At 40.5% G+C, this 99,286-nt stretch carries 99 protein-coding genes and 2 pseudogenes (1 of these 101 running past the window's edge); 59 read left to right on the top strand and 42 right to left on the bottom strand.

Annotation, left to right across the window (positions count from 1 at the left end; all coding sequences use genetic code 11):
* Positions 1–55: 55 nt before the first annotated feature.
* From DPG01_RS00995 to DPG01_RS00965, 7 genes are all read right to left on the bottom strand, one after another.
* On the bottom strand, positions 56–463 hold the full coding sequence (locus tag DPG01_RS00995; RefSeq protein WP_110973908.1) for a roadblock/LC7 domain-containing protein: 408 nt from the start codon (positions 461–463) through the stop codon (positions 56–58).
* A gap of 18 nt (positions 464–481) precedes the next feature.
* On the bottom strand, positions 482–1,030 hold the full coding sequence (locus DPG01_RS00990) for a GTP-binding protein (protein ID WP_110973907.1): 549 nt from the start codon (positions 1,028–1,030) through the stop codon (positions 482–484).
* A gap of 9 nt (positions 1,031–1,039) precedes the next feature.
* A complete protein-coding gene (locus DPG01_RS00985; protein WP_110973906.1) occupies positions 1,040–2,011 on the bottom strand; it encodes a hypothetical protein in 972 nt (323 codons plus the stop codon).
* Between the two features lie 82 nt (positions 2,012–2,093).
* Positions 2,094–2,453, bottom strand: a complete 360-nt coding sequence (locus DPG01_RS00980; protein WP_086208866.1) for a hypothetical protein — start codon at positions 2,451–2,453, stop codon at positions 2,094–2,096.
* Positions 2,454–2,858: 405 nt separating this feature from the next.
* The gene (locus DPG01_RS00975; protein ID WP_110973905.1) at positions 2,859–3,518 is read right to left on the bottom strand and encodes a hypothetical protein; all 660 of its coding nucleotides are present in this window, start codon (positions 3,516–3,518) and stop codon (positions 2,859–2,861) included.
* Between the two features lie 17 nt (positions 3,519–3,535).
* Positions 3,536–3,967 carry a ClpXP protease specificity-enhancing factor gene (locus DPG01_RS00970; RefSeq protein WP_110973904.1) on the bottom strand — a complete coding sequence of 144 codons (432 nt, stop codon included), beginning with the start codon at positions 3,965–3,967 and terminating at the stop codon, positions 3,536–3,538.
* Positions 3,968–3,975: 8 nt separating this feature from the next.
* A complete protein-coding gene (locus DPG01_RS00965) occupies positions 3,976–4,629 on the bottom strand; it encodes a glutathione S-transferase N-terminal domain-containing protein (protein WP_110973903.1) in 654 nt (217 codons plus the stop codon).
* A 123-nt stretch (positions 4,630–4,752) separates the two neighbouring features.
* Here DPG01_RS00965 and DPG01_RS00960 point away from each other — a divergent pair, with 123 nt between their 5' ends.
* On the top strand, positions 4,753–5,082 hold the full coding sequence (locus DPG01_RS00960) for a hypothetical protein (RefSeq protein ID WP_110973902.1): 330 nt from the start codon (positions 4,753–4,755) through the stop codon (positions 5,080–5,082).
* 125 nt (positions 5,083–5,207) lie between these two features.
* Here the strand turns inward: DPG01_RS00960 and rpsI are convergent, their stop codons facing one another.
* Both rpsI and rplM read right to left on the bottom strand, forming a co-directional pair.
* On the bottom strand, positions 5,208–5,594 hold the full coding sequence (gene rpsI, locus DPG01_RS00955) for a 30S ribosomal protein S9 (protein ID WP_086208861.1): 387 nt from the start codon (positions 5,592–5,594) through the stop codon (positions 5,208–5,210).
* 12 nt (positions 5,595–5,606) lie between these two features.
* Positions 5,607–6,035 (bottom strand): 50S ribosomal protein L13, encoded by a 429-nt coding sequence (rplM, locus tag DPG01_RS00950; RefSeq protein ID WP_004695096.1) that lies wholly within the window; start codon positions 6,033–6,035, stop codon positions 5,607–5,609.
* A 538-nt stretch (positions 6,036–6,573) separates the two neighbouring features.
* Between rplM and pdxA the strand changes: the two genes are divergently transcribed.
* From pdxA to DPG01_RS00935, 3 genes are read left to right on the top strand one after another with little or no spacing between them, the layout of a single operon-like run.
* Complete coding sequence (gene pdxA, locus DPG01_RS00945) at positions 6,574–7,542, top strand: 4-hydroxythreonine-4-phosphate dehydrogenase PdxA (RefSeq protein ID WP_087528247.1); 969 nt, start codon at positions 6,574–6,576, stop codon at positions 7,540–7,542.
* Between the two features lie 32 nt (positions 7,543–7,574).
* Positions 7,575–8,387 (top strand): 16S rRNA (adenine(1518)-N(6)/adenine(1519)-N(6))-dimethyltransferase RsmA, encoded by an 813-nt coding sequence (rsmA, locus tag DPG01_RS00940; RefSeq protein WP_110973901.1) that lies wholly within the window; start codon positions 7,575–7,577, stop codon positions 8,385–8,387.
* A 1-nt stretch (position 8,388) separates the two neighbouring features.
* Complete coding sequence (locus tag DPG01_RS00935; RefSeq protein ID WP_110973900.1) at positions 8,389–9,237, top strand: symmetrical bis(5'-nucleosyl)-tetraphosphatase; 849 nt, start codon at positions 8,389–8,391, stop codon at positions 9,235–9,237.
* A 43-nt stretch (positions 9,238–9,280) separates the two neighbouring features.
* Here the strand turns inward: DPG01_RS00935 and DPG01_RS00930 are convergent, their stop codons facing one another.
* The 6 genes from DPG01_RS00930 to DPG01_RS18995 all read right to left on the bottom strand — a co-directional run bounded on the left by DPG01_RS00930 (position 9,281) and on the right by DPG01_RS18995 (position 13,179).
* On the bottom strand, positions 9,281–9,730 hold the full coding sequence (locus DPG01_RS00930) for a DUF2147 domain-containing protein (protein WP_086208857.1): 450 nt from the start codon (positions 9,728–9,730) through the stop codon (positions 9,281–9,283).
* Between the two features lie 280 nt (positions 9,731–10,010).
* Positions 10,011–10,454: a DUF2147 domain-containing protein gene (locus DPG01_RS00925; protein WP_110973899.1), complete on the bottom strand. Its 444-nt coding sequence runs from the start codon at positions 10,452–10,454 to the stop codon at positions 10,011–10,013.
* An 87-nt stretch (positions 10,455–10,541) separates the two neighbouring features.
* Complete coding sequence (locus DPG01_RS00920) at positions 10,542–11,216, bottom strand: LrgB family protein (protein ID WP_086208855.1); 675 nt, start codon at positions 11,214–11,216, stop codon at positions 10,542–10,544.
* Positions 11,217–11,226: 10 nt separating this feature from the next.
* Positions 11,227–11,598 (bottom strand): hypothetical protein, encoded by a 372-nt coding sequence (locus DPG01_RS00915; protein WP_086208854.1) that lies wholly within the window; start codon positions 11,596–11,598, stop codon positions 11,227–11,229.
* A 43-nt stretch (positions 11,599–11,641) separates the two neighbouring features.
* A complete protein-coding gene (gene hflX / locus DPG01_RS00910; protein ID WP_086208853.1) occupies positions 11,642–12,973 on the bottom strand; it encodes a ribosome rescue GTPase HflX in 1,332 nt (443 codons plus the stop codon).
* A gap of 77 nt (positions 12,974–13,050) precedes the next feature.
* A complete protein-coding gene (locus tag DPG01_RS18995; protein ID WP_265733398.1) occupies positions 13,051–13,179 on the bottom strand; it encodes a hypothetical protein in 129 nt (42 codons plus the stop codon).
* 183 nt (positions 13,180–13,362) lie between these two features.
* Here DPG01_RS18995 and DPG01_RS00905 point away from each other — a divergent pair, with 183 nt between their 5' ends.
* Positions 13,363–14,187, top strand: coding sequence for a lysophospholipid acyltransferase family protein (locus tag DPG01_RS00905; RefSeq protein ID WP_086208852.1), 825 nt, complete (start codon positions 13,363–13,365; stop codon positions 14,185–14,187).
* Positions 14,188–14,191: 4 nt separating this feature from the next.
* Here DPG01_RS00905 and DPG01_RS00900 read toward each other — a convergent pair whose 3' ends face one another.
* Positions 14,192–15,733 carry a phospholipase D family protein gene (locus tag DPG01_RS00900; protein ID WP_228156950.1) on the bottom strand — a complete coding sequence of 514 codons (1,542 nt, stop codon included), beginning with the start codon at positions 15,731–15,733 and terminating at the stop codon, positions 14,192–14,194.
* Positions 15,734–15,921: 188 nt separating this feature from the next.
* Here DPG01_RS00900 and DPG01_RS00895 point away from each other — a divergent pair, with 188 nt between their 5' ends.
* Positions 15,922–16,932 (top strand): metallophosphoesterase, encoded by a 1,011-nt coding sequence (locus tag DPG01_RS00895; protein WP_086208850.1) that lies wholly within the window; start codon positions 15,922–15,924, stop codon positions 16,930–16,932.
* 7 nt (positions 16,933–16,939) lie between these two features.
* Here DPG01_RS00895 and DPG01_RS00890 read toward each other — a convergent pair whose 3' ends face one another.
* From DPG01_RS00890 to trhA, 3 genes are all read right to left on the bottom strand, one after another.
* Positions 16,940–17,368: a hypothetical protein gene (locus tag DPG01_RS00890; protein ID WP_086208849.1), complete on the bottom strand. Its 429-nt coding sequence runs from the start codon at positions 17,366–17,368 to the stop codon at positions 16,940–16,942.
* A gap of 141 nt (positions 17,369–17,509) precedes the next feature.
* Positions 17,510–18,826, bottom strand: a complete 1,317-nt coding sequence (locus tag DPG01_RS00885; RefSeq protein ID WP_110973896.1) for an MFS transporter — start codon at positions 18,824–18,826, stop codon at positions 17,510–17,512.
* 145 nt (positions 18,827–18,971) lie between these two features.
* Complete coding sequence (gene trhA, locus DPG01_RS00880; RefSeq protein WP_110973895.1) at positions 18,972–19,613, bottom strand: PAQR family membrane homeostasis protein TrhA; 642 nt, start codon at positions 19,611–19,613, stop codon at positions 18,972–18,974.
* Between the two features lie 109 nt (positions 19,614–19,722).
* On the opposite strand from trhA, the gene DPG01_RS00875 reads away from it, so the two are divergent.
* Together DPG01_RS00875 and DPG01_RS00870 are read left to right on the top strand one after the other, a co-directional pair.
* Complete coding sequence (locus DPG01_RS00875; protein ID WP_110973894.1) at positions 19,723–20,937, top strand: class I SAM-dependent methyltransferase; 1,215 nt, start codon at positions 19,723–19,725, stop codon at positions 20,935–20,937.
* Positions 20,938–20,995: 58 nt separating this feature from the next.
* Positions 20,996–21,430, top strand: a complete 435-nt coding sequence (locus tag DPG01_RS00870; RefSeq protein ID WP_110973917.1) for a GNAT family N-acetyltransferase — start codon at positions 20,996–20,998, stop codon at positions 21,428–21,430.
* A 30-nt stretch (positions 21,431–21,460) separates the two neighbouring features.
* Here the strand turns inward: DPG01_RS00870 and DPG01_RS00865 are convergent, their stop codons facing one another.
* The 4 genes from DPG01_RS00865 to DPG01_RS00850 all read right to left on the bottom strand — a co-directional run bounded on the left by DPG01_RS00865 (position 21,461) and on the right by DPG01_RS00850 (position 26,550).
* The gene (locus tag DPG01_RS00865; protein ID WP_086208844.1) at positions 21,461–21,802 is read right to left on the bottom strand and encodes a hypothetical protein; all 342 of its coding nucleotides are present in this window, start codon (positions 21,800–21,802) and stop codon (positions 21,461–21,463) included.
* A gap of 187 nt (positions 21,803–21,989) precedes the next feature.
* Entirely contained in the window at positions 21,990–24,134 is a 2,145-nt protein-coding gene (locus DPG01_RS00860) for a 3-hydroxyacyl-CoA dehydrogenase NAD-binding domain-containing protein (protein ID WP_110973893.1), read from the bottom strand.
* An 11-nt stretch (positions 24,135–24,145) separates the two neighbouring features.
* Positions 24,146–25,351, bottom strand: a complete 1,206-nt coding sequence (locus tag DPG01_RS00855) for an acetyl-CoA C-acetyltransferase (RefSeq protein ID WP_110973892.1) — start codon at positions 25,349–25,351, stop codon at positions 24,146–24,148.
* Positions 25,352–25,539: 188 nt separating this feature from the next.
* Entirely contained in the window at positions 25,540–26,550 is a 1,011-nt protein-coding gene (locus DPG01_RS00850) for an AraC family transcriptional regulator (RefSeq protein ID WP_086208841.1), read from the bottom strand.
* A gap of 211 nt (positions 26,551–26,761) precedes the next feature.
* Here DPG01_RS00850 and DPG01_RS00845 point away from each other — a divergent pair, with 211 nt between their 5' ends.
* The 7 genes from DPG01_RS00845 (at position 26,762) to DPG01_RS00815 (ending at position 36,304) form a co-directional block, all read left to right on the top strand.
* On the top strand, positions 26,762–27,880 hold the full coding sequence (locus DPG01_RS00845) for a CaiB/BaiF CoA transferase family protein (protein ID WP_086208840.1): 1,119 nt from the start codon (positions 26,762–26,764) through the stop codon (positions 27,878–27,880).
* 121 nt (positions 27,881–28,001) lie between these two features.
* Positions 28,002–29,279, top strand: coding sequence for a carbohydrate porin (locus tag DPG01_RS00840; protein WP_110973891.1), 1,278 nt, complete (start codon positions 28,002–28,004; stop codon positions 29,277–29,279).
* A gap of 183 nt (positions 29,280–29,462) precedes the next feature.
* Positions 29,463–31,865 carry a glucose/quinate/shikimate family membrane-bound PQQ-dependent dehydrogenase gene (locus DPG01_RS00835; RefSeq protein WP_110973890.1) on the top strand — a complete coding sequence of 801 codons (2,403 nt, stop codon included), beginning with the start codon at positions 29,463–29,465 and terminating at the stop codon, positions 31,863–31,865.
* A 380-nt stretch (positions 31,866–32,245) separates the two neighbouring features.
* Positions 32,246–33,889 (top strand): nitrite/sulfite reductase, encoded by a 1,644-nt coding sequence (locus DPG01_RS00830; RefSeq protein ID WP_110973889.1) that lies wholly within the window; start codon positions 32,246–32,248, stop codon positions 33,887–33,889.
* The gene (locus DPG01_RS00825; RefSeq protein ID WP_086208836.1) at positions 33,882–34,367 is read left to right on the top strand and encodes a DUF934 domain-containing protein; all 486 of its coding nucleotides are present in this window, start codon (positions 33,882–33,884) and stop codon (positions 34,365–34,367) included. The genes DPG01_RS00830 and DPG01_RS00825 overlap by 8 nt, the downstream gene beginning before the upstream one ends.
* Positions 34,368–34,471: 104 nt before the next feature.
* Positions 34,472–34,825, top strand: a complete 354-nt coding sequence (locus DPG01_RS00820; protein WP_087528269.1) for a DMT family transporter — start codon at positions 34,472–34,474, stop codon at positions 34,823–34,825.
* Positions 34,826–34,834: 9 nt separating this feature from the next.
* On the top strand, positions 34,835–36,304 hold the full coding sequence (locus tag DPG01_RS00815; RefSeq protein ID WP_228156948.1) for a hypothetical protein: 1,470 nt from the start codon (positions 34,835–34,837) through the stop codon (positions 36,302–36,304).
* 55 nt (positions 36,305–36,359) lie between these two features.
* Here DPG01_RS00815 and DPG01_RS00810 read toward each other — a convergent pair whose 3' ends face one another.
* From DPG01_RS00810 to DPG01_RS00800, 3 genes are all read right to left on the bottom strand, one after another.
* Positions 36,360–36,809: a VOC family protein gene (locus tag DPG01_RS00810; protein WP_110973888.1), complete on the bottom strand. Its 450-nt coding sequence runs from the start codon at positions 36,807–36,809 to the stop codon at positions 36,360–36,362.
* Positions 36,810–36,992: 183 nt separating this feature from the next.
* On the bottom strand, positions 36,993–38,168 hold the full coding sequence (locus DPG01_RS00805; RefSeq protein ID WP_110973887.1) for a thiolase family protein: 1,176 nt from the start codon (positions 38,166–38,168) through the stop codon (positions 36,993–36,995).
* A 101-nt stretch (positions 38,169–38,269) separates the two neighbouring features.
* A complete protein-coding gene (locus DPG01_RS00800) occupies positions 38,270–38,794 on the bottom strand; it encodes a GspH/FimT family pseudopilin (RefSeq protein WP_086208832.1) in 525 nt (174 codons plus the stop codon).
* Positions 38,795–39,168: 374 nt separating this feature from the next.
* Here DPG01_RS00800 and omp38 point away from each other — a divergent pair, with 374 nt between their 5' ends.
* Positions 39,169–40,176, top strand: a complete 1,008-nt coding sequence (gene omp38 / locus DPG01_RS00795) for an outer membrane protein Omp38 (RefSeq protein ID WP_110973886.1) — start codon at positions 39,169–39,171, stop codon at positions 40,174–40,176.
* A 683-nt stretch (positions 40,177–40,859) separates the two neighbouring features.
* Here the strand turns inward: omp38 and DPG01_RS00790 are convergent.
* From DPG01_RS00790 to DPG01_RS00780, 3 genes are all read right to left on the bottom strand, one after another.
* Positions 40,860–42,323, bottom strand: coding sequence for an amino acid permease (locus tag DPG01_RS00790; RefSeq protein WP_110973885.1), 1,464 nt, complete (start codon positions 42,321–42,323; stop codon positions 40,860–40,862).
* A 9-nt stretch (positions 42,324–42,332) separates the two neighbouring features.
* On the bottom strand, positions 42,333–43,358 hold the full coding sequence (locus DPG01_RS00785) for a class I SAM-dependent methyltransferase (RefSeq protein WP_110973884.1): 1,026 nt from the start codon (positions 43,356–43,358) through the stop codon (positions 42,333–42,335).
* A gap of 67 nt (positions 43,359–43,425) precedes the next feature.
* Positions 43,426–44,796 carry a uracil-xanthine permease family protein gene (locus DPG01_RS00780; RefSeq protein WP_110973883.1) on the bottom strand — a complete coding sequence of 457 codons (1,371 nt, stop codon included), beginning with the start codon at positions 44,794–44,796 and terminating at the stop codon, positions 43,426–43,428.
* Between the two features lie 170 nt (positions 44,797–44,966).
* Between DPG01_RS00780 and typA the strand changes: the two genes are divergently transcribed.
* The 3 genes from typA (at position 44,967) to DPG01_RS00765 (ending at position 47,912) form a co-directional block, all read left to right on the top strand.
* A complete protein-coding gene (typA, locus tag DPG01_RS00775; protein ID WP_110973882.1) occupies positions 44,967–46,805 on the top strand; it encodes a translational GTPase TypA in 1,839 nt (612 codons plus the stop codon).
* Positions 46,806–47,007: 202 nt separating this feature from the next.
* Positions 47,008–47,442, top strand: coding sequence for a large conductance mechanosensitive channel protein MscL (gene mscL, locus DPG01_RS00770; protein WP_086208827.1), 435 nt, complete (start codon positions 47,008–47,010; stop codon positions 47,440–47,442).
* 134 nt (positions 47,443–47,576) lie between these two features.
* The gene (locus DPG01_RS00765; RefSeq protein ID WP_110973881.1) at positions 47,577–47,912 is read left to right on the top strand and encodes a gamma-glutamylcyclotransferase family protein; all 336 of its coding nucleotides are present in this window, start codon (positions 47,577–47,579) and stop codon (positions 47,910–47,912) included.
* Between the two features lies 1 nt (position 47,913).
* On the opposite strand, the gene DPG01_RS00760 is transcribed toward DPG01_RS00765, so the two are convergent.
* Genes DPG01_RS00760 through mutM form a run of 3 tightly spaced genes read right to left on the bottom strand, consistent with a single transcriptional unit; the run spans position 47,914 to position 49,486 of the window.
* Entirely contained in the window at positions 47,914–48,342 is a 429-nt protein-coding gene (locus DPG01_RS00760) for a hypothetical protein (RefSeq protein ID WP_110973880.1), read from the bottom strand.
* Positions 48,339–48,629 (bottom strand): peptidylprolyl isomerase, encoded by a 291-nt coding sequence (locus DPG01_RS00755; RefSeq protein ID WP_110973879.1) that lies wholly within the window; start codon positions 48,627–48,629, stop codon positions 48,339–48,341. Before DPG01_RS00755 ends, DPG01_RS00760 begins: the two co-directional genes overlap by 4 nt.
* Positions 48,626–49,486 carry a bifunctional DNA-formamidopyrimidine glycosylase/DNA-(apurinic or apyrimidinic site) lyase gene (gene mutM / locus DPG01_RS00750; protein ID WP_086208824.1) on the bottom strand — a complete coding sequence of 287 codons (861 nt, stop codon included), beginning with the start codon at positions 49,484–49,486 and terminating at the stop codon, positions 48,626–48,628. Before mutM ends, DPG01_RS00755 begins: the two co-directional genes overlap by 4 nt.
* A gap of 371 nt (positions 49,487–49,857) precedes the next feature.
* On the opposite strand from mutM, the pseudogene DPG01_RS00745 reads away from it, so the two are divergent.
* The 3 genes and pseudogenes from DPG01_RS00745 to DPG01_RS00735 form a co-directional block, all read left to right on the top strand.
* A pseudogene (locus tag DPG01_RS00745) lies at positions 49,858–50,130 on the top strand (carbohydrate porin); the annotation flags it as partial.
* 158 nt (positions 50,131–50,288) lie between these two features.
* Positions 50,289–51,404 carry an NADH:flavin oxidoreductase/NADH oxidase gene (locus tag DPG01_RS00740; protein WP_110973878.1) on the top strand — a complete coding sequence of 372 codons (1,116 nt, stop codon included), beginning with the start codon at positions 50,289–50,291 and terminating at the stop codon, positions 51,402–51,404.
* 90 nt (positions 51,405–51,494) lie between these two features.
* Entirely contained in the window at positions 51,495–52,418 is a 924-nt protein-coding gene (locus tag DPG01_RS00735; RefSeq protein WP_110973877.1) for an AEC family transporter, read from the top strand.
* A gap of 39 nt (positions 52,419–52,457) precedes the next feature.
* Here the strand turns inward: DPG01_RS00735 and DPG01_RS00730 are convergent, their stop codons facing one another.
* On the bottom strand, positions 52,458–53,264 hold the full coding sequence (locus DPG01_RS00730; RefSeq protein WP_110973876.1) for a tetratricopeptide repeat protein: 807 nt from the start codon (positions 53,262–53,264) through the stop codon (positions 52,458–52,460).
* Positions 53,265–53,557: 293 nt separating this feature from the next.
* Between DPG01_RS00730 and DPG01_RS00725 the strand changes: the two genes are divergently transcribed.
* Positions 53,558–53,803, top strand: coding sequence for a hypothetical protein (locus DPG01_RS00725; RefSeq protein WP_004695190.1), 246 nt, complete (start codon positions 53,558–53,560; stop codon positions 53,801–53,803).
* A gap of 330 nt (positions 53,804–54,133) precedes the next feature.
* Positions 54,134–55,309, top strand: coding sequence for a PQQ-dependent sugar dehydrogenase (locus tag DPG01_RS00720; RefSeq protein WP_110973875.1), 1,176 nt, complete (start codon positions 54,134–54,136; stop codon positions 55,307–55,309).
* Between the two features lie 44 nt (positions 55,310–55,353).
* Here the strand turns inward: DPG01_RS00720 and DPG01_RS00715 are convergent, their stop codons facing one another.
* A complete protein-coding gene (locus tag DPG01_RS00715; protein WP_110973874.1) occupies positions 55,354–56,325 on the bottom strand; it encodes a hypothetical protein in 972 nt (323 codons plus the stop codon).
* 79 nt (positions 56,326–56,404) lie between these two features.
* Positions 56,405–57,127: a YgfZ/GcvT domain-containing protein gene (locus DPG01_RS00710; protein WP_086208771.1), complete on the bottom strand. Its 723-nt coding sequence runs from the start codon at positions 57,125–57,127 to the stop codon at positions 56,405–56,407.
* Between the two features lie 261 nt (positions 57,128–57,388).
* Between DPG01_RS00710 and acnD the strand changes: the two genes are divergently transcribed.
* The 20 genes and pseudogenes from acnD to DPG01_RS00610 all read left to right on the top strand — a co-directional run bounded on the left by acnD (position 57,389) and on the right by DPG01_RS00610 (position 73,492).
* Positions 57,389–60,013, top strand: a complete 2,625-nt coding sequence (acnD, locus tag DPG01_RS00705; protein WP_110973873.1) for a Fe/S-dependent 2-methylisocitrate dehydratase AcnD — start codon at positions 57,389–57,391, stop codon at positions 60,011–60,013.
* A gap of 69 nt (positions 60,014–60,082) precedes the next feature.
* Positions 60,083–61,510, top strand: coding sequence for a HEPN domain-containing protein (locus tag DPG01_RS00700; RefSeq protein WP_110973872.1), 1,428 nt, complete (start codon positions 60,083–60,085; stop codon positions 61,508–61,510).
* Positions 61,511–61,663: 153 nt separating this feature from the next.
* A pseudogene (locus DPG01_RS18990) lies at positions 61,664–61,789 on the top strand (zinc ribbon-containing protein); the annotation flags it as partial.
* Positions 61,790–62,146: 357 nt separating this feature from the next.
* The gene (locus tag DPG01_RS00690; RefSeq protein WP_004695201.1) at positions 62,147–62,290 is read left to right on the top strand and encodes a zinc ribbon-containing protein; all 144 of its coding nucleotides are present in this window, start codon (positions 62,147–62,149) and stop codon (positions 62,288–62,290) included.
* Between the two features lie 119 nt (positions 62,291–62,409).
* Positions 62,410–62,985: a DUF4126 domain-containing protein gene (locus DPG01_RS00685; protein WP_110973871.1), complete on the top strand. Its 576-nt coding sequence runs from the start codon at positions 62,410–62,412 to the stop codon at positions 62,983–62,985.
* A gap of 233 nt (positions 62,986–63,218) precedes the next feature.
* Positions 63,219–63,425, top strand: a complete 207-nt coding sequence (locus DPG01_RS00680) for a hypothetical protein (protein WP_110973870.1) — start codon at positions 63,219–63,221, stop codon at positions 63,423–63,425.
* A 284-nt stretch (positions 63,426–63,709) separates the two neighbouring features.
* Positions 63,710–64,366, top strand: coding sequence for a hypothetical protein (locus tag DPG01_RS00675; RefSeq protein WP_228156949.1), 657 nt, complete (start codon positions 63,710–63,712; stop codon positions 64,364–64,366).
* 85 nt (positions 64,367–64,451) lie between these two features.
* Complete coding sequence (locus tag DPG01_RS00670; RefSeq protein ID WP_110973869.1) at positions 64,452–64,724, top strand: hypothetical protein; 273 nt, start codon at positions 64,452–64,454, stop codon at positions 64,722–64,724.
* A gap of 555 nt (positions 64,725–65,279) precedes the next feature.
* Positions 65,280–65,678, top strand: a complete 399-nt coding sequence (locus tag DPG01_RS00665) for a VOC family protein (protein WP_110973868.1) — start codon at positions 65,280–65,282, stop codon at positions 65,676–65,678.
* Between the two features lie 628 nt (positions 65,679–66,306).
* The gene (locus DPG01_RS00660) at positions 66,307–66,972 is read left to right on the top strand and encodes an RluA family pseudouridine synthase (RefSeq protein ID WP_110973867.1); all 666 of its coding nucleotides are present in this window, start codon (positions 66,307–66,309) and stop codon (positions 66,970–66,972) included.
* 285 nt (positions 66,973–67,257) lie between these two features.
* Positions 67,258–68,214: a DUF5660 family protein gene (locus DPG01_RS00655; protein WP_110973866.1), complete on the top strand. Its 957-nt coding sequence runs from the start codon at positions 67,258–67,260 to the stop codon at positions 68,212–68,214.
* Positions 68,215–68,364: 150 nt separating this feature from the next.
* Entirely contained in the window at positions 68,365–68,757 is a 393-nt protein-coding gene (locus DPG01_RS00650) for a ribonuclease E inhibitor RraB (protein ID WP_086208762.1), read from the top strand.
* 131 nt (positions 68,758–68,888) lie between these two features.
* A complete protein-coding gene (locus DPG01_RS00645; protein ID WP_171327316.1) occupies positions 68,889–69,338 on the top strand; it encodes an SRPBCC family protein in 450 nt (149 codons plus the stop codon).
* 59 nt (positions 69,339–69,397) lie between these two features.
* Positions 69,398–69,748 (top strand): DUF488 domain-containing protein, encoded by a 351-nt coding sequence (locus DPG01_RS00640; RefSeq protein WP_110973865.1) that lies wholly within the window; start codon positions 69,398–69,400, stop codon positions 69,746–69,748.
* A gap of 177 nt (positions 69,749–69,925) precedes the next feature.
* The gene (locus DPG01_RS00635; protein ID WP_110973864.1) at positions 69,926–70,264 is read left to right on the top strand and encodes a zinc ribbon domain-containing protein YjdM; all 339 of its coding nucleotides are present in this window, start codon (positions 69,926–69,928) and stop codon (positions 70,262–70,264) included.
* A gap of 139 nt (positions 70,265–70,403) precedes the next feature.
* A complete protein-coding gene (locus tag DPG01_RS00630; protein WP_110973863.1) occupies positions 70,404–70,769 on the top strand; it encodes a 5-carboxymethyl-2-hydroxymuconate Delta-isomerase in 366 nt (121 codons plus the stop codon).
* Positions 70,770–71,003: 234 nt separating this feature from the next.
* Entirely contained in the window at positions 71,004–71,339 is a 336-nt protein-coding gene (locus tag DPG01_RS00625; protein WP_110973862.1) for a YegP family protein, read from the top strand.
* A 110-nt stretch (positions 71,340–71,449) separates the two neighbouring features.
* Complete coding sequence (locus DPG01_RS00620; RefSeq protein ID WP_110973913.1) at positions 71,450–71,896, top strand: YybH family protein; 447 nt, start codon at positions 71,450–71,452, stop codon at positions 71,894–71,896.
* Between the two features lie 96 nt (positions 71,897–71,992).
* Positions 71,993–72,397 carry an NUDIX hydrolase gene (locus DPG01_RS00615; protein WP_110973912.1) on the top strand — a complete coding sequence of 135 codons (405 nt, stop codon included), beginning with the start codon at positions 71,993–71,995 and terminating at the stop codon, positions 72,395–72,397.
* A gap of 39 nt (positions 72,398–72,436) precedes the next feature.
* Positions 72,437–73,492 (top strand): DUF1176 domain-containing protein, encoded by a 1,056-nt coding sequence (locus DPG01_RS00610; RefSeq protein WP_110973861.1) that lies wholly within the window; start codon positions 72,437–72,439, stop codon positions 73,490–73,492.
* On the opposite strand, the gene DPG01_RS00605 is transcribed toward DPG01_RS00610, so the two are convergent.
* On the bottom strand, positions 73,489–74,424 hold the full coding sequence (locus tag DPG01_RS00605) for a tRNA dihydrouridine synthase (protein WP_110973860.1): 936 nt from the start codon (positions 74,422–74,424) through the stop codon (positions 73,489–73,491). The two genes, DPG01_RS00610 and DPG01_RS00605, sit on opposite strands and share 4 nt — an antisense overlap.
* Positions 74,425–74,486: 62 nt before the next feature.
* Positions 74,487–76,073, bottom strand: a complete 1,587-nt coding sequence (locus DPG01_RS00600; protein WP_110973859.1) for an ATP-binding cassette domain-containing protein — start codon at positions 76,071–76,073, stop codon at positions 74,487–74,489.
* Between the two features lie 478 nt (positions 76,074–76,551).
* On the opposite strand from DPG01_RS00600, the gene DPG01_RS00595 reads away from it, so the two are divergent.
* A complete protein-coding gene (locus DPG01_RS00595) occupies positions 76,552–76,941 on the top strand; it encodes a hypothetical protein (RefSeq protein WP_058870186.1) in 390 nt (129 codons plus the stop codon).
* A gap of 230 nt (positions 76,942–77,171) precedes the next feature.
* Here the strand turns inward: DPG01_RS00595 and DPG01_RS00590 are convergent, their stop codons facing one another.
* Complete coding sequence (locus DPG01_RS00590; protein WP_110973858.1) at positions 77,172–77,981, bottom strand: cytochrome C assembly family protein; 810 nt, start codon at positions 77,979–77,981, stop codon at positions 77,172–77,174.
* A gap of 138 nt (positions 77,982–78,119) precedes the next feature.
* Here DPG01_RS00590 and ffh point away from each other — a divergent pair, with 138 nt between their 5' ends.
* Positions 78,120–79,526, top strand: coding sequence for a signal recognition particle protein (gene ffh / locus DPG01_RS00585; RefSeq protein ID WP_086208751.1), 1,407 nt, complete (start codon positions 78,120–78,122; stop codon positions 79,524–79,526).
* Between the two features lie 186 nt (positions 79,527–79,712).
* On the top strand, positions 79,713–80,318 hold the full coding sequence (locus DPG01_RS00580) for an RBBP9/YdeN family alpha/beta hydrolase (RefSeq protein WP_110973857.1): 606 nt from the start codon (positions 79,713–79,715) through the stop codon (positions 80,316–80,318).
* Here the strand turns inward: DPG01_RS00580 and DPG01_RS00575 are convergent.
* A complete protein-coding gene (locus DPG01_RS00575) occupies positions 80,309–81,040 on the bottom strand; it encodes a type III pantothenate kinase (RefSeq protein WP_110973856.1) in 732 nt (243 codons plus the stop codon). The genes DPG01_RS00580 and DPG01_RS00575 overlap by 10 nt on opposite strands.
* A 17-nt stretch (positions 81,041–81,057) precedes the next feature.
* Positions 81,058–81,813, bottom strand: coding sequence for a biotin--[acetyl-CoA-carboxylase] ligase (locus tag DPG01_RS00570; protein WP_110973855.1), 756 nt, complete (start codon positions 81,811–81,813; stop codon positions 81,058–81,060).
* A gap of 27 nt (positions 81,814–81,840) precedes the next feature.
* Between DPG01_RS00570 and DPG01_RS00565 the strand changes: the two genes are divergently transcribed.
* From DPG01_RS00565 to ligA, 5 genes are all read left to right on the top strand, one after another.
* Complete coding sequence (locus tag DPG01_RS00565) at positions 81,841–82,644, top strand: sulfite exporter TauE/SafE family protein (RefSeq protein WP_110973854.1); 804 nt, start codon at positions 81,841–81,843, stop codon at positions 82,642–82,644.
* Between the two features lie 160 nt (positions 82,645–82,804).
* Positions 82,805–83,500 carry a GntR family transcriptional regulator gene (locus DPG01_RS00560; RefSeq protein ID WP_086208747.1) on the top strand — a complete coding sequence of 232 codons (696 nt, stop codon included), beginning with the start codon at positions 82,805–82,807 and terminating at the stop codon, positions 83,498–83,500.
* A 10-nt stretch (positions 83,501–83,510) separates the two neighbouring features.
* Positions 83,511–86,963 (top strand): chromosome segregation protein SMC, encoded by a 3,453-nt coding sequence (gene smc, locus DPG01_RS00555; RefSeq protein ID WP_110973853.1) that lies wholly within the window; start codon positions 83,511–83,513, stop codon positions 86,961–86,963.
* Between the two features lie 4 nt (positions 86,964–86,967).
* Positions 86,968–87,954, top strand: coding sequence for a cell division protein ZipA C-terminal FtsZ-binding domain-containing protein (locus DPG01_RS00550; RefSeq protein ID WP_110973852.1), 987 nt, complete (start codon positions 86,968–86,970; stop codon positions 87,952–87,954).
* A gap of 94 nt (positions 87,955–88,048) precedes the next feature.
* Positions 88,049–90,088 (top strand): NAD-dependent DNA ligase LigA, encoded by a 2,040-nt coding sequence (gene ligA / locus DPG01_RS00545; RefSeq protein ID WP_110973851.1) that lies wholly within the window; start codon positions 88,049–88,051, stop codon positions 90,086–90,088.
* 355 nt (positions 90,089–90,443) lie between these two features.
* Here ligA and DPG01_RS00540 read toward each other — a convergent pair whose 3' ends face one another.
* Positions 90,444–91,511, bottom strand: coding sequence for an SDR family oxidoreductase (locus DPG01_RS00540; protein ID WP_110973850.1), 1,068 nt, complete (start codon positions 91,509–91,511; stop codon positions 90,444–90,446).
* 265 nt (positions 91,512–91,776) lie between these two features.
* Here DPG01_RS00540 and DPG01_RS00535 point away from each other — a divergent pair, with 265 nt between their 5' ends.
* From DPG01_RS00535 to ftn, 5 genes are all read left to right on the top strand, one after another.
* Positions 91,777–93,918, top strand: coding sequence for a TonB-dependent receptor (locus DPG01_RS00535; RefSeq protein ID WP_228156947.1), 2,142 nt, complete (start codon positions 91,777–91,779; stop codon positions 93,916–93,918).
* A 73-nt stretch (positions 93,919–93,991) separates the two neighbouring features.
* Positions 93,992–94,282, top strand: coding sequence for a hypothetical protein (locus tag DPG01_RS00530; protein ID WP_162622312.1), 291 nt, complete (start codon positions 93,992–93,994; stop codon positions 94,280–94,282).
* Positions 94,248–94,541: a hypothetical protein gene (locus DPG01_RS00525; RefSeq protein ID WP_110973848.1), complete on the top strand. Its 294-nt coding sequence runs from the start codon at positions 94,248–94,250 to the stop codon at positions 94,539–94,541. Before DPG01_RS00530 ends, DPG01_RS00525 begins: the two co-directional genes overlap by 35 nt.
* A 3-nt stretch (positions 94,542–94,544) precedes the next feature.
* Entirely contained in the window at positions 94,545–96,176 is a 1,632-nt protein-coding gene (locus DPG01_RS00520; protein WP_110973847.1) for a PepSY-associated TM helix domain-containing protein, read from the top strand.
* Between the two features lie 270 nt (positions 96,177–96,446).
* Positions 96,447–96,911 (top strand): heteropolymeric bacterioferritin subunit Ftn, encoded by a 465-nt coding sequence (ftn, locus tag DPG01_RS00515; protein ID WP_004695301.1) that lies wholly within the window; start codon positions 96,447–96,449, stop codon positions 96,909–96,911.
* A gap of 97 nt (positions 96,912–97,008) precedes the next feature.
* Here the strand turns inward: ftn and DPG01_RS00510 are convergent, their stop codons facing one another.
* Entirely contained in the window at positions 97,009–97,578 is a 570-nt protein-coding gene (locus DPG01_RS00510; protein ID WP_110973846.1) for a peroxiredoxin, read from the bottom strand.
* A 155-nt stretch (positions 97,579–97,733) separates the two neighbouring features.
* On the opposite strand from DPG01_RS00510, the gene DPG01_RS00505 reads away from it, so the two are divergent.
* Both DPG01_RS00505 and bioA read left to right on the top strand, forming a co-directional pair.
* A complete protein-coding gene (locus DPG01_RS00505) occupies positions 97,734–98,492 on the top strand; it encodes a YqiA/YcfP family alpha/beta fold hydrolase (RefSeq protein WP_110973910.1) in 759 nt (252 codons plus the stop codon).
* A gap of 93 nt (positions 98,493–98,585) precedes the next feature.
* On the top strand, positions 98,586–99,286 hold the 5' portion of the coding sequence (gene bioA, locus DPG01_RS00500) for an adenosylmethionine--8-amino-7-oxononanoate transaminase (protein WP_110973845.1). Its footprint extends 619 nt past the window's final position; 701 of the gene's 1,320 nt are visible here — the first part of the coding sequence; the start codon lies at positions 98,586–98,588; the stop codon falls past the right edge of the window.

Raw genomic sequence — 99,286 nt, 5'->3', positions numbered from 1 at the left:
TGATTAATGCTGATGTCTTATCAGTTCAGTATCTGGTTTTTGGTTGATTTTTAAATCAGTATTGCATAATGCGATTACCGGAATTTTTTAAGGTATAGAGAAGTTGGCCAAGTAAGACATCTTTTTCGGTTAAAGTCACGATAATCATAGGATGCTTTGAAGAGGGAATAGAGGTTAAGATGGCTTTACCATTATTTGCATCTAATGTAATTGATTGGCAGCCTTCAAGGTGAATTTCATGCATAAATGCAGCAACCATAGCCAAAATTGAACTGCTGACAGCCGCAAGTTTAGTCGTGTTAGAACCATCTTTTTTATAAACGTGTGCTAATTCAAAACCATCAGTGCTACAGAGCATAACGTAATTGACACCGCGAACATTCATGAGAATATCTTGAATTACATTTTTTGAAAATTCAATTAACTCTTCGGGTGCAGTACGGTTTTGTGTCAATGTGAACATATAAAACCTCACGGAGGGTTAATTTGTAATATTTGAGTTAGTTTCGATCGAAGTAATTAAAGCTTCTAATAATAGTAGTACATCATCTTTGTTTCGTGCATCAATAAAGAAAAGAGGAGAAAAGAGCTCATTTTCAAGTAGCCATTCCTTATAAATATTTGTAGATTTACCTGATTCAGAATGAAGATCGGTATGGGTAATTCCAATGGCGATATTATCCGTAAAATTCTGAAAGGTTTCTAAATAGTTCTCTAATTCTTGGATAGGATCATCCGAATGGTGGTCAATAAGAATAATCGCACCGATTGCTCCTTTGGTAATAGCGGACCAAACAAAATCAAAACGGCTTTGCCCAGGCGTACCATAGAGACCAATAGTGAGGTTTTCTTCGAGTGTAATTTCACCATAATCAATTCCAACAGTAGTTTCTAGTTTGCTATGGCGTTGTACATCAGTATTAAAAGCTTCCGTTTGCAGTACAGGAATCTCTGAAAGTGAGCGAATGGCCTCTGTCTTTCCTGCACCCATACCACCTGCAAAAACGATTTTAAAGCGTTGTAAAATCATACACTTTTCCTATATGCCTAATTTTTTTCTTAGCTTTCCAAAAAAACTTTTAATGAAACTTGATTCTTCTGAAACTTGTGGTGTTTCTGGGGGATTGTAGTGCTTATCCCAGATATTGATTTTCGAGAGGTTGTTTGTTGCAATATTTGTTGCAATAAAGCGTTGTACTGTGTCGATAGGTAAATCAAGTTGTATTGAAATTTTGGAAATCTTTCCACCTTGTATAAAACAACTTGAAAGTTGGAAAATGTGTTTTCTATCCAAATTCTGGCTAGGTTTAGGCCACATATGAATTTTAAAATGACCATCCTCAGGTGCGATTTCTTTTAAAAATAATGGAGAATTCCAAAAAAACTGCCATAGCCAATCACTCAGTATATGTGGTTGCTTCCGTGAGACTTTCATGAAGTTGCTGGTGCTGGCAATATCATAGTTAAAGCCAAATTCGGTGAAATCTTGTTCTCTAGTCGTATTGAGCCATGCAATATTGTTCTGTACATCAATAATTGCAATAGTGCCTAATGTGTCAAAGAGATGGAGTTTTGAGTTTCGTTCTTGATCTAGCATTTTACTGAAATATTCTAATTTATAAGGGCTTTTTTTATATTGTGTGTCAGCTTCAGTAAGTGCGTGTGATTGAGTTTCAATCGGTGTATTGAGTAGATGTTGTAGAATCCAATTAGATAAGCTTTCATGGTGAATAATGGGCAAAGAAAGCGTATTTTCATGAATCAGGTTTTGCCCTTGTTGGTGTTTGGTAATTTTCAGCCAAGGGAATTTTCGGCTTTGTATGATTTTTTGTATGCTGTCTGTGTCATAAAAATTTTCATGTATGAATAAGCAATCAATGCTTGGGTCGGCAGCAGAACTCCAGTTAATTTTATACTCTTGAGGAATGAGATTACGTAGCTGTGTTTTAAGCTCTTCTGAATGATTCGAACTTAGGCCAGTAATCGCAATATTAATATATTGCTTATTCATAGTATGTCTTTAATTTAAAAGGTTGAAGAGGGCAATACAAACAACCCCTTTCCCATAATGATGAAAAAGGGGGTAATTCAAATTAAGAAAAATCTAAGCCTTTTTCATATCCTTTAAGTTCATGACGTGCCATTGCAAGGTTGGCTTTAGAGCGTTCAAGTACAAGATATAAGAAAATCTTGTCATTGCCTTCTAATGGACGGATTAGGTGATATTGTTTGCCTAAAGTGATAAGAATGTCTTCAATCGTATCATTTAAATTTAAGGCTTGTGCAACACGACGTTTCGAGCGAACGACTTCGGTATTGCCTGCTGCTGCGAGTTCTAAATCAATGCTTCCACCGCCTTGAGTCGCGAGAGCTAAACCACTTTCTCCGTCAACCAATGCTGCTGCATAGAAACCATCAATATTTGCTAATGCTTCTAATGAGACTCTAGCCATAGTTTTTCTCTTCAATTATATGAGTTTTAGAAAATCCTTTTAACCTGTTGTTTCACAAGTCGATTTCATTATATGGATGGCGCGAAAAAATTATCAATAGAAATAAATTGAGCTACAAAGATGGAAAAGGAATTGGCGATTAAATCCGAGCTTTTTAGTCAGTTTTTACTGGTTTTTTTTGTGATTTTGTTGACATTTCAATTAAAATATTTTGATTGAATTTGCAATTGAATAGAAAATTGCTTAATTTATTTACAAGTGTAAGGAAATGTAAATTTAAAAAATGGCCATATAATGTTGAGGACAAGATCTATTTTTTTGATTAATTTAAGAAGATTGAATAAATATTTCTAATTTAAAAACAGAGAGATGCGTTGAATTAGAGCATCTCTCATCTTTAATCATTTAGATGAACATTTGTGAGGCTGCGCAGTAGAGTCCCCATAGAATAATAACAGCAACCACTGGTTCAAGGATTTTAGCCCACACTGGTGTTGTGTTTACTTCAGTTGCTTGGCTATGTGTGTGGTCTTGGTGGTCAGTTGTGTGTTGATTTACCATTTGATTAAACTCCTTCATCGTCTCTTCTAATGATAGCTCTTCTTCAGGCATTGGTTTAGAGCCAATCAGTTCCGTTAGGTCATTTGTTGTCCAAATCCAGTCGTCTGCTTGACCTGAAAGGTGTTCAACTTGACCCACGAGAAGTTCATGAATACCTCGTTCACCAAAATTACCTGTTTCATCAAGTTGTTTTAGTTCAGCAAACTGAAGGCTTAGCATTTCCGTTAGACTATGTTCTAAGTCCGCGTTAGCTAGCTGAGATACATTGTGAGGTGAGGTGGTAAGATGTCGAGCAAGTTCCTGAATATACAGGTGATCTTGAGTTTGAATTTCGTGGTAAAGTTTCGCGCCATCTTTACGGATAAGCGTGATAAGTTTTCCTAGTGCGAGTGTATTGGCTTCTGCTAGATACTGATTTCGTTCTTCGTGAGGAAATTTATTCAGAAGCTCAGGCTTTTGAATTTTAATCTGTTCTGAAAAATATTGTACTAAATCAAAAGCCATATACTTACTCCATTTTATTAATCTAATAGTCTGAGACTTGGTTTTTTCTTAGATGCTTCAGGTTTTTCTTCATGCTCTGATTTTAAAGCATTTTGCTCATTTTGGGTATGACCCTCATATTCAGATGGGTCGAAGAATAAACCTTGTCCATTTTCACGGGCATAAATGCCAATCACAGCATTAAGGGGGACATAAATATCACGAGATACCCCACCAAAACGTGCAGAGAAGGTAATCGCATCGTTGCTCATATGTAGCGCATGCACGGCATGCGGGACGATGTTTAAGACAATCTGCCCATCTTGAATAAACTGCTCGGGTACCATGGTATTCGGTTGCGTTGCATCGACCAATAAATGTGGTGTCAGCTGATTATCACAAATCCATTCATATATGGCGCGAGCTAAATATGGACGAGTCGGCGTAAGGTTTAATTCTTGATCAGACATAATATTCTCTACGGCTGTTTAAATTCAGATTGATAATGGTTTTTCTCCTGCAAAGTTAAAGACTTTAAAAATGCAGGACGACTAAAAATACGTTGGCAATATAAATAGATTGGGCGACATTGCTGTTTGGGTAAATGCACACCCATACTGTTTAAGCGCAGAAAGATAGGCGCGAGCATGCAATCTAAAATGCTAAAGCTTTCCGACATGAAATAGGGGAAATGCTGAAACAATGGTGTTAGGGAAATGAGTGTATCTTTCAGTTTTTTTTGTGCGTTCAGTTTTGCTTGTGCATCGAGTGTATCTGGATGGCGCAGCATCATATCGGCAAGCTTTAACCAATCTTGTTCAAAGCGCCAAATATACTGACGCTGTTCCGCACGAGGCATAGGTGCATCGGCATAGAGTTTGTTTTGACGATAACGATCGTCTAAATACTCGGAGATGATATTGGCATTAAATAGTTTTAAATCATTTTCAATCAACATCGGTAGCTGATTATAAGGGTTTAAGCTGGCGAGATCTTCATCATCAGCATCACTTAAAACCAAATGGTATTTGATTTGCTTCTCTGCAAGTACATAACGAATCCAGTGGGAGCGAAAATCATCTGCATGGCTATACAGCGTAATTCCTTGAAGCGGAGTAGTTTCGACAGACATATTTCAAGAAACTAGGTGAAGTGAATCGGTTAGAATACTAAAAATAGCCAATAAAATCATCTTAACTTTAATATGCTTATACAATCGAATAACTTGGAAAAAATTAAAGATAAGGATAAAACTATGCAACTTATGCTCAGAATCACTCAATTGATCGCAGTGATTGTATTAATGACTTCTATCTCAAATAGTTATGCTCAAAATCAAGATATAGCCGAATCAGTAGATGTAGTGCCGCAGACTGCTGAATATGTCGCTTGTATTACTGATGAAACCTGTGATGTCGCTACCTCTGTATCTGAGGATGAGATGTATGGCGGTATTCAGCAAGAATATAAGGTAAAAGGCTGTAAGGTCACTGTTTATAATGATGGAGCTGTGAAAATGGTCGATGAGCAAACAGATGAGCCGTGTAATGCACTACTTCCTAAAGATCATCAATTTTTAAAATAAGTTGGAATATGTAACTAGAGGGATATCATACGAATAAAGCAGAATGCATGGGTTTTAAAGTTGAAAATGACGCATAAAAAAAGCCTTGGATAAACCAAGGCTTTTTGTCCGATTCGGTAAACGAATTAACGTTTAGAGAATTGAGGACGTTTACGAGCTTTACGTAAACCAAGTTTCTTACGTTCAACTTCACGAGCATCACGAGTAACGAAACCAGCTTGACGAAGAGCAGGTTTAAGTGTTTCGTCAGAAGCGATCAACGCACGAGTAATACCGTGACGGATAGCGCCAGCTTGACCACCGATACCACCACCAGCAACAGTGATGTAAAGGTCATACTTTTCAGTAGCTTCAAGAAGCTCTAAAGGTTGACGAACAACCATACGAGCAGTTTCACGACCGAAGTATTGCTCAAGAGTACGGTTGTTAATTACGAGTTTGCCTGTACCAGCTGACAAGAAAACACGTGCAGTTGCGGTCTTACGGCGACCTGTACCATAATTAGTAGCCATGTGCTGTATCCCTTAGATGTCCAAAACTTGTGGCTGTTGAGCAGCGTGTGGATGCTCAGTACCTGCATACACTTTCATTTTCTTGATCATTGCATAACCAAGAGGACCTTTTGGTAACATACCTTTAACAGCTTTTTCTAAAACTGCTTCTGGTTTGTGAGCGATTAACTTTTCAAAGTTAGTCTCACGGATACCACCAGGGAAGCCAGTGTGGCGATAGTATTTTTTATCAAGTGCTTTTTTACCAGTCACTTGAATTTCTTCAGCATTGATTACAACGATATAATCGCCAGTGTCAACGTGAGGAGTATAAGAAGTCTTGTGCTTACCACGTAGACGACGAGCGATTTCAGTCGCAAGGCGACCTAAAGTTTTGCCAGAAGCATCAACAACGTACCAGTCGTGTTGAACTTCAGCAGGCTTAGCGCTGAGAGTTTTCATTAAACCACTACCTATTATAGTTGGTTTGGACTATGGAATCTGTCCAAACAAAAGGAGACGCGATTCTAAACGAAGTTGTTCGGAATCACAAATGAAAATATGAAATTTCAAGTGCCGTATTTTACGATATTCCACACTATAAAGGAAGAGATTAAAGTTTATTCTTTTATTTAAATCATGAGGAAATTGGAGTGAATCGAAAATAAAAGCGGAGAGTTGGCGCTATTATCAAATTTGAAACATATTTTTATAATCTAAGATATGATATTGCTTATGAATTTTATAAAAGTGACAGTTGGAAATTTGTCCAAGAATGGGTGATTTTTCTTTATAAAGTACCAAATTCCCCGCTTCAATTTTGAAATCGCCTGATTATTCAAGTTTCACTGTTTCATTTTCTACAGAGGGTCTTCTAGCTCAAGAGCCATATCGACATGCTTAAAAAATGTCAGCCGATAGATAGGTCTTGAGTTCATCGTTACATGATGTGCTTTGATATACGTTGTATAATATTGCATGCCTTCTATTTGAGTTAGCTATGCTTCCTTTATATGTCACCAGTGGCGAACCTGCTGGAATTGGTCCAGATATTTGTTTGAGCCTTGCAGGGCGGGTAGATGAACGCCCCATTGTTGTTTTGGCGGATCTGAACTTGTTAGCTAAGCGCGCAGAGAAATTGGGAATCGACATAGAACTGATTGAATATGTAGGGCAAAAGACGTCATCGGCTCCGAGACAGCTCTATGTTGAGCATGTGCCCTTGAACCAAGCTGTGGTATTAGGTGAATTAAACCCAAGCAATGCATCCTATGTCTTAGAACAGTTACGACGTTCGGCCGATTATGCCATGTCAGGGAAAAGTGTAGGTGTTGCAACTGCACCTGTACAAAAGTCAGTCATCAATGATGCTGGCATTCACTTTAGTGGACATACCGAATACTACCAAGAGTTTGCTGGGGTGGAACGTGTGGTGATGATGCTTGCAACCAAGACGTTGCGTGTCGCGCTAGCGACTACACATTTACCTTTGAGGGCTGTGCCTGATGCAATTACCAAAGAGCGACTGCATCAAGTGATTGATATTTTAATTCAAGATTTAAAAAGCAAATTCAAAAAAGAGCATCCGCACATTTTAGTGTGTGGCTTAAACCCACACGCAGGAGAGGATGGCTATTTGGGTATGGAGGAAATTGAGGTGATTAATCCCGTGCTAGAAAGCTACCGTGCTCAAGGCATAAATATGAGCCTGAGTTTGCCTGCCGACACTTTATTTACCCCTGAAAACTTAAAAGATGCCGATGCTGTTTTGGCGATGTATCACGATCAGGGCTTACCTGTGTTAAAATCGCAAGGGTTTGGTGAAGCCATTAATATTACTTTGGGCTTGCCGTTTATTCGTACCTCAGTTGATCATGGCACAGCTCTCTCCCTCGCAGGCACAGGTCTTGCGAAAAGCTCAAGCTTACAGGTCGCTGTTGATTTAGCGTTAGAATTAGCTCGTCACTAATGTTCAGTGATTAACTCACGTTGGAAAATTTTATGTATCAAATTAATGCCTTAAACCCTAAAGATGAAGGGCACCATACGCGTAAGCGTTTTGGGCAAAACTTCTTACATGACCAACGTGTGATTGCCAAGATTGTACGTTCAGTTGCACCCCGTTCAGGGGATAACATTGTGGAAATTGGCCCGGGTTTGGCAGCCTTAACTTCCCCGTTGATTGGTGAATGTGACGCACTCACGGTGGTCGAATTAGACCGTGATTTGGCGGCAGGTTTACCGGGGCGTGTGCCACATCCTGAACGTTTAACCATTATTGAAACGGATGCACTGAAGTACGACTTCACTAATCTATTTGAAGATGGTCGCCCTTTACGGGTTGTGGGTAATTTGCCGTATAACATCTCGACGCCACTTTTGTTTCACCTCTTGGAGTTTGGTGACAAAGTTAAAGACATGCACTTTATGCTACAAAAAGAAGTGGTGGATCGTATTACGGCTACTCCAAATAGCAAAGAGTATGGTCGTTTGTCGGTGATGATTCAGTATTTCTGTAAACCTACGTTCTTGTTTGAAGTACCGCCGGGTTCATTTAACCCACCACCTAAAGTGACTTCTGCGGTGTTCCGTTTAGAGCCGTACGCAGTTAAGCCGATTGTGGCAAAAAATGAAAAAGCTTTGGCACGGTTGGTATCACATGTCTTTACCCAGCGCCGTAAAACTTTGCGTAATAGCTTAAAAGGCATGTTGGTTGAAGATGGTTTTGAACAAGCAGGTGTTGATCCGATGGCGCGCCCAGAGACTTTAACACTGGCTCAATTTGTGGCATTAGCAGATCAAATGGTGGCTTAAGGTGGCAGGTGCAGAGATTCGATACAATTATGTCATTGGTGATGTGCAGGGTTGTTTTGAAGCACTGAAAGCCTTGCTAAAGACCATTCAGTTTGATCCTGACCAAGATTTTATTTGGTTTGCAGGGGATTTGGTTGCTCGTGGTGAAAACTCATTGGGTGCCTTACGCTTTATTAAAAAATTAGTAGAGCGCAAGGCGGCTGCAACAGTTTTAGGCAATCATGATTTAACTTTGCTGGCGGCTGCACGTGGCATTAAAACCATCAAAGATAAAGATAACATTCGTGATGTGATTGATGCGATTGATAGTGATGATTTGATTGATTGGTTGCGGAAACAACCCTTGTGTGTGTTTCCAAATGCAACGACAGTTCTGACGCATGCAGGCATTCCAACCAACTGGACAGCAGAACAGGCAGCTGCTTTGGCGGCAGAAGTTGAGGCGGTCATTGCAGCGGATGATTTTGATGTTGTCGATGCCTTTTTAAAAGACATGTATGGCAAAGAACCTACCTTATGGTCGGATAAACTCACGGGCAACGCGCGTTTACGCTGTATCGTGAATTATTTGACCCGTATGCGTTTAACCGATAGTGCTGGGCGTTTGGAATTTAGTTTTAAAGACTCGCTCAGCGACCCAATGCCTGAAGGGTTCAAACCATGGTTTGAATTCGCTTCGCAAGCAGCGCAAACCCATAAAGTTGTGTTTGGTCACTGGGCCGCTTTACAAGGCAAAACCATTTCGGACTCGATTCAAAACGTAGATGGCGGTTGTGTCTGGGGGCATCAATTAATGGCTTACCGTTTAGAAGATGAGAGCTTATTTGCCGTTGATAATCCAGTTCAATAGCCCATGCATTAAAAAAGCCACGAAGTTCGTGGCTTTTTTATTCTTAGTCGATTCTTAACCATGTTTGGTTACGACCTAAGGCAGAAACACCGATGTATGCACGTAGAGAAAGACGCTTTCCTGTGGCATTCAGCTTCATTTTGGCATCATAGAGTTTGCCTGATAATGGATCAATCACACGACCTTTTTCATAGTTGTTGGTGCCGTCCACGTGCTTCAAATCTTTAATAATATCCATGCCTAAAATGGGTTTGTTGGTATAAGGCGATGGGCAATTTACACAAAATTCTTTAGGTGTATATCCAGGACGTGGTGTAATTTTAACAATTTTTCCAGTATAGGTGTTATTGGACTCTTTACGAATTTCAATAATGGCTTTCGGCGAGCCTGACTTATCATCAATTTGTTGCCATGTCCCTGTTAAGTCCTGTGCAAATGCTCCCCCGCAAAGCATGGACAATGTTAATCCCGCGATAAAAAACTTACTTTTCATATAAGGTTCTCTATAATTTCACAAAAATATCCAAGACACAGAAAAATAAGCAGTTAGCATAAGGCAAACTGCTTATGGTCGTTGGATATAGAATAGGCATATGCCTTTTAAAAAAATGGAAAAATTATACAGACTTAGCTGAAACCTTATTATTCATTGAATTTAAAATGATCAGTCTAAGTTTTGAAAATGTATAATTTACTCATCGTTTAGCTGTTAAATCTCAACATAGTATGATTTTACAGATGATAGCCACACGTTAGCGAGCATTAAGTCGCAATTATTCACGGATCCATGTTTGGCTACGACCCAGTGCAGATATGCCCACATATCCTCGAAGTGTTAAACGTTTACCATTTGAGCTAAGTTTTGCTTTGCAACTGTAAATATTTCCTGACAACGGGTCGATAATTTTTCCACCTGTATAATTGGTATCACCATTGTGTTTGAGCCCTTTCATGACATCCATGCCTAAAATGGGTTTATTGGTATATGGTGCTGGGCAATTGATACAATGTTCTTTGGGGGTATAGCCTGGACGAGGGGTCACTTTAACAACTTTAGCGGTATAGGTCCCGTTTGATTCTTGACGGATTTCTAGGATGGCTTTCGATGATCCAGTTTTGTCATCAATGTTTTTCCACGTACCGCTAATATCTTCAGCAAAAGCTGCACTGCCAATGACAGATGTAGCGAATGCGATTGCAAGTGTCAATTTGCTCATGAACAAAATCCTTTTATCATTTAATAAACGACAAACTCATCATAAGTTGATTTTTTAAACAATACAATTGTTTATGTGAGGAACATATCACATTTTTTGCAAGTATAGAATAAACAACGGTAACCATATTGCAGTAAACACAGCATTGACTGCCATTCCAAAGGCGGCATAGCGCCCTGCAATACTGCCTCGTTGCCATGCTTGGGCTGTTCCAATAGCATGTGCGGCAAGACCGAGTGCTAACCCTGAAGCACGTTCATCATTGATATGTTTTAAAATCAGTGGAGAGAATGCGGCACCGATGACTCCAGATAAAATCACAATTAAAATCGCGAGACTGATGGGTGCATGGAGGAGTGTTGCGATATTAATCGCAATTGGAGTGGTGACAGCACGTGTGGCAAAAGCCATGATGGTCGGATCAGATAAATGCAGTAAATAAGCCAAACCCATAGGCAATCCGACCGCACTAATACTTGCAAAAACTAAGATGCCAACCACTGCTTTGAGAGGAAGGTCGTCATAACGCATGGACGCTAAAGGAATAGCCAGTGCAACAGTGACATAACCGAGCAAATGATTAAAAACAGGATTCACCTGCGCCATATATTGCTCATAAGGAATGTTGAGGAGGAAGAGAAGTGCAATCACAAAACACATGCCAATCACAATAATTGGAATCTGTGGCAACTTTTTATTGATTGGTTTTGCCAGTAAATAAGCAACTAAAGTCAGGAAAAAACCGAAAATGATGGGAATCATGAGCATTCTCCTAAAGCCATTTCTTAGACATTTTGGCATAAACCCAAAGTGGGATAAGTGTGCTGACAAACAGCACCACCAAAAACATTGGGATTTCGTGACCTAAATGGGTCATCATCAGCAAGGAACCTGCACTAATGGGCAGAAAGGCGAAAGCACTTTCTTTCATGATTTTATTGTTGGTATCGACCAAACGTGCTGGAATTTTTTTGAATTTCCGCCAACCTAACAGCACGATTAATAAACTAATGAGTCCAAGTAAATTGCCCATTTCGGGGTGCCCAAAGTACCCCGTGACCCATACAGCAGATTCTCGAAAGAGAACGATGAGGGCAACCGTGCCGATCCATGCGGTCCAATCAACCGTTTTTATCCATTCCATTTTGTTCTGTCATTAACATTTTACTTATCACGTTTTAACCGATTTAGTTTTTGATTTCAAATTCTTCGAGTTCACGATGAAATTGTTTTGCTTTCAAACCTAAAATTTCATCAATTGGTAAATGTGCTTGTTTAATCAGTTGTTCCAGTTTATGTGGTGCAATGTACACTTGTAGGTGAAGATTTCCTTCATCATCATAATTTTCAGATTGAATCACATTCAGGGCATATAATTGGTTGCGCAATTTGCCATAGGCTGGCTTGAGCAGAACGTCAAAGTTTTGAATTTGTCCCATTAAGCACTCTTGTACTGCTTGGCGCAGTAGATTGAGTCCTTCGCCCGTATGTGCTGACACATAAACACGCTCAGGGACATTGGGTTCAGCATAGATAATTTTGGCTTGTTCAGCACTTTGGTCAATTTTGTTATAAACACGAAGGATAGGAATATCGGCTCCAATTTCTTTGAGCACTTTTTCAACGGCTTCAATTTGTTCCATCAGATCTGGACTGTTGGAGTCAATTACATGCAGCAGTAGGCTAGCTTCTAAGGTTTCCTCTAGTGTCGCTTTAAAAGATTCGACCAAGGCGTGCGCAAGGTTACGTACAAAGCCTACAGTGTCGGCTAAGACCAAAGGGCCAATACCATCCCAGTCTAAACGTCTTAGAGTGGGGTCTAAGGTTGCAAATAGCTGATCTGCGGCATAAACATCAGATTTGGCGAGGGTGTTAAATAGAGTCGATTTTCCAGCATTGGTATAACCGACTAAAGAAACGGTTGGAATAGCAGCTTTTTGGCGTGCTGCACGACCTTGGATTCGCGTTTGTCGTACTTTCTCTAATTTATCTTTAAGTTGTCCTACACGAACACGAAGTAAACGACGGTCAGTTTCGAGTTGAGTTTCACCTGGTCCACGAAGCCCAATCCCACCTTTTTGGCTATCGAGACTAATCCCTGTACCGACTAGTCGAGAAGACAAGTGATCAAGTTGAGCCAATTCGACTTGAAGTTTACCTTCATGAGTACGTGCGCGCTGTGCAAAGATATCTAAAATAAGGCGGGTGCGGTCAATGACGCGACATTTGATAATGCGGCTCAGGTTGCGTTCCTGGCTGGGGGTTAGTGCATGGTCAATAATCACCAAACTTGCTTCTAGCTCTTCCACACGTGCTGCTACTTCTTCAGCTTTGCCTGAACCAATAAAATATTTAGGGTCAGGTTTGAATCTTTGAGCGTGAATATGCTCTAGAATTTCTGCACCTGCCGATTTGGCAAGTAAGCGAAACTCTTCTGCATCAAGATCTTCCAGAATGTGGATGGCAACACTGACTAAAATCGTTTTTTCGCCACCTTGTTTCTGTTCAAAATATTCCACTCAATATAATCTCGCACCTAGAAAGCTCTAGTGTAGATGAATTTACTCAGCTTGAGCGAAATAGTTATAGCGTGGCTTTACATGGTGCGAAAGAGCTGTACCAAAAGAACCAAACTTCCAAAGTATAAGATGCTTAACCCAAGAATAAATTTAAATGCTTGAACGGGATTTAAGGGTGCAGCAGGAGGATTCATTTGATCATTCATGGGAGAACCTTGTTTTGATATTTCGATTGAATTATTATAATTAATTTATTTAAACGATCAAAATTGAAAATAATCATCTAGTCTTTCGGTTTTTATGATCAATGCAAGTAAGTTAAGATCAGTATAGAATGAGTTGTAATCAATGATTAACTGTTGAATAAAGCTGTGCCAAGTGAATCCTCTATGCAATCAAATACTGAAATAAAAACAACATCATTAAGTGGACTCTCAAAACTTGCGTTGTATAGCAAGAAGCTAGTAACGGGACTCGGTGCCGTTTCTGAGGGTTTTTATTTGGTTTATCGACATGGCTTGTATAAAGACATTAATAATCCTCAAAATACCCGCTACGTGCAGTATTTTTGTCGTCGACTCTGCAAAGTTTTTAACATTGATGTGCATGTCCATGGCGATATTCCACGTAAACCTGCACTTTGGGTGAGTAATCATATTTCATGGTTAGACGTGGCAGTTTTGGGTTCTGGCGCACGGGTGTTTTTTTTAGCCAAAGCTGAAATTGAAAAATGGCCTGTGTTTGGCAAACTTGCAAAAAGTGGTGGAACCTTGTTTATCCAACGTGGGTCGGGCGATTCAATCAAGATCCGTGAACAAATTACTGAATTTTTAAAACAAGACATTCCTGTGCTGTTCTTCCCAGAAGCGACTACTACTGACGGTTCTAAAGTAAAAAAAGTCCATGGGCGTATTTTAGGGGCTGCAATTGAAGCACAGCGCGATGTCCAAATTTGTTTAATTTGTTATGTCAATCAGCAGGGCGGGCTCGACCAAGTTTCGCCTTTTATTGGTAATATTGGTTTTGCCGAACACGTCCAAAAAGTCTTGGAGATGCCTCAAGTTACAGCACATCTTGTTGCATTACCTGCAATTTGTACTGCAGGTCATACAGTCGATAGCTTAACAGCCTTGGTACAACAAAAGATGGTGCAAGGCTTGGCTGACTTACACCAAAAGGTATTGAAACCTCAAGCGAGCGCGATGGGAAGTTGAAGGCTTACATAAAGCCTTCGATCGGGAGCCATGAAATGACTTTAATACCTGCACGTTTAAACCAGTTCATTTTCGGCTCTGTGGTATAAGTCTTGATTGAGCCATCGGCCTGCTTAATTTGCCAGTTAATATTTTTGTTGGCATCCAGAACCAGTTTATAGGCATATTTACTCAAATTTTGATCCATTGTTTGATGCACAGCCTTTGCCAAAGGCGGGCTGTTGAGTAAAACACCAATTTCGGTATTTAAGTTGGCAGAACGTGGGTCAAAATTAAACGAGCCAATAAAAACCTGTTTTTCATCAATCGTCATAAGCTTGGCATGCAGGCTAGAACGGCTTAATCCTTTGATGCTGACTTTGGCTTTTTTCGAGATTTCCTCATTGTTCTCATTAAGTGCTTCAGCCGCAGGATTTGCTAAGAATTCATACAGTTGTACACCATTTTCTAGTAAGTCTTGGCGGTATTTTCCATAGAAAGCATGGACCAAAGGTACATCATTGGCTTTGAATGAGTTGGTGAGTACACGGACTTGGATATCACTTTGCGCAAGGTTGGCAAGGTGTTTTTTGCCTTTACGTTCAGGAACGAAATAGGCAGAGATAATGTCGATGCTATCTGTTGGTTTTTCTAGATGGGTTTGTAACTGGAAGTTGAGATGTTCTTCTTTTTTAGCTCGGGATTTGATTTTACTTGGTGAGTCTTTTACGACTTCGGCCTTGACCCAGTCAAATTGGATACTATCGTTCAGCCAGTGTTCAAAGGCTTGTGAACGATTGGCAAGATCCAGATAATTTTGTACCGTCACTTCTTGATAGTGCTGTTGCAACTGTGTTTTTAAGCCTTCATAGCGTAAGCTGTAATGATTGGCATTGACGATTTGACGTACTGGAAAGGCATAATCATCATTCCAGTATTCATCGAATGAGTGCACAATTTCATCTGCTGCCGAACCTACAAGCATGACATCTACATCAGAAAACTGGTAATTGTCACTGACATTATAATATTGATTACTCATATTACGACCACCAATCAGCGCGATTTGGTTATCAGCAATAAAACTTTTGTTATGCATACGACGGTTAATGCGTTTGAGATTGAGCATCATATCCATCGCGCGATAGTGGCGGAAGCGATAGGGATTATACAGTTTGATGTCAATGTTGGCGTGTTGGTCGAGTGCGAGGTAAATGCCTTCCATTTTCTTGGCATTGTTGTCATCAATCAGTAACCGAACCTTGACCCCACGGTCTGCCGCTTTCAATATTGAATAAAGTGCCAGTGCGCCGATGCGGTCATTATCCCAAATATAATATTGTAGATCTAAAGTCTTTTCTGCTTTATCAATGAGATGGATGCGTGCTGCTAATGCTTCGAGTGGGTTATAGAGAATATGGAAACCTGTCAATCCCGGATTTTGCTCACGGAGTGGTAGTACGATTTTGGCTAAGCTGGTTTGGTCCGTGGCTTGATCAAAAGCATAAACTTGAGGCTGCGGAATCTGTTTGGGCAAAGTATTACAGGCAGGAACAGAGATCACCATACAGCTGAGTAAAAGTAGTTTAGCACCTTGCTGAGTCGACGTTGAGCGGGGTAGAGCGCGCTTCACTGCGCTGTGTGGTTTTTCCATCGTCATAAAGTCTATAAATTTGGTTTGAGTATAATTCTGAGCTGTGAAAAGATAAACAGAAGATTATGTGTTCTTGATGAACTGTTTGTGAGTAAATGTCTATGCTAAATACACAATCCGTCGTGTTCTATTTTTATATTGCGATGGCCTTGCTTGCCGGTTGGGCAGTGTATCAAGCATGGATCAGTCAAACCAATACGGAGACGATTCATCCGTTTAAAGCCTTTGTGCATTTATTGGCTTTTTATTTGTCTTATTTACTGATTCCTTTATTTTTCTTTAGTTTATATGCAGGTATTCAAGGTTATTACTCATGGCATGAAGCAATTTTTGTCTTTTTAGTGAGTGGCTTATTGTGTTATGCACGTTTTATTGAGCCGCATTTTGTCCATGTTAAAACCATGCAGTATCAAATCCAAGAGGACTATAAATTACTCAAACCTGTTCGTATTGCTTTGGTTGCTGATTTACATATTGGTTTGTTTTCAGGTCATGAACGTCAGTTAAAAACCATTGTTAAACGGCTGAATGAACAAAAGCCTGATTTGGTGGTGATTGCTGGAGACTGGACCTATGAACCTGAAAATACACTGGCGGAAGAGTTAGAGGTACTACGCGAAATTAATGCACCCGTCTATTCGGTCAATGGTAACCATGATGAACAGTATCCAGGTCCCCCGATTCAAAACCTATTAAGACATGCTTTGAAGGTCAACAATGTTATTGATATAGAGGGGCAGATTGTTGAATTTGATGAGTTTCGCTTAATCGGGGTCGGTGACTTGTGGGCAGGTAAGGCAGATATGCGTTTTATGCCACATTTACCGCAGGACAAGCCATGGGTCATTTTATCGCACAATCCTGACACGGTCGATATGGTGCCTTCTTTACCAACACGTCCTTTAATGTTGTCAGGTCATACGCATGGCGGCCAGGTTGAACTGCCGTGGTTAACGGATTTTGTGATGAAAAAGGTGTCGATCTTGGGGCACAAGAAAGGCTTGTACCGTCATGAACACGCAGATGTGTTTGTTACGGTGGGTACAGGTATGGTGGGTGTACCGTTTCGCTTCCGGGTCCCACCGACCATTGATATCATTGAGCTAATCTAAAGCTCAGCTAGAACCAATAAAAAATAAAGCTTAAAACCAAAATGACCACAGCCAAGATCATCCACAGCTTGTGGTTTTTGGGCTGTAAGGCTTGAATACCTTGTGTTCGGGTTACGTCACTATTATTCACATCTTTATGTTGTGATTTTTGCAGGGTTTGATCTTCTTTGAGAGTTAATTTCGGAGGAGTAAGACGATTTATTGTTAACTCTGCAGTTGAGATATCTTCTGAGTAAAGTTGCTCGTGGTTATACATACTTTTTAGTGCTGCATCATGACGTTTTGTGAGCTCCGTGACGATTTCTTGTGCATCGTCGTATTGAAAAGCCGTGTGTGTTGCGATGTATTGGATGGCTTGAATGATTTTGTTTTCTTCAACTAATACGATGACGTCGAGGAGTTGTTCATTGGTGAGTTGTTCTATTTTTTCATCCATTTCTGTGTCCTATTCATCAGTATTCACCTTTATTTTTGAAGTTATATGCGCAATTTTAAAGGTGGTTTTTGTAGCGTTTGTTAAAGCATTGGTATAAAAAAACCAGCATCATTGTGCTGGTTTCAAATATCAAACTTAGGGTCAAATTTGATTGTTTACATCATCATTCTTGGTCTCACGGATCATTAAGAATGCACATAAAGACAGAAGGGATGCAGCTGTGAGGTAGTAACCTACAGCATGTAGGCCATAAGTGGTTGCAAGTTTTGTTGCAATTAATGGCGCAAATGAAGCACCAAAGATGCCAGCAAGGTTAAAGGTCAGTGCTGAACCTGTATAGCGAACCGATATTGGAAAAATTTCAGAGAGCACGGTACCAATTGGCCCATAGGTTAAACCCATGATAGATAAACCAATACATAGGAATAAGAATACAACAAAGGTATTGCCTGATTCCAACATGCTGGAAAACACTAAACCAAACAATGCCGCAGCAATACATACAGCAATAGACGTTGTTTTACGACCAAACTTTTCTGCAAATACTGCAGATAAAGGGATGAACGCAGCAAAGCAGAGTGTTGCGACCAATTGAAGTTGTAAAAACTGTTCACGAGTGTAACCCAGTTGTTTGGTGCCCCACTGTAAAGCAAAGACCGTCGTGAGGTAGAACACAACAAAGGTACAGATGGCAGCAATAGTGCCTAAAATCAGCATACCCCAGTGTTTGGTGATTACTTCTTTAAATGGAATATTAACTTCTTTTTGCTTGTCTAAAACTTTCTGGAACGCAGGAGTTTCATGGAGTTGTAAACGAATCCACAGTCCTACAATCACCAGTAACGCACTTGATATAAATGGAATACGCCAACCCCATGTCATGAATGTTTCTTCAGACATGAAATGACCGAGTGTCAAGAACGAACCCGTTGCCAAGATAAAGCCAATCGGTGCACCTAACTGTGGAAACATACCATACCAAGCACGTTTACCTTCAGGTGCATTTTCTGTGGCAAGCAAGACCGCACCTGACCATTCACCACCTAAGCCGAGGCCTTGACCTAAACGACAGAGTGCAAGCAGTAATGGTGCAACAATTCCAATTTGTGCATAGGTTGGTAGCAAGCCAATACATACGGTTGAAAGCCCCATGGTTAGCAATGCGGCAACTAAGGTGGCTTTTCGACCAATACGATCACCTAAATGTCCAAACAGTGCAGCACCAATCGGGCGTGCAATAAAGGCAATCGCAAAGGTTGCTAATGACTGAATTGTAGCGGTCATCGGATCGGTACTTGCTGGAAAGAACAAATATGGAAAAATGATGACTGCAGCAGTCGCATAAATATAAAAATCGAAGAATTCGATTGTGGTACCTACGAGACTGGCTGTAAGTACGCGAAATTTTGAGTTTACAGGCTGCTGTTGTTCTGCAACAGCAGTATTTAATGACGCCATGGTAGACCTTACACTTACTAAAAATAATGAGACTTAGTTTTAAAAGCGTAATCTTTTTAAAAAAGGCGTAATTTCTTAAAAAAATACGAAAACCCTGCGGACAAACTACGGGATTAGGGTTGCTAAAAAATGTAGTAGGTGCGGGTTATATCACGTAAAGATAGATAGACAAGAAATGTGATCCTGCACCGATCAATACAAAAATATGCCAGATAGCGTGAGTGTATCTTACCTTTTTTAGCGCATAAAACAATGCACCGATGGTGTAGGAAAGTCCACCAATGATTAAAAAAGTGAGTGCTTGTTTAGATAAAAAGCGTTGCATATCATCCATAACCAACACAGCCATCCATCCCATAAGTAGATAGGCAATCAGTGAGATTTTTTCAAAGCGATGGATGAAAACTAACTTGAATAGTGTGCCAATGAGTGCAATCACCCAAAGTGCAATGAGCAGGTAATGTGCTTTTTGTGTGGGTAGTGCGATAGACAAAAATGGGGTATAGGTGCCCGCAATTAGATAATAAATGGCGGTGTGATCTAATTTTTTATACCAGCCTCGACGCTCAGGTGATTCGGCAAAATGATATAAGCTTGATGCGGCGAACAATAAAAATAGGCTCAAAGCATAGACCCACAGCCCGATCCATTGCGCTGTTTCTAAGTAAGACCCTTTGATAATCAATAATATTCCTACTATGAGTGCAAGAGCTGCACCAATAGCATGGCTAATGAAATTGATTCGTTCTTCGACAGGATCGTAGTTTGCAACTGGATGAGCGTTCATAGGTAATCGTGCTTGTTTTTATAAAATATACAACTGTATCGTAATTCAAATTTGCATTTAGCGTAAGACGCTTTAAAATTTAATCGCAATTCTTTTTCTGGTTTCTATTATGACCACTTCGGTGTCTTCCTCTATACAAGAGCAGCAATTCCTGCAAGCCTTTCAGCAAGCGCTTGAATCTCAATGTTTTGATCGGATGATTTTGAGCCAGTATCAGGGGGAAATGCAACAATTAGAAAAAATGACATTTCGGGTAGTGACTGTGCAAGGTCAGTCAGTATTGAGTTGTTTATATCGTTATAAAACTCAAGATGTCACTAAAAACTATTCCTTAGATCTGGCACTTGAAACGGTGACTGAACTTTTGGCACAGTGTAAACAAGCCAATTTGATGACGACTGAACAAGAGTTTCAACTGAAAAAGAACAAGAAGAAAGCCATGCTGACCCAAAGTAAAAATAAAACGCAGGCTAAAGTAGCAGAGCAGCAAGGACATGATCGAATCAAGCAGCGTTTTGTCGATCAAGACAGTTATTTCTTACAGCCGCTTGGCATTACCGATGCAAAAGCGCACATCATTCCCAGTATGGCGCGTAAGTGGAAACAGATTAATAAATTTGTTGAAATTTTCTCAGGAGCTTTAAGTCATATTCAACTGCCTGAACAACTACGTGTGGTCGATTTTGGCTCTGGAAAAGGCTACTTAACTTTTGCTTTGTATGATTATTTGCTAAAGCAAGATCTGAATCCTTTTGTGACTGGGGTTGAGCTCAACAGCAAGATGGTGGAATTCTGTCAGGAGGTTGCACACAAGTCGGATTTTCAGCAACTTGATTTTTTTCAGGGCGATGTTCGAACTTACCAACCTGAACGTCTCGATGTGATGATTGCGCTGCATGCATGCGATGTCGCGACTGACTTTGCGATTCATACGGGCATTCGTTTAAATGCCGAAATGATCATGTGCGCGCCGTGTTGTCATAAAGAATTACGTCCACAGTTGAAAGCTCCGCTTGTATTACAACCGATGTTGCAATTTGGCATTCATGCAGGTCAGCAAGCTGAAATGCTGACCGATACTATTCGTGCCTTATTACTCAAAGCCTATGGCTATGAAACCAAAGTGTTTGAGTTTGTAGCACTTGAGCATACCAGTAAGAATAAAATGATTTTGGCAACCAAGCGTAGGGATTATCAAGCTCCCGATGTTGCTGTCTTGGCACAAATTCAAGCCTTGAAAGAGATGTATGGCATTCAAAAGCATTCACTGGAACTGTTGTTGAATGATCAATGGGATCAGCAAGGTGTAGGGTGTAAGTGTTGATCGGAACATCACTGTTACTGCAATGATCAATACAGAGATGATTTATAGGGAAATGAAAATGCTAAGCCTAAACATCGTGCACGGAACATGGGATGAGTTGCAACAGGCTGCGAAAATGATTCGTGAGCAGGTCTTTATTCAAGAGCAAAACATTGCTGCTGAAGATGAATGGGATGAGCAAGATGAAATCGCCGTTCACTTTGTCGTCTATGAACAAGATCAAGCCATCGCCACGGCAAGGCTATTACAGAATCATAGTATTGGTCGTGTTGCTGTTTTAAAGTCGCATCGAGGTTTGGGTATAGGTCAGGTTTTGATGCAGGCTGTGATCGCATACGCCCAACAGCAACAGCGTCCATTTTTAGTGTTGTCTTCTCAAGTACATGCACAAGCGTTTTATCAGGCTTTGGGTTTTGTACAAGAGGGTGAGGTGTATTTAGACTGTGGTATTCCACATATTGATATGCGTTTATCGTCTATGAAAAAGCCCTGATGAATCAGGGCTTTTTCTTTTTAATGTAGATTAGTGACTATGTTCAGAAGACATCTGCGCATGTTCATCGGCACTCATACTATGTTCTTCAGCCGTTGCATGTTCGGTTATATTTTCAGAAGCAGCTTGATTGCTTGTTTCACGCGCTACTTTATCTGCCTGCGCTTTTGCCATTGACTCTTCAGACATAGCTGGTGCATTTTTAAAAGCATGTTGTTGAGTGTTCTGTTTAGCTTGCTGACTTGGCATATAGTCAGGTTCATTGGTTACTGCAAGGTAGAAGAAACCTAAGAAAAATCCGCTTAAAATGAAAGCAATGATCAGTGCTTTCCAACCCCATGGTGATTTTTCAGGAGAAGTATTGTCAGTCATGTGCAACAGCCCAATTGAATAATAATAAATCTAAAACGATGTAACTTTATAACACAAAAAATGAGTTCCGGCGCGAAAATAATGCACTAAGATAGGTCAAAATTAAAAGATGAATCAGTATTTTAATTGGTTTCTCCAAGAGAATAAAAAAAGGGATCTATGGATCCCTGATTTTTAAGTCAGCATTTTAATGGATTTGCCCAGATGGCAATGATTGAATGAGTAATTGCGGTGCTTTAAAACGCTCACCGTATTTCGCTTCAAGCTGATTGGCACGTTGCAACGCTTTGTCTAAACCATATTGATTTAAAAACTGAATTGCTCCCCCTGTCCACGGCGCAAAGCCAATCCCAAAGATCGAACCGATATTGGCATCAATTACAGACTCAAGGACATTTTCTTCATAACAAAGTAACGTATCTAGCGATTGTACAAACAAGAAGCGGTCTATCATTTCTTGTTCAGAAATATCAATCTCTTTTTTCCAATGGCTCAAGCCCTCCCAAAGCTGTTTCTTACCACTTTCAGGATAATCATAAAAACCTGCGCCAGCAGCTTTCCCTTTACGACCGAATTGATGAATCATGGTTTGAATCACATCATCTGCACCTGAGCGTGGTAAATCTTTACCCTCGGCCTGCAATGCCTTACGCGTTTCATTGGCAACATGTTCAGAAAGGGTTAATGCAACTTCATCTTGAATGGCCAATGGACCTACGGGCATGCCTGCTTTAAGTGCCGCCATTTCAATACGTGCTGGGTGTACACCTTCATGCAGTAAACGTAAACCTTCCTGAACAAAAGTACCAAATACGCGACTGGTGAAGAAACCACGGCTGTCATTCACAACGATCGGGGTTTTACCAATTTGCTGTACATAGTCATACGCTTTTGCCAAAGTTTCAGCAGAAGTGTTTTTGCCTTTAATGATTTCAACCAATTGCATTTTATCAACTGGGCTAAAGAAATGTAGGCCAATAAAATTTGCCTGATCTTTCGAAGCTTTTGCCAAACCTGTAATCGGTAATGTCGAGGTATTTGAAGCCATCACACCACCATCCACAAGGAAAGTCTCAGCTTCTTGAGTGACTTTGGCTTTGAGTTCTTGATTTTCAAATACAGCTTCAATCATTAAATCACAGCCTTTTAAATCTTCCGCAAATGCCGTTGCAGTAATCAAACTTAAAACCTGATCACGCTTTTCAGCCGTCATACGTCCTTGTGATACTTTTTTATCTAGCAGTTTTTGGCTATAGGCTTTCCCTTTTTCTGCATTTTCAATAGAGGTATCTTTCAATACCACAGCAACACCTTTAATTGCTGTTGAATAAGCGATCCCTGCGCCCATCATCCCTGCACCAAGCACACCCACTTTGGTCGCTTGCCATTTTGCAACATCTTTAGGACGACTCGCACCTGCTTTAATTGCATTTAATCCATGCCAAAAAGTGCCGATCATATTTTTTGAAATTTGACCTGTCGCAAGATAAGTAAAATAACGAGATTCAATGGTCAGAGCTGTATCCACATCCACCTGTGCACCTTCAACCGCAGCCGCCATGATGGCTTCAGGCGCTGGATAACATCCTTTGGTTTTATCACGTAACATTGCTGGAGCAATCGCAAGAATTTGAGCGACAGCAGGTGTTTTAGGATCACCACCCGGAATTTTATAACCTTTCACATCAAACGGCTGTTGTGATGCTTTTGTGGATGGGGGATGTGCTTTTACCCAAGCAATAGCTTTGTCCATCAACTCTTCAGGTGTTTCCGCCGTGTCTTGGATTAAACCTAATGATTTCGCTTTATCCACACCAAATTGCTTACCTTCCATCAAGAATGGAAAAGCATTTTGTAAACCTAAAAGGCGAACCATACGCACAACACCACCACCACCCGGCAGTAGGCCTAAAGTCACTTCTGGCAAACCAAACTTCGTTTTAGGATCATTCAATGCGATACGTGCATGACAGCCTAAAGCAATTTCCCAACCGCCCCCCAAAGCCGTACCATTCAATGCTGCTACAACAGGTACACCTAAAGTTTCAATATAACGAAACTCGGCTTTCATTTTCTGAACCATTTCAAAAAAAGGCGTAGCATCTTCAAGTCGTGCTTGAATCAATTCATCTAAATCACCGCCTGCAAAGAAAGTCTTCTTCGCTGAACGGAAAATAATTCCTGTAATCGATGTTTCAGATTTCAATTTAGAAACAATGTTTTCTAAAGCGACACGGAAATCTGCATTCATAGTATTTGCTGATTGATTCGGAGAATCTAAAGTCAGAATAATAATGCCATCGTCATTTTTTAAATATTGAATTGCGCTCATTATTATTCTCCTTATACCAACTCAATAATGGTCGCAATACCCATGCCACCACCTACACATAATGTTGCCAAGCCACGCTTTTTACCTTGACGCTCTAATTCATCCAGTAACGTTCCGAGAATCATCGCACCCGTCGCACCCAATGGATGCCCCATCGCAATTGCGCCACCATTTACATTGACTTTATCGCTTGGCACTTTTAATTCCGTCATAAAACGCATCACCACAGATGCAAAAGCTTCATTGACTTCAAATAGATCAATATCGTCAATCGTTAAGCCTGCTTTTGCCAATGCTTTACGAGCAGCAGGTGCAGGCCCAGTCAGCATAATGGTTGGATCTGAACCGACTAATGCTGTCGCCAAGACTTTGGCACGTGGTTTTAAACCTTGTTCTTTGACCGCTTTCTCAGAAGCAAGCAATACAAGTGCTGCACCATCGACAATACCCGATGAGTTTCCTGCGTGATGCACATGGTTAATTTTTTGCGCTTCTGGATATTGTTGTAATGCAATCGCATCGAACCCCATTGCCCCCATCATTTCAAAACTTGGATTGAGCTTTGCTAAACCTTCTGCTGTTGTGGTTGGTTTAATAAATTCATCTTGGTCTAAAATGGTCACGCCTGCTTTATCTTTGATGGCAACGACTGATTGATTAAAATAACCCGCAGCTTGCGCCGCCGCCGCTTTACGTTGAGAATTTGCTGCAAAATGATCAACATCTGAACGCGTATAACCATCCAGTGTTGCAATTAAATCAGCACCAATCCCTTGCGGAACAAAGTGTGATTTTAAATTGGTTTCAGGGTCTAATGCCCACGGTCCACCATCGGAACCCATTGGGATACGTGACATCGACTCTACGCCTCCAGCAACAACCACATCTTCCCAACCTGAACGTACTTTTTGCGCTGCCATATTGACTGCTTCTAAGCCTGATGCACAAAAGCGATTGATTTGCACACCAGCAACATCATTGTCCCAACCTGCTGCAATTGCTGCAGTTTTCGCAATATCACCACCTTGATCAGCTATTGGTGTGACACAACCTAAGACAATATCATCTACTTTAGAGGTATCTAAATGATGGCGATCTTTGAGTTCATTCAACAATGTGGTCAGTAGTGTAATCGGTTTTACTTCGTACAATGAACCATCTTTCTTTCCTTTTCCGCGTGGTGTGCGAATGGCGTCAATGATATAAGCCTCGCTCATAGCTGTTCCTTTTATCACTTTTAAGTTGTTATGTCCTTGAGTGTACAAATTAATCGCCGTGATGCAATGACTAGAACGGGTCAGGCTAGATGAAGATTTTTGCCAATAGCCTGAGTTTAGGGCATAAAAAAACCCAAGATCGAAATCTTGGGTTTAGCAATGTGCCGAACCGTCGTCAAACTAAAAAATTAGTGATAACCGTGTAGTTGGCGATATAAACCAGGTGTGACGCCTGTCCATTTTTTAAAGGCACGGTGGAAGGTGCTGGTTTCACTAAAGCCCACTTGTTGTGCCACATCTTCCAACGTCAAACCCGGATTTAACAGCAGGTGAATCGCGGCATCACGACGTAATGCATCTTTCACGCCTTGGTAACTTTTACCTTCAGCCGCTAAGCGACGACGCAACGTTTGAGGAGATAAATACAACATGGAAGCCACATCGTTCAGCGTTGGCATTTCCTCACCAATTTGACTTTTCAACACATCACGAATACGTGAAGTGAGGGAGTTGGTGTTTTTAAATTTCACTAACAACTGTGCAGGAGCGGCTTTTAAGAACTCTTCTAACGTTTCTTCATTCTGACGAATTGGTAAGTCCAAATAATCTGCGGCAAAAGTGATTTCTGTACGCGGCATATCGAACTGCATCACAGGTGCGAAGAATAAGGCATCATATTCATCTGCATGTGCAGGACGTTCATAGCCAAAATGTACACGTTCAAGTGGTAAACGACGTTCAATCAACCAAGAAGCAAGACCATGCCAAATCATCAACATACTTTCAGTGATAAAGTGATCTGGGTCCATTGATTTTGGAATCTGGGGAACGAGACGCGCTTCGTGCTTGTCGCGCTCTAATGTCACAGACCATTCATCACCAAAGAGCTTATAAAACTGTGAAGACAGTTCTAAAGCATCCCCTAAGGTCTTGGCATGAATAATCAACTGGCACATGATGGCAAATGTACCTAGACGACGTGGTTGTTTGTCAAAACCAACATGTTCGTCTTGGGTGACCATCCATAACATTTTAACGAAGCGAGTATATTGTTCTGGAGAAATACGGGCTTTAGGCTGACGCAGCAGTTCTGCCTCAATGCCAACGTGAGAAAGTAATGTTTCGACATCCATGCCGAGACGTTTTACGCCAGTTAAAGCCGCATTGACGAAATGGATACTAATGGTATCACGGCTCATATTTAATCCTTCAGTCTCTTTTATATTCACTTGCGTTTGACCTAAATGACGCTAAAAAAATAAGTTTAGGCAATTTACACTAAAGTTTTTTGCCTTTTTACATGTTAAATTGCCGAAATGATCAAGGTAAATGGCTGAACATGACATTGTTTTGTTGCTTTTATATTTCTAAAATAGCTAAAAAATCAACATAAAAAGAGTAAAAAGTAGCATGGATATGGCATTGAAAGGATTGAAAGTTCTCGATTTTTCTACACTTTTACCGGGACCGTTTGCAACAATGTATTTGGCAGACTTAGGTGCAGAAGTGATCCACATCGAGTCTCCAACTCGACCTGATCTGATCCGTTTAATGCCACCTTATGCCAATGGACAGGCCACAGCACACAGTTATCTCAACCGAAATAAGCATTCTGTAGCACTGGATTTAAAAGATCCTGCCAATATTGAACTGATCAAGTCGAAAATTTCAGACTATGACATTGTGATTGAGCAATTCCGCCCGGGGGTAATGCAAAGACTGGGACTTGACTATCAAACTTTATCTGAAATTAATCCGCGCTTGATCTATTGTTCCATTACGGGTTATGGGCAAACAGGTTTATATCAAAATAAAGCAGGGCACGATATCAACTATGTGGCTTTGTCTGGGATCGCAGGACATAGCGGCCGACAGCACAGTGGTCCTCCTCCTTTGGGAATTCAAATTGCGGATATTGCAGGCGGGTCATTACATAGCGTGATAGGAATACTCGCAGCTGTGATCGAAAGGCAGCGTAGTGGCATAGGGCAGTATATTGATATCTCTATGACTGACTGTGTGGTGGGGCTCAGTAGCATGGCTGCAGCGGCGAGCTTAGCAGGACAGGAAAAGCAAGGGCCGGAGCAAAGCTATCTCAATGGTGCGACTTTTTATGACTATTATGAAACGCAAGATGGCCGCTATTTGTCGATTGGGAGTTTAGAGCCACAATTTTTACACGGACTGGCAGAAATTTTAGAGTTGCCGATTGTGGCTGAAAAAGGCGCCTCACTGGCAACTGACGACCGTCAGGTGGTGAAACAAGCGATAAAAGCCAAGATTAAAACCCAAGATTTTGCTGTATGGAACGCAATTTTTCAGTCACGGGATGTCTGTGTTGAGCCTGTATTGAAGCTGGATGAAGCACTCGATTCGCAACTGGCAAGAGACCGAAAATGGATTGTTGCTGTGCCTTTAGAAGAGGGGAGTACAAAAAGCGAACAACAATTAGCTTGTCCAATCAAGTTTTCACGTTCAAAAATAAGGTATGAATTTATAGGGAAATCTTTGGGTTTTGACTCTTTGTAAATATCATATAGCGATAATTTAACCAGTTTTAAAACAATAATCTAACTAAAACAATGGGTCTTTATACAAATAGCAAGTATCATATCAATTGGTTGTAAAATTGTAAGAAAGGTCACCAATTATGAATAAATGTAATAGAAGTTGGTGTTTAACGGTGAGTTTATTAACACTCAGCTGTTGCCTGCAAACTGTATATGCTGCAAATGCATTCGAGGTACAAAGCCCTTGGATGCTCGGTGATTGGAATGGTCAACGCACCGCATTGCAAGAAAAAGGCTACGATTTTAGCTTTGGTTATACGGGTGAGATGGCAACTTTACTCGATGCTTCACGTTCTTCAAATCATGGTACTGAATATGCAGACCAGTTTGCATTTGGTACGCACTTCGATTTAGACAAAATTTCGGGTTGGCAGGATACTGAGGCTCAAATCACCATTACTGAGCGTAATGGACGTTCACTTTCTCAAACTTCCGATGCTTTAGATGGACATTTAAGTTCTACTCAAGAAGTGTGGGGACGTGGACAAACGTGGCGTTTAACGGATTTGTGGATTAAGAAAAAGTTCATGGATCAAAAGTTGGACATCAAAGTCGGTCGTTTTGGTGAAGGTGAAGACTTCAACAGTTTCGATTGTGATTTCCAGAATCTTGCACTGTGTGGCTCTCAAGTTGGTAACTGGGTCGGTGACCAATGGTACAACTGGCCTGTCAGTCAGTGGGCTGCGCGGGTTAAATACAATATCCGTCCTGAGCTATATGCACAAGTTGGGGTATATGAATATAACCCTGAAAACTTAGAGCGTGGCAAAGGCTGGAACTTAAGTACTGATGGTTCGCATGGCGCGATTCTTCCTGCTGAAGTAGTGTGGTCTCCTCAGTTAGGAACTGAAAAATTACCCGGTGAATATCGTGCGGGTTATTACTACAGTTCGGCAGACGCCACAAATATTCAAAACCCGCAGCAAACTTCACATAAACAAGGGGGCTGGGTGGTTGCCAAGCAACAACTCACAGCACATCACGATGATGCTACACGTGGTTTAACAGGCTTTGTAAATCTCACGCTACATGACTCAGACACCAATACGGTTCGCGACATGCAGAACATAGGTTTGGTCTATAAAGGCGCTTTTGATGCACGTCCACAAGATGAAATTGCGATTGGCTTGGGGCGTATTAGCATCAATGATGACGTGAATGAGGCGAATATTGCCAATAACAGCGTTGATGCCCGTGGCTTACAAAGTGAAGAATATGATGCCGAGATTTACTACGGTATTCATGCAGCCAACTGGTTAACCATTCGTCCCAATATCCAATATATTCGCCATGTGGGCGCATATAAAAATGGTGAAAATGCATGGGTCGGCGGAATTAAATTCCAGACTGCATTTTAGTTTCTAGATCTATAAGTATTTGTCCAACAAGGTTGATAAATACGTTTATGGTTATTCAAAGCATAAAACTGTTTGAAATAAGTCGTTTGGACAGATACTTAAAATCTAAAAACTGTCTAGGTGCTTATATCAATGTTGAAATGATATGAGCTTTTAACAGAATCTAAGAAAAAGGTGGTCAATATGAGTACTCCGTCTTCAGGTTCAGGACTTAAAACTTTTACAGCTGTGATTGCTGTGATCTTTGGTTTAGTCCTGCTGATAGGAGGGATTTATCTTGCAGTGCTTGGTGGGTCTTGGTACTACATCATTGCAGGTTTACTCTTCATCGCGACTGCAGTTCTACTGCAAAAATTAAAAAGTACGGCATTAATCGTTTATGCCTTGTTGGTCTTGGGTACAGTGGTATGGGGCCTATGGGAAGTGGGTTCTGACTTCTTTGCCTTGGCGCCACGTCTAGATATCCTTGGTTTATTTGGATTATGGTTACTCATTCCAGCGGTCACACGTGGCTTTGATAACGCTAAAGGTGCAAAAATTGCTTTAACAGGTTCATTGGCAATTACCATTGCAGTGATGATCTATGCTGTATTTAATGATCCTCAAGAAATTCGAGGTGAACTGAGCAGCAAGCAACCTGCAACCGCACAGTCCATTCCGGGTGTTGCGGATGGCGACTGGCCTGCTTATGGCCGTACTCAGTCTGGTTTGCGTTATTCTCCTTTAACGCAAATTAATTCTGAGAATGTTAAAGATTTAAAAGTGGCTTGGACCTATAACACAGGTGACTTTAAAACAGAAAATGACTCTGGTGAAACCACCAATCAGGTCACCCCAATTAAAGTTGGGGACAATATGTATATCTGTACCACGCACCAAAAACTGGTTGCCCTCGACCCAGCTACAGGTAAGGCGAAATGGACTTTTGATCCGAAGTTGAAATCGGACAATACTTTCCAACATTTAACCTGTCGTGGCGTGTCTTATTATGATGCGAACAATACAGTTGGTTTTGAAGCCAGCTTGCAACATAAAAAGTCATCGTCTGAGTTGTGCCCACGTAAAGTGATCTTGCCAGTGAATGATGGTCGCTTGGTTGCCATCAATGCTGATACTGGTGAGCGTTGTACGGACTTTGGTAAAAATGGTGAAGTCGACTTACAAAAGGATATGCCATTCCCTTATCCGGGCGGTTATATCCCAACTTCACCACCTGTGGTCACAGGCACGACGATTATTATTGCGGGTTCAACCACAGATAACTATTCAACTGAAGAACCTTCAGGTGTGATTCGTGGTTATGATGTGAATACGGGTGCATTGTTGTGGGTGTTTGATACAGGTGCCGAAGATCCGAACGCGATTCCAGCTCCGGGTCAAAAGTATGTTCAAAACTCACCGAATGCATGGGCACCATTAGCCTATGATGCAACCTTGGATATCGTTTACATTCCAACGGGTGTGGGTACGCCAGATATTTGGGGGGGTAACCGTACCGAATTACATGAGCGTTATGCCAACTCAATGCTGGCACTGAATGCCTCAACAGGTAAGTTGGTGTGGAATTTCCAAACCACGCATCATGATTTGTGGGATATGGATGTACCATCACAGCCGACATTGACGGACATTAAAGACAAGTCAGGCAAAATGGTTCCTGCCATTTACGTGTTAACGAAAACAGGTAATGCCTTTGTTCTAGACCGTCGTACTGGTGCAGCCATTGTTCCAATTACGGAAAAACCTGTACCACAAACAGTGAAACGTGGGCCACAAACCAAAGGTGAGCGTTATTCTGCGACACAACCTTTCTCTGATTTTGATCTTGCGCCAAAAGAGAAATTGACGGATAAGCAAATGTGGGGCGCAACCATGTTTGACCAGTTGATGTGCCGTGTGTCTTTCCACAAACTGAACTATGACGGTATTTATACCCCACCTTCAGAAAACGGAACTTTGGTTTTCCCGGGCAACTTGGGTGTATTCGAATGGGGTGGTATGTCTGTTAACCCTGACCGCCAAATCGCGGTGATGAACCCAATCGGTTTGCCGTTTGTGTCTAAGCTTATTCCAGCCGATCCAAACCGTCCGAAAACAGCCAAAGGTGCAGGCACCGAAGCAGGTGTACAACCGATGTATGGTGTGCCTTATGGTGTAGAGATCAGTGCGTTCTTGTCTCCATTTGGCTTGCCATGTAAACAGCCTGCTTGGGGCTTTGTGGCGGGTGTGGATTTAAATACTCATGAAGTTGCATGGAAACGTCGTATTGGTACAATCCGCGACAGCTTACCGGGGATTCAATTACCACCATTTAAAATGGGTGTGCCTATGCTTGGCGGTTCAATCTCAACTGCGGGTAATGTGATGTTTGTTGGTGGTACGCAGGATAATTATATCCGTGCCATCAACGTGACTAATGGTGATGAACTTTGGAAAGGTCGTCTACCAGCGGGCGGTCAAGCTACACCAATGACTTATGAAGCGAATGGCAAACAGTATGTGGTCATTATGGCAGGTGGTCATGGTTCATTTGGCACCAAGATGGGAGATGCTTTGGTGGCGTATGCCTTACCAGATGCAAAATAATCCTCTGTAGTCATTTAAACTTTCAAATAGCCTGATTCGTCAGGCTATTTTTATGTGCAGTCGGTTTAAAATGGCAAAGCGACGAGGAGGAAAGAATAAAAATATTGAGGTTTGTCCAGAAAGCTGGGTTTAAAATTTACGCAGTAGCAATGGAAGGGCTAGCGTGTATATGATAGGCTGAACGAGGTTAGCTGAATAATGTATAAGTATCTAATAAAAAATACTTTAATCAGAAAAAACCTTTAGGATTAGGGACAAACAGCACATCTACTTATCCTTATCAATAAAACAGCTATGAAATATGTAAAAAACGCATTTTGTTGATAGTTTAAATCTCGTTATGCTGTCAGCCGTTATAATGAAACTACTAGCTGTACGCCATGTATTTATATACTGATTTCGATCAGCAACTGATCAATGAACGTGTTGCACAGTTCCGTGACCAAACGGAACGTTATTTAGCTGGAAAACTCACTGAAGATGAGTACCGCCCATTACGTCTTCAAAACGGTCTCTATGTACAACGCTATGCGCCAATGTTACGTATTGCTGTGCCTTATGGCTTAATGAACTCAACGCAATTGCGCAAAGTTGCAGAACTTGCAACTGAGTTTGACCGTGGTTATGCACACGTTTCAACCCGTCAGAATATTCAGTTTAACTGGCCTGCGCTAGAAAATGTTCCAGACATGCTTCAAGAGCTTGCTTCGGTACAAATGCATGCGATCCAAACTTCGGGTAACTGTATTCGTAACACGACTACAGACCAATATGCGGGTGTGGTTGCTGGTGAAGTAGCTGACCCACGTCCTACCTGTGAATTGATCCGTCAATGGTCAACCTTCCACCCAGAATTTGCTTTCTTGCCACGTAAGTTCAAGATTGCTGTATCAGCACTTGAAGAAACCGATCGTGCAGCGACCTCATTCCATGATATTGGGGTGTATATCGTTAAAAATGAAGCGGGTGAGATCGGCTATAAAATTAAAGTCGGTGGTGGCTTAGGTCGTACCCCTGTAATTGGTAGTTTCATTCGTGATTTCTTGCCACGTGAAGACCTGATTGCTTATTTAGAAGCCGTACTACGTGTTTATAACTTACACGGTCGCCGTGATAACAAATACAAAGCACGTATTAAAATTTTAGTGAAAGCGTTAACTCCTCAAGTCTTTGCTGAAAAAGTCGAAGCTGAGTTTGCGCATACCATTAAAACTTTAAAGATTCAGCCTGAAATTTTGCAGAAATTAGACGAAGAATTTATACCGTTTGATTATCAAGATTATGCAGATGAAGATTTTTCTGAACAGTTTGCTACGCATCCAAAATTCAAACAGTGGTTCAATATCAATACCAATGCTCACAAAGTGAAGGGCTACCGTATTGTAACGATTTCGTTGAAGCGTACAGGTATTGCACCGGGTGACGTGACCACGGAAGAAATGAATTTGATTGCAGATCTTGCAGACAAATACACCTTTGGTGAATTGCGGACCACGCATGAGCAAAATATTTCTTTGGTCGATGTGCCTCAGAAAGATTTGTTTGAGCTTTGGACTATTCTTGAGAAAAACAATCTAGCACGTGCGCACATTGGTTTCTTAACAGATATTATCTGCTGCCCAGGCGGTGACTTCTGTTCATTGGCAAATGCAAAATCAATTCCTATTTCTGAAGCGATTTCACGCCGTTTTGATGACTTAGATACCATTTATAACCTCGGCAAACTGGATCTGAATATTTCAGGTTGTATGAATGCATGTGGTCATCACCATGTAGGTAACATTGGTATTTTAGGTGTAGACAAAAAAGGCGCTGAGTTCTACCAAATCACTTTGGGTGGTAATGCAGACCATGATGCTTCAATTGGTGACATTTTAGGCCCATCATTTGCAGCTGACGTGGTACCAGACATCGTTGAAGAAATTTTAAATACCTATCTTGACCTTCGAAATGAGGGTGAAGAATTCATTGAAACTTATCGCCGTGTGGGCATCCAACCCTTTAAGGAGCGTGCATATGCTTAATACAGCACTACAAGTCCTCTCTAAAGATGGCACGATTGCCGACAATACTTACCAAGTGATTGGTGAAGATGGTGTTTTACCACAAGGTGATGTGGTTTTAACGGTTGAGCAGTTAGATCAATTGGCTCAAGTTTCGGGTAAAAAAGCATTACTGGTGACAGTCGATGCTTCACCTGAAACGCATGAGTTCCCTTTAGATCAGCTAGATGCCATATTTATTGATTTTGCTGGTTTTAACGATGGTCGTGGCTATTCATTTGCAGCGCTATTACGCCGTCAAGGTTTCCAAGGCGAACTACGCGCAACAGGTGATGTGTTTAAAGATGTCTTGAACTACATGAAACGTTCAGGCTTTGATACCTTTGTTGTTAAAGAAGGCAAAGACATTCTTGAAGCAGCAGCGGGTTTAAATGATTTTAGAAATCCGTATCAAGCATCAACAGCCGTTGCTCAAGCCAGTTATCAAACAGGCGCTTAAATTTTTAGGCAAGCATTGAAAAGCTGGACTTTAGTCCAGCTTTTTTGTATTTATACGCAGCATTTTTGATGAACAAATTGAAGAAAAAAGCAGGAAAATTTGACATGATGGCACTCTTTGCAAAGATTAATCCTGGTGTTATTTGGCTACTCATCGCTATTGCTACAGATGTACTTTCGACTTTTTACTCTGCAAAAGGCAATGGCTTGGTCAATAAATTGGATCAAGGCATTGCGCTAGTGCTGTACATGATTTCTTTTGCATGCGCTGCCTATGCTTTAAAATTTATGCAAGCAGGCATTTTATATGTGCTGTGGTCTGGTATTGGTGTTATCGCCACTGCACTACTGGCCAAGACATTTTTAGGACAAAACATAGATCTAGCAGGATGGCTTGGTATCGGTTTTATTACTGTGGGGCTCACTATTATTGCGCAATTTTCCAATATTGATGTTTGATAATCGACAGTGAATGACAGCTATTTCATAATTTGTTATAAAAATAAAATTCTTTCATTAAAAAATAAAATGTTAAACTTTTTAAAAAAGCTCTTTGGTTTGTCTGAGCAACATATAAATGCATCTAATGTATTTGAAAAGCAGTCCGTTGAATGTTTAGAAGAACAATCTTCTTATGTAATTATGCCAAAAATAAAAAATGAAAATCTTGAAGAAAGTTCTTTAGATGAATTGCTTTGGCAGCTTAGAAGTTATGATGGGTATATACGTCAGAGTACATTAGAACAACTGCAAGACTGTTATGAGACTGCACTTTTTCCAGCTTTATTATTTCGGTTAAGTGACTATGTTCCAATTAACCAAAAGTTGGCAGCTATACACTTGCAACGGTGGAGTGAAAGGCCTGAATTTAGTCGGCTCTGTGTTGATTATTTTTTAGATATTGCGGCGATACAAAAGCGAATACGCGTTGTTACTGAAGTTGAAGAATTATTATTGAAAGAGGTTGCTAATAATAAAAGTTATTTGCAAGACACCTTGATTTCATTACAAGGAGAACTTCCTCGTATTTTGTTGGTTTATATCAAAAAATACCAATGGGTTGAACAGGATTGCTTGATTGAATTATGCAAAGTTGCGAAAGACCAAATAGTCCGTAAGTTTTGGCTTGATTTTATTATTCAAACTCAATCAAATCATGAACTTATGATTGAACTCCAAACTTCAAAATTTCGAGATGTGCAGTATCGTTTATTTGATGTCTTGTATCATAGAGGTGTTTTAACAACGGATGATTTAATTAAGCTTTGGCACAGTCATTATTTATCTATAATGGATTATGCATATTTTGCTTTAAGGCAATGTCAATTTGATTTTAAAGAATATTTTACTCAATATTCTATTGATAGTTTAAACCGACAACAGCTGAAAATTAGAGCTTTTCAATGGATTCTATGGAAAGGTGATTTACCTCATTTTTTTCATATTATTGAAAAAATGGAATCTCAAAAAGTTGCAAATGCATTGGTCTTATTTGCATTGAAACAAAAAAATATCAAACTAAATCAATATTTAGAATATTTTCATTCTACTCAACAAATAGTGTCACCATCTCAATTTATTAAAGCAAAAGGATATTGTGATACCCAGCCTACTTTAGATGAATTAAAACAGTATTTATGCTTAGTCGAAGGAAGTTTGTCATTTCAGCAAAAATTAGACTTAACGCAAGGTTATAGTTTATGGGATCAGCTTTATTGGTTTGTTACGCAGCAAAAATTTATAGAAACTGAGAAAGATCAGCAGAGCTTTTACTATCGTTTACGGTGTCGTCTACAATTTCTTAGTTATGAAACCTATCCACCGAGATGGACTGTACTTCAGAAAAATGAAGTGAAACAACATTTACCAACTTTTATGAAACAATACCCTGAGATTTTTGAAGATATTGGAGTTCGTAAAATATTAGAAAACATATAAATAGAGAAATAATAATGCAATATCAATTTGAGATTGCATTATTACAAATATGCAATTATCCATCTAGTTGGCAATTCACCATCCATTTAATTCCAAACTGATCAGTAAATGCGCCATAGAGTGCACCCCAAAAGGTTTTCTCTAGAGGCATCTCTATTTTTCCATTGATTGAAAGTGCATCAAATAAACGTTTTGCATCGGCTTGCTCATGGGCTTCCAAATTGATCGAAATATAATGGTTATTACCTACTGTAAATACAGTATTGCTTTGAGCACAAAACTGATCATTCGTGTCGGATGCCATAAGCACTGTTGTTTCGTTAATCGGTAATGAAACATGCATGATTTTTTGTTGCTCAGCTTCGGAAAGGGTGACTGAACTTTCATCTGAAGGTAAATCTCCATAACGCATGAAGGTTGCAAACTCTCCACCAAAAACAGATTTGTAAAAATTAAAAGCGGCTTCGGTTTGACCGTCAAAGTTGAGGTAGTGATTCAGTTGCATTGTCTTATCCTTGTTGTTTTTTTCGTCGTTATTTTAACAAGTCGTTGAGATCGACCATAATACAATCTTGTAATAGAAAATCCCCCGAAGTCGAAGGATTCTCATAAATGTCGCTTTTATATCAGCTAATCATTCAATCTTTTATTGTATAAAATATGTCAATAAAAGAAGGTTGCTTACATCTTAAAGTAATTCAATCGCGATAGCAGTCGCTTCACCGCCACCGATGCATAGTGCTGCAATCCCTTTTTGACCACCTGTGCGTTTAAGTGCATGAATTAAAGTGAGGATAATACGTGAGCCTGTTGAACCGACAGGATGACCCAGTGCGCAAGCTCCACCATTGATGTTCACTTTTGCAGGATCAAGCTTGAAGTCATCTATTGGACACATGGTCACCATTGCAAAAGCTTCATTGATTTCCCAAAGGTCGACCTCTTGTGCATCCCACCCCGTTTTTTTCAGTACTTTTTCAATCGCACCGACGGGTGCAATGGTGAACTCTGATGGATGTTGTGAATTCGAAGCATAAGCCACAATTTTAGCTAATGGGGCTAAACCTTTGTTCGATGCATTTTCTGCTGAAGTTAAAACCAATGCTGATGCACCATCCGAGATTGAACTTGCATTTGCCGCAGTGATGGTGCCGTCTTTAGCAAAAGCAGGGCGAAGGCTTGGAATTTTTGCAATGTTGGCATTGAACGGTTGTTCATCTTTATCAATGACAACATCCCCTTTACGGGTTGCTACAGTCACAGGCACAATTTCATCGGCAAAGTAACCTTCGTTGACCGCTGTTTGTGCGCGCTCTAAAGAGCGAATCGCGAAGGCATCCATTTGCTCACGCGTATAGCCACGAGTATTGGCCATATCTTGAGCAAAAGAACCCATCAAACGGCCTGTTTCAGCATCTTCTAAACCATCAAGGAACATGTGGTCTTTGACATCGCCATGTCCCATACGGTAGCCCGCACGCGCTTTGGTTAAAATATAAGGTGCATTTGTCATCGACTCCATGCCACCTGCAACAACAATATTTGCAGAACCAGCTTTGATCATGTCCGCCGCTTGCATAACTGCTTTCATACCAGAACCACAGAGCTTATTAATGGTTACGGCACCTGTTGAATCAGGTAAACCAGCTTGGCGCATAGCTTGGCGTGCTGGACCTTGCTTTAAACCGGCAGGTAGAACACAGCCCATAATGACTTCTTCTACATCGTTTGCTTGTAAGCCTGCTCGAGCAATCGCTTCTTTGATGGTCACAGCACCGAGTTCAGGCGCAGTTACGCTTGCTAAACTGCCTTGAAAACCACCCATTGCGGTACGTGCACCATTTACAATCACGATGTCTGTCATTTTCTTCTCCGAAATCACTTATCTGTTTTGTTGGAAACTTAAGCAGTATATGCAAATTTTTTAGAGTGAAAAGCTGAAAACGTGATTATGGACTCATGGGTCTAGTTACAGGTATTGAGTGGTTCGGCTCGGAGCTGTCCCATTTTGCTCATGACTAGTTTAAAATGATCTGAGCTTTGCAAAGAGCAATAATAAAAAGTTCCATTTGAGCCGAGAGGGAGACCATTTTCAGCTTTAAAGCTTAAGGATGGAAGGTTGAGTGTGCCTCGCCAATCAAGATTGCCATATTTGAGCTGTTGCTGTTCTGTCCGAATAATGGTTTCAGTGGGATCTACTCGTCGGTTTTTATTATTATCGATAAATACAATAAAGCCTGTGTTCCATTGATGATTCTGGCATTGAACGAGGTCTTGACTTGGACAAATGGTGATATTTTGATGTTGTAAGTTGGCTATATTCTTGGCAGCCTGAATACTATTTCTTAATATATTCAGCGTCTTGCTTCGCTCTTGAGAGGCCATGTGTTGATGAAAATATGGCAGGGCGAGTGTGCAAATGATGGCAAGAATAGTGATGGTAATCACAAGTTCAAACAAAGTTATCCCTTTTTTATTGATATAAAACATGTATTTATCCGTATTTTTTATTTTAAGATTATTTTTTATTTATTAAAGCTTTGTTTATCAAACAAATTTTATACATAATTAGTAGTACTCAACTTGTTCAAAAAGCTGTTAAAATGTATGACAAGTGAAAATAAGCGATTCGCAACTAAAAATTGAGTAAAAAATTACCGAATTACAACGGAAATTGTAAGTAATTTTGTAAATAATTTACTTGATTAAAGTTATCAAGCACTTGGAAAAAAAATAAAGTGTTTGTATGATTCATTGCGAATAGCTTAAAAATAAAACTGGGGTATAAAAAAACCTATCTCAGAATGGTTAAATAATTTTAAGCTTAGCTTGAAAAACAATTGTTATCTCTGGAGGATAAATCCATGAAAATGAGTCGTATTGCATTAGCAATGCTCGTAGCTGCTCCTTTAGCTGCTGCAAACGCGGGCGTAACTGTTACTCCATTAATGCTTGGTTACACTTTCCAAGACAGTCAGCACAACAACGGAGTTGACCACTTAACTTCAGGTCCTGAACTTCAAGACGATTTATTCGTTGGTGCTGCTCTAGGCATTGAATTGACTCCATGGTTAGGTTTCGAAGCTGAATACAACCAAGTTAAAGGTGATGTAGACGGTTTAGCTGCTGGCGCTGAATACAAGCAAACTCAAATCAATGGTAACTTCTATGCTACTTCTGATTTGATTACTAAAAACTACGACAGCAAAATTAAGCCGTATGTACTTTTAGGTGCTGGTCACTATAAATATGACATCGATGGTATTGCTAAAGACGAAGAAGGTACTTTAGGTAATGCTGGTCTTGGTGCTTTCTGGCGCTTAAACGACGCTTTATCTCTACGTACTGAAGCTCGTGCTACTTACAACATTGATGAAGATTTCTGGAACTACACAGCACTTGCTGGTCTTAACGTAGTTCTTGGTGGTCACTTGAAGCCTGCTGCTCCTGTAGTAGAAGTTGCTCCAGTTGAGCCTGTTGCTCCAGTTGAACCACAAGAGTTAACTGAAGACCTTAACATGGAACTTCGTGTGTTCTTTGATACAAATAAATCAAATATCAAAGACCAATACAAACCAGAAATCGCTAAAGTTGCTGAGAAGTTAGTTGAATATCCAAACGCTACTGCTCGCATCGAAGGTCACACAGACAACACTGGTCCACGTGCATTGAACGAACGTTTATCTTTAGCTCGTGCTAACTCTGTTAAATCGTCTCTAGTAAACGAATACAACGTTGACCCAGCTCGTTTGTCTACTCAAGGTTTCGCTTGGGACCAACCGATTGCTGACAACAATACTAAAGAAGGCCGTGCTATGAACCGTCGTGTATTCGCGACAATTTCTGGCAGCCGTACAGTTCAAGCTCAATAATTTGAGTTTTAACTAATAAAAAAACGACTCTTCGGAGTCGTTTTTTTATGCCTAAAAATAATGCAATTTATGTTAAGTCATGTTGATAACAATAAACCCATTACTTAATGCAAGAGCCGTTAAGACTTAGGGTCGTCATGGTTAGTTTCGTTATAGGATGATACTGTTAGAAGTTTCGAATTATAGGGATGAGTCTAAGAGGAATGATAAGGGTATTTACATTTATTCCTGCTTCATGACATTGATAATAGCTTTACCTTTAGAGTAAATGGATAATTCTAGTTATTTAGCTTTACAAGGATGTGTTTGCCAACGAAATAATATTTCCAACTTGGAGCCACTTGAAACTACTTTATTTTCTGTCTAAAAAATAGATAGAGATTTGTGCTCAACAAGCTGTCTTCTTGAGTTATGGTAGTGCGAATTTGGAGCTAAACCAAGTACGTTCTTTTTACTGCGTAAGTATGTCAATTGTTCATCTCACAAGTGAGTGGATACTAATTGCAGAATATTAACTAATTTTAGGCTAGATTCGAATTATAGCTATCGGTTTTATGTGACTTTAATAATTGAACTATCTTATTGAAAACTGAATTATTAATTGATGTGTTATGGTTTGAGTTAAACAATAAATGATGATAATAAAAAACAGCCCGAAGACTGTCTTTTATTATGAAAGGATTTTAATCACGATCGGGGTTCATTGGACTGACATCCATCTCTTGATAAGAAACCAGTTTGGTTTTGTATTTCCACTTATAGCCTAACCAAATGATCAAGAACAAGAAAATACCAATATAGGTCGATAAAACAGAGAGCCATTCACCATCAAGTACCGCTTGGTAGTTTTGACCTAAAACAACAATGGTACACAGAATAAAGGCAAACCATGGAGCAAAAGGGAAGAATTTGGCACGATAAGCCAGATCTTCAATTTTATGTCCTTGCGCAACATAACCTTTACGGAAACGATAGTGTGAAACAGCAATCCCTAACCAGACGATAAAACCACACATACCTGACATATTGAGCAGCCAGTTAAATACCTGCTTTTCACCAATAAAGGTAGTTAAGAAGCAAAGTGCGGCAATTGCTGTGGTCGCATAAAGGGCATTCATAGGTACGCCACGACGATCCAATTTTGAAAATGCTTTTGGTGCGCTACCATTTTGGGCCATGTCGAACAACATACGTGTTGACGAATACATTCCTGAGTTACCGGCTGAAAGAATGGCTGTTAAAATTACAGCATTCATTACACTGGCTGCAAAGGCAAAACCTGCTTTTTCATAGAGTAGAGTAAAGGGAGAGAGTGTAATATTCTCAGATGAAGCGGCTTGAAGGAGCAAGGGATCATCATAAGAAATCAGGGTGCCAATAATGAAAATACACACGACATAAAACAGAAGAATACGCCAAAAAATCTGTTTGATGGCGATTGGAATGGTTTTCTGCGGATCTTTTGATTCACCTGCAGCAACGCCAACCATCTCGGTACCTTGAAACGAGAACCCCGCAATCATCGCCACACCAATTAGTGCAGATAAACCACCAACAAATGGGGCTTCACCTTTGGTCCAGTTTGCAAATGTAGATACACCTGGTGTCATCATAATTTTAACAATCATGAAAATACCAATAATGATGAACACGATAATGGCAAGGACTTTGACTAAAGAAAAGAAAAATTCACTTTCACCAAAGCCTTTGACGGTGAGTGCGTTGATCCCAAAGACAACAGCTAGAAATAAGGCACTCCAGTAAAAACCGGGTAGGTCGGGGAACCAGAATTTCATAATGAATTGGACGGCAACCAATTCAAATGCCACCGTAATCGCCCAGTTATACCAATAGTTCCAGCCGAGGGCGAAACCAAAACCACCTTCAACATACTTGGTACCATAGGTGAAAAATGCACCCGATGTTGGGTTGTGTGTTGCCAACTCACCAAGACTGGTCATGAGAAAGTAAATCATCACACCAATTAAGCAGTAGGCCAATAACGCCCCGCCTGGACCAGCATTTGCAATGGTTGCACCTGAGGCAAGGAATAAACCTGTGCCAATTGAACCACCAATGGCGATCATATTCAGATGGCGAGCTCCAAGCTTTCGCTTGAGTTGAGCTGGTTGAGTCGTTTCGCTCATCATTGTTCCTTAAGATTTCTTTTGTGTGCTAGCAAACAGCACTTTAAAGCCTTGTTGATCGGCTTTGGTTGTACATTGGCCAAAACTTTGCTCAATGAGTAATGGATAATTCAGAAAGCGATTGGCAACAATCCACAACTCACCATCTGATTTGAGATGGCGGCGGGATGTTTTGCATAAATTTTCGCTGGCATTGTAATCTGTATGAATGCCCTGATGGAATGGGGGATTACTGACGATTGCGTGTAAAAATAGTGGCGCATCCTCAATTCCGCGAACTGCTTTGATCTCAAGTTGTTCTGGCAAAAGATTATTTTTTTCAAAAGTCATTTTTGTTGAAGCCAGTGCAAAGGCATCGACATCCAGTGCAAAGATACGATTTTTCGGATTTAACTTGGCTAAATAAGCACTAATCACACCAGCACCACAGCCAAAGTCTGCAATTTTGCCAGAGGTGACGTGGGAAAGGTGAGGCAATAACACGGCTGTTCCTACGTCTAGACGGCTTTGACTAAACACCCCCGGCAATGCGCAAATCTGTAATTCACCTTTTGGGGTGAGCACTGTGTAGTGCTGTGCCCAATCGACCAAAGGTTTTGCGGTTACGGTTTTTTCGGTGATCAATTGCCACATTTGGCAATGTCGGGCACTGTCTAATTTGAGTGTTTTACCAAATGGTTGTAGCTGTTTTGAAGCACGTTCTACACCGCCTTTCTTTTCACCGACTAAAAAGATTGATGCGCCTACGGCCAAACGACTGACCAGTTGGTGCAAGACGTAATTGAGAAGCTCTTTTGATTTTGGAACAAATACAATGGCTTGATCAAAAGCGACATCAGGTAAATCTGTACCAAAATGCACATCACTTTGTTGGTTTTGGAAATATTGTAATTCGTTAAAATTCCATGTCCAAAAATGTGGCTCTACAACCCCAGTTAGTTGCATATTTAATTCGTCACACGGTGCATTGACCAGTAAGACTGAACCAGAGAGAAATTCCTGCTGGCGAAGAACAACTTCACTTCGTGGATCCATTTTATATACTCCATAGTAAAAACGATGCCCAGACAGTGCTGGGCTACGTGCATACTGAAATGAAAACTTATTTCTTCGGCTCAGGAAGAATAATGTTTAATAACAATGCTGCAATACCGCCTGTCGCAACACCTGAACTAAAGATGTTACGGAATAATTCTGGCAAATGTTCCAAAATTTGTGGAACTTGTGCAACACCTAAACCGAGCGCCAGCGAAATGGCAATGATCAGTAGTGCTCGGCGGTCAAGGTGAACACCCGAAAGAATATTAATCCCTGATGCAGCAACAGCACCGAACATCACCATCACAGCACCACCTAGAACAGCTTGAGGCACTGCCTGAATCACACCTGCAACCGCAGGCAGTAAACCTAGAATCACCAATAGCGCAGCAATCCAGATGCCGACATAACGACTCGCCACCCCAGTAAGTTGAATCACGCCATTGTTTTGTGCAAAGACCGAGCTAGGGAAGGTATTGAAAATACCTGCAAGCAAAGAATTTGCACCATTCACCAAGACACCACCTTTAATACGCTCCATCCATGTTGAACCATCGACAGGTTGGTTGGAGAGTTTAGACGTTGCTGTAATATCGCCAATCGCCTCTAAAGAGGTTACAAGGTAAATAAAGGCCATTGGAATAAACAAGCTCCAAGAGAAGTCTAAACCAAAGTGCATGGGGGTTGGAATTTGAATTAGGGGGGCATCCTGAACACCCGAAAAGTCAAGATGACCCATAAAGCCAGCCAATATATAACCGACAATCAGTGCGATTAAAATAGCCGAGCTTTTCACCCAAGTAATACGAATACGGTTCAAGATGATGATCAATGCCAGCACTGTACACGACATGATGAGATTGTCTGCATTGGCAAAAGTGTTGTTTGACATGGCTTGATAGCCACCACCCATGCTGATGAGACCTTCTTTGATGAGCGTCAAACCTATCAATAACACCACAATGCCTGTTACCAATGGGGTAATGAGCATTTTCACCCAAGGTAGGATGCGTGACACGCCCATTTCAATAAATGAACCTGCGATTACTACACCAAAAATGGCAGCCATGACGGATTCTACAGGAGTACCTGCAGCAACCATGGCAGAGCCAATTCCAATAATTGGACCGATAAAGTTAAAACTGGTCCCTTGCACAATCAGTAAGCCTGCGCCCAAAGGTCCAACTTTTTTACATTGTAAGAAGGTTGCAACACCTGAGATGACCAATGACATGGATAAAATCATGTTGGTATCTTCTTTCGACACACCAAGCGCTAAACAAATCAGCAAACCTGGCGTAACGATTGGGACGATAATGGCAAGGAGGTGCTGAAAAGCAGCAAGAAAAGCAATAAGTGGACGAGGGCGGTCATTTAAACCATAGACCAAATCAAGCTGATCTGGCTGATTAGGGGGGAGATTCTGATCAGACATAAGTCAAAAGATATTAGCAATGTGGCGCCATTCTAATCGCTTTACACGGCTTTACAAAATTAATTGCACACCACTTATCAAAAAAACGAGTCTGTCAATAAACTGTCACTACTAAATTCTATTATTTTTCTGTATAATTTGCCCTCAAACTTTAGGCGTATCGAATTTACATGTCAGATATTAAAACTCTCCGCAACATTGCCATCATTGCGCACGTTGACCACGGTAAAACCACTCTAGTAGACAAACTTTTACAGCAATCAGGTGCACTTGGCGATCGTGCAGGTGAGATTGAGCGTGTCATGGATTCAGGCGCGATTGAAAGTGAACGTGGTATTACTATTCTTGCAAAAAACACTGCAATCAAATGGTTAGATGCACGTACCAATACAGAATACCGTATTAACATCGTCGACACCCCAGGACACGCGGACTTCGGTGGTGAAGTTGAACGCGTAATGTCGATGGTTGACTGTGTACTTCTTCTTGTTGACTCTCAAGAAGGTCCAATGCCACAAACTCGTTTCGTAACGCAAAAAGCGTTCGCACGTGGTTTGAAGCCAATCGTAATTATCAACAAAGTCGACAAGCCAAGCGCGCGTCCTGATTGGGTAATTGACCAAGTATTTGATTTGTTTGATAACCTTGGTGGTTCTGACGAACAGTTAGACTTCCCAGTTGTTTACGCTTCAGGTCTTCGTGGTGTTGCTGGTCCATCTCCAGAAGAACTTGCTGAAGATATGACGCCATTGTTCCAAACCATCGTAGACATTGTTGAACCACCAGCAGTTGATGTTGATGGTCCATTCCAAATGCAGATTTCTTCACTTGACTATAACAGCTTCGTCGGTGTTATCGGTGTTGGTCGTATTCAACGTGGTTCTGTAAAATTAAACACACCAGTAACTGTGATTGATAAAGACGGTAAGACACGTAACGGTCGTATCTTAAAAATCATGGGTTACCACGGTTTAGAACGTATTGATGTTGAATCTGCTCAAGCAGGCGATATCGTATGTATCACAGGTATTGATGAACTTCATATTTCTGACACTATTTGTGATCCGAAAAATGTTGAAGCTTTACCAGCATTGTCTGTAGATGAACCTACAGTAACCATGACTTTCCAAGTAAACAACTCTCCGTTTGCTGGTAAAGAAGGTAAATTTGTTACTTCACGTAATATTCGTGAACGTCTTGACCGTGAATTGATTCATAACGTAGCACTTCGTGTTGAAGATACTGATAGTCCTGATAGCTTTAAAGTATCTGGTCGTGGTGAACTTCACCTTTCAGTTCTGATTGAAAACATGCGTCGTGAAGGCTTCGAGATGGGCGTATCTCGTCCACAAGTAATCTTGAAAGAAGTTGATGGCGAAAAGCAAGAGCCATACGAAAACGTAACATTTGACGTTGAAGAACAGCACCAAGGTTCTGTAATGGAACAAATGGGTCACCGTAAAGGCGAAATGACCAATATGGAAGTTGACGGTAAAGGCCGTATCCGTATTGAGGCAACTGTTCCTTCACGTGGCTTGATCGGTTTCCGTTCAGAATTCTTGACCATGACTTCTGGTACAGGAATCATGACTTCAAGCTTCTCGCACTACGGTCCAATGAAACAAGGTACTGTTGCGAAACGTCAAAACGGTGTGTTGATTTCTATGGTTCAAGGTACTTGCCTTGGCTATGCATTGTTCACATTGCAAGACCGTGGTCGTCTATTTGCTAAACCTCAGTTAGAAGTTTACGAAGGTATGATCATTGGTATTAACTCTCGTTCAGATGACATGACAGTTAACCCAACTAAAGCAAAACAGTTAACAAACGTACGTGCTTCTGGTACTGATGATGCGTTGACTCTTGTTCCTGCTGTTGAATATACACTTGAACAAGCGCTTGAATTCATTGAAGATGATGAATTAGTTGAAGTAACTCCTAAGTCTATTCGTATCCGTAAGCGTTACTTGACTGAAAACGAACGTAAACGTAACCGTTCTGGTAAATAAGTTTTAAAAATGAGGTTGCCCCATGCGGGGCAGCGCCATTTAAAAATGTCATCAATCACTTGATGGCATTTTTTTTGTTTAAAATTAGCAAACCTATGTATAAAAACAGATGATTTCCGAGTAAATTACGTGGAAATGAAGCTATAAAATTAATGTATACTTCGTCACATAAATTAAAGTCAAAAAAAAACTGGAGATTTAAATGAGTATTATGCAAGAGTTCCGCGAATTTGCGGTAAAAGGTAATATGATCGACTTGGCTGTCGGTGTGATTATTGGTGGGGCATTTGGTAAGATTGTTGATTCATTAGTGAAAGATATCATCATGCCATTGATTACTGTGATCACCGGTGGCGGTGTGGATTTCACACAAAAGTTCTTTGTTTTGGGCGATAACCCAAACAATTTACAGTCTTTAGATGAGTTAACCAAAGCAGGTGTAAATGTCCTGACCTATGGTAACTTCCTTACGATTTTAATTAACTTCATCATTTTGGCATGGGTAGTGTTCTTAATGGTGAAAATGATCAATCGTATGCGCCGTAAACAAGAAGAAGCTGCGCCAGAACCAGCGGCAACACCAGAAGATATCGAATTGCTACGTGAGATTCGTGATGAGTTAAAAAAACGTCAATAATGAAAAGACGAAGATAACAAAAATAAAACGGCACATCACGTGCCGTTTTTCTCTTTATGCTTGATGAAAAGACTGGTTTTTGTACAGATTTAATTTTATGATGCGCGCAGTTTGAACCCGTATTGTGATGCTGCATGAATCAATTATTTGTCTATGGGACCTTACGTCCAAATCATGAAAATGCTCACCTTTTAGAGCGCATTGGTGGTATATGGCAAAAAGGCTATGTGCATGGCGTGGTCCATATTTTGGATTGGGGACCTGATAAAGGTTTATTTGCGATTGTGCTTGATTCTAAGGCACCTGCTGTTGAGGGCTATTTTTTCTGTAGCGAAAAGTTGGCTGAACATTGGGATGCGTTGGATGAGTTTGAAGGGATACAGTATCAACGGGTAAAGGTGCAGGGGGTGTTAGCGTCTGGTGAACCTGTTGATGCGTGGACTTATGAGATGAAACCAAAGCAACAATGAACTAGTTTACTTTAGGAACTTTATAAGGCTCAAGAATTTCTCTAAATTTTTTGGTAATTTTAGTTTGGAAATATGTGCCTTTTTCCAACCATGTCTTATCTGCAATATTATTTTCTACTTGTACTAATATATAGTCATGAGGGTAAATATATAAATCACCTTGTTCAAAAAAGGCAATAAAGATATTCTTTGCCCAATATTTTCGTGCAAAGGAAATACTACCCTTTAGCTGAATTTTAAAATCTGAAATACCATCAATATGAACAGCAATACAATCTGCACCATTCCAGTCGTCATTAAGCCAAAGACAGTTGTAGCCGTAATCTGCTAGTATCGCTGCCATTTTATGGAAATTATATGTTTCTTGTGCTCTTGAATTGAGTGTTCGATATTCAATTTTTGTAAGCTTAAGACCATCTTGTTTAATCATCTTAAGCCATCCATACGGAATTTAATTTCTAATAAATGAAAACCAAATTGGCTTTTCACTGGGCCATGAAGTACTTTCTCTGCTGCAGTAAAGACCAATTTATCAATCACTGGAACCAACTGACCTTTTTTCACTTCGCCGAGCTCACCACCACGCTTAGCCGAGTTACAGGTGGAATATTGTTTGGCAATTTTAGCGAAATCGGCGCCATCGTGGATTTTCTTTTTCAGTTGTTCAGCGAGGTCTTTGTCTTTGACCAAAATATGACGAACAATGGCAGTTTTCATTTGGTTTTTCCTCGAACTATAGCCGTTGCTTTGGGCTTGGATTGCACTTTTTTCAGCGGTTGGCATTCTGGGCAAAACACCGAAGCGCGTTGTCCGAGTTTGATGTTTTCCAGCGTGGTTTCGCAGTTCACACACATTTCACCTGCTCGGCCATAAGCCAACAAGGTTTGTTGGAAATAGCCATTTTCTCCCATGGCGTTTGAATAGTCTCTTAAGGTCGAGCCTCCCAAGTTAATGGCCTGCTGCAAAATGCGTTTGATTTCGATCACCAATTGTTCAATTTGGCTATGCGTTAAACTCGATGCCACTTGCGCAGGGTGTATGCCCAAATTAAACAAACTTTCTGTGGCATAGATATTTCCAACACCAACCACTACATGATTATCCATGATTGCAACTTTTATGCCGACCTGCTTATTTTTCAGCTTTTGACTCAAATATTCAGTATTAAAATCTGTGTTCAGTGGTTCAGGCCCAAGCGTATCAATTAACTTGGCTTGTGAGTTTTCATCTAACCATAAGATACATCCAAAACGGCGCGGGTCATGGTAGCGTAGTTCGACATCTTCAAAACGAATAATTAAATGATCATGTTTTCGTAGAGGTTCGCCAATTTCACAAATCCGAAAACTACCCGACATGCCCAAATGCCAAAGCATGGTGTCCTGTTCAAAGCTTGCCAAAATGTATTTGGATCGCCGACTTAATTGAACTAAGCGCTGTCCGACCAGTTTGTTGAGATCTGCGGGAATTGGCCAACGTAGACTGGATTGACGAACTTCAACGCTGAGTACTTGCTGATCTAATAACGGTAATAAACTGGCTTTGGTGGTTTCAACTTCAGGTAATTCAGGCATGGCAACGTAAGATGATAAAACGTGAGCTTAATATTGCGGTGTACACGCAATATTGCAAGTAGTTTTGGCATCTGTCTTATTTTTCTAAGCATTTAAAACAAAATGAAAAGCAGAATGAGTACTTAGGTAGGAGTAGAGAGCAATTTTTATAGGGACAATCTTTGCACCATTTAAATCAAATCTTATATTTATAATTGTTGACTGTATTGATAGCTTTTATGAATTAATAATAAAAAAATGCTGAGATCTTTCTTTGAAAATTATGTAATTTTCATTAAATTTTTTATCTAAATGAAGTGGATCTATATTCATTTTAAATCAGAGCTTAGGATTTCATACGATAGTTCACGCTTTCTTTATGTGCAACGGCAATGTCTGTTTTAGCAACAATGAGTCATGCTGAACAAGTTTTGGATGCTCATGGCCAGTACTTATTCGGTGACTGGCAGGGAAAACGAACTGAATTGGCGCAAAAAGGGATCAAGTTTGAAGCGAATGCGTTAACAGATACCAATTATTTAGCGGATGGTGGACGTAACACTGGTAGAAGTCTGACAACGACTTCTCAGTTTTGGCTAGGCACACAATTTGATTTAGAAAAGTTGGCAGGCTGGGAGGGATTCATCGTTCATTTTGTTGCGACGTGGTGGATAATGCCTTGGTCTTGGGATTTGTAAGCTGCATTATTTTCTAAATGGATAGCCATAAAAGTGCAAAGGTTTGACAGCAGATTTGCACTTTTAGCGTTGAATGCAAGGCACTTTATTTGTTATAGATCATAGTGAGTACAGGGAGAGCTGTGATGTCATTATTATTTCAACCCATTCAATTTGGGGATTTAAAATTAACAAATAAAATTGTGATTGCGCCCATGTGCCAATACTCTGCCAATGATGCTGGTGAACTCAGCTATTGGCATGAGCAACAATGGGCCAATTATGCGTTGTCTGGTGCAGGCTTATGCATTGTCGAAGCGACAGCCGTACAAGCGATAGGCCGGATTAGTTTTGCAGACTTAGGACTGTGGAATGATTTGCAACGTGCGCAAATGAAGGCCTTACTTCAAAAAGTCAAAACACTCTCCCCAATGCCTTTTGCTATTCAACTGGCACATGCAGGGCGTAAAGCATCGACCGACCGTCCTTGGTCGGGAAAGGGGCAGATCAAACCGAATCAGACGCATGGTTGGCAAACGGTGTCTGCTAGTGATGTGCCTTTTAAGCCCGAAGAGCATGCTCCACATGCTTTGAGTGTGACAGAAATGCAAGACATCATAGATGACTTTGCCAGTGCCGCTGTGCGTGCAGTAGATGCAGGTTTTGAGCTGATCGAACTACATGCAGCCCATGGCTATTTGCTGCATCAATTCATGTCGCCCCTGTCAAACCGACGGACGGATGAATATGGTGGAAGCTTTGAAAACCGCATTCGATTTACCTTAGAAGTGTTCCAAGCCATTAAACAAGCCGTTCCTGAAAACTATCCCGTGGGCGTGCGTTTATCTGCAACTGACTGGATGGAGTCGACCGCAACAGAAAGTTGGGATATTGATTCAACGGTAGGTCTATCCAAGGCATTGGAGCAACTCGGTGCAGCTTATATTCATGTCTCAAGTGGTGGCTTGCATGTGGAACAAAACATTCAGATCAAGGCCAAATATCAAGTACCTTTTGCTCATGCGGTGAAGCAAGCAGTGCAAATTCCTGTGATTGCGGTAGGACTGATTACAGAAGCCAAGCAGGCTGAACATATTTTGGAAGCGCAAGAAGCTGATGCAATTGGTCTGGCGCGGGCTATGCTGTATGACCCACGATGGCCGTGGCATGCCGCCGCAGAACTAGGTGGAAAAGTCTCTATCGCACCACAGTATTTACGGTGTCAGCCACATGGAATCAAAGATTTATTTTCTGCGTTCTAAGCCCATAAGTCTTTTTAAATATTTCAACTGCGTAAAGATGTGTTCTAGGATAGGTCTTTACTTACATCATCTGGAAAAGGAATAACTTGAATGATTTTCTCGGTAATTTTTCCAGTCTTTTTTTTGCTATTTCTTGGCTTTATTTCGGTCAAAATTCAATTGCTTGTTAAAGAACAAATTATAGCAATCAGTGCCTTTGTTATTAAAATTGCATTACCTGCTTTATTGCTGCACGCCTTGGCATCAAAGGACCTGCATGAAATTTGGTATCCGTCCTATTTCTTTGTTTATGCCGTTGTGACTTTTGGTTTATTCATTTCGGCTTTTATTCTCGGTCAAAAGCTTTTTAATAATCACTTTACCCACGCTTCAGTCTTCTCACTGGGTGCATCTATGTCCAATACAGGTTTATTGGGGGCCGCTATTTTGACGCTGCTGATGGGGAGTGAAGCGATGATTTATATTTCATTGGTGGTGATCATTGAAAGTGTATTTTTGGTTCCATTGATGCTCACTTTGGCTGAAATAGGCCGACAAAGGCAAGCCAATGTTGCTTCCATTTTAAAGACTACATTTCTTACATTATTTAAAAACCCATTGTTCTTGTCGGTGATGATTGGCATGAGCTGTGCGATGTTTGAAATTAAAATTCCGCATTTAATCGACCAAGTGTTTGCAATGTTAGGTCAGACTGCCTCGCCTTTAGCCTTGTTTATTATTGGTGGTGGAATGGTCGGTCTCACTATTCAGTCTTTTAACCTGCAAACGGTTTATCTGGTGGTGTCTAAAAATATTTGTATGCCAATATTGGTTTATTTAGGACTGACCTATTTGACTGCATTGGACCAAAAGATGATTTATGCAGGGACCTTGATTGCAGCCTTACCGATGCCATCTCTATTTGGTATTTTTGGGCAAGTGTATGGTTTGAATGAAAAAGCACTCACCCCATTGATGATCAGCACGTTATTGAGTTTTGTGGTGGTCAGTGTCTTGATTGGTCTTTGGTGGTAAAAAAATACTCTCCTTGGAGAGTATTTTTGAAGAAAATATTTATTTTTTAACCGCTGCTGTTGCAGGGGACTTGGCTTGATTCGCCATCATGGTTTCAACCTGCGCTAATGACTCTTTCGCTTGTGGCACATTTTCTTTGGCTAGAGCAGTAAAAATTTTCTTCGCCTCTGGTAAGTTCTGCGGAATGATATTGCCATTGGCAAACATATTGCCCACGGCCATTAGGGCAGGAATGTAACCTTTTTTGGCTAAGTCTTGAATGCTGTTGAGACCTTTTTGAATCGGCGCTTCTTGTTTGTTTTTAAAGCCTGTGCTGATGTCGTACAAGGCTTGTGCATGAATGGCTTGATAGTTGCCTTTTTTCACCAAAGGATCAAGTTTCTTCAGGGCTAACTTTTCAGACTCTGGTTTATTTTCAGAAAATAACAGCACGGCATATTCAACAGTTGCATCATCAAAGCCTAGTTTAGAGGCAGCTTCAAAGTGTTGTTTGGCTTTGTTGAGGTCTTGTGGCAAGCCTAAAGTGCCAGTGACATAGTTTTTCGCAAGCACGTAGTGTGCAACAGGGTAGCCTTTGTTTGCAGCCTCTTGGTAGAGTTGAATGGCTTTCTTCTCATTCTTCGCCGTGCCTTGACCTGTTTGCGTCAAATACGCCAAGTTATACATAGCTTGCGGGTTGCCAGATTTCGCCAGTTTTTCTAAAGCTTGATATGCCCCTGTCATATTGTTGGCTTTGACCATTTCTTCAATTTTGGCAAATTCGGGGTTGGTCGTATCTTGGGTGGTGGCTGCAAGTGCAAACTGGCTAGAAAGAGCAATTAAGCTTGCAAGTACGATTTTCTTCATGCTGTATAAACCTTTTTCGTACACATAAGTCCATCTATGTGCGTATTTGTTTTTAGTCATTTCACATCATAAGTTGAATTGTGTGAATGTAAATATCTGAATTGTGTTTTGGTCTTACAAATTTCCGTTGATTATTTTGATCCAAATATATTTTTCCAATACAAACCACATGCTCTAAGGTGGGAAGGATTCAAACGTGTTATGGATATTAGCAGCTGATGGCTTCGCTTTTTCATTAGGTTTATGGCTTCGATTCTGTTTAAATAGCGCTGAAAATTAGTAGTGAGTTCAGCATGTTTATTAAGTCAATTAAGCGAAATTATTTAAAAGTTTTGGCCGATGAGTCGATTCCAGATGGCGAAAAAATTGATGCCTTATTGATGAAATTGGGTGGTGAGTTTTTAGTGAGCAAAGATGACCGCGTGTATATCTTTGAAAAAGACGGTGTGACTGCAAAATTTGATGCTAAACATGCACGAGACTTTTCATTTAAAGACTATCTCTGCAAAGACATGAATAAATTGTTTCATGATTTTTGATATTTAATATTCATTGAAAATGAGTGAACTATTACATAAGGCTCTAAAAATAGTTTAAGTCCTTGGGTGAGTCTTTTATCCAAGGAATGATGCTTGCTATAGATTTCTAAAGCAATACTTTTGTATAGCCATATAACGACAATGAAGGCCTTAATCCACTGTAAAGACGTTTGCAGTGGTTGGGCTAAAAGATAATATAAAATAATAGTTTGTATATGAATAGCCTATACGATTTTCTAGAAAAAGCATTTGACGCTATGCTCATCATTCAAGTTATATCATATAAAAAGAAGCTTACTTTTCATAAGATGAATTGAGACGTATCACAATATGAAGAAAATACTGTCAATCTTATTTCTATGTTTATGTTGCTCAATAGCAGTTTTAGCAGGGCAGCCCAATCTTGTTTCTCATCAAATCAACTTGAAAAATGGGAAGCGTTTTTCTCTAAATCTCCCCGCAAATTATGAAATCGTTCCTGCGGCTGAGGGTTTAAAACGCGTTCGTTTTTTTAGCAAAGCACCTGATGGTAGAATGTTTGTAACGGATATGCACGATTTGACCGACAATGAAAAAGGCATCGTTTATATTTTGGATGAATGGAGTGCTGAAACGGGAAAATTCGGCAAAATTATTCCTTATATGACGGGGTTAAAAAATCCAAATTCAGTCCAATTTTATACCGATTCTTCAGGACAAGATTGGGTGTATTTGGCTGAAACGCATCAGCTCACCCGACGAAAATTTACCCAAGATGAAATAAAATCCACGGGCAAAGCTGAAGTTCTAGCGACGTTTCCTGATTATGGTTTAAGTTATAAATATGGGGGCTGGCATCTAACACGAACCATTGCCGTAGGTGGGAACGGAAAAATTTATGTCTCGATCGGTTCAAGTTGCAATGCTTGTGCCGAAAAAGAAAAAGTTAGAGCGACTGTTTTAGAAATGAATCCCGATGGTTCGGAACAAAAGATTTATGCCACAGGCTTACGTAATGCCGTCGGTTTGAAATGGATAGGTAAATTTTTATTTGCCACGAATCAAGGTGCAGATCATCTAGGTAAACATAAACCTGATGAAACTTTTTATGCACTTAAGCGTGATGTCGATTATGGTTGGCCATCTTGCTATTCGTCGAATGGTAAAATTTTTGCAGATCCAAAATTTAAACGTTCAACAGGATGTAAAAATGTACCGTCTCCTTATGCCTATTTCCCATCGCATTCGTCTGCACTTGGTTTTGATTATTTTGGCCATCCAGACACAGATGAGGTCATCAAAAATTCTTTTTTAGTGGCTCTACATGGTTCTACGGATGCCACAATTGGTCATGGCTATAAAATTGTGATTATGCGTAAAGGGCAAAAATTACAGACCTTTATGGATGGTTTTTTAGTGGGTAAAAATGTCTATGGTCGGCCCGCGGATATTTACCGTATAGATGCAAATTCATTTTATTTTTCTGATGATAAGGGCGGTGTGGTTTATTATGTGAGGCGGAAATAGTGTATTCATTTTTTGATTCCGCACACCCAAATAACTATTTGAATTTAATTTTTAGCAACACATGGGAATTGATCAACTTCGACTCCTTCATGCATACACAAGTGTGTTTCGATGTAGTTAGTACTGTTGATTGTAACTAACTTTGGATGTGAACTTGGCATTTCAGCTTGAATTAAATTAATTTTATCGTCCATACCAACAAGGTAGCCTAGCTGATCACCATGAGGAAGCCCATTTTTAAAAGGCTCAATGGATGATATGTGATTATTTTTATATGTGATTTTTTGTGTATGATTTTTATCAATAACCAAAGTAAAAGTACTTCTCAGATTTTGAGTCTCACCGCCTGCAATATAAAACCCTGTTTCCTCTGTAAATGATGCCATATTCCCAATATTATCTTTATATTTCACTTCTAAAGTGATAATTGGATCGCTAAATTGTTTATTACCATCGTTTGGAGAAGTTTCGATTTTTAAATAAGTAATGAACTTAGAAAAAGATTTTGCAGTACCAACTAACTTATCATCTTTTATCATTCCCGTACTTAGTGTGGTGTTATGTATTTTCGATATAAACCTGACATTATTTGATGTATTTTTTGTATATTGTTCTAGTAGGCTGTCATATTCTGTTCGAAGTTCTACTTCGCCCATAATTTTTCCATTTACACATTCCGCTTTCATTGGAATGATTTGAACATTTTTGTTTATTATTATCGTTTCTTTTGATGGGATATTATCTGCATCTTTTCGAGTATTTGATTTATCTTCTATAGCTAGTGGTTTACTCAACAATAAATTGGCAAGTCTATTCTGTTCTTTTTGAGAGATTGGACAAGGCCATTCTTGTTTTGTGATTGATGGGGCAAATAAATCTTCTTTTACTAAATCATTCCGATCTTTGATATACAGTTCTAGAAACTTTTGCTGAGTAGGATTAGATAGTTTAGGATAATCAAAAGCAAAAGTGATAGAAGAGACAGAAGTTAATATTACAGTCCCCAATTTTTTCATAAAGTGTCTCTTATTATAGATTTAATTATATTAATGAAAATTACAAGTAAATTATAAACTTACTTGTAATTTTAAAGGCTTACTGCGGTCGTGCCACATCACCATTTAAGCGTTCCGGTAAGTCTAAAACTGTCACATCCAGTTCGCTCAAAGACTCAGGACGAGCCACCACCAACGCGACATAACCGCCATCAATCGCAGTACTATTCACCACTTGAATACCTTTATTCAACTGTTCCGCTTGCGCAGGTGCGCTACCTGTACCCTGAATTAAATGCAGCCACGCTTTTGGTTTGGCTTTAAACCATAAACGTGCAATCACTTCCTGACCCAAGTAACACCCTTTGTCATAGTGCACGCCTTCACGTTGGTGTAAACGAAGCTCTTGAGGTTGAAACACATGCTCAATCGCTTGGTCGATAAACGCTTCACCATGAGTAATGGCTTGCACTTGCCATGCTGCAATATTGGTAGGCTCAGCAGAGAAGGTGGTACGGTCTTGCGTAAAGGTTGGAAAAACTGAACCCACAGGTTCAAGTTTCATTTTAGAGAAGGCACCAAACTTTTTAATGTGTTTCGCAAACTCTTCCGACTGGTCTTGAGTGGTGACAATTTCAAAGTGCTCAGGGTTACGTTTTGTCAGCCACAAACCAAAGTGGATACGACCTTTCAAGTCACAAATGGCAGTGTATTGCGTTGTATTTTCAGCTAAAGCTTCAACGTTGACCGTTACTTGACCTTGTAAAAATTTGAGTGCATCTACACCAATTAAAGTGAAAGAGGAGAAAGCTAGATCGCTCATGAATTGCTCGCCTACCTTAAAATCTAATACTAAAGAATTAGGGCTATTTTCCGCTATTTTTCAGAAAAAATCATATTTAGAGTAAATATTTAAAAGTTAGTGTAACTAAATATTTCAAAACCCCCTGTTTTTATACCTAAGCTTATGAAATATAAACGATTTGGGAAATGGGTTTTCGACAGTGTAGTATGCCTAGCAGACAAAGATGAATTGTCTAGTAAAGACAGTGAAGAAAAATGAAACACCAAAGGCAGGAACGCTATGAACAATAATCACCGCAAACCACTGCAAGGCACCCAGCTAGAATACTTTGATGTGCGAGAAGCCGTTGAACAGATTCAGCCAGGCGCTTATGCAAAACTTCCATACACCTCAAAAGTATTGGCTGAACAGTTAGTGCGTCGTTGTGATCCTGCCATTTTGGAGCAGTCACTAAAAGAACTGATTTTCTCAAAACAAGATCATGATTTCCCTTGGTATCCTGCACGTGTGGTGTGTCATGACATCCTTGGGCAAACGGCATTGGTTGACCTTGCAGGTCTACGTGATGCGATTGCTGACCAAGGTGGTGACCCATCGAAAGTGAATCCTGTTGTGCCGACTCAGTTGATTGTCGATCACTCTTTAGCTGTGGAATACGGTGGTTTTGATCCAGATGCTTTTGAGAAAAACCGTGCAGTAGAAGACCGTCGTAACGAAGACCGTTTTCATTTCATCGAATGGACCAAGACCGCTTTTGAAAATGTCGATGTGATTCCTGCGGGGAATGGCATCATGCACCAAATTAACTTGGAGAAAATGTCTCCAGTGGTGCAAAGTCGTGAAGGCGTAGCATTCCCAGATACGTGTGTCGGTACAGACTCACACACACCACATACCGATGCGCTCGGTGTGATTTCGATTGGTGTCGGTGGTCTAGAAGCTGAAAACGTAATGTTAGGTCGTGCGTCTTGGATGCGTCTTCCAGATATTATCGGTGTGGAATTGGTGGGTCAGCGTCAAGCGGGTATTACCGCAACAGATATCGTATTGGCTTTGACTGAATTCTTGCGTAAAGAGCGTGTCGTTGGTGCGTATCTTGAGTTCTTCGGTGAAGGTGCGGACAGCATGTCTGTGGGCGATCGTGCCACGATTTCCAATATGACCCCTGAATATGGCGCAACTGCGGCGATGTTCTATATCGACCAAAACACCATTGACTACTTAACCCTAACCGGTCGTGAAGCAGAGCAAGTTGCACTTGTTGAAACCTATGCCAAAGAAATCGGTCTTTGGGCATCGGATATGACTCAGGCAGAATATCCACGTGTACTTCGTTTTGGTCTTTCAACAGTGACCCGTAATATTGCAGGCCCATCAAACCCACATGCACGTGTATCTACAGCAGATTTAAAAGAAAAAGGCATTGCAGGCGTGGTAGAAAACCGTACCGATGGTTTAATGCCTGATGGTGCTGTGATTATTGCTGCCATTACTTCATGTACCAATACATCAAACCCACGTAATACCGTTGCCGCAGGTTTATTGGCACGTAAAGCCAATGAATTGGGTTTAACCCGTAAACCGTGGGTGAAATCATCATTTGCACCAGGTTCTAAAGCAGCTGCGTTATACCTTGAAGAAGCAGGTGTGATGGATGATTTAGAAAAACTTGGTTTTGGAATTGTGGCCTATGCATGTACCACGTGTAACGGAATGTCAGGTGCTTTAGATCCTAAGTTACAACAAGAAATTATTGATCGTGACCTGTATGCAACTGCGGTACTTTCAGGTAATCGTAACTTTGATGGTCGTATCCATCCTTATGCCAAACAAGCGTTCTTGGCATCACCTCCGCTTGTAGTGGCGTATGCGATTGCAGGAACCATTCGTTTTGACATTGAAAAAGATGCACTAGGAAATGACAAAGACGGCAACCCAATTTACCTGAAAGACATTTGGCCATCAGATGAAGAAATTGATGCCTTAGTCAAAGAGGCGGTGAAACCTGAACAGTTCCGTAAAGTGTATATTCCAATGTTTGACTTAGGTGTCACTGAAAAAGCGGCAAGTCCTTTATATGACTGGCGTCCGCAAAGTACTTATATCCGCCGTCCGCCGTACTGGGAAGGGGCTTTGGCTGCACCTCGTACACTGGCAAATATGCGTCCGCTTGCGATCTTGCCTGACAATATCACTACGGATCATTTGTCCCCATCGAATGCAATTATGATGGATTCGGCAGCGGGTGAGTACCTACATAAAATGGGTGTACCTGAGGAAGACTTTAACTCCTATGCAACACACCGTGGTGACCACTTGACGGCACAACGTGCAACCTTTGCGAATCCAAAATTGTTTAATGAAATGGTGGTTCGTGCGGACGGTACGATCAAGCAAGGTTCTAAAGCACGTGTTGAGCCTGAAGGTGAAGTAATGCGTATGTGGGAAGCGATTGAAACTTATATGAATCGTAAGCAACCGTTGATCATTATTGCAGGTAAGGATTATGGTCAGGGTTCAAGCCGTGACTGGGCTGCAAAAGGTGTTCGTCTTGCAGGTGTTGAAGCGATTGTGGCGGAAGGTTTTGAGCGTATTCACCGTACTAACTTAGTGGGTATGGGGGTGTTACCGCTTGAGTTTAAAGCGGGTGTTGACCGTAAAACTTTAAAGCTAGATGGTACGGAGCTGTATAGCGTGATTGGTAATATTGCGCCACGTTCGACGTTAACTTTAGTGATTGAACGTGCCACGGATGAAGGTAAGAGTGAAATTGTTGAAGTGCCTGTAATCTGTCGCCTAGATACTGAAGAAGAAGTGTCTGTATATGAAGCGGGTGGTGTATTGCAACGCTTTGCGCAGGACTTCTTGGAAAGCCAAGAAGAGAAAGAGCAATTAAGAGCTTAATTTAAAGTATTTGAAATTGTTTAAAAAAAGCCCTACTTTAGAGTGGGGCTTTTTATAGGAAAATACAGCATGGCTATAAAACAAAGTAAAAGGGAACAATTAACTGATTTGATTTTAGAATGTATAAGGGAAGTATTTCCTGTACTTATTGATAGAATAAACCAGAAAAAATACATTTTATCTTATAGCAATTTCCCTACGCTTAGTTTTGCAGAAAATGGTTTTCCAAGATTGAATAGCAATTCTTTTGGAAATAATGGGCCTAAGGATTTTGCTAGTTTATTTAGAGGTTATGGAGGAAATCCTGAGATAGATTGGAACAATTTTTCAACTTTAATAGAGCTTTATAGTTTCATACGTGAAGATGAGGAGTTACTGAGCTATTTTGGGCTTAGTTTAAAGATCGAAGTTCCTAATATTGATTTTAATAAAAGTAATGTGCAATTTTTAATAGAAGATATTTTAGATAAGTATATACATACTTATGGTTGTGACTTTAATCTTGCAAATTTTTTAGAAATTATAGGGTTAAGAATTAATTTTGCATTTTTAGAAGAATTACCTATTACAATATATGTACCAATACTCTTTTTAAAATTTTATATCGAAAAATATCATTTAATGGATGGAATAAGTATTGAGAAGTTATCTGATCAGTTACATTTATGTAGAGCAGAAGCTAAATCTCATAATGTTTTAGTGCATGATTGTGTGTTAGCAGGAGCTACTCATGCCTTAGTTATAAAAAATTATTTTGTTAAGAATGAAAGTAAAGAAGCTTATGAATGTTTATCTTATAAAGATGCATATCCTAATACAATAATTCAAAATTTTTTTAGTGCATTAAGATTAGTTAATAACGATAAAACCGGCTATGCGCAGATATTCTCAGAATCCGAAAATTGGACATCTGGATTTAAGGAAAAATTACCAAATATACATGGTTGCAGTGTCAGAGAATTTCCCAATGAATTTGAATTAGATCGTTATTGGTTATATCAAAGTTTTCCTACTCTTGATCTAGAGCAGTTAGAGAAAGTTAAATATTTTTATGGAAAATTAGCAAATAATAATCATAAAAGTATTCCAATAGCTTTAAAACGATTAAATAGTTGCCTGCTTAGACATGACGAGGAAGATAGGGTATTAGATGCCACGATTGCTTTAGAAGTTTTACTTTCAGACGATGGTAATACTGAAATGACCCATAAATTAGCATTGCGCATTGCAGCGTTATCAAAATTAGATAAGGAATGTAAAGAAATACCTAAGGAAATTTTTAGTAAAGTAAAAAAAATCTATTCCTATAGATCGGGCATCGTTCATGGAACTAAAGATTTAACAAAAACTAGGACTATTAAAATTCCAGAGAGTGTTGAATTAAAAACGGTAGATGTTGCTATTAATATTTTAAAAATGGTTTTACGAGTTCTGCTATCCAACGATAAATATTTGGATGCTAAAAAAATTGATGAGGAATTATTGTTGGGTAGTTAAGTCTAATATTGATTTTTATATTATAGCTGTACTTAAAAAGTAAGATGTACGATCAATATTCGACAATTCTTCTGATGTTTTTATTTGACCCATACAACCTCAAAAGCTTGTCTATACTCTGTTCACCATTTCTAAAACACATGAAGAACAAAAATGGTAACTGCTGGCGAAAAACCTGGAACAGGCTTCTATTTTTGTGTTCAATGCGGACACCGCGCTTATTTAGAAATTGGTACAGACCGTTTACCCCCGTGTACCAAATGCCTTGGCCATCAATTTAACAACAAGATTGCCTACGTTGCACACTGCGAACAGTTATCACTGTTTTGAATCAAGCCCTGTCATTAGATAGGGCTTTTTATTTGTTGGAAGAAGTGTTTTGGATAAGCTAAAAATGGATGCCATGACTCAAATGCATCTCAGCTTAAACGAATGCACTTATGATTCAGCGCTCTAAAGACAACAATATAAGCTACTGACAGCACTTTCATGACTAAATTTTATTTAGCTTAGCTATTTTTGAAATACATCATTTTTTACATTTATGACGCCATCATTTGTCAAAATGATCAATAGACATCCATCATAAAATGCATATACTAGGGATACCATTTTCTAAACATATGGAGAACAAAAATGGTTACTGCTGGCGAAAAACCTGGAACAGGCTTCTATTTTTGTGTTCAATGCGGACACCGCGTCTACTTAGAAATTGGTACAGATCGTTTACCCCCGTGTACCAAATGCCAAGGCAATCAATTTAACAATAAGAATGCCTAAGCCAAAGATTTAACAGTTACCCACTGTTTTAAAGAAAAGCCCTATCACCCGATAGGGCTTTTTGCTAAGTTATAAGAAAAGATAAAAACATCCCAACTTAGGCCACACAGGAAAAGCACATGGAAACCATATTAGGACTTTGTATCGGCATTGGCTTAAGTGCTGCCTGTGGCTTTCGTGTCTTTGTCCCACTCTTGGTCATGAGTATTGCATCTATTCTGGGATGGTTCGAACCCATGCAAGGTTTTGAATGGTTAAACATGCCATCGGTATGCATCGCCTTAGCCATTGCAACCGTCTGTGAAATCGCAGCCTATTACATACCATGGGTCGACAATGCTTTAGACACCATTGCAACGCCAGCCGCGATGGTCGCAGGAACACTCACCACTATGGCGGTCAGCAGTGGGGAAATGTCGCAGTTTGCCAGTTGGGCCGCGGCAATCATTGTCGGTGGCGGTACAGCAGGTGCTGTGCAAATGAGTACGGTTGCCGTTCGAGGGGTTTCAACCGCGACGACAGGCGGGGTTGCCAACCCACTGGTGTCTACCGTGGAATGGGTGGGTGCCGTTTTACTGTCCGTGCTGTCATTACTGGTTCCTGTTTTAGTGGTGATTGTAGGCATTATTTTGGCGATCTGGGCCATACGTTGGTTTAAACGCAAAAAACAACAAAGTATCAGCACACACTTATAGTCTCGGGCATTTTCTTATAGCGTTGCTGGGTCTCTAAATTTTAAAAATAGAGTGGCTAATTTTTCGGTTATGTGGACGTTAGTCCTTTTAGCTTGATATGACTTAGGGCTCAGTTTCATCTTTAAAATAATGATTGATTTTCATACGCTATCCGTTTAATTTTATAAATACATACTTTTTGTATGGTTTTGTTTGTAGTTGAACTTTATAAAAATTATTTGGGGGAGCTGTAAATGATAAAATTTATTGTAAATGAACAGCCTAGTGAAAAAGGTGTACATCATATTCATAATGCATCCTTAGGCTGCGAAGACTTACCCAGCTCGGAGGATCAAATTCTGATTGGTTATTTTGCCAATTATGAGCTGGCTTATAAACGGGCAAGAATGAACTGGCCCAGAGAAAAAGTTGAAGGTTGTGACAAGTGCTGTTTCGGGTGAGAAGCATCAAAAAGCTTTGCAAGTCGCAAAGCTTTTTTTGTTTTAGGCGGTATTTGAAATTCAGATAAAGCTTATACCCCAGCTTTAGCTTTAAGCCGTAAATTAATGAAAATACATCTCTTAAATTGTTTGTTTATGCTGATCATAGAATATCAACAGTCTGTACGTTCTATTCAAGCTTATAATGCTGATGGATAAAAAGTCAGGTCTGATGTTTTCTCATAATTTTAAGGATATTTATGCCTAAGTCTTTCATGGTGGTTTTGCTTGGTGTGATTGCATTGATGAGTTCATCTTCATTGGTTTATGCAGATACCACTTTGAGTACAGCAGAAAAACAGCTAAAAAAAGACAGCATTCGTTATAAGGCCTATATTCCTACGAGCTATACCTTATTTGAAGCTATTCAAGGAGACTTAAACAAGGATGGCTTAAAAGATGTGGTTTTAATCGTCAAAGCTACGGATCCGAAACAATGGATCACCGATGAATACCGAGGAAAACTAGACCGCAACCGCCGTGGTGTGGTTGTGCTGTTGAATGTGAAAGGGCACTACCAAAAAGTCGTTCAGAATTTGTCTCTATTTTCCTCGGAAAATGAAGATGGTGGTGTGTACTTTGCCCCTGAGTTGGTGCCCTCTATCGAAAAAGGCTTGTTAAAACTGCATTATGCACATGGTCGTTATGGATATTGGGCCTACCAGTTTCGTTTAGAGGGGCGTGATATGCGCCTGATTGGTTATGACAGTTCAGATAATTTTGGCCCCTATGTGAACAGTGAAACCAGTGTTAATTTTCTTACCGCGAAGAAGCTCGTCAGAGAAAACATCAATAAAGACCTTGATAGCGACCCTAAATTTAAAGAAATATGGAGCAAGGTGAATATTGCTCCGATGTATTTGAGCAAAATTCAGGACATCGACGATCTTAGTTTTGAGTAGCCTTGGCGTGGTTTTTGCTAAGTTAATTTTAATGAATATGCTTTGATATATTGTGTGAGCATGATGAAAAGATATAGGGGAGATGATGGAAAATAAAGAAATGGCGTTGATTGAAAATGAGAAACCGAAACTGAGTACAGTTGCGCATCTCATGGCAGGTTGGCCTTTATTTTTAGTGATCATTGGGGGTGCAATCGGCGGAGCCTTAGCTGTGGTTGCGTATGTAATTAACCGAAAAATCTATCTGTCTCAGCTTAGTAATTTGCAGAAAGTTTTAGCGAACTTACTCTGTGGTATGTCCGCGATCAGTTTGTGGTGGTTTATTGCAACGTGGCTGCAAGGCTATATGGGGACTTAATGTTTTGAGCAGTTTAATGCCAAGAAACCGAATAAGACTGAACGTATGCAATGAAATAGAATAAAAAACTGCTGATGTGTGTAAATTTCCTTTGTTTTTTTGAATTTTTGGAAATTTTTTTCATCCTATGACGAAATAAGCAAATCTTAGGAATTTTATTTCGTATCATTTTGCCTAATATAACGTTCAAGGGCACAGGAATCGAAAAGAGTAGTTTGCGACTCGTTATCTATCAGATCAGCGTCGTACTTACCCACAAGGTCTCGATTCAGCTTAGGACGCTATAGATTATCCATTTATAGGCAAAAGTTTAGAACTTACCCAGTTTTAATCGTTGAAGTTATCTCCTGATCCCAAAAAATCATAAAGTTTTATTTCTTAAATATTTTTATCCCCTTTTTTTCAAATTATCTCAAAATATTACACTGAATCAGTAGTGTGTGAGCATTGTAATGTTTCACAAATGCCTATCTAAAAACGTCTAATTCATAACACAGAAAAGCATAAGCTTCTGCTATAACTATTTATGAAAAGTCGGATACGCATGGAATAACAATGAAAATATATGTCACCAGCATCATGGTCGATAGCCAAGAAAAAGCCTGTCAGTTTTATACAGAAAAACTCGGTTTTAAAGTGAAACATGATGTACCTGTGGGGGATTATCGTTGGCTGACCTTGGTTTCACCCGAAAGTCCAGAGGGCGTTGAACTGCTACTGGAACCTGATGCACATCCCGCAGCACAGCCGTTTAAAACCGCACTCAAGGCAGATCTGATTCCCTATACTTCTTTTCAAGTGGATGACCTTGATATGGAATATGAGCGCCTGAAAAAATTAGGGGTACATTTTACCGTAGCTCCCACGCGAGCAGGCACAGTCAAGGTAGCGGTGTTTGATGATACTTGTGGCAATCTTATTCAATTGATGCAAATGTTCAAAAGTAATGAATGAGTAAGATATCTGCCTTTGAAGAAATAAAATCCTAAGAAAAGTGCTTTTATGTGCGAAAAAAATCATAAATTTGGTTCATTTGGGAAAATATTTTTTATATGAATAATAATCTAGGATTTTTTTCCAAAAACAGCCAAAAAGACTTTATCTTCGGGAAACAATCCCGTCCTTGGATTGTTAAATTATATCTCAAGGGTGTGACGGGATCGAAAAGAGTAGCATGCTACCAGTGGCGCAAAACGCGTGAGTAGTACTTACCCAAAAGGTCTTGATTCGGCTTAGGACGCTATAAATCAAAAGTTTATAGGCTATAAGATCATCACTTACAAAGTTATGATAGTTGAAGTAAACAACATGTTTTCCCAGACACCCTAAAAAATTTCTCCAATGAATAAACAGCAAAACAAAAATAAAATTCTAGATTTCTAACAAAGTTTAAGAAATCCTGCTGTTTCAGTTCCTCATGGATCATTTCATTCTTAAGCCTCTTATTCAGTACTGACCGATCAACTATGATTTACAGGGCGAAAAACCAATAGCCGAGAGAGTTTTCTATATTGGTGAGATGATTGACAGTAGAAACACAGCTTGTTATTTTTCGCGCTCGCTTTTCTATGCTGTTATTTTCATGGCTTTAAATGACAACTTTATTTATGCACCTCCCCAAGAAGACTTGGTGATCGTTTATGAAGACGATGATTTGGTGGTGATTGAAAAGCCTGCGGGTTTGTTGTCGGTGCCAGGACGTTTACCAGAACACCAAGACAGTGCCTACTTACGGGTTTTAGCGCAGTATCCACATGCCAAAATTACCCATCGTTTAGATATGGCGACCTCGGGGATTTTAATGTTTGCCAAGCACCGCGATGCCGAAGTTGCGGTCAGTAAAATGTTCCAAGCTCGCACGGTGGATAAACACTATATTGCTTTAGTTCAAGGCCAGTTAGATGCTGAAGGCAGTGTTGACGTACCGTTGATTACCGACTGGGAAAACCGACCACGGCAGATTGTGCACTTCGAACTGGGCAAACCTGCAAAAACGCTTTATCAAGCCCTTAGTTATGACATTGAGACCGATATTACACGGGTTTTACTGACCCCGATTACAGGGCGTTCGCATCAGCTTCGTGTGCATATGCAATATATCGGGCATCCTATTACAGGGGACAAGCTCTATCATCCTGAACCGACAAGGAGTCCTTTAAAGCGTATGGCTCTACATGCCAGCTTTTTAGCCTTTAAACAGCCTTTAACAGGGGAGACTGTTACTATTCATGGGAACGTACCTTTTTAACCAAGACACATTTTTTAAGAAAAACGAGAAATACTTAAAATTTGGGATATAAAATTGCCCAAAACACAGCTAAGTTAGAGTGTAAAAGAGCCTCCTTAATGTATAGCGAATATGTCCATTTAAAGTGTCAGGTTATGTGCTTCTTCTTTGGATCAGGTATTGCTGAGTAATTTGAGATGGGCTGAGAGTACGTTTGTCTGTTATAAGGCTCGCCGTTCAATTTACAAGCTATCTAATAGATGAGCCTCAAAAAATAAAAATGACTTTCCCTTTGGGAGATAGGCTATGTTTTATCTACTTGCTGTCATGATTGCATTACTCAGTACGATTATTTTTTGGCAACTCAGGCGCAGTCTCGCTCACAAAAAGCAGATTGAAATTTTAGAATGTAATTTAGAGCGCAGTCGAAATACCTTAGAGGCTTACGAACAACAACAGCATGAATTACAACATCGACTGACGAGTTTAAGAATTGAAGTGGGAACACTCAGACAACGTGAACAAGCGCTAAGTCATTATCAAGAAATCATTGATGTCGAACATTATGTGATTGAACGGCTGAGCCAAGTGGAGTTGTTTGCAGAAACGGTTAAATTTGACGCCGAACAGATGCTCAATCAATGTCGACAACGGATTGAAAAAGTAAATCACTTCTTATCGGAATACGAGCTCAAAGCCAAAGAAACCATCATGCAACGGGCAAAGGAAAAGTTAGGCGCATTTTTTCACATGGCAGAAGAACGAGAGCAGTTGGCTGAAATTTCTAAAGCATTAAACAATAAAATTGAAACACACAGCCACATTTACCAACTGCCTTCAGAGCAGTTATTAGATGAACTCATCGAAGGCTATGGGAAAACGGATGCGGCCAATCATTTACTCAAAGTCCGTCAGCAGGTGATTCGTGCTGTAGAACATAATCAAGTGGTCACTTGTGCATTTTTGGATGAGCATCGGCATTTATCCGCCATCGCACTGCTTTCTCAGTTATTTAACAGCAAAGCAGACTTTTATTTACAACGCGTTGCTCAAGACAATCTCGGTTTGCTACTTCAAGCACTGCGCGATGACTTTACTTTAATTAATCACTATGGTGCTGTCTTTGGTCATGCCCGTATTATGGATCATTATCTTGCGCTACGGTTAGAAGAGTTGAAATTTACAGCTTTATTGAACAGTTTAAAAACGGGGGATGTGCAAGGACAAAGCCACATTGTGCTTGAACATCGAGTTGTACAATAAAGTTGAAAATAGATAGAAAAAGAAAGTGTAAAAATTGGCAGAAAAAATCAGATCCACCTGCTAAAAAATGAGCAAATTATGCTATGTTGAAGTCACTATTTTGTCACTTGCCAACGTTATATTGGCTCAAAAGATAACAAGGACATTCGCATGACACGTGATTTTGAATTATATCCAGATGATGACAACGGAAATGTACTTTGGCAAATGGCTGAGGATGGTGATGATCTGTCAGAGCCGCATGAAATAGAATATTCGATTGCCTTTCAAGATCAGTCGCAAGCTGAAAAGTGTGCACTGTATTTACTACAAGAAGAACAAAAAATTACCTTATTTGTCGATGAGGACAATGATGTTTCCGAATGGATCATTACCATTTATGTCTATATGGAACCTGAGTATTCTGACATTGTCGACTTAGAACAGTGGTTTACCAAAATTGCAGAGCAGTTTGGTGGTGAATACGATGGTTGGGGCTGTATGGCGTATGTCTATGATGATGAAGAAGATGACGACGAAAACTATGAGCAAGGCCAAGCTTAGGTCAGCACTAAATTAAAAGCATGTTGAAAAACATGCTTTTTTATTTGCTCTATATTTACGCACAATAACGCTACAGTTTCTAATTTCTAGCGTTTTAAACTAAACATGAATATTTGAAAAGAACGAGAAAAATGATGTCAAATAGTGTTCAGTTACACCGCGTATTTAGTGCACCTGTCGAGCGTGTCTATCGTGCTTTTACCCATGCAGATGCTTTAGTAAAATGGATGGCACCGCATGGTTTCACGGCTCATGTGGAGCAGTTTGATGTACGCGAGGGTGGTCAATATCGTATGTTTTTTACCAACTTTAGTACAGGCATGCAGCATTCATTTCATGGTACCTATCATGAAATCATTGAAAATAACTTATTACGCTATACCGATGAATTTGATGTACCTGAACTGGCAGGTAAAATTGAAGTCCGTGTAGAGTTTAAAGAGGTCCCTGTAGGAACAGAAGTCCATATCACACAGTCTGGTTTACCAGAAGTGATTCCTGTCGATGGCTGTTATCTGGGGTGGCAAGAGTCATTGCAACTCTTGGCTTTTTTAGTGAATCCAGACATTCCCGATGAATAATACTTCGTCATCGTTGAACAATTGAATAAGTTGCACAAAAGAATAAAAAGGAGTTTTGCATGCCAATACGCATGAAGCGGATTTATGCACCTGTTGAAGCCGAAGATGGTAAGCGTGTTTTGGTTGATCGGCTATGGCCACGAGGAGTCTCAAAGCTTGAAGCCCAAATAGATCTGTGGTCAAAAAACTTAACCCCGTCCAATGAGCTGCGGAAATGGTATCACCAAGACATGGTGGCACACTGGGATGAGTTTAAGGTCCGTTATATGAAAGAACTGGAAGCACATCCCAGCGAGTTGAATGACTTACGGCAACTGGCATTGCAAGAGCAGATCACGTTACTTACCGCAGCTAAAGAAGAACAGCATAACCATGTGGTGATTTTGAAGCAGTGCTTGGAGCAAAAATAAGCTTAGGATGAGTGTTCTACGGGTAAAATTTACTTTAATCATGCATCAACGTTGTTTCTACAGAAGCAAAACCAAAGCCATAAAATAAATACGTGATTCACATTGTTTTAGCCTGAATAATGCTATATTGGCGCTTTGAGCAATGCGAATTGCTTATTTTTTATTTTTGAGGTTTTTATGTCTTTACCCAACTGCCCAAAGTGCCAGTCCGAATATACTTATGAAGATGGTGATTTGCTGATCTGCCCTGAATGTTCAAACGAATGGAAAGAGGGGGAATCTACCGAAGAAGTGGTGGCAATTAAAGATGCCAATGGCAACTTACTCGCTGATGGTGATACAGTAACGGTAATTAAAGATTTAAAAATTAAAGGTTCGTCGTCTGTGGTAAAAGTCGGAACTAAAGTGAAAAATATTCGTTTGCTACCTGATGCTGCAGATGGTCATGATATTGATTGTAAGATTGACGGTGTTGGCGCGATGAAACTCAAGTCTGAGTATGTGAAAAAAGCCTAATGCGCTGAGTTTACAGTTAGCAATTAAAATGGAGTCAATAGGACTCCATTTTTTGTTTTAAACGATTTTGAAAGTAGATGAATTGTTTAAACAAGTGCACAGCATGTTATAAAGATAAAAAACTGTTGAAGAATACGTTATGCCTCATATCCACCTTGAGTACTCAGATAATATAGACACTCTCGAAGTTAAACCGATGTTGTTGGCTTTAAACCAAGCTTTGCTTGATGGTGAGTTTGTACAATCGGGCAATGAAGTGAAAAGTCGTGCCATCAAACAATCCGATTTTGTGATTGGGGTAGATGGAGACGCAGAAGCTTATTTACATGCCAAAGTCTCTTTACTTAGTGGTCGAGATGAAGCCACGCAATCTGCTATTTCCAAGCTCTTACTTAAAACATTGCAGCAAAATTTTAAAGTTCCGACCGATTTAGCTGTACAAATATGCGTAGAAATTATTGAAATGCCAAGAAATAGCTATAGTAAATTGGTGCTAAAAGCCTAAAGTAGTTTAAGGATAATCAACCGTTTCAGCCGAGTTGAGAAAATGCAGTGTTGGCATTTTGATGTTGTCATGCATTATTCATATAGCGCTGTTATTTTAAAAAAAATAAAGATGGGTAAGGCAATAAATGGCTTTTTTTTATAAAAGAAGTCATTTATATTTTATAAAATTGGATGGTTTTTTATTCAAATCTGATTTATTTATTATTGCTTTAAAATAACAAGAGGTGAGCTTATGTCAGGATGGTACGAACTCAGTCAGGCAAATGACGGTCAATATCGCTTTGTTTTGAAAGCGGGAAATGGAGAAGTCATTTTAACCAGTGAACTGTATAAAGCAAAAGCGTCAGCCCATAATGGAATTGAGTCAGTTCAGAAAAATAGTCCAGATGATGCGCGTTATGATCGCTTAGAAGCCAAAAATGGTAAGCCTTATTTTAACTTAAAGGCTGCCAACCATCAGATTATTGGAACCAGTCAGTTTTATGCTACGGAGCAGTCACGCGATAAAGGCATTGAGTCTGTAAAAAACAATGGTGCAAGCGCCACAATTAAAGATTTAACAGCTTAATTTGCTATTAAATTATTGATGGGTTTAAGAATTTAAAAAAATCGCGTGTTAGCTAAGGAAGGCGCACGCGTTTTTTTATGGGTATTTTATGCGCATTGTTGGAGCACTATGTGGATGTACGATTAATTGGAGATGAGCATGCGGGGCATGAGATTATCTTCAAACTCAAGCAGTGGGATGATGCCATTTGTAAAATGGATGTACAAAATATTATTCGTCTTTGCCAGAGTGATGTCAGTTTGTTTGATATTGGATTTGAGTTACAAGGCGTACAAGCCTATCAGGAACTATGGCGACGCTATGCACCATTTTTTCATGGTGAAGTGAAGGTTTTTAGGCGTAGCCTGAATATTTTTAGTCGTGATGGTTTGGCCTTTGTTCATTGTTATTCCAAACTTGATCATGCCAGTGGGGTGGCTACTCCAGAGATCCCTTGGTGCCGAACGACACTGTGTTTTCAAAAAACGGCTGGAGAGTGGTTGGTTGTACATCAACATATTTCAGTGCCTGTCGATTTTGAGACACAAATGTCGAAGCCGATCTACTTTCCTGATTGATGAAAAACTGAAAGGCAGAGGCTTTACAGGGGTTAATCAATTCATGTTCAGACTGTGTTTTAATGAATGAATGTAGCTTTGACCAACGGAAAGTGTATGGCATTCCACGATTTTTACCGACTAAGCTCTCATGCGGTCATCACCAATGCTGTAGGGCAGGTTTTATTACTGAAAGCCAATTATGCTGATCAGGCTTGGGGTTTACCAGGTGGTGCATTAGACATGGGTGAAACCATTCATCAAGCGTTACTGCGAGAGTGCCAAGAAGAACTCAGTTGTGAGGTCCAAATTGATTATTTATCGGGTGTGTATTTTCATGCGGCAGTGACTTCACATGCGTTTATTTTTAGATGCCATTTGGCTGCATCGACCGAGATTAAGCTGAGCGATGAACATACGGCCTATGCATGGTTTGATTTAGATCAACTGTCTAAAGTGCAACGGATTCGTGTTGAAGACTGTTTAAATTATACAGGTGCGGTACAGAGCCGAAGTTTTTAAGCACAGGGTTAATATTCCACGCAAGCGGAGTGAAGTCATATGTTGAATAAAACGTTAGGAACACTAAGCCATTCACTCTTGGGCGCTGTTTTGATCAGCACCTTAACTCAACTGGCTTATGCAGATACGGGGAGTTACTTTATACATAAGGACTGGGAACTTGCCTGTGATAATACGGGTATGTGCCGTGCGGCAGGCTATCAGAGTGATGCTCAGTTTGGTCAACCAGTATCTTTACTGATTTCTCGTCCCGCAGGTGCAGGCGGTGCAGTGCTTATCCAACTTCAGATAGAAGAAGACTTAGTGCAAAATATGGAGGCAAATCTGAGTGTTGGCGCTACTTCGTTGGGAAGAGCCACCTTTGATGCCCACAAAAGTACCGCAAAACTGTCCAGTGCTCAAAGTACGCAGTTGCTAAAGGCCTTGGTGGGTGCAGAAGATATTCGTCTCACGACCCAAGCACAGCAATGGCAAATTTCAACCGCAGGGGCAAATGCTGTTTTGCTCAAAATGGATGATATACAAAAGCGGGTAAATACACCGAATGCCATCTATCAAAAAGGCAATCAGTCTGAGCAAAATGTTTTACAACCCAAAGCCATCCCTAAAATTGGCATTACAGGATATCGACCTGCGGTTGCCAGCCACTTTGCCGTGGACAGTAAAAATGCCCATCAACTCTTTAAAAAGTTAAAAGCAAAAACAGATGAACAAGACTGTCCAAATCTCTATGAGGCGCGGTTTTTTGAGGATGATCGGGTTTCAGTCTATCCGCTGAATGCGGAACAAGTGGTGGTTCAAGTACCATGTTGGCGTGGGGCATACAATGAAGGTCTAGGCTACTGGGTCATGGACAAAGCTTTACAAAAAGTCCAGCAGCAAGTTACCACATCAGGCTCAAGTTTTAGTGAGGCGCAAATTTTCTCAGAACAAAAAGGGCGGGGCATTGCTGACTGTGGTATTCGTTCTGAGTGGGCTTGGAATGGACAGGCTTTTGTTCTCAGCTATCAGGCACAATCGCAGCAATGTAAAGGCTTTGCGGGTGGGGCATGGAACTTACCGACTTATGTGGCGATCGTTGCGCGAACGGATTAAGTCGCGCTTGTATTTAGTTTGAGAATAATGTCATCTAGTGGCTTAATACGTTTGACTTCATCCCATAAAGCTTTGGCTTCAGGATAATGTTTAGACATCATGCCCAACCATTGCTTATAACGTCCGACCATATTCATTTCTTTCTTATACCCGCCGTTTAAGAAACGGATTTGTAAGGTCAATAGCTCATTCCATGTCAGTAGAGGTGTATCAGTATTTTGACGAATACATTGGGTCAAATCGGGGGTAGTCACGGCACCACGTCCAATCATCAAATCTTCACAGCCAGACTCTAAGCGACACTGTTTCGCGTCTGCATTGTTCCAAATTTCACCATTGGCAATCACATTGATCTTTAAGGCTTCACGAATCGGGCGGAGTTGATCCCAAAAAGCGGGTGGGGTATAACCATCGGCTTTGGTCCGTGCATGCACGGTAACCCAAGCCGCACCTGCGTCTTCAATGGCATGAGCATTGTCCAACATAAAATGTCGGTCCATATAGCCTAAGCGCATTTTCGCAGAAACAGGAATGTGCGCAGGAACCGCATCACGTACTGCTTTGACCAGTTCATGCACCACTTCTGGCTCATCTAAAAGCACCGAGCCACCACGGTGACGGTTCACGGTTTTGGCTGGACAACCAAAGTTCATATCAATGGCGGGTGCACCGAGTTTCACAGCACGGATGGCATTGGCAGCCAACATTTCAGGATCATTACCTAAAAATTGAACATGCACGGGTGTTCCCGCTGCCGTTTTTCCGTCATGCAGTAATTCAGGGCAATACTGATGAAAAATATGATCAGGTAAAACCGAATTGGTCACACGGATAAACTCGGTCACACACCAGTCGAAGCTACCTACAGACGTGAGCACATCACGCATGATTGGGTCGGTTAAGCCTTCCATCGGTGCAAGGATGAGTTTCACAGCGGTGTCACCAGTCAAATAGAAAAACGGTGTTATACGCAAATCCGATCACGCTGTCCAGTCTAATGCGTTTGGGTTAAATCGAAATAGTTTTGAATCAGTGTCTCCTCGACAAAGGCATCATCATGTGAAACTAAAATAACCGCCCCTATAAAATCGCGAATAGCCTGTGCCAACAGTTGTCTTGAGTCGATGTCGAGATGATTTTCGGGTTCGTCTAGTAACAGTAAGTCCACAGGCTGTGCTGCGAGACTGATACACAGTAAGGCAACTTTGAGTTGTTCACCGCCACTGAGTAGTGAGATGGGAAGCAGAGCCTTATCTCGTCGAATTCGAAGTTGGCCCAATTGATTTCGACACTCTTCATCAGACAAAGACGGATTCAATAATTGTAAATTGTGTACCGCATTCAGTTTTGGATTCAGCAGACTAAAGTTTTGATCTAAATATAACGATGCTCCTCGCTTGAAAATCTCTCCCGATTGAATATGGCTATGATTTTGGATGGTACGAAGTAAAGTCGACTTACCTGAACCATTTTGGCCGCGCAGTTGGATTTTTTCTCCGCTATATAAAGCAAAAGAAATATGCGAGATAGAGAGTGTGGTTAAAACCACATCTTTTAAACGAAGAATTTCACCAGTTTGTTGAGGTTGAAAATGGAAATCAAACTTTTGTGACTTCATCTGTTCTAGCTGTTGCTGTTTGTTTTTGAGTTCGTCTTGCGCTTGTTCCTTTTGGCGAAGTTGTTGCTGCGCGACTCCCGATAGCGCTTGACTGGCACGTTCTTTTTTAAAGTCGAGCAGGATTTTGGCTTGAGAACCTGAGCTTCGTAATTTCTGCCCAGACTTTTGCCTTTTCTGGGCTTTCATGCGTTGTTCATGCTGTTGGACTTGTAATTGTTTAAGTTCGCGTTTCTCTTGCGAGATGTTGTGTAGTAACGCCTGCTGTTGTTGCTCTGCTTGTGACTGATACTCGGCATAGTTGCAACGGAAATGTTGCAAGCCAAAATCATTTAAAACATAGGTGTTGGGGATTTGATTTAACAATGTGCGGTCATGGCTAATGACTAAACAGCCCGCAGGATGTTGAAGGATTTTTTGGCTTAACCACACACGACTTTCATGATCTAAGTGATTACTGGGTTCATCAAGAAGTAAATAATGCTCAGTTTGTAAAAATAGGCGGCACAGTGCCAGTTTGGTTTTCTGACCTTCACTTAGTTGAGAAACCGAGCTGGATAGATCTGTAGGTAAGTTTGCACTTTTCAGTAATTTTAACCATTCAGAGGGTTGATGCCATGCATGTTCGACGCGGTCATAGTCTTCAAAGCTTGCGATAGATTGTTCAATACGCTGAAAACTTGCATGCAGGTCAGCAATATTAAGGGCTTCGGCAAGCGTACAGTTGCTTAAACGTTCGAGCTGGCTTAAGTGGGAAAATGGCATATGCCAAATCACTTCGCCACTCGCATAATTGGGTCTGTGCGCTTGAGCGAGTAAGGACATTAATATTGATTTGCCTTGACCATTACGTCCGATCAGGGCTGAACATTGGGCAGCGGGCAATTCAAAGTTTAAATGCTGAAAAAGTGCTTCATGAGTAAATTGAACGCTTAGGTTTTTTACGGTACAGGCCTGTTGGGTCATTGAAGACTCCTTTATACAGGACATACAAAATAAATTTTTATATAGAAATATAGAGTAGTAAATAAGTTTATTTTGCACGTCAGAAAACAAATAAATTAGATTTGACGGAAAATAAGACTTACTTCATTGGCATTACTCTAAGTAGAAGGTAGAAGAAGGGAGGCGTAATAGTTTTGTCAGTATAACAGGTGGGTGAAAAATAATCTATTTGCATTATTCTAATTATAAATTTAAGGATGATTTATCAATACTATTGGCTACAGGAGCTTCGTCATAGACGCATAAATCTTTCACAGACCGTGATTGATTGGGGGGAATTAGTCAATTATGGAGGGGATGAGTTTATCTACATTGTCATTGGCCAAAAGCATTGTGTTCTGTTTTAGTGTTATTGCGTATAGGCTCTATAATGTTAAATGGAATAAAATTTTGATCAAGTTTCTTTTATAATAAATGAAAATTTAGGATATTAAAAATAATGAAATTACTAAGCTTTATACTGTTATTTATTAGTAGCAGTTGTTTTGCTTTATCTGGTGACGAATTCGATCAACAGTATCGACATTTGAATGGTGAACTCAATAAAGCTGTAATTAATAATATGATCTATTCTAGAGATTATGATGATAAAGAGGTTCCACTTTCAGAACAATTGGAATCTAAAAGTAAGTGGTGTGATTTAACCAAAGCTAGAGTAAATTTATTGGATTTTGTGATTCAGAATTTCTCTGCTTATAAAGCATGGGTGAAGCAAAACAATCTTGATGATGATTCTAATTTGGATGATTTTAATAAGTTTCATAACAATCAGCAGAAATCATATATTGGCTGTCAGCTAAATCTGGAAGAATACCGATTAAAAATGTAATTAAATTATAAATACTAAGATGAGAGCTAGATGTTAATTTTAGAAAAACTAGAATTAACATCATCACTGTATACAGAATTTATTGCATAAGTTTTTATAAATCAATTAATTAAATTTTGATGGAAGCTCAGTTTGCCTAAGCTGGGCTTTTCTGTTGGGCCATTATGTTATACATCTACTTTTTGAGTAAAGTACTGTATCTTTAATAAAGCGAACTCAACGAAAAGACGTCATCGACCTAAAATCATTTCCAATACAAACTTAGATCCGATAAAACCGACAGCCAATAAAAAGAATCCAATTAAGGTAAAGCGAATCGCTTTTTGACCTCGCCAACCGAAACGGTAATGTCCGATGAGCAAAGCCCCATACACAAACCAAGAAATAATACTAAAAGCGGTCTTATGTGCCAGATGTTGGGCAAAAAAGTTGTCAATGGTAAAGAAACCAAACATCAACGCCACAGTCAGTAAAATAAAACCCGTTTTAATCAAGTCAAACAATAAAGATTCCATCGCTTGAAAAGAGGGCAGTAAGTTGACCCAAAAGCGTTTCTTTTGTTTGTTTTTTAACTCACGATCTTGGAACCATAAAATCACGGCTTGTATGGTCGCCATGAGGAGTACTGCATAGGCCGACAGCGATAAAATAATATGAATATCTAGGCCCAATGAGCGCTGTTCAATAAATTGAGTGGACTGACTAAAGGCAAAACCTAAAATAAGTCCTGTCGCGGCCACAGGGATGCCAATCAGGTTCAAAGCTAAAATTGGACGATAAGTACTATAAAGTAGACTGAGTAACAGCATGAGCCCCGATGTAAATGACATTAAGACGAAAACGTCATAATTCACTCCCATTGGCGTGAGCATGTCATGGTACAAAACGGTTGCATGTAACAATAGGCCTAAGCCTAAAATAATACCAATAAACCAATGGTTTGGATCACGTTTAGCCATTAATTTGATAAACAAATACCAAAAAGAGGTGGTATAGGCAACTAATGCTAAGATGGTATAAACCAAGGGCAGGCTAATCATGTCAAACCTTTTTCAGGATGATGAATATTCATTTATATAAATTCGGTGCGAACTACAGTATCCTATAGCATTCTATGCATAAATTTTCTATTTTAAGAAAGATTTTTTTGCAACTAGCAATTTTAAGCGGATTTTGCAATGTTTGATACCTTAACGGAACGACTCACGCAGAGTTTAAGAAATGTTACTGGCTCTGGGCAGCTAACCGAAGACAATATTAAAGATACCCTACGTGAAGTACGTATGGCACTTCTTGAAGCCGATGTTGCACTTCCTGTAACTCGTGAATTTATCGCGAAAGTTAAGGAAGAGGCGTTGGGTCAGGAAGTGATGACTCAATTATCGCCGGGCCAAGCATTTGTTAAAATCGTGCATGACGAATTAACAAAAATGATGGGCGAGGCCAATGAAAGCCTTGATCTTGCAGCAAAACCTCCTGTTGTGGTCCTACTTGCGGGCTTACAAGGTGCAGGTAAAACAACAACGGCTGCAAAACTAGCTCGCTTCTTACAAGAACGCCAAAAGAAAAAAGTAGCGATGGTGTCTGCCGACGTTTACCGTCCAGCAGCAATTAAACAGCTACAAACCGTTGCAGGTGAGGTCGGTGCGATTTTCTTTGAATCGAGTGCTGACGAAAAACCGATTACTATTGCAACGCGTGCAATTGAACAGGCCAAAATTCAGTTTGCGGATGTCTTGATTGTCGATACCGCAGGTCGTCTACACGTAGATGACGAAATGATGGACGAGATCAAAGAACTTCACGCGGCGATTAAGCCAACTGAAACTTTGTTCGTGGTCGATGCAATGACCGGTCAGGATGCGGCAAATACAGCCAAAGCCTTTAATGATGCATTACCATTAACGGGCGTGATTCTGACTAAAACTGATGGTGATGCACGTGGTGGTGCGGCGCTTTCAGTACGTGCCATCACAGGTAAGCCAATCAAATTCTTAGGTATGGGTGAAAAGCTCGATGCCTTAGAGCCATTCCATCCTGAACGTGTTGCACAGCGTATCTTAGGTATGGGTGACGTACTTTCTTTGGTCGAAGAGCTTGAACGTAAAGTCGACAAAGAAAAAGCCGAAAAAATGGCGAAAAAACTGCAAAAAGGTGGCAGCTTCAACTTTGAAGATATGCTAATGCAGTTTGAGCAAATGAATAAAATGGGCGGCATGATGGGCTTCTTGGATAAGCTACCTGGCATGAGTAATGCAGGGATCCAAGATGCGTTGGCACAAGCGAACCCTGAAAAGCAAGTGAAAAAGATGGAAGCGATTATCCAGTCGATGACCATCAAAGAACGTCGTAACCCAGACCTGATGAACCCAAGCCGTAAAAAGCGCATTGCAGCAGGCTGCGGTATGGATGTGGTTGAAGTCAATAAGTTGATTAAACAACATGCACAAATGGCGAAGATGATGAAGAAATTTGCTAATCCATCAGGCATGGCAAAAATGATGAAATCATTAGGTGGCTTGCAAAAGCAATTTGGTGGCGGTGGTGCGGGACCATTGTTCGGTGGAAATGACAAGAAAAAATAAGTCAGCTTTCACAATGAGATGAGTAAAAAAGGCGCGTATGCGCCTTTTTTACGTCTGTAATCTATGCAACAAGAGGATAGAGCTAGTTTCTTCAGTAACAAGGGGAATAACAAAAACGCACTGTTTATGGACTGAAAGTTGCGTAAAATTTATTCGTTTAAAACATTATAATAAGAAGCTAGAAAAATGAGTAAATCTAAACAACATATTTACATCGTGCATGGTTATCAGGGATCTCCCAATGATCATTGGTTTCCATGGCTAAGCCAAAAACTTACCCAGATAGATGCTCACTTGGCCGTTAAGCGTTTGGTATTGCCACATAGTAATACACCGAATTTTGAAGAGTGGCAGCAGGCTTTAGCTTTGCAAATGTCAACTTTGGATGAAAACACCATTATTGTTGCGCATAGTTTGGGGTGTTTGGCAACTTTACATTACTTGAGTATTCAACTGCGGGAACGTCGAATTAAAGCCATTTACTGTATTGCAGGATTTAAAGCCCCTTTGAAGGCTGTTCCTGAGCTAGATAGCTTTATTGCTCAAGCGAAGTTAGACAGTGGGGTGTTACATTCACATATTGCTTCGCGTGTGGTGATGTTTTCAAATAACGATCCTTTTGTTCCACCCCCTTTCGTTTTGACTTTTGGACACTTTTTAAGTGCTGAAGTTCAGGAGGTAAAACGTGCAGGACATTTTATGGGAGAGGATGGTTATATTGAGTTTGAGTTGTTACTTAATAATTTAAAGCCTTTATTACTGTCTCAGACTGCGATTTCGACTCAAAATTGATACTGAATATAATATTGCAAGCCTTTGAGTAATAAATCATTTTCAATGCAAGGTGCATAATGTTCCAAATAACGTGCAAATATAGGAGCATCGCCACCAGTTAAAATCAGTTGACGTGGGGACTGCTGTAAAACCTTTTCAATGGTACTGACGAGACCAAGTAAAATTCCATGATGCACGGCGTCGATGGTATTACGACCAGGCCCAAGTTGATCAAAAGCTGCATCTGGAATTTTAATACCTTTGGTGTTTTGAATGAGTGAATCACGTTGTAGGTAAAGATTTGGTAAAATATATCCACCTAAGTGTTGTAACCCATCAGCCAAGTCAATGGTCAGCGCTGTACCACAGCTAATGACACAATAGTTCTGCCTAGCATCGCGTGCTACAGCCAGTACTTGTAGCCAACGGTCAATTCCGAGCTGTTCAGGTTTTTCATAGCCACACTGTAGACCCGCATAGCTCGCCTGTACTTGGGCAAAGGTGATGGGTACATTTAAGCTTTTTAGAAGCTTGTTGATTCGGTCGTTATTTTTTTTGTCCTGAACCGAAGATACCCCAATCTGCTGAATATTTAAGTTTTTAAAATGTTGAATCAGTCCTAAAAGTAAGTCAGCAGGGGATTGTAAATGTAACTCAGCACCTTGTTCTATGATGCGATCTTCCTGCGTAATCCAATATTTCAGCCGCGTATTGCCAATATCTAACCATAGATTTTTCATGATAATCCTCGGTCTATTTAAATGACGGATGTTGGGCGCAAGCGGCCTTGGTAAAAGCATTCAACACCATTCGCGGTCTGAATTTGTACTGCACCATCATCTTGAATGCCTAAGAATATACCTTGAGATAGACCTTTCATATGCTCAAATTCAACCTGTTGCTGCATGAAGGCTGCATAATGGTTAAAACGTGAAGCTAAATTGGCACTATTATGAGAAAACCATAAGCCTGCTTGTTGAATGGCCAGATACAGTTCTGCCATTAAGTGAATTCGATTTGGTTGGGCTAAACCAAGCTGTTCAAGTGAACTGGTGGCTTGATCGAGCTGGGTATCTTCGACTTGATTGATATTGATGCCCACCCCAATGATCGCTTGGTGGCTCGATAGCGGTTCAACTAAAATTCCGCCCCATTTGCCTTGTGCACTATATAGGTCATTTGGCCATTTCACTTGCAAAGCTAAACCTTGTAAGCTCGGCATTTGTAAAATATTGAGCGCAACTTCTAAAGCCAAGCGCCCATCTATAGGTGCTTTGCTTTGTAACAATGTGCTTAAATAGATGTTTCCTTCTGGGGACACCCATTGTCGTTGGCGTTGTCCACGGCCGTGTGTTTGCCGTGTGCTACACACTAAAACACTCTGAATCCCTTTTTGTGCAATTTCTCGCACATCGTCATTGGTGGATGTGGTAACTGGTTTTAGCAATAAAACTTCAGGGAGTTGCTGTGCTTCAGCGAGAAGTTGTTGTAATTGGCGTGTCTCTAAATCCATATGAATCTGAGAAAAGTGGAAATGATCATGGAGTTAATCATATATTTGCTGATTGGTGCAATCGCTGGTTTTACTGCGGGGCTGTTTGGCGTTGGTGGCGGGCTGATTATTGTACCAATTTTATATGTGGTGTTTACTCATCTGAACTATGATCCCAGTGTCATTATGCATATGGCAGTGGGAACTTCGTTGGCCACAATTATTGTCACTTCAATGAGCTCCGTGAGTGCGCACCATAAACGGGGAGCAGTGTTGTGGTCGGTATTTCGTAATTTAGCTCCTGGGTTGGTTGTGGGGGCATTTTTAGGTGCAGGCATTGCTGACTATATGTCGGGACATGGCTTACAACTGCTCATTGGTTTCTTTGCTGTTTGGGTGGCCTACAAAATGTTTAGTGGCGCACATGTCGAGGTCGATCCATCGCGTCAGTTACCTTCAACAGGACGACAGTTATTTGCTGGAGCAGGTATTGGTGTGGCTTCTGCGATTTTTGGCATTGGTGGTGGAAGTTTGACAGTGCCGTACTTAAACCGGCACGGGGTCGTTATGCAAAAAGCAGTGGCGACATCTGCAGCTTGTGGCTTACCTATTGCAGTAGCTGGTGCTTTGGATTTTATGTGGTTTGGTCATCGAGCTGAGGTCAATGTACCGAATACCATTGGTTATATTCATGTCTACGCCTTTTTCGGGATTGCGATGATGAGCTTCATTACTGCGAAGTTTGGTGCGAAAGTGGCGCATCTTTTATCGCCTGCAATGTTGAAAAAGTGTTTTGCGGGGTTATTAATTGTCGTTGGGCTATATTTTATTTATCAAGGTTTTAGTTCTTAAATAAGCGCGAAAATCTTGTCTAGCTTGATTTTCATTGGCATTATAGACGGTAAAATTGTCTGACAATGACATGGTGTTTACCGTTTAATCTCAGGTAAAACTTAAAAATAGGTCACTAAAGACCATGGATTGCATCTTATAAAAACAAGTTAGGAACAGTATGCAAGCACATGATACAGAGAGTTTGTCCGAACAAATTGCCAAGCACATCAGTGAACAAATTATTCGCGGTGAGTTGGTTGAAGGTGAGCGAATACAAGAATTACGTATTGCCGCAGAACTGGATGTGAGTCGCGGTTCTGTGCGTGAAGCTTTGTTATTGCTTGAACGTACCCATCTGATTGAAATTTATCCGCGCCGTGGCGCGATTGTCTCAGAAATGTCAGCCCAACAAGTGCGCGCATTGTTTGATACCAGTAGCCTGCTTTTGGGGCAAATTGTGCAACGTATTGCGGAGACATGGCGTAGCTATGAAGCGGAACGTTTGCAATTGTTATTGGATGAATTGAGCAACCAGTTGAAACAAGGCAGTATCGAAAAATTTTATGATTTAATTTTTGAAGGATTGGCACGTCAGCATGAAATGGTGGGCAATCCTTATCTGATGAAGTTCTATCAAGAGCTATTACCCTCGATACGTCGAAGCTATTTTTTAACCTTAAATACTTCACGTAGAGAGTTACAAGAATCTTATGATTTATTTAAACTAGTGACTGATGCGGTTTTAATCAGAAAATCACAACAAGCTACTTTATTTATGGAAGATTTTTGTCGACACTTACGTAACTTGGTGTTGGAATCTCTGACCCGAATGAAACAAATTGAACTTGCGTGGGCGAGACGCTCACGACGTTAGTCAGGACATTATGCGTTTAAGCAGTTTAAAACTTTCCGGCTTCAAATCTTTTGCCGACAGTACTACATTACACTTTAAAGATAGCCGTACCGCTGTGGTTGGGCCGAATGGTTGTGGTAAATCCAATGTAATCGACGCGATCCGTTGGGTCATGGGTGAATCCAGTGCACGTCAGTTGCGTGGTGGCAGTATGCAGGATGTCATTTTTACAGGCACGGCAAAGCGCAAGCCGGTTAGTGTCGCAAGTGTAGAACTACGTTTTGACAACACCTATGGCAAGTTAGGTGGCAGTTATAATGCCTATACTGAACTGGCAGTTAAGCGTCAGGTCAACCGAGATGGTAAGTCTGAATACTTTTTAAATGGCACCAAATGTCGTCGTCGGGATATTACCGATATATTCTTGGGCACAGGTTTAGGGCCACGTTCTTATTCGATTATTGAACAGGGCATGATCAACCGTTTGGTCGATGCAAAACCTGAAGAAATGCGGGTTTTTATTGAGGAAGCCGCAGGAGTTTCACGTTATCAAGCACGTCGCCGTGAAACTTTATTGCATTTGGATCACACCACGCAAAACTTATCGCGTTTAGAAGATATTGCCTCTGAGTTAAGATCACAGTTAAAAACTTTAAAACGGCAGGCTGAAACCGCGATTCAGTACAAAACACTGGAAAGTCAAATTCGCACCATTAAAGTCGAAGTTTTATCTTTTCAATGCGAACAAAGCAGTCGTTTACAACAAGAATATACGCTACACATGAATGATTTGGGCGATCAGTTCAAGTTAGTCCGTTCAGAGTTAACCACTTTAGAGCATGATTTGACTTCAACCAGTGAGCTATTTCAACGCCTGATTCAGCAGTCCACGCCTCTACAGAGTGAGTGGCAACAGGCAGAGAAAAAGCTGGCTGAGTTGAAAATGACTTTGGAACAAAAGCAGAGCCTGTTCCAGCAAAATACGACGACTTTGGCACAGCTTGAACAGCAGAAGACGCAAACCAAAGAACGTATGCAGTTGATCGAGTTGCAACTGGAAAGTTTGCACGAACAAAATGAGCTTCATACCGAACAGTTACAACAGCAAGAAAGTCAAAACCAACAGCAAAGCCAAGGCTTAACGGATTTAAAAGCACAGCAGCAACAATTGCTTCAACAGTTTGAACAAGTCAAAAGTTTGGTTGAAAAGCAACAGCAACAAAAAACGCAAATGTTGGCGCAAAGTGAACAGTTGGCCAAAAACATTTTACGTTTTGAACAACAAAAGCAAATTTTAGAGCAGCAAGCGGCGCAAATTCAAAACCAAAGCCAGTTGGATGCGATAGACCAATTGTTGCATGCCAAGCAAGACGCTGAGGCACAGCAGTTACAACGTGAGCAAAGTATCATTGAGGTGCAGTTACAGCTGGATGATTTGCGTATTCAGCACCAAGCTGCTCAAACTGAGTTAAATCAGCACAGGGCAGATATACAGGTCTTAAGTGCAGAACAGAAACATCTAAAGCAGCTATTGGTCAAAGTCAGCGCCTTAAAAAATAGTGATCATCCACAGTTGATGCACGTGCTGAAGCTTAAAGATGCGGCTAAAACCCATGCCACGCTGGTCGAGAAATTCTTAGCCAAATGGCTTTCAGCGCATTGTTTGGAAAATAGCGATGCATTTACCGATGCGGTTGCACGTCAGTTAACGCCTCAGCCACATGTTGAACTAATCGAAATTGCAGGTTGCGATAGCCTAGCCAGTTGGATTGAATCACCGCAGTCCTCTTTGTGGCAACAGGTGGGAGTGACCACGAACTTAAAACAAGCCCTCGCTTTGCAAAAGCAATTGAAAGATGGTCAGTCTCTTCTAAGTTTAGACGGTTATCATGTTGGCGTGGACTGGGTGATTGGTCTGGATTATGACGAAGCGAGCCAAGCTGGACAGGGGGCACTCAGTCATCGAATTCGTTTAGATGAAATTGAACAGAGTCTTGCTGAAAAAACAGGACTTCTGACTCAGCTTGAAACGAAAACCACAGAACTTCGTACTCAAGTTCAAGCAGTAGATGAGCAGTTAAAAGCGGATCAACAGCTATTGAAAAAAGAAGTTCAGGCAACCCAGCAGATTGACTTGAATATCGCCAAAGTACAAAGTACCAACCAAGCCTTTGAAGTGCAAAAACAACAATTGGCCAATCAACTGGCACAGTTAGACAGTCAACTCGAAGAAGATGCCATGCAAAAAGATGATTTGGAGATTGATCTGCATGCATTGAATATTAAGCTTGAGCAAAACTTGCCTAACTACAAAACTATGCAGTTCCAAGTGGAGTCTTTGACTGAGCAACTGGATGATAGCCAGCAGCAGGCACAGCAGGTTTGGCAAGCACTTGAAATGGTACGTCGTCAGGCAGTGCAAACCACACAGCAGATTGAACTGTTAGAAAAAGACCGTACTTTTTTAAAAGCACAGTATCAGCAAATTTTGTCGCAGATGGAACAGGCCAAAAAGTTTATTGACCCTGTACAACTGGAGCTACCTGCCTTAGAAAGCCAGTTTAGTGAACAAGCACAGATCACTGAAAAGCTACAAAAAACATGGTCTGAATGGCAAGTTGAGCTGAATGCGGTGCAAGAGCGTCAGCAGAGTTTGACCGAACAACGTCATCAGCATCAGCAACAAGATGAAAAGCTGAGAACTCAGTTAGAAGAAAAACGTTTGGCGTGGCAAGCTGCAAAGTCAGACTTACAACATTATTCTGAACAGCTGAAAGAGATGAATGTTGAAGCTATTGAGGGTTTGAACATTGAGATCAGTAGCCATCAACAAGTTCTAGAAAAAGCACAGCAGCAGTTTGAGAAATTGGGTGCAGTGAATTTGGCAGCTTCAGAAGAATATGAAGAAGTGTCTAAACGTTTTGAAGAATTGAGTCATCAAATTCAAGATTTGGAAAATACCGTTGAACAGTTGCGTGCTGCAATGAAAAGTATTGACCAAGAAACCCGCAAACTGTTTATGACTACTTTTGATCGGGTCAATGCTGAACTACAAGATTTGTTCCCGAAAGTGTTTAATGGTGGGGAGGCGAGTCTAACTTTAGAAGATGACTGGCAGTCTGGGGTAAAACTGATGGCCCGTCCACCGGGCAAACGCAACAGCTCATTGGCACTACTTTCAGGCGGAGAAAAAGCCCTGACAGCATTGGCCTTGGTGTTTGCGATTTTCCGTCTTAATCCATCGCCATTTTGTGTTTTGGATGAAGTTGATGCGCCTCTGGATGATGCAAACGTGGGAAGATTTTGTAATCTTGTAAAAGAGCTTTCTGAACAGGTGCAATTCATTTACATTACCCATAATAAACTCGCAATGACGATGGCGACCGACTTGTTAGGTGTTACGATGCCTGAACCGGGAACATCAAAATTAGTGACTGTAAATTTAGAACAGGCAAAAGAATACGGTTTAGTCGCGGAGGCCTAATAAGATGGAATACACAACAATTATTGGTATCGTCATAGCAGTGATTATTATGCTGCTTGGCATCAGAATGATTTTCCGAAAGCCGACAGATGCCGCACCATCGCTAGATTCGACTTTGCATATTGATGAAGATAGTCAAAAACCGATTATTCCACGTCATGTCCGTGACCAACTGCAAACGGTGGTCGTGGAACCTGCAGAGCGTAAAGAGCCGATTTTAAGTGATGCTCCAGTCGATGCAACAATAGCGGGAAAAGCTGAACCAAAGGCTTTAGATGCAGATAGTGTAGTCGAGAATACTGATGCTGAACCAAGTTTAGTGGCATCAGCTGACATAGAAAATAAAGCAGTAGACTCAGCCACTCCTGAAAATACTGCAACAGAATCAACGACTGAAAGTACAACCTCAGCGCTTGTCGATGACCAAGCGAGGGCCGATAAAACTGAATTTAGTTTAAATGCCAACGTCGAAAAAGCCGAAATTTCAGAGTTTGACGATGAAAGTAGTATTTTAGATGCACATTTGTATGAGCAAAAAATTGTTGATGATGAAAGTGCCTTAGCCACAGCAGAATCGTTTATTGCCCTGAATGTTTATCCTGAACGTCGCGCGTTGTCTGGTGAGAAAACCTTAAAAGTTTTAATGAAGTATGGCCTACGTTTTGGCGAAATGTCATGTTTCCATCGTTATAACGAAGATGGAACAAAGTTATTGTTCTCTGTGTTGCAAATTACCGATACAGGCATGGATGGTTTTGACTTGGAAAATCTATCGACCGATCCAATTAAAGGCTTGGCATTTTTCTTGGCCTTACCACACCGTGATGTCCAAAATGCCTTTGACACCATGGACAGTATTTCACGTTTGATCGCTCGTGAAATAGATGGAACGGTTTATGACCAAAATAATCAAGAGTTCACGCCCCAACTGCGTGAGCATTGGCGCCACTTGGCGATTGATTACCGTGCTGGACAAGCAATCGACGCTTAATCTGATTGAAAGGAACGATAACGATTTCTATAATAGACAGCAGAAATACAATTTTTAGGGCGGAACAAAGACCGCCCTTTTTTATGGTGAAATTATGACTCAAACTTCGACTGTCGTTGCGCAAATGCGTCAACTGATCCAAATTTTGGCACAGCATAATCATGCTTATTATGTGATGGATCAGCCGACCATTTTAGACAGTGAATATGATCAGCTTTTTCATCAATTGAAAGCTTTAGAAGAACAACACCCTGAGTGTATTCAGCCAGATAGCCCGATCAATAAAGTGGGTGCTAAACCTTTGGCGAAGTTTACGAGCGTGACTCATGTGGTACCGATGCTGTCCTTGGGTAATGTGTTTAATCAAGAAGAACTCTTTGCCTTTGCGCGCCGTGCAGAAGAACGTTTGCCGAATCAAACGATTCAATACGATGTCGAATTGAAGTTTGATGGTCTTGCCATTTCACTGTGGTATGAACAGGGTGTGTTAGTTCGTGGGGTGACGCGTGGTGATGGTGAGACAGGGGAAGACATTACCCAAAACGTCAAAACCATTCGTAACTTGCCGAAGGTGTTGAGCACAGATCAGGGCGAAGTACCTACATTACTAGAAGTTCGTGGCGAAGTTTTGATGCCTAAAGCTGGCTTTGAAAAGCTCAATGCAGAAAATGAAGCCAAAGGTGAAAAGACTTTTGCCAATCCACGAAATGCCGCAGCGGGAAGTCTACGTCAGTTAGACCCGAACATTGCGGCTGCACGTCCACTTGCATTTTATGCTTATGGTATTGCGCAGTGTGAACCCAATCATGGTCAAAGCACCATGTCGGAAAGTCTAGAGTGGTTGCAACAGTTTGGTTTTGCAGTCGGTGAGCGTCATTTTGTTTGCGATAGTATCCAAGAAGTTCAAGCTGTTTATGAGCAAATCAATGCGGAACGACCACAATTGAGTGTGGAAATTGATGGCATGGTGATTAAGGTCAACAGTCTCAAACAACAGCAACAGCTAGGCTTTTTAAGTCGAGAACCGCGTTGGGCAACGGCGTATAAATTCCCTGCGGTGGCTGCGCTTACCACGGTTGAACATATTGACTGGCAAGTGGGCCGTACAGGTACACTGACCCCTGTGGCGCGGTTGAATCCTGTTGCTGTGGGTGGTGTGACCGTTTCAAATGTCACCTTGCATAATATTGGGGAAATTCACCGCCTAGATGTGCGAATTGGCGATACTGTCAGTGTTTACCGTAGTGGTGATGTGATTCCCAAAGTAGAAAAAGTGTGGCCTGAGTTCCGCCCTGTTGATGCCACTGAAGTTGAACTCCCGAGCCAATGTCCCGTGTGTGAATCACCTGTGGTAATGCCCGAAGGTGAAGCTTTAGCACGTTGCTCTGGTGGTTTGTATTGTGCCGCACAGCGTATTGAGGCTATTCGCCACTTCGTATCCCGTAAAGCGCTTGATATTGAAGGTTTGGGAGATCGTTGGGTCGAATCACTGTTACATCTTGATTTGCTTAAAGATGTGGCTGATATTTATCACCTACATGAGCACCGAGAAAAGCTATTAACCATTGAAAAAATGGGTGAGAAGTCCGTTCAGAACTTGATTGATTCGATTGAAAATAGCAAGAAAACGACTTTGGCTGCATTTATTTATGCGCTGGGGATTCGTGGGGTAGGTGAAACCACAGCGCGTATGTTGGCCAATACTTTCCAAACTTTAGATGCGTTACGTGTCGCAGACATTGAAGCTTTAAAGAAAACTCCAGATGTGGGGGATATCACGGCGGAGTGGATTGTCGACTTTTTTCAAGCACCGCATAACCTTGAAGTTTTGGACCGATTATTGGCGGCAGGTATTCACTGGGACGCGCCTGTGACACCAAGTCGCCAACCTTTAAATGGTGAAAGTTGGGTCGTGACAGGGACACTCAGTACGATGGGCCGTGATGAAGCAACACAGCTCTTGCAAGCACTAGGTGCACGTGTCAGTGGTAGTGTGTCGAGTAAAACCAAGTGTGTCGTTGCAGGTGAAAAAGCTGGTTCAAAGCTGGATAAAGCGGAGAAGCTTGGGATTGCTGTGATCAATGAAGCTGAGTTTATTCAACTAATGAAAGATTATGGTCAGTTAGAGGCTTAGATTTTTGATTTGGATCAAAAATATACTGTCTAGATAACTCCGTTCAGTTAAAGTATGACTAAAATGACTTTTAATGATGAGGGATTCATGGCGGTGTCTTACATATTCGCATCAAATGCTTGAAGTTCGTATGTTACTTTGGATTAGCCCAAAGTAACCAAAGGCATGAGTCATCAGCAAAACTCGTTCATTGCTATCAATGAGTAAAATTGTCGCAGAAACATTTTTTTCTCATGTAGTGTTGTCTCGAACAGTTGCTGATGACATTTCGTGTATCCCATACCTTCATTAATTTAGAAAAAGCATAGTGCTTGTCAGCTATGACGTTGACGAGCACTATGCTTTTTATTTATTTTCAAGGAATATATTGCTTGATTACACCGTCATCGAGCAATTGTTGAAAGTGCTCAACGAGACTCTCTTTGACATCTCGGTACTTTAAGCCCAATTCTTTTTGGCTCTTGTTCGCATCAAAATAAATTGGATAACCCATATTCAACTCAACAAACTCGCGGCTAAAGCCAATGAATGGACCAATCACCTTAAAGGCTGCTTTGGGCAGTTCATTTCGTGGAAATGGAAATTTCCAACCAAAATGAGCTTTAAGCAATTGACCGATTTCAAGCAGACTTAAAGTTCCACCACTGACGATGTAACGACCTGTTGCTTCTGGGTTGAATGCTGCTTGTAAGTGCGCTTCAGCAACATCTTGAACATCGACCACACCATTCCACATGGGTGGGACACCTGCTAAAGTCAAGCCATTGGTAAACTGTTGTAAGACCTCAATCGAACCGGACTGTGTATTTGGTGTCAATGAACGACCAAAGACCAACGCAGGGTTAATGCAGACCAACTGCCAACGATCTTGTGCCTCAGCCATTGCCCAAGCTTTACGCTCAGCCATCACTTTAGAATATGGATAAGGCTGATGGGTCTCAGAACTACTGGTGTTCCAGTGACTTTCATCAAAAGTATTATGGTCCGTTTTTAAAATATCAATCGCATCACCATAGGTCGATGCAATACTCGAAGTAACAATGACACGTTTAACGGACTCGGTTTCATTGACGGTGTTTAAGACATTTTCTGTACCCAAAACAGCAGGTTCAATGATGTCTTTCACTGCATCTTTATAGTTGGTGACGACGAAAGGAGAGGCCATATGAAAGACAATTTCACAACCTTGCATCGCTTCTTTAAAGGAATTGGGTTCGAGTAAATTGGCTTTAAATAGTTTCAGTGTTCCTGCACTGCTTTCTGCAATTTGAGATAAATGTGCGAAGCTTTGGGTTTTGTTCAGGTCACGTACAGTGGCATGAACGGTATAACCTTGGGCTAATAATTTTTGAATCACCCAACTGGCAATATAACCCGATGCACCTGTGACCAGTACAGGCGCTTGTGTTGCTAAATTTGTCATAGATCAACCGTTGTTGTTTTAAGTATAGGCTTAGTGTAAACGTGAATGCAGGGAAAGTCTTTGCTTCAGTACCGAACTGATGACTGACTTATTCGTTATTTTACGATAGTTCATTCAATTTAATTCAATATATATAGGGTTTATTGAAAAAGTCCTAAATTTATATTTTAGATCAAATAAATAAGTCAAACGAGAAAATTCAATTAATAATTATTTACATTGTGTATATAATAATCATTATCATTTAGTTTAAGCGTTATTTCAAATGAAAACCTTTTCAAAAAAAATTCTTGCAAGTTCTGTTGGTATTTTAATGATGGGAGGTGGCTGTTTTCAGCTTGCCTTTGCTGAGGAAGAGGTTTCGATTTTACCTGCCTTAAAATCAGAAGCGCAGGCACAACAACAAAACTATGCAGATGGTAAGTTAGCCAAAGAAGCTAAGTTAGGCGCCTTGGGTAATAAGTCTGTCATTGATACCCCTTTTAGTGTCACGACATATACTGCAAAAACAATTTCTGATAATCAAGCTGCGACGGTTTCTGAAGTTCTTAAAAATGATCCAAGTATTCGTGAAACGACCAATTCAGGTCATTTAAATGAAAACATTCAGATCCGTGGTTTTTCTGTAGGTTTTGAAGACTACAACATTAATGGTCTATATGGCATGGCGCCAACTGGACGTATTCCAACAGATATTATTGATTCAGTCACTGTACTTAAAGGTCCTAATGCTTTAGTGGCGGGCATGGCACCAGCTGGGAGTGTTGGTGGTGTGGTCATGGCGCAAACAAAGCGCGCTAATCAAGATCTGACACGTGTAAGTGCAAGCTATGAAGACGATGGTTACTATAAATCAGGCTTTGATGTTGCAAGACGTTTAGGTAATAACAAGGAATTTGGTGTACGTGTTGGTGGCTCTTATGGGCAAGGTGAACATATCATTGATGGGATGGATGATACAAATTCAACAGGGGTCGTGGCACTTGACTATACAACGGATAAGTTAAAACTAAACTTTGACGCTTATGCGGTACGAGATAAGCGTGATAATGGTTCACCTGTTATGGTAAGTATGGGTACAATCAAACAGGTTATTGCGGCTCCGAGTGGGGATAGTAATTTCTTCCCAAACATTCACGGTGAGCAAAGTAGTCAATACTTAGGAGTATCAGGCGAATATAAATTTAGCCCTGATTTAAAAGTATTTGGGGGAGCAGGATATACAGAAAAAGAATATTCTGGACATATTTTTGGCACACGGATGATTGTACAAAATGCGACTACAGGTGCCGCAAGTTCACAGTATTATCGAGTGGGTTATCAAGAACATGCTGTCGCAGCTAATCTTGGGCTAGAAGGTAAGTTTGATACAGGTGCCATCCAACATACACTTGGCTTACGCGCAGATTATCTGACACGTAATTATTGGCAACATTCAGCAGCAACATCAAATGCGTTTAATACTAACCTTTATAACCCAATTGTAGATGCATCTGAACAAATGCCTACGTCATATCCAACTATTGTACCTTATGCCGATAACCGCTATGTCAGCTATACATTAACTGATCAAATGTCGATGTTAGACGATAAATTACAAGTCATTTTAGGTGCTCGGTACCAAGATATTGACACGAAAAATTTATATAAAAAGACGAAATATTCATCAGATAAACTTTCCCCAAGCTTAGGTCTCGTCGTTAAACCATTTGGTGAGGACCTATCTTTCTATGCAAGTTATGTCGAAGGACTATCTGAAGGGGTAACAGTTTCAGATATTACCTATCCAACTGCAACAAATAAGGGGGAGACATTAGCCCCTTATCAAACCAAGCAATATGAACTAGGGACTAAATACCAAGTGGGTTCTTGGCTCAATACTTTAGCGCTTTACCAAATTGAAAAGCCTGAGGTTTATCAGGACACAGTAACTAAGGCTGTTAAAGATGATGCTGAGACACGGTCTCGTGGTATCGAGTTTTCAACAGCGGGACAGCTAACAGAAGATTTAAGTTTGATGGCGAACTTAGCTTATATTGATGCTGAATATGTTAAATCGGGGACAGCATCTCAAGTAGGTAATACTGTAATTGGTACGCCTGATTTTACTGCTGGTCTGGGTATGGACTATAAAATTCCTGTCGTTGACGGCTTGAGTGTAAATGCTCGTGCATCTTATGTGAGTGAACAATACTTAAATACGGATAATAGTTTAGAGTTGCCTGATTATACGATTTTGGATTTGGGGGCTAAATATGCGACAAAAATTGGTGGTGTAAATACAACATTTAGAGCTAATGTAAATAACTTAACCGATGAAAAATATTGGTCAGGAGTCTTTGGTAGTAACTATGCCATTTTAGGTGCTGGTCGTACCTATAAACTTGGTGTCACTTTCGATTTCTAATTTTTGAGATTAGCCCATTGCGATGCAGTGGGCTTTTTTATGTCTGAATGCTGCCTCATTTAAGTTGAAAGCAATGATTAAATTTCTCGGTTTACTCCTGTGCTGTAGTGGTTGTGTCCTGCTGTATTTGACCCATGCTAATCAAACTGTACTCAAGCAGGCTGTGGCGAAAAAGTACCGCTGGGTCGGGCTTACAGGTCTTGTTTTGGCATTGGTTCTTTTACTGTCGGTATTACCAAAACTGGTAGCAGTGTTGATGTGGTTACTGATTCCATTGGTGTTGTGGTCAGCACTACCATTTCTTCCTTTATTACATGGGGCTTTGACGCATGACGTTGCTACGCGATCAAAAGATACAACCTGACTGGTGGACGAAAAGCTTTGCGGGTGCAGTTCTTGGACTTAGTCTAGCTTTCGCTTTAGCTACATTAATTACGATGTGGGGACTTCAATCTGAGCATCGTGGCCTTGCGCCGCAGTTAGGGATGTGGTCGATTCCGTGGATTTGGTTACCACTCTTTTTCGTGGCCTATTTTATTCCACGTGGTTGGCAGTCTATTGTAATTTATATGTTTTTCAATGTCGTGGTTTACGCACTCGTGTTTTGGCTTAGAGGGGAATAGGGTATGAAGGTACGTACAGATATTCTCCGACTTGCCAAAGAGTTGCATACATGGGTCGGGATTTGCGCGGGTATTCTCTTGTTCATCTGCTTTTTTGCAGGTGGGCTAAGTATGTTCCAGCATGATTTGAGTAAGTGGGCAACACCACCACAACAAAGTTTACATACGGTTGAATTGCATCAGTATAATGACTTGGTATCCCAGGTGCAGCAGCGCTATCCTGAAGCGCAAAAAAGCTTTCAGATCAATTTAAACTCTAAAGAGTTTCATCATGCCCCGATCCAGTGGCAACCTGCGCAAAGTCAAGCGCATGATGATCATGACTTTGATACCGATCAAAGTGCAATGTTGGCGACACTGAAACCAGATGGCAGTTTACAGGTTGAACAGGAAAACCTATCCAGACTGGGTTGGTTGATTGAACAACTACATGAAACAGCAGGCATTCCTGGCATGCTTGGGCACCATACACTCGGTGTTTATGTCATGGGTGTGGTATCCGTCTTATATTTTTTGGCGTTGATGACAGGTTTGATTGTTCTCTTGCCAACGTTGGTCAAAGACTATTTTGCGATACGGCAAGGCAAGAACAAAAAACGCTTTTGGCTTGATGCACACAATGTGATTGGCATTACCAGTTTACCGTTTCATATTTTGATTAGTGTAACGGTGATTGTTTTTGCATTTCATGATCTCTTTTATGATGGTTTAGGGCAACTGGTCGCAAAAGGCAAGCCATTGTTTGAGCGTCCTGCTGCGGTGCAGATTGTAGAACCAGTCCCTCCATTGGATGTTGAAAAAATACTCTTGCAGGTACAGCAACAAGCACAGGGCTATGAGGTTTCGTCTGTAAGTTTTAACAATCTCGACCAGCCCGCGAAGGCATCCGCCCGTGTGAGTTTATACAGCCCTGACCAGATGTTACGCGGTGACAACTTCGATGTGATGTTTTTCAATCCTTATCAGCCCGCACCTTATAGTACGGCCAATTTAAATACCCAGAGTTCAGCTCTAGATCAACTGATTCGATCTATGTTCAGTTTGCACTTTGGCAACTATGGCGGAGATTTTACTCGGTGGTTGTATTTGGCTTTGGGGATGGGGGGGGCATTTTTATTTTATTCAGGCAATATTCTATGGATTGAATCGCGTGTAAAGCGACAAAAAAATCCGAATTTAGCACCACCTGCACAGCGCAAGGATGTGCAATTCATTGCAAACTTAACCATAGGGTCATGTTTAGGAACAGTCCTTGGCATTTTTATGAGTATGTTGATTGGGCGTTGGGCTTATGTCCTCAGTCCTGAACTACACAGCATCAATGCATGGTTTATGTATATCTATTATGCAATTTTTATCTTTAGCCTCATTCTTAGTTTTGTACTTGGTGCTGCAAGGGCTTTGCCTACATTGTTACTCTTTATTGCAGTGACTTTATTGCTGTTGCCTTTAACCTCAATGCTTGCTTTGCTGTTGCCCGAGATTGGTTTATGGTCATCTTTTTCCTATTTATGGTGGATTGATGTATTTTCCATTCTTTTTGCGGGGCTATTTTTACGGTTTTATCGTCAAGCACAAGCGCGTGTACAGTCCGCAGAAGTAGGTTCAATTTGGTCTGTTGCTTCATCCAAGTGAGTCTTTTTCAATGTGTTTGATGGTTGAAATAAGAAGCATTTTTAATGGTTACAAAATAAAGCAGAGGACTATTTAAGCTGAAAAAGCCTTTGCAAAAGGGATGAAGTTTTGCAAAGGCTTATTTTATAACTATTATTTTGATAATTCATACTGCAAATGCGTATGTTTCTCATTTTAATTTTATAAAAATCATAAACTTACATAATTAAAATTTTGCAAAGTGAATTAAATGTGTCCATAATGGTTGCATTAAAGATTGGAGATTTTGAAATGCGTGGCAATCCTGAAGTCGTAGACTACTTAAATATGTTGATCGGTGGAGAATTGGCTGCACGCGATCAATATCTGATTCATTCACGTATGTATGAAGATTGGGGCTTAAGCAAAATCTTTGAACGTATTGATCATGAAATGCAAGAAGAAGCACAACATGCGGATGCGATTATTCGCCGGGTTTTGTTTTTGGAAGGCACACCGAATATGCAACGCGATGATGTTGAAATTGGTGAAGATGTGGTTTCATGCTTAAAAGCCGATTTAAAGCTCGAATATCATGTACGTGAAAAATTAGCGCAAGGCGTAAAATTGTGTGAAGAAAAGGGTGATTACATTACCCGTGACATGTTACGTCAACAAATGTCAGATACCGAAGAAGACCATACTTATTGGTTAGAAAAACAATTACGTTTAATCGAGTTGATTGGTCTACAAAACTATATTCAGTCGCAAATGTAAGAGATGCTAGCTACTTTATGTAAAGGTGGCATGTGTATTTACATACTGAGTAATCAAAAAGCCTTCGAATCAATGTTCGAGGGCTTTTTTATATGGGTTATTTTTTAGAGAACTTTTGAATATCTGCCAATACTTGTCCCGCATGGGTTTGGGTATTCACACTACTGTAGTGATAGACCACCGTACCTTGTGGGTCGATCAGAAAGGTTTCACGTTTCGCAATTTTAGCGATACCTAAGTTCCGTACGATGCCGAGCTGATTGGCCAGTTGATGATTGTTATCAGCCAAAATAGGGAAATTCAGCCCTAACTTTTTCGAAAATTTTTGATGTGACTGTACATCATCCAGACTTACGCCTAAAACCACGGCATTATTTTTGCTAAATTGTGGGTAGAGTGCTTTGAACTGATTGGCTTCTTGTGTACAACCTGGTGAGTCATCCTTCGGATAAAAATAGAGAACGACCCACTTGCCTTGATATTGTTTGAGCTCATGCCATTTGGCATTTTGATCTTGTAACTTAAAACTCGGAGCTGGCTTACCCACCCACTGCTTTTGCTCTGATGAAGCGCTTGAAAAAGCCGGTGCTGCATAAGTGGCACTACTGATGGCACAGAAACTACCCAGCGAAATTAAGCTAATCGTTGCCATTTGCATTATTTTCATGATGTAGGCTGTCCTGAAAAGTATTGACTTGATCTTAGCAAATTTTAAGGAGCTAAAGTGCTGATATTCTCAGATCCAACTCTGAACTTCTTCAGCTCGATTTAGTGCTTATTCAAAAGGCTTGCTTTGCAATGGAGTCTGAGGTTTCATACTGTTTGAAATTTACAGTTTTAGAGTCGGCATTGAATCAACGTATTTTACTCATCACAGGCTGGGGTGGTGGGACCAAGTTACTGCAACCTTTGGCTCATGCTTTGCAACACCAAGGGCATACGGTTGAGCTGATCAATATTTTTAATGGATTGGACGCACAGGTGTTGCAGCAACATGCTGAACAAGCCAAAGACTTTGATGTCTTGATCGGTTGGTCTTTGGGGGGGCAACTGGCGACTTTATTGGTTGAGGCTGTGGAAAAGCAGTATCAACAGCAAAAAGTATTAATCACTTTGGCTTCAAATCCGTGCTTTGTGGCGTATGAAAATTGGCAAACTGCAATGAGTCCAGCGACATTTCAAAGTTTTAAACAATCCTTCGAAGCAGATGCGATTGCAACATTAAAGAAATTTGGATTTATGGTGTGCCAAGGGACGGCAACCACCAAGCAAGATTTTTTGCAGTTGCAAAGTTTGATTCAGCCTCAGTCTTTAGATCTATTAAAACAGGGACTCAATTGTTTAGAGTATTTAAATACGGTTGAGATCTTACAAAATTATACGGGGCATCAACTCCATCTGTTGGCTAAACAAGATTTTTTAGTTAGCTACAAAGTTTTGGATAATTTAAAAGCTTTAGGTGCAAATTTTTTAGATGCGATGCTTTTAATGGGTTCACATGGACTTCCAGTTTTCCATGCCGATGAAGTAACTGACCAAATCTGCCAATATCTACAAAAATTGGATGAAACAATTCGCTGAGTGGTGAATATCGCAATTTCTTTTTGATGCGCGCAGGTTTAAGATCAGTCAAAATGAAATTTTGCTGTAACTGTAGTCGATATGGAGTTAAGGATGACTAAGATCAATGCCAAATTGGATGCTGAGTTGGATGACTTAGCATTTGATCGAGAACATATTTGGCACCCTTATACTTCGATGACCAATCCGCTTCCCACCTTTAAAGTCAAAAAAGCCTTCGCTTCAACCATTGAACTAGAGGATGGTCGTCAGTTGATTGATGGCATGTCTTCGTGGTGGTGTACCATACATGGCTATAATCATCCTGAACTGAATCAGGCTGTGACGGATCAACTGCAAAACATGTCGCATATTATGTTTGGTGGTTTTAGTCATGATCCCGCCATTCAACTGGGCAAATTACTGTTGCAAATTACCCCGCCAAGTTTAGATAAAATTTTCTATGCAGACTCAGGTTCTGTTGCAGTTGAAGTGGCGTTAAAGATGGCAGTTCAGTATTGGACGTCGCTTGGGAAACAAGGCAAAACCAATTTTGTCACCCCGCGTTCGGGCTACCACGGTGATACATGGAATGCGATGTCGGTCTGTGACCCTGTCACAGGGATGCATCAAATTTTTGGCTCAAGCTTACCCAACCGTATTTTTGTTCCTGCACCGCAAGTTGCCTTTGATGCAACGTGGGATCAAGAGGACATTCGGGAACTTGAAAATACCTTAGCAACACAGCATGAAAGTATCGCCGCGCTGATTATTGAGCCGATTGTTCAGGGTGCAGGCGGGATGCGTTTTTATCA

It is taken from the genome of Acinetobacter sp. WCHAc060042, assembly GCF_003231195.1.
In the GTDB taxonomy this organism is placed as follows: domain Bacteria; phylum Pseudomonadota; class Gammaproteobacteria; order Pseudomonadales; family Moraxellaceae; genus Acinetobacter.
Note: the sequence above shows the minus strand (reverse complement) of the source record. Positions and strands in the feature narration are given on the sequence as shown.

Bases quoted from the DNA above. Each gene is read 5' to 3' on its own strand.
- DPG01_RS00765 (WP_110973881.1), top strand. From the start codon at position 47,577: ATGAATCAATTATTTGTCTATGGGACCTTACGTCCAAATCATGAAAAT.
- DPG01_RS00575 (WP_110973856.1), bottom strand. From the start codon at position 81,040: ATGAAAAATCTATGGTTAGATATTGGCAATACGCGGCTGAAATATTGG.
- DPG01_RS00590 (WP_110973858.1), bottom strand. From the start codon at position 77,981: ATGATTAGCCTGCCCTTGGTTTATACCATCTTAGCATTAGTTGCCTAT.
- DPG01_RS00640 (WP_110973865.1), top strand. From the start codon at position 69,398: ATGCCAATACGCATGAAGCGGATTTATGCACCTGTTGAAGCCGAAGAT.
- DPG01_RS00720 (WP_110973875.1), top strand. From the start codon at position 54,134: ATGAAGAAAATACTGTCAATCTTATTTCTATGTTTATGTTGCTCAATA.
- DPG01_RS00715 (WP_110973874.1), bottom strand. From the start codon at position 56,325: ATGAAAAAATTGGGGACTGTAATATTAACTTCTGTCTCTTCTATCACT.
- DPG01_RS00850 (WP_086208841.1), bottom strand. From the start codon at position 26,550: ATGAGCCGTGATACCATTAGTATCCATTTCGTCAATGCGGCTTTAACT.
- DPG01_RS00510 (WP_110973846.1), bottom strand. From the start codon at position 97,578: ATGAAAATAATGCAAATGGCAACGATTAGCTTAATTTCGCTGGGTAGT.
- mutM (WP_086208824.1), bottom strand. From the start codon at position 49,486: ATGCCTGAATTACCTGAAGTTGAAACCACCAAAGCCAGTTTATTACCG.
- DPG01_RS00975 (WP_110973905.1), bottom strand. From the start codon at position 3,518: ATGGCTTTTGATTTAGTACAATATTTTTCAGAACAGATTAAAATTCAA.
- DPG01_RS00825 (WP_086208836.1), top strand. From the start codon at position 33,882: ATGCTTAATACAGCACTACAAGTCCTCTCTAAAGATGGCACGATTGCC.
- DPG01_RS00755 (WP_110973879.1), bottom strand. From the start codon at position 48,629: ATGAAAACTGCCATTGTTCGTCATATTTTGGTCAAAGACAAAGACCTC.
- DPG01_RS00725 (WP_004695190.1), top strand. From the start codon at position 53,558: ATGTTTATTAAGTCAATTAAGCGAAATTATTTAAAAGTTTTGGCCGAT.
- DPG01_RS00595 (WP_058870186.1), top strand. From the start codon at position 76,552: ATGAAATTACTAAGCTTTATACTGTTATTTATTAGTAGCAGTTGTTTT.
- DPG01_RS00990 (WP_110973907.1), bottom strand. From the start codon at position 1,030: ATGATTTTACAACGCTTTAAAATCGTTTTTGCAGGTGGTATGGGTGCA.
- typA (WP_110973882.1), top strand. From the start codon at position 44,967: ATGTCAGATATTAAAACTCTCCGCAACATTGCCATCATTGCGCACGTT.
- DPG01_RS00890 (WP_086208849.1), bottom strand. From the start codon at position 17,368: ATGGATGAAAAAATAGAACAACTCACCAATGAACAACTCCTCGACGTC.
- trhA (WP_110973895.1), bottom strand. From the start codon at position 19,613: ATGAACGCTCATCCAGTTGCAAACTACGATCCTGTCGAAGAACGAATC.
- DPG01_RS00535 (WP_228156947.1), top strand. From the start codon at position 91,777: ATGAAAACCTTTTCAAAAAAAATTCTTGCAAGTTCTGTTGGTATTTTA.
- DPG01_RS00645 (WP_171327316.1), top strand. From the start codon at position 68,889: ATGATGTCAAATAGTGTTCAGTTACACCGCGTATTTAGTGCACCTGTC.
- DPG01_RS00870 (WP_110973917.1), top strand. From the start codon at position 20,996: ATGCTAAGCCTAAACATCGTGCACGGAACATGGGATGAGTTGCAACAG.
- DPG01_RS00520 (WP_110973847.1), top strand. From the start codon at position 94,545: ATGAAGGTACGTACAGATATTCTCCGACTTGCCAAAGAGTTGCATACA.
- DPG01_RS00630 (WP_110973863.1), top strand. From the start codon at position 70,404: ATGCCTCATATCCACCTTGAGTACTCAGATAATATAGACACTCTCGAA.
- DPG01_RS00760 (WP_110973880.1), bottom strand. From the start codon at position 48,342: ATGATTAAACAAGATGGTCTTAAGCTTACAAAAATTGAATATCGAACA.
- DPG01_RS00625 (WP_110973862.1), top strand. From the start codon at position 71,004: ATGTCAGGATGGTACGAACTCAGTCAGGCAAATGACGGTCAATATCGC.
- DPG01_RS00530 (WP_162622312.1), top strand. From the start codon at position 93,992: ATGATTAAATTTCTCGGTTTACTCCTGTGCTGTAGTGGTTGTGTCCTG.
- DPG01_RS00875 (WP_110973894.1), top strand. From the start codon at position 19,723: ATGACCACTTCGGTGTCTTCCTCTATACAAGAGCAGCAATTCCTGCAA.
- DPG01_RS00675 (WP_228156949.1), top strand. From the start codon at position 63,710: ATGAGTTCATCTTCATTGGTTTATGCAGATACCACTTTGAGTACAGCA.
- DPG01_RS00920 (WP_086208855.1), bottom strand. From the start codon at position 11,216: ATGATTCCCATCATTTTCGGTTTTTTCCTGACTTTAGTTGCTTATTTA.
- DPG01_RS00970 (WP_110973904.1), bottom strand. From the start codon at position 3,967: ATGTCTGATCAAGAATTAAACCTTACGCCGACTCGTCCATATTTAGCT.
- DPG01_RS00540 (WP_110973850.1), bottom strand. From the start codon at position 91,511: ATGACAAATTTAGCAACACAAGCGCCTGTACTGGTCACAGGTGCATCG.
- mscL (WP_086208827.1), top strand. From the start codon at position 47,008: ATGAGTATTATGCAAGAGTTCCGCGAATTTGCGGTAAAAGGTAATATG.
- DPG01_RS00525 (WP_110973848.1), top strand. From the start codon at position 94,248: ATGACGTTGCTACGCGATCAAAAGATACAACCTGACTGGTGGACGAAA.
- rpsI (WP_086208861.1), bottom strand. From the start codon at position 5,594: ATGGCTACTAATTATGGTACAGGTCGCCGTAAGACCGCAACTGCACGT.
- DPG01_RS00895 (WP_086208850.1), top strand. From the start codon at position 15,922: ATGCTAAATACACAATCCGTCGTGTTCTATTTTTATATTGCGATGGCC.
- smc (WP_110973853.1), top strand. From the start codon at position 83,511: ATGCGTTTAAGCAGTTTAAAACTTTCCGGCTTCAAATCTTTTGCCGAC.
- DPG01_RS00995 (WP_110973908.1), bottom strand. From the start codon at position 463: ATGTTCACATTGACACAAAACCGTACTGCACCCGAAGAGTTAATTGAA.
- DPG01_RS00820 (WP_087528269.1), top strand. From the start codon at position 34,472: ATGATGGCACTCTTTGCAAAGATTAATCCTGGTGTTATTTGGCTACTC.
- DPG01_RS00580 (WP_110973857.1), top strand. From the start codon at position 79,713: ATGAGTAAATCTAAACAACATATTTACATCGTGCATGGTTATCAGGGA.
- ftn (WP_004695301.1), top strand. From the start codon at position 96,447: ATGCGTGGCAATCCTGAAGTCGTAGACTACTTAAATATGTTGATCGGT.
- DPG01_RS00565 (WP_110973854.1), top strand. From the start codon at position 81,841: ATGGAGTTAATCATATATTTGCTGATTGGTGCAATCGCTGGTTTTACT.
- ligA (WP_110973851.1), top strand. From the start codon at position 88,049: ATGACTCAAACTTCGACTGTCGTTGCGCAAATGCGTCAACTGATCCAA.
- pdxA (WP_087528247.1), top strand. From the start codon at position 6,574: ATGCTTCCTTTATATGTCACCAGTGGCGAACCTGCTGGAATTGGTCCA.
- DPG01_RS00835 (WP_110973890.1), top strand. From the start codon at position 29,463: ATGAGTACTCCGTCTTCAGGTTCAGGACTTAAAACTTTTACAGCTGTG.
- DPG01_RS00740 (WP_110973878.1), top strand. From the start codon at position 50,289: ATGTCATTATTATTTCAACCCATTCAATTTGGGGATTTAAAATTAACA.
- DPG01_RS00785 (WP_110973884.1), bottom strand. From the start codon at position 43,358: ATGGATCCACGAAGTGAAGTTGTTCTTCGCCAGCAGGAATTTCTCTCT.
- DPG01_RS00915 (WP_086208854.1), bottom strand. From the start codon at position 11,598: ATGGAATGGATAAAAACGGTTGATTGGACCGCATGGATCGGCACGGTT.
- DPG01_RS00930 (WP_086208857.1), bottom strand. From the start codon at position 9,730: ATGAAAAGTAAGTTTTTTATCGCGGGATTAACATTGTCCATGCTTTGC.
- DPG01_RS00905 (WP_086208852.1), top strand. From the start codon at position 13,363: ATGCAATCAAATACTGAAATAAAAACAACATCATTAAGTGGACTCTCA.
- DPG01_RS00570 (WP_110973855.1), bottom strand. From the start codon at position 81,813: ATGGATTTAGAGACACGCCAATTACAACAACTTCTCGCTGAAGCACAG.
- DPG01_RS00650 (WP_086208762.1), top strand. From the start codon at position 68,365: ATGACACGTGATTTTGAATTATATCCAGATGATGACAACGGAAATGTA.
- DPG01_RS00670 (WP_110973869.1), top strand. From the start codon at position 64,452: ATGGAAAATAAAGAAATGGCGTTGATTGAAAATGAGAAACCGAAACTG.
- DPG01_RS00900 (WP_228156950.1), bottom strand. From the start codon at position 15,733: ATGGTGATCTCTGTTCCTGCCTGTAATACTTTGCCCAAACAGATTCCG.
- acnD (WP_110973873.1), top strand. From the start codon at position 57,389: ATGAACAATAATCACCGCAAACCACTGCAAGGCACCCAGCTAGAATAC.
- DPG01_RS00610 (WP_110973861.1), top strand. From the start codon at position 72,437: ATGTTGAATAAAACGTTAGGAACACTAAGCCATTCACTCTTGGGCGCT.
- DPG01_RS00730 (WP_110973876.1), bottom strand. From the start codon at position 53,264: ATGAAGAAAATCGTACTTGCAAGCTTAATTGCTCTTTCTAGCCAGTTT.
- DPG01_RS00700 (WP_110973872.1), top strand. From the start codon at position 60,083: ATGGCTATAAAACAAAGTAAAAGGGAACAATTAACTGATTTGATTTTA.
- rsmA (WP_110973901.1), top strand. From the start codon at position 7,575: ATGTATCAAATTAATGCCTTAAACCCTAAAGATGAAGGGCACCATACG.
- DPG01_RS00680 (WP_110973870.1), top strand. From the start codon at position 63,219: ATGATAAAATTTATTGTAAATGAACAGCCTAGTGAAAAAGGTGTACAT.
- DPG01_RS00655 (WP_110973866.1), top strand. From the start codon at position 67,258: ATGTTTTATCTACTTGCTGTCATGATTGCATTACTCAGTACGATTATT.
- DPG01_RS00800 (WP_086208832.1), bottom strand. From the start codon at position 38,794: ATGTTTTATATCAATAAAAAAGGGATAACTTTGTTTGAACTTGTGATT.
- DPG01_RS18995 (WP_265733398.1), bottom strand. From the start codon at position 13,179: ATGAATGATCAAATGAATCCTCCTGCTGCACCCTTAAATCCCGTTCAA.
- rplM (WP_004695096.1), bottom strand. From the start codon at position 6,035: ATGAAAACTCTCAGCGCTAAGCCTGCTGAAGTTCAACACGACTGGTAC.
- DPG01_RS00830 (WP_110973889.1), top strand. From the start codon at position 32,246: ATGTATTTATATACTGATTTCGATCAGCAACTGATCAATGAACGTGTT.
- DPG01_RS00550 (WP_110973852.1), top strand. From the start codon at position 86,968: ATGGAATACACAACAATTATTGGTATCGTCATAGCAGTGATTATTATG.
- DPG01_RS00780 (WP_110973883.1), bottom strand. From the start codon at position 44,796: ATGTCTGATCAGAATCTCCCCCCTAATCAGCCAGATCAGCTTGATTTG.
- DPG01_RS00665 (WP_110973868.1), top strand. From the start codon at position 65,280: ATGAAAATATATGTCACCAGCATCATGGTCGATAGCCAAGAAAAAGCC.
- DPG01_RS00860 (WP_110973893.1), bottom strand. From the start codon at position 24,134: ATGAGCGCAATTCAATATTTAAAAAATGACGATGGCATTATTATTCTG.
- DPG01_RS00855 (WP_110973892.1), bottom strand. From the start codon at position 25,351: ATGAGCGAGGCTTATATCATTGACGCCATTCGCACACCACGCGGAAAA.
- DPG01_RS00635 (WP_110973864.1), top strand. From the start codon at position 69,926: ATGTCTTTACCCAACTGCCCAAAGTGCCAGTCCGAATATACTTATGAA.
- omp38 (WP_110973886.1), top strand. From the start codon at position 39,169: ATGAAAATGAGTCGTATTGCATTAGCAATGCTCGTAGCTGCTCCTTTA.
- DPG01_RS00810 (WP_110973888.1), bottom strand. From the start codon at position 36,809: ATGCAACTGAATCACTACCTCAACTTTGACGGTCAAACCGAAGCCGCT.
- DPG01_RS00685 (WP_110973871.1), top strand. From the start codon at position 62,410: ATGGAAACCATATTAGGACTTTGTATCGGCATTGGCTTAAGTGCTGCC.
- DPG01_RS00985 (WP_110973906.1), bottom strand. From the start codon at position 2,011: ATGAATAAGCAATATATTAATATTGCGATTACTGGCCTAAGTTCGAAT.
- DPG01_RS00615 (WP_110973912.1), top strand. From the start codon at position 71,993: ATGGCATTCCACGATTTTTACCGACTAAGCTCTCATGCGGTCATCACC.
- DPG01_RS00925 (WP_110973899.1), bottom strand. From the start codon at position 10,454: ATGAGCAAATTGACACTTGCAATCGCATTCGCTACATCTGTCATTGGC.
- DPG01_RS00805 (WP_110973887.1), bottom strand. From the start codon at position 38,168: ATGACAGACATCGTGATTGTAAATGGTGCACGTACCGCAATGGGTGGT.
- DPG01_RS00735 (WP_110973877.1), top strand. From the start codon at position 51,495: ATGATTTTCTCGGTAATTTTTCCAGTCTTTTTTTTGCTATTTCTTGGC.
- DPG01_RS00845 (WP_086208840.1), top strand. From the start codon at position 26,762: ATGGATATGGCATTGAAAGGATTGAAAGTTCTCGATTTTTCTACACTT.
- DPG01_RS00865 (WP_086208844.1), bottom strand. From the start codon at position 21,802: ATGACTGACAATACTTCTCCTGAAAAATCACCATGGGGTTGGAAAGCA.
- ffh (WP_086208751.1), top strand. From the start codon at position 78,120: ATGTTTGATACCTTAACGGAACGACTCACGCAGAGTTTAAGAAATGTT.
- DPG01_RS00980 (WP_086208866.1), bottom strand. From the start codon at position 2,453: ATGGCTAGAGTCTCATTAGAAGCATTAGCAAATATTGATGGTTTCTAT.
- DPG01_RS00660 (WP_110973867.1), top strand. From the start codon at position 66,307: ATGGCTTTAAATGACAACTTTATTTATGCACCTCCCCAAGAAGACTTG.
- DPG01_RS00710 (WP_086208771.1), bottom strand. From the start codon at position 57,127: ATGAGCGATCTAGCTTTCTCCTCTTTCACTTTAATTGGTGTAGATGCA.
- DPG01_RS00560 (WP_086208747.1), top strand. From the start codon at position 82,805: ATGCAAGCACATGATACAGAGAGTTTGTCCGAACAAATTGCCAAGCAC.
- DPG01_RS00885 (WP_110973896.1), bottom strand. From the start codon at position 18,826: ATGGCGTCATTAAATACTGCTGTTGCAGAACAACAGCAGCCTGTAAAC.
- DPG01_RS00960 (WP_110973902.1), top strand. From the start codon at position 4,753: ATGCAACTTATGCTCAGAATCACTCAATTGATCGCAGTGATTGTATTA.
- DPG01_RS00965 (WP_110973903.1), bottom strand. From the start codon at position 4,629: ATGTCTGTCGAAACTACTCCGCTTCAAGGAATTACGCTGTATAGCCAT.
- DPG01_RS00790 (WP_110973885.1), bottom strand. From the start codon at position 42,323: ATGAGCGAAACGACTCAACCAGCTCAACTCAAGCGAAAGCTTGGAGCT.
- DPG01_RS00840 (WP_110973891.1), top strand. From the start codon at position 28,002: ATGAATAAATGTAATAGAAGTTGGTGTTTAACGGTGAGTTTATTAACA.
- DPG01_RS00600 (WP_110973859.1), bottom strand. From the start codon at position 76,073: ATGACCCAACAGGCCTGTACCGTAAAAAACCTAAGCGTTCAATTTACT.
- DPG01_RS00690 (WP_004695201.1), top strand. From the start codon at position 62,147: ATGGTTACTGCTGGCGAAAAACCTGGAACAGGCTTCTATTTTTGTGTT.